The 112,056-nt window shown below is 51.4% G+C and carries 115 protein-coding genes; 63 read left to right on the forward strand and 52 right to left on the reverse strand.

Translation table 11 applies throughout. From position 1 onward, the window contains the following. Positions 1-136 (forward strand): transposase (locus EIZ48_RS13835; protein WP_160648522.1); only part of this gene is annotated, 136 nt, incomplete at its 5' end. A gap of 3 nt (positions 137-139) precedes the next feature. On the opposite strand, the gene EIZ48_RS13840 is transcribed toward EIZ48_RS13835, so the two are convergent. After that, complete coding sequence (locus EIZ48_RS13840; protein ID WP_075763273.1) at positions 140-562, reverse strand: universal stress protein; 423 nt, start codon at positions 560-562, stop codon at positions 140-142. 219 nt (positions 563-781) lie between these two features. Between EIZ48_RS13840 and ftnA the strand changes: the two genes are divergently transcribed. The 4 genes from ftnA (at position 782) to EIZ48_RS13860 (ending at position 3,913) form a co-directional block, all read left to right on the forward strand. After that, entirely contained in the window at positions 782-1,309 is a 528-nt protein-coding gene (ftnA, locus tag EIZ48_RS13845) for a non-heme ferritin (protein WP_160652402.1), read from the forward strand. A gap of 77 nt (positions 1,310-1,386) precedes the next feature. After that, on the forward strand, positions 1,387-1,725 hold the full coding sequence (gene uspB / locus EIZ48_RS13850) for a universal stress protein UspB (RefSeq protein ID WP_239409627.1): 339 nt from the start codon (positions 1,387-1,389) through the stop codon (positions 1,723-1,725). A gap of 212 nt (positions 1,726-1,937) precedes the next feature. Next, positions 1,938-3,125, forward strand: coding sequence for a BaiN/RdsA family NAD(P)/FAD-dependent oxidoreductase (locus EIZ48_RS13855; RefSeq protein ID WP_160652405.1), 1,188 nt, complete (start codon positions 1,938-1,940; stop codon positions 3,123-3,125). A 248-nt stretch (positions 3,126-3,373) separates the two neighbouring features. Beyond that, a complete protein-coding gene (locus EIZ48_RS13860) occupies positions 3,374-3,913 on the forward strand; it encodes a DUF3332 domain-containing protein (RefSeq protein ID WP_160652408.1) in 540 nt (179 codons plus the stop codon). Positions 3,914-4,017: 104 nt separating this feature from the next. On the opposite strand, the gene EIZ48_RS13865 is transcribed toward EIZ48_RS13860, so the two are convergent. From EIZ48_RS13865 to EIZ48_RS13880, 4 genes are all read right to left on the reverse strand, one after another. Beyond that, the gene (locus EIZ48_RS13865; RefSeq protein WP_160652411.1) at positions 4,018-4,593 is read right to left on the reverse strand and encodes a TetR/AcrR family transcriptional regulator; all 576 of its coding nucleotides are present in this window, start codon (positions 4,591-4,593) and stop codon (positions 4,018-4,020) included. A 99-nt stretch (positions 4,594-4,692) separates the two neighbouring features. After that, positions 4,693-6,129, reverse strand: coding sequence for a coniferyl aldehyde dehydrogenase (locus EIZ48_RS13870; RefSeq protein WP_160652414.1), 1,437 nt, complete (start codon positions 6,127-6,129; stop codon positions 4,693-4,695). Between the two features lie 156 nt (positions 6,130-6,285). Further along, positions 6,286-6,867 carry a tRNA-uridine aminocarboxypropyltransferase gene (locus EIZ48_RS13875; RefSeq protein ID WP_160652417.1) on the reverse strand — a complete coding sequence of 194 codons (582 nt, stop codon included), beginning with the start codon at positions 6,865-6,867 and terminating at the stop codon, positions 6,286-6,288. Between the two features lie 122 nt (positions 6,868-6,989). Then, positions 6,990-8,030 (reverse strand): COG3650 family protein, encoded by a 1,041-nt coding sequence (locus tag EIZ48_RS13880; protein WP_160652420.1) that lies wholly within the window; start codon positions 8,028-8,030, stop codon positions 6,990-6,992. Between the two features lie 123 nt (positions 8,031-8,153). Between EIZ48_RS13880 and EIZ48_RS13885 the strand changes: the two genes are divergently transcribed. Further along, positions 8,154-8,612: an EVE domain-containing protein gene (locus EIZ48_RS13885; RefSeq protein WP_160652423.1), complete on the forward strand. Its 459-nt coding sequence runs from the start codon at positions 8,154-8,156 to the stop codon at positions 8,610-8,612. A gap of 68 nt (positions 8,613-8,680) precedes the next feature. On the opposite strand, the gene EIZ48_RS13890 is transcribed toward EIZ48_RS13885, so the two are convergent. Both EIZ48_RS13890 and EIZ48_RS13895 read right to left on the reverse strand, forming a co-directional pair. After that, positions 8,681-9,478: a Cof-type HAD-IIB family hydrolase gene (locus EIZ48_RS13890; RefSeq protein WP_160652426.1), complete on the reverse strand. Its 798-nt coding sequence runs from the start codon at positions 9,476-9,478 to the stop codon at positions 8,681-8,683. Between the two features lie 100 nt (positions 9,479-9,578). Beyond that, on the reverse strand, positions 9,579-10,580 hold the full coding sequence (locus tag EIZ48_RS13895) for an alpha/beta fold hydrolase (RefSeq protein ID WP_160652429.1): 1,002 nt from the start codon (positions 10,578-10,580) through the stop codon (positions 9,579-9,581). 242 nt (positions 10,581-10,822) lie between these two features. On the opposite strand from EIZ48_RS13895, the gene rhtB reads away from it, so the two are divergent. Further along, positions 10,823-11,440, forward strand: a complete 618-nt coding sequence (gene rhtB, locus EIZ48_RS13900; protein ID WP_160652433.1) for a homoserine/homoserine lactone efflux protein — start codon at positions 10,823-10,825, stop codon at positions 11,438-11,440. 86 nt (positions 11,441-11,526) lie between these two features. Then, positions 11,527-12,762, forward strand: coding sequence for an EAL and HDOD domain-containing protein (locus EIZ48_RS13905; protein WP_160652435.1), 1,236 nt, complete (start codon positions 11,527-11,529; stop codon positions 12,760-12,762). A gap of 94 nt (positions 12,763-12,856) precedes the next feature. Here the strand turns inward: EIZ48_RS13905 and EIZ48_RS13910 are convergent, their stop codons facing one another. Continuing rightward, positions 12,857-13,708: a LysR family transcriptional regulator gene (locus EIZ48_RS13910; protein WP_160652438.1), complete on the reverse strand. Its 852-nt coding sequence runs from the start codon at positions 13,706-13,708 to the stop codon at positions 12,857-12,859. 192 nt (positions 13,709-13,900) lie between these two features. On the opposite strand from EIZ48_RS13910, the gene EIZ48_RS13915 reads away from it, so the two are divergent. Next, positions 13,901-14,623, forward strand: a complete 723-nt coding sequence (locus EIZ48_RS13915; protein WP_160652441.1) for an SDR family oxidoreductase — start codon at positions 13,901-13,903, stop codon at positions 14,621-14,623. A gap of 150 nt (positions 14,624-14,773) precedes the next feature. Then, positions 14,774-15,778, forward strand: coding sequence for an acyltransferase family protein (locus EIZ48_RS13920; protein ID WP_160652444.1), 1,005 nt, complete (start codon positions 14,774-14,776; stop codon positions 15,776-15,778). Between the two features lie 26 nt (positions 15,779-15,804). On the opposite strand, the gene EIZ48_RS13925 is transcribed toward EIZ48_RS13920, so the two are convergent. Then, entirely contained in the window at positions 15,805-16,137 is a 333-nt protein-coding gene (locus EIZ48_RS13925; RefSeq protein WP_160652447.1) for a DUF2500 domain-containing protein, read from the reverse strand. A gap of 256 nt (positions 16,138-16,393) precedes the next feature. On the opposite strand from EIZ48_RS13925, the gene EIZ48_RS13930 reads away from it, so the two are divergent. The 5 genes from EIZ48_RS13930 (at position 16,394) to EIZ48_RS13950 (ending at position 19,931) form a co-directional block, all read left to right on the forward strand. Beyond that, positions 16,394-16,759: a DUF4145 domain-containing protein gene (locus EIZ48_RS13930; protein ID WP_075763256.1), complete on the forward strand. Its 366-nt coding sequence runs from the start codon at positions 16,394-16,396 to the stop codon at positions 16,757-16,759. Between the two features lie 1,053 nt (positions 16,760-17,812). Then, positions 17,813-18,436, forward strand: a complete 624-nt coding sequence (locus EIZ48_RS13935; RefSeq protein ID WP_160652450.1) for a lysoplasmalogenase — start codon at positions 17,813-17,815, stop codon at positions 18,434-18,436. Between the two features lie 96 nt (positions 18,437-18,532). Further along, positions 18,533-18,844, forward strand: coding sequence for a putative signal transducing protein (locus EIZ48_RS13940; RefSeq protein ID WP_160652453.1), 312 nt, complete (start codon positions 18,533-18,535; stop codon positions 18,842-18,844). A gap of 98 nt (positions 18,845-18,942) precedes the next feature. Beyond that, positions 18,943-19,182 carry a YecH family metal-binding protein gene (locus tag EIZ48_RS13945; RefSeq protein WP_075763253.1) on the forward strand — a complete coding sequence of 80 codons (240 nt, stop codon included), beginning with the start codon at positions 18,943-18,945 and terminating at the stop codon, positions 19,180-19,182. Between the two features lie 155 nt (positions 19,183-19,337). Next, a complete protein-coding gene (locus EIZ48_RS13950; protein ID WP_075763252.1) occupies positions 19,338-19,931 on the forward strand; it encodes a YhgN family NAAT transporter in 594 nt (197 codons plus the stop codon). Between the two features lie 100 nt (positions 19,932-20,031). Here EIZ48_RS13950 and EIZ48_RS13955 read toward each other — a convergent pair whose 3' ends face one another. Both EIZ48_RS13955 and rsmD read right to left on the reverse strand, forming a co-directional pair. Next, positions 20,032-20,298, reverse strand: a complete 267-nt coding sequence (locus EIZ48_RS13955) for a DUF1145 domain-containing protein (protein WP_075766257.1) — start codon at positions 20,296-20,298, stop codon at positions 20,032-20,034. Continuing rightward, positions 20,295-20,900: a 16S rRNA (guanine(966)-N(2))-methyltransferase RsmD gene (gene rsmD / locus EIZ48_RS13960; RefSeq protein ID WP_160652456.1), complete on the reverse strand. Its 606-nt coding sequence runs from the start codon at positions 20,898-20,900 to the stop codon at positions 20,295-20,297. The genes EIZ48_RS13955 and rsmD overlap by 4 nt, the downstream gene beginning before the upstream one ends. An 84-nt stretch (positions 20,901-20,984) precedes the next feature. Between rsmD and ftsY the strand changes: the two genes are divergently transcribed. The 9 genes from ftsY (at position 20,985) to glpD (ending at position 30,904) form a co-directional block, all read left to right on the forward strand. After that, on the forward strand, positions 20,985-22,379 hold the full coding sequence (ftsY, locus tag EIZ48_RS13965) for a signal recognition particle-docking protein FtsY (protein WP_160652459.1): 1,395 nt from the start codon (positions 20,985-20,987) through the stop codon (positions 22,377-22,379). A 3-nt stretch (positions 22,380-22,382) separates the two neighbouring features. After that, the gene (gene ftsE / locus EIZ48_RS13970; protein ID WP_160652462.1) at positions 22,383-23,054 is read left to right on the forward strand and encodes a cell division ATP-binding protein FtsE; all 672 of its coding nucleotides are present in this window, start codon (positions 22,383-22,385) and stop codon (positions 23,052-23,054) included. Then, positions 23,044-23,970 carry a permease-like cell division protein FtsX gene (gene ftsX, locus EIZ48_RS13975; protein WP_160652465.1) on the forward strand — a complete coding sequence of 309 codons (927 nt, stop codon included), beginning with the start codon at positions 23,044-23,046 and terminating at the stop codon, positions 23,968-23,970. Before ftsE ends, ftsX begins: the two co-directional genes overlap by 11 nt. A gap of 122 nt (positions 23,971-24,092) precedes the next feature. Then, positions 24,093-24,953, forward strand: a complete 861-nt coding sequence (gene rpoH, locus EIZ48_RS13980; RefSeq protein WP_160652468.1) for an RNA polymerase sigma factor RpoH — start codon at positions 24,093-24,095, stop codon at positions 24,951-24,953. A 521-nt stretch (positions 24,954-25,474) separates the two neighbouring features. After that, positions 25,475-25,804 carry a thiosulfate sulfurtransferase GlpE gene (gene glpE / locus EIZ48_RS13985; protein ID WP_075766267.1) on the forward strand — a complete coding sequence of 110 codons (330 nt, stop codon included), beginning with the start codon at positions 25,475-25,477 and terminating at the stop codon, positions 25,802-25,804. A gap of 21 nt (positions 25,805-25,825) precedes the next feature. Next, positions 25,826-26,668, forward strand: coding sequence for a rhomboid family intramembrane serine protease GlpG (gene glpG / locus EIZ48_RS13990; protein ID WP_160652471.1), 843 nt, complete (start codon positions 25,826-25,828; stop codon positions 26,666-26,668). Positions 26,669-26,930: 262 nt separating this feature from the next. Further along, positions 26,931-28,301, forward strand: a complete 1,371-nt coding sequence (gene glpT / locus EIZ48_RS13995) for a glycerol-3-phosphate transporter (protein ID WP_160652474.1) — start codon at positions 26,931-26,933, stop codon at positions 28,299-28,301. Between the two features lie 97 nt (positions 28,302-28,398). After that, positions 28,399-29,160, forward strand: coding sequence for a DeoR/GlpR family transcriptional regulator (locus tag EIZ48_RS14000; protein WP_160652477.1), 762 nt, complete (start codon positions 28,399-28,401; stop codon positions 29,158-29,160). Positions 29,161-29,383: 223 nt separating this feature from the next. Beyond that, positions 29,384-30,904: a glycerol-3-phosphate dehydrogenase gene (gene glpD, locus EIZ48_RS14005; RefSeq protein ID WP_160652479.1), complete on the forward strand. Its 1,521-nt coding sequence runs from the start codon at positions 29,384-29,386 to the stop codon at positions 30,902-30,904. 86 nt (positions 30,905-30,990) lie between these two features. Here the strand turns inward: glpD and EIZ48_RS14010 are convergent, their stop codons facing one another. Further along, positions 30,991-31,416, reverse strand: a complete 426-nt coding sequence (locus EIZ48_RS14010; RefSeq protein ID WP_439126581.1) for a flagellar basal body-associated protein FliL — start codon at positions 31,414-31,416, stop codon at positions 30,991-30,993. A gap of 157 nt (positions 31,417-31,573) precedes the next feature. On the opposite strand from EIZ48_RS14010, the gene EIZ48_RS14015 reads away from it, so the two are divergent. Both EIZ48_RS14015 and ubiA read left to right on the forward strand, forming a co-directional pair. Beyond that, positions 31,574-32,122: a chorismate--pyruvate lyase family protein gene (locus EIZ48_RS14015; protein ID WP_160652482.1), complete on the forward strand. Its 549-nt coding sequence runs from the start codon at positions 31,574-31,576 to the stop codon at positions 32,120-32,122. After that, positions 32,113-32,973, forward strand: coding sequence for a 4-hydroxybenzoate octaprenyltransferase (gene ubiA, locus EIZ48_RS14020; RefSeq protein ID WP_160652484.1), 861 nt, complete (start codon positions 32,113-32,115; stop codon positions 32,971-32,973). The genes EIZ48_RS14015 and ubiA overlap by 10 nt, the downstream gene beginning before the upstream one ends. A 420-nt stretch (positions 32,974-33,393) precedes the next feature. Here ubiA and plsB read toward each other — a convergent pair whose 3' ends face one another. Next, the gene (gene plsB, locus EIZ48_RS14025; RefSeq protein ID WP_160652487.1) at positions 33,394-35,844 is read right to left on the reverse strand and encodes a glycerol-3-phosphate 1-O-acyltransferase PlsB; all 2,451 of its coding nucleotides are present in this window, start codon (positions 35,842-35,844) and stop codon (positions 33,394-33,396) included. A 326-nt stretch (positions 35,845-36,170) separates the two neighbouring features. On the opposite strand from plsB, the gene lexA reads away from it, so the two are divergent. The 6 genes from lexA to EIZ48_RS14055 all read left to right on the forward strand — a co-directional run bounded on the left by lexA (position 36,171) and on the right by EIZ48_RS14055 (position 42,218). Further along, the gene (lexA, locus tag EIZ48_RS14030) at positions 36,171-36,791 is read left to right on the forward strand and encodes a transcriptional repressor LexA (RefSeq protein ID WP_160652490.1); all 621 of its coding nucleotides are present in this window, start codon (positions 36,171-36,173) and stop codon (positions 36,789-36,791) included. A 145-nt stretch (positions 36,792-36,936) separates the two neighbouring features. Beyond that, entirely contained in the window at positions 36,937-37,734 is a 798-nt protein-coding gene (locus tag EIZ48_RS14035; protein WP_160652494.1) for a class I SAM-dependent methyltransferase, read from the forward strand. Positions 37,735-37,999: 265 nt separating this feature from the next. Further along, positions 38,000-39,121, forward strand: coding sequence for a cytochrome c oxidase subunit II (gene coxB / locus EIZ48_RS14040; RefSeq protein WP_240152975.1), 1,122 nt, complete (start codon positions 38,000-38,002; stop codon positions 39,119-39,121). A 14-nt stretch (positions 39,122-39,135) separates the two neighbouring features. After that, positions 39,136-40,734, forward strand: a complete 1,599-nt coding sequence (ctaD, locus tag EIZ48_RS14045) for a cytochrome c oxidase subunit I (RefSeq protein ID WP_160652497.1) — start codon at positions 39,136-39,138, stop codon at positions 40,732-40,734. Positions 40,735-40,742: 8 nt separating this feature from the next. Then, positions 40,743-41,306, forward strand: a complete 564-nt coding sequence (locus tag EIZ48_RS14050; protein WP_160652500.1) for a cytochrome c oxidase assembly protein — start codon at positions 40,743-40,745, stop codon at positions 41,304-41,306. A gap of 9 nt (positions 41,307-41,315) precedes the next feature. Continuing rightward, the gene (locus tag EIZ48_RS14055) at positions 41,316-42,218 is read left to right on the forward strand and encodes a cytochrome c oxidase subunit 3 (RefSeq protein WP_160652502.1); all 903 of its coding nucleotides are present in this window, start codon (positions 41,316-41,318) and stop codon (positions 42,216-42,218) included. Between the two features lie 25 nt (positions 42,219-42,243). On the opposite strand, the gene EIZ48_RS14060 is transcribed toward EIZ48_RS14055, so the two are convergent. Further along, positions 42,244-42,450, reverse strand: a complete 207-nt coding sequence (locus EIZ48_RS14060; RefSeq protein ID WP_160652505.1) for a DUF2909 domain-containing protein — start codon at positions 42,448-42,450, stop codon at positions 42,244-42,246. A 27-nt stretch (positions 42,451-42,477) separates the two neighbouring features. Between EIZ48_RS14060 and EIZ48_RS14065 the strand changes: the two genes are divergently transcribed. The 5 genes from EIZ48_RS14065 to EIZ48_RS14085 all read left to right on the forward strand — a co-directional run bounded on the left by EIZ48_RS14065 (position 42,478) and on the right by EIZ48_RS14085 (position 46,275). Continuing rightward, complete coding sequence (locus EIZ48_RS14065) at positions 42,478-43,155, forward strand: SURF1 family protein (RefSeq protein WP_160652508.1); 678 nt, start codon at positions 42,478-42,480, stop codon at positions 43,153-43,155. Then, complete coding sequence (locus tag EIZ48_RS14070; protein WP_160652511.1) at positions 43,152-43,685, forward strand: redox-active disulfide-containing membrane protein; 534 nt, start codon at positions 43,152-43,154, stop codon at positions 43,683-43,685. The genes EIZ48_RS14065 and EIZ48_RS14070 overlap by 4 nt, the downstream gene beginning before the upstream one ends. Positions 43,686-43,694: 9 nt before the next feature. Beyond that, positions 43,695-44,738, forward strand: coding sequence for a COX15/CtaA family protein (locus EIZ48_RS14075; protein WP_160652514.1), 1,044 nt, complete (start codon positions 43,695-43,697; stop codon positions 44,736-44,738). Between the two features lie 4 nt (positions 44,739-44,742). Then, on the forward strand, positions 44,743-45,663 hold the full coding sequence (gene cyoE, locus EIZ48_RS14080) for a heme o synthase (RefSeq protein WP_160652516.1): 921 nt from the start codon (positions 44,743-44,745) through the stop codon (positions 45,661-45,663). Between the two features lie 219 nt (positions 45,664-45,882). Next, positions 45,883-46,275, forward strand: a complete 393-nt coding sequence (locus EIZ48_RS14085; RefSeq protein WP_160652519.1) for a 3D domain-containing protein — start codon at positions 45,883-45,885, stop codon at positions 46,273-46,275. Between the two features lie 101 nt (positions 46,276-46,376). On the opposite strand, the gene nfuA is transcribed toward EIZ48_RS14085, so the two are convergent. Together nfuA and EIZ48_RS29940 are read right to left on the reverse strand one after the other, a co-directional pair. Continuing rightward, positions 46,377-46,955: a Fe-S biogenesis protein NfuA gene (gene nfuA, locus EIZ48_RS14090; RefSeq protein ID WP_160652728.1), complete on the reverse strand. Its 579-nt coding sequence runs from the start codon at positions 46,953-46,955 to the stop codon at positions 46,377-46,379. Between the two features lie 123 nt (positions 46,956-47,078). Next, complete coding sequence (locus EIZ48_RS29940; protein WP_338046922.1) at positions 47,079-47,165, reverse strand: hypothetical protein; 87 nt, start codon at positions 47,163-47,165, stop codon at positions 47,079-47,081. Here EIZ48_RS29940 and EIZ48_RS29945 point away from each other — a divergent pair. The 4 genes from EIZ48_RS29945 to EIZ48_RS14110 all read left to right on the forward strand — a co-directional run bounded on the left by EIZ48_RS29945 (position 47,148) and on the right by EIZ48_RS14110 (position 49,580). After that, complete coding sequence (locus EIZ48_RS29945) at positions 47,148-47,702, forward strand: hypothetical protein (protein WP_338046923.1); 555 nt, start codon at positions 47,148-47,150, stop codon at positions 47,700-47,702. The two genes, EIZ48_RS29940 and EIZ48_RS29945, sit on opposite strands and share 18 nt — an antisense overlap. Before the next feature lie 132 nt (positions 47,703-47,834). After that, a complete protein-coding gene (bioH, locus tag EIZ48_RS14100; protein WP_160652525.1) occupies positions 47,835-48,599 on the forward strand; it encodes a pimeloyl-ACP methyl ester esterase BioH in 765 nt (254 codons plus the stop codon). Between the two features lie 112 nt (positions 48,600-48,711). Further along, the gene (locus EIZ48_RS14105; protein WP_160652529.1) at positions 48,712-49,080 is read left to right on the forward strand and encodes a hypothetical protein; all 369 of its coding nucleotides are present in this window, start codon (positions 48,712-48,714) and stop codon (positions 49,078-49,080) included. A 38-nt stretch (positions 49,081-49,118) separates the two neighbouring features. Beyond that, entirely contained in the window at positions 49,119-49,580 is a 462-nt protein-coding gene (locus EIZ48_RS14110) for an ATP-dependent Lon protease (protein ID WP_160652532.1), read from the forward strand. 166 nt (positions 49,581-49,746) lie between these two features. Here EIZ48_RS14110 and EIZ48_RS14115 read toward each other — a convergent pair whose 3' ends face one another. The 7 genes from EIZ48_RS14115 to EIZ48_RS14145 all read right to left on the reverse strand — a co-directional run bounded on the left by EIZ48_RS14115 (position 49,747) and on the right by EIZ48_RS14145 (position 59,477). Further along, complete coding sequence (locus EIZ48_RS14115) at positions 49,747-52,086, reverse strand: Tex family protein (RefSeq protein WP_160652534.1); 2,340 nt, start codon at positions 52,084-52,086, stop codon at positions 49,747-49,749. A 211-nt stretch (positions 52,087-52,297) separates the two neighbouring features. After that, positions 52,298-53,038 carry a DUF3726 domain-containing protein gene (locus EIZ48_RS14120; RefSeq protein WP_338046920.1) on the reverse strand — a complete coding sequence of 247 codons (741 nt, stop codon included), beginning with the start codon at positions 53,036-53,038 and terminating at the stop codon, positions 52,298-52,300. Continuing rightward, a complete protein-coding gene (locus EIZ48_RS14125; RefSeq protein WP_160652537.1) occupies positions 53,035-54,774 on the reverse strand; it encodes a hypothetical protein in 1,740 nt (579 codons plus the stop codon). The genes EIZ48_RS14120 and EIZ48_RS14125 overlap by 4 nt, the downstream gene beginning before the upstream one ends. A 115-nt stretch (positions 54,775-54,889) precedes the next feature. Further along, on the reverse strand, positions 54,890-56,467 hold the full coding sequence (locus EIZ48_RS14130) for a BCCT family transporter (RefSeq protein WP_160652540.1): 1,578 nt from the start codon (positions 56,465-56,467) through the stop codon (positions 54,890-54,892). A gap of 90 nt (positions 56,468-56,557) precedes the next feature. Continuing rightward, positions 56,558-57,547 (reverse strand): membrane dipeptidase, encoded by a 990-nt coding sequence (locus tag EIZ48_RS14135; RefSeq protein ID WP_160652543.1) that lies wholly within the window; start codon positions 57,545-57,547, stop codon positions 56,558-56,560. Positions 57,548-57,556: 9 nt separating this feature from the next. Beyond that, positions 57,557-59,005, reverse strand: a complete 1,449-nt coding sequence (locus EIZ48_RS14140) for an aldehyde dehydrogenase family protein (RefSeq protein WP_160652546.1) — start codon at positions 59,003-59,005, stop codon at positions 57,557-57,559. Positions 59,006-59,081: 76 nt separating this feature from the next. After that, positions 59,082-59,477 carry a RidA family protein gene (locus EIZ48_RS14145; protein WP_160652549.1) on the reverse strand — a complete coding sequence of 132 codons (396 nt, stop codon included), beginning with the start codon at positions 59,475-59,477 and terminating at the stop codon, positions 59,082-59,084. A gap of 157 nt (positions 59,478-59,634) precedes the next feature. Here EIZ48_RS14145 and EIZ48_RS14150 point away from each other — a divergent pair, with 157 nt between their 5' ends. Continuing rightward, complete coding sequence (locus EIZ48_RS14150) at positions 59,635-60,525, forward strand: LysR family transcriptional regulator (protein WP_160652551.1); 891 nt, start codon at positions 59,635-59,637, stop codon at positions 60,523-60,525. A gap of 18 nt (positions 60,526-60,543) precedes the next feature. On the opposite strand, the gene greB is transcribed toward EIZ48_RS14150, so the two are convergent. The 3 genes from greB to EIZ48_RS14165 all read right to left on the reverse strand — a co-directional run bounded on the left by greB (position 60,544) and on the right by EIZ48_RS14165 (position 64,378). After that, positions 60,544-61,014, reverse strand: coding sequence for a transcription elongation factor GreB (gene greB / locus EIZ48_RS14155; RefSeq protein ID WP_160652554.1), 471 nt, complete (start codon positions 61,012-61,014; stop codon positions 60,544-60,546). Positions 61,015-61,235: 221 nt separating this feature from the next. Continuing rightward, a complete protein-coding gene (locus EIZ48_RS14160) occupies positions 61,236-63,338 on the reverse strand; it encodes a methyl-accepting chemotaxis protein (protein WP_160652557.1) in 2,103 nt (700 codons plus the stop codon). Continuing rightward, positions 63,335-64,378 (reverse strand): SGNH/GDSL hydrolase family protein, encoded by a 1,044-nt coding sequence (locus tag EIZ48_RS14165; RefSeq protein WP_160652559.1) that lies wholly within the window; start codon positions 64,376-64,378, stop codon positions 63,335-63,337. Before EIZ48_RS14165 ends, EIZ48_RS14160 begins: the two co-directional genes overlap by 4 nt. Before the next feature lie 424 nt (positions 64,379-64,802). On the opposite strand from EIZ48_RS14165, the gene ompR reads away from it, so the two are divergent. Together ompR and envZ are read left to right on the forward strand one after the other, a co-directional pair. Beyond that, positions 64,803-65,522, forward strand: coding sequence for an osmolarity response regulator transcription factor OmpR (ompR, locus tag EIZ48_RS14170; protein WP_160652562.1), 720 nt, complete (start codon positions 64,803-64,805; stop codon positions 65,520-65,522). Positions 65,523-65,536: 14 nt separating this feature from the next. Continuing rightward, positions 65,537-66,871, forward strand: coding sequence for a two-component system sensor histidine kinase EnvZ (envZ, locus tag EIZ48_RS14175; RefSeq protein WP_160652735.1), 1,335 nt, complete (start codon positions 65,537-65,539; stop codon positions 66,869-66,871). 109 nt (positions 66,872-66,980) lie between these two features. On the opposite strand, the gene EIZ48_RS14180 is transcribed toward envZ, so the two are convergent. The 7 genes from EIZ48_RS14180 to EIZ48_RS14210 form a co-directional block, all read right to left on the reverse strand. Further along, complete coding sequence (locus EIZ48_RS14180) at positions 66,981-68,351, reverse strand: uracil-xanthine permease family protein (RefSeq protein ID WP_160652565.1); 1,371 nt, start codon at positions 68,349-68,351, stop codon at positions 66,981-66,983. 375 nt (positions 68,352-68,726) lie between these two features. Beyond that, positions 68,727-70,808, reverse strand: a complete 2,082-nt coding sequence (recG, locus tag EIZ48_RS14185) for an ATP-dependent DNA helicase RecG (protein ID WP_160652568.1) — start codon at positions 70,806-70,808, stop codon at positions 68,727-68,729. A gap of 21 nt (positions 70,809-70,829) precedes the next feature. Next, the gene (trmH, locus tag EIZ48_RS14190) at positions 70,830-71,537 is read right to left on the reverse strand and encodes a tRNA (guanosine(18)-2'-O)-methyltransferase TrmH (protein ID WP_160652571.1); all 708 of its coding nucleotides are present in this window, start codon (positions 71,535-71,537) and stop codon (positions 70,830-70,832) included. A gap of 97 nt (positions 71,538-71,634) precedes the next feature. Continuing rightward, complete coding sequence (gene spoT / locus EIZ48_RS14195; RefSeq protein WP_160652573.1) at positions 71,635-73,737, reverse strand: bifunctional GTP diphosphokinase/guanosine-3',5'-bis pyrophosphate 3'-pyrophosphohydrolase; 2,103 nt, start codon at positions 73,735-73,737, stop codon at positions 71,635-71,637. Positions 73,738-73,755: 18 nt separating this feature from the next. Then, positions 73,756-74,031: a DNA-directed RNA polymerase subunit omega gene (gene rpoZ / locus EIZ48_RS14200; RefSeq protein ID WP_036821454.1), complete on the reverse strand. Its 276-nt coding sequence runs from the start codon at positions 74,029-74,031 to the stop codon at positions 73,756-73,758. A 50-nt stretch (positions 74,032-74,081) separates the two neighbouring features. Next, positions 74,082-74,708 carry a guanylate kinase gene (gmk, locus tag EIZ48_RS14205; protein ID WP_160652576.1) on the reverse strand — a complete coding sequence of 209 codons (627 nt, stop codon included), beginning with the start codon at positions 74,706-74,708 and terminating at the stop codon, positions 74,082-74,084. Positions 74,709-75,028: 320 nt separating this feature from the next. Then, positions 75,029-76,012 carry a hypothetical protein gene (locus EIZ48_RS14210; protein WP_160652579.1) on the reverse strand — a complete coding sequence of 328 codons (984 nt, stop codon included), beginning with the start codon at positions 76,010-76,012 and terminating at the stop codon, positions 75,029-75,031. A gap of 427 nt (positions 76,013-76,439) precedes the next feature. On the opposite strand from EIZ48_RS14210, the gene EIZ48_RS14215 reads away from it, so the two are divergent. After that, complete coding sequence (locus tag EIZ48_RS14215; protein WP_160652582.1) at positions 76,440-77,105, forward strand: inovirus Gp2 family protein; 666 nt, start codon at positions 76,440-76,442, stop codon at positions 77,103-77,105. Between the two features lie 30 nt (positions 77,106-77,135). Here EIZ48_RS14215 and EIZ48_RS14220 read toward each other — a convergent pair whose 3' ends face one another. The 5 genes from EIZ48_RS14220 to radC (EIZ48_RS14240) form a co-directional block, all read right to left on the reverse strand. Continuing rightward, entirely contained in the window at positions 77,136-77,636 is a 501-nt protein-coding gene (locus tag EIZ48_RS14220) for a lecithin retinol acyltransferase family protein (protein ID WP_160652585.1), read from the reverse strand. A gap of 101 nt (positions 77,637-77,737) precedes the next feature. Continuing rightward, positions 77,738-78,298 (reverse strand): tyrosine-type recombinase/integrase, encoded by a 561-nt coding sequence (locus EIZ48_RS14225; protein WP_160652587.1) that lies wholly within the window; start codon positions 78,296-78,298, stop codon positions 77,738-77,740. A 211-nt stretch (positions 78,299-78,509) separates the two neighbouring features. Continuing rightward, on the reverse strand, positions 78,510-78,938 hold the full coding sequence (locus EIZ48_RS14230) for a DUF2787 family protein (RefSeq protein WP_160652590.1): 429 nt from the start codon (positions 78,936-78,938) through the stop codon (positions 78,510-78,512). 26 nt (positions 78,939-78,964) lie between these two features. Further along, positions 78,965-79,390 (reverse strand): DUF2787 family protein, encoded by a 426-nt coding sequence (locus tag EIZ48_RS14235; RefSeq protein ID WP_160652593.1) that lies wholly within the window; start codon positions 79,388-79,390, stop codon positions 78,965-78,967. Next, a complete protein-coding gene (gene radC, locus EIZ48_RS14240; RefSeq protein ID WP_160652596.1) occupies positions 79,387-79,863 on the reverse strand; it encodes a RadC family protein in 477 nt (158 codons plus the stop codon). Before radC (EIZ48_RS14240) ends, EIZ48_RS14235 begins: the two co-directional genes overlap by 4 nt. A gap of 212 nt (positions 79,864-80,075) precedes the next feature. Here radC (EIZ48_RS14240) and EIZ48_RS14245 point away from each other — a divergent pair, with 212 nt between their 5' ends. From EIZ48_RS14245 to EIZ48_RS14275, 7 genes are all read left to right on the forward strand, one after another. After that, a complete protein-coding gene (locus tag EIZ48_RS14245; protein WP_160652598.1) occupies positions 80,076-80,513 on the forward strand; it encodes an RNase H family protein in 438 nt (145 codons plus the stop codon). Between the two features lie 161 nt (positions 80,514-80,674). Next, positions 80,675-80,857, forward strand: a complete 183-nt coding sequence (locus EIZ48_RS14250; protein WP_160652602.1) for an AlpA family phage regulatory protein — start codon at positions 80,675-80,677, stop codon at positions 80,855-80,857. Between the two features lie 163 nt (positions 80,858-81,020). Then, positions 81,021-81,215 (forward strand): ribbon-helix-helix domain-containing protein, encoded by a 195-nt coding sequence (locus tag EIZ48_RS14255; protein ID WP_160652605.1) that lies wholly within the window; start codon positions 81,021-81,023, stop codon positions 81,213-81,215. After that, the gene (locus EIZ48_RS14260; RefSeq protein WP_160652608.1) at positions 81,215-84,058 is read left to right on the forward strand and encodes an SNF2-related protein; all 2,844 of its coding nucleotides are present in this window, start codon (positions 81,215-81,217) and stop codon (positions 84,056-84,058) included. The genes EIZ48_RS14255 and EIZ48_RS14260 overlap by 1 nt, the downstream gene beginning before the upstream one ends. Positions 84,059-84,112: 54 nt before the next feature. Continuing rightward, positions 84,113-85,768, forward strand: a complete 1,656-nt coding sequence (locus EIZ48_RS14265; protein WP_160652610.1) for a site-specific DNA-methyltransferase — start codon at positions 84,113-84,115, stop codon at positions 85,766-85,768. Then, a complete protein-coding gene (locus tag EIZ48_RS14270; protein ID WP_160652613.1) occupies positions 85,761-86,069 on the forward strand; it encodes a hypothetical protein in 309 nt (102 codons plus the stop codon). Before EIZ48_RS14265 ends, EIZ48_RS14270 begins: the two co-directional genes overlap by 8 nt. An 11-nt stretch (positions 86,070-86,080) precedes the next feature. After that, positions 86,081-88,942 (forward strand): DEAD/DEAH box helicase, encoded by a 2,862-nt coding sequence (locus EIZ48_RS14275; RefSeq protein WP_160652616.1) that lies wholly within the window; start codon positions 86,081-86,083, stop codon positions 88,940-88,942. Here EIZ48_RS14275 and EIZ48_RS14280 read toward each other — a convergent pair whose 3' ends face one another. Continuing rightward, entirely contained in the window at positions 88,943-90,160 is a 1,218-nt protein-coding gene (locus EIZ48_RS14280; RefSeq protein ID WP_160652619.1) for a tyrosine-type recombinase/integrase, read from the reverse strand. It abuts the gene before it with no gap. A gap of 201 nt (positions 90,161-90,361) precedes the next feature. Beyond that, the gene (locus EIZ48_RS14285) at positions 90,362-91,225 is read right to left on the reverse strand and encodes a YicC/YloC family endoribonuclease (RefSeq protein ID WP_160652622.1); all 864 of its coding nucleotides are present in this window, start codon (positions 91,223-91,225) and stop codon (positions 90,362-90,364) included. 252 nt (positions 91,226-91,477) lie between these two features. Between EIZ48_RS14285 and rph the strand changes: the two genes are divergently transcribed. Continuing rightward, positions 91,478-92,194, forward strand: coding sequence for a ribonuclease PH (gene rph / locus EIZ48_RS14290; RefSeq protein WP_075763023.1), 717 nt, complete (start codon positions 91,478-91,480; stop codon positions 92,192-92,194). 115 nt (positions 92,195-92,309) lie between these two features. Beyond that, entirely contained in the window at positions 92,310-92,951 is a 642-nt protein-coding gene (pyrE, locus tag EIZ48_RS14295; RefSeq protein WP_160652625.1) for an orotate phosphoribosyltransferase, read from the forward strand. Between the two features lie 166 nt (positions 92,952-93,117). On the opposite strand, the gene slmA is transcribed toward pyrE, so the two are convergent. From slmA to coaBC, 3 genes are all read right to left on the reverse strand, one after another. Then, entirely contained in the window at positions 93,118-93,708 is a 591-nt protein-coding gene (gene slmA, locus EIZ48_RS14300; RefSeq protein ID WP_075763021.1) for a nucleoid occlusion factor SlmA, read from the reverse strand. 247 nt (positions 93,709-93,955) lie between these two features. Continuing rightward, a complete protein-coding gene (gene dut, locus EIZ48_RS14305; protein ID WP_160652628.1) occupies positions 93,956-94,411 on the reverse strand; it encodes a dUTP diphosphatase in 456 nt (151 codons plus the stop codon). A gap of 10 nt (positions 94,412-94,421) precedes the next feature. Next, complete coding sequence (gene coaBC / locus EIZ48_RS14310; RefSeq protein WP_160652631.1) at positions 94,422-95,636, reverse strand: bifunctional phosphopantothenoylcysteine decarboxylase/phosphopantothenate--cysteine ligase CoaBC; 1,215 nt, start codon at positions 95,634-95,636, stop codon at positions 94,422-94,424. 209 nt (positions 95,637-95,845) lie between these two features. Between coaBC and radC (EIZ48_RS14315) the strand changes: the two genes are divergently transcribed. From radC (EIZ48_RS14315) to EIZ48_RS14340, 6 genes are all read left to right on the forward strand, one after another. Then, on the forward strand, positions 95,846-96,520 hold the full coding sequence (gene radC, locus EIZ48_RS14315) for a RadC family protein (RefSeq protein ID WP_160652633.1): 675 nt from the start codon (positions 95,846-95,848) through the stop codon (positions 96,518-96,520). Positions 96,521-96,692: 172 nt separating this feature from the next. After that, positions 96,693-96,929 carry a 50S ribosomal protein L28 gene (gene rpmB, locus EIZ48_RS14320; RefSeq protein ID WP_075763017.1) on the forward strand — a complete coding sequence of 79 codons (237 nt, stop codon included), beginning with the start codon at positions 96,693-96,695 and terminating at the stop codon, positions 96,927-96,929. Positions 96,930-96,942: 13 nt separating this feature from the next. Next, a complete protein-coding gene (gene rpmG / locus EIZ48_RS14325) occupies positions 96,943-97,110 on the forward strand; it encodes a 50S ribosomal protein L33 (protein ID WP_004405486.1) in 168 nt (55 codons plus the stop codon). Positions 97,111-97,264: 154 nt separating this feature from the next. Next, positions 97,265-97,747, forward strand: coding sequence for a hypothetical protein (locus EIZ48_RS14330; RefSeq protein WP_192928576.1), 483 nt, complete (start codon positions 97,265-97,267; stop codon positions 97,745-97,747). A 20-nt stretch (positions 97,748-97,767) separates the two neighbouring features. Beyond that, positions 97,768-98,580, forward strand: coding sequence for a bifunctional DNA-formamidopyrimidine glycosylase/DNA-(apurinic or apyrimidinic site) lyase (mutM, locus tag EIZ48_RS14335; RefSeq protein ID WP_160652635.1), 813 nt, complete (start codon positions 97,768-97,770; stop codon positions 98,578-98,580). A 136-nt stretch (positions 98,581-98,716) separates the two neighbouring features. Next, positions 98,717-99,721, forward strand: a complete 1,005-nt coding sequence (locus EIZ48_RS14340; protein ID WP_160652637.1) for an NAD-dependent epimerase — start codon at positions 98,717-98,719, stop codon at positions 99,719-99,721. A gap of 71 nt (positions 99,722-99,792) precedes the next feature. Here the strand turns inward: EIZ48_RS14340 and coaD are convergent, their stop codons facing one another. Continuing rightward, the gene (gene coaD / locus EIZ48_RS14345; protein WP_160652639.1) at positions 99,793-100,290 is read right to left on the reverse strand and encodes a pantetheine-phosphate adenylyltransferase; all 498 of its coding nucleotides are present in this window, start codon (positions 100,288-100,290) and stop codon (positions 99,793-99,795) included. A gap of 140 nt (positions 100,291-100,430) precedes the next feature. Between coaD and EIZ48_RS14350 the strand changes: the two genes are divergently transcribed. Then, positions 100,431-101,462 carry a glycosyltransferase family 9 protein gene (locus EIZ48_RS14350; protein WP_160652641.1) on the forward strand — a complete coding sequence of 344 codons (1,032 nt, stop codon included), beginning with the start codon at positions 100,431-100,433 and terminating at the stop codon, positions 101,460-101,462. Here the strand turns inward: EIZ48_RS14350 and EIZ48_RS14355 are convergent. Beyond that, positions 101,431-102,216 carry a glycosyltransferase family 2 protein gene (locus EIZ48_RS14355; RefSeq protein ID WP_160652643.1) on the reverse strand — a complete coding sequence of 262 codons (786 nt, stop codon included), beginning with the start codon at positions 102,214-102,216 and terminating at the stop codon, positions 101,431-101,433. The genes EIZ48_RS14350 and EIZ48_RS14355 overlap by 32 nt on opposite strands. Then, the gene (locus tag EIZ48_RS14360; RefSeq protein ID WP_160652645.1) at positions 102,213-103,277 is read right to left on the reverse strand and encodes a glycosyltransferase family 9 protein; all 1,065 of its coding nucleotides are present in this window, start codon (positions 103,275-103,277) and stop codon (positions 102,213-102,215) included. The genes EIZ48_RS14355 and EIZ48_RS14360 overlap by 4 nt, the downstream gene beginning before the upstream one ends. 78 nt (positions 103,278-103,355) lie before the next feature. Here EIZ48_RS14360 and EIZ48_RS14365 point away from each other — a divergent pair, with 78 nt between their 5' ends. Next, complete coding sequence (locus tag EIZ48_RS14365; RefSeq protein ID WP_160652647.1) at positions 103,356-104,060, forward strand: 3-deoxy-D-manno-octulosonic acid kinase; 705 nt, start codon at positions 103,356-103,358, stop codon at positions 104,058-104,060. Positions 104,061-104,115: 55 nt separating this feature from the next. Beyond that, entirely contained in the window at positions 104,116-104,916 is an 801-nt protein-coding gene (locus tag EIZ48_RS14370) for a glycosyltransferase family 32 protein (protein WP_160652650.1), read from the forward strand. Between the two features lie 61 nt (positions 104,917-104,977). Here the strand turns inward: EIZ48_RS14370 and waaA are convergent, their stop codons facing one another. From waaA to EIZ48_RS14400, 6 genes are all read right to left on the reverse strand, one after another. After that, positions 104,978-106,252: a lipid IV(A) 3-deoxy-D-manno-octulosonic acid transferase gene (gene waaA, locus EIZ48_RS14375; RefSeq protein WP_160652653.1), complete on the reverse strand. Its 1,275-nt coding sequence runs from the start codon at positions 106,250-106,252 to the stop codon at positions 104,978-104,980. Between the two features lie 13 nt (positions 106,253-106,265). After that, the gene (gene waaF, locus EIZ48_RS14380) at positions 106,266-107,294 is read right to left on the reverse strand and encodes a lipopolysaccharide heptosyltransferase II (protein ID WP_160652656.1); all 1,029 of its coding nucleotides are present in this window, start codon (positions 107,292-107,294) and stop codon (positions 106,266-106,268) included. 394 nt (positions 107,295-107,688) lie between these two features. Continuing rightward, positions 107,689-108,246, reverse strand: a complete 558-nt coding sequence (locus EIZ48_RS14385; protein WP_160652658.1) for an acyltransferase — start codon at positions 108,244-108,246, stop codon at positions 107,689-107,691. Positions 108,247-108,487: 241 nt separating this feature from the next. Beyond that, positions 108,488-109,507: a glycosyltransferase family 9 protein gene (locus tag EIZ48_RS14390; protein WP_160652741.1), complete on the reverse strand. Its 1,020-nt coding sequence runs from the start codon at positions 109,505-109,507 to the stop codon at positions 108,488-108,490. 75 nt (positions 109,508-109,582) lie between these two features. Beyond that, positions 109,583-110,833, reverse strand: coding sequence for an O-antigen ligase family protein (locus tag EIZ48_RS14395; RefSeq protein ID WP_160652661.1), 1,251 nt, complete (start codon positions 110,831-110,833; stop codon positions 109,583-109,585). Between the two features lie 10 nt (positions 110,834-110,843). After that, positions 110,844-111,971 carry a glycosyltransferase family 4 protein gene (locus tag EIZ48_RS14400; protein WP_240152971.1) on the reverse strand — a complete coding sequence of 376 codons (1,128 nt, stop codon included), beginning with the start codon at positions 111,969-111,971 and terminating at the stop codon, positions 110,844-110,846. Positions 111,972-112,056 lie beyond the last annotated feature (85 nt).

The raw sequence follows: 112,056 nt of genomic DNA on the forward strand, positions 1-112,056 counted from the left end.
ATATCATCTGAATACTTGTACGCTGGAGGGGATCAATAACAAGATAAAACTCATCAAGCGTATGGGATACGGATATCGAGATACGGAATACTTCTTCCTAAAGATAAAAGCAGCTTTCCCCGGAAAGCCGCGATGAACCTTATTTTAGCGGTACCATCAACAGGTCGACCGGGGTGTGGTTGATCAGTTGCTTGGCAGAAGACAGTATCTTGCTCCAGAAATCCTGATGGTGGCCGCACACGACCAGTTCCACGTCGATGTCATTGATGGCGTGGCAAATTTCGTCGCTCAGATCACCGCTGCCGACCAGGGTATGGGATACCGGATAGTTGGCCTTGGCAGCCAGGGAGTGAAGCTGCTTTTGGGCGTCATCGGCCATACGGTGCTGGGCTTCGGACAGGTTGATATCGATGAGCCCGGTATAGAGCTCGGCATAGTTCACATCAATGTGGATAAGGGATAGTTTGGCATCAAGTGACTTGGCTAACTGGGCTGCCTTGCTTATCAGTGTGTAGCTGTCATCAGAGAGGTCGATTGCGACCAGAATATGTTTATACGCCATACAGTGAACTCCTTATCATATGTTTTTTTCCATGCTAGCACTGAGTATAACGGAAAAATATCGGCCAGATCCCATCCTGGCAGGCCTGGACACACGGTGGATACGATAAATGGATTCCTTTGAGTTGCATTCTCAATTATGCATTGTGACAATGGGTTATCGGCGATTTCAAACCGATCGGTGAGATTGGTATACACTAGAATAGATAGGAGTAGTGCGATGTTAGCTCACGCTATGGTTGAAAAACTTAACGAGCAAATCAACTTGGAGTTCTTTTCCTCTAACCTTTACCTGCAGATGAGTGCCTGGTGTGAGGACAAGGGCTTTGAAGGTGCGGCTGAGTTTCTGCGCGCCCATGCTGTTGAAGAAATGGAACATATGCAGCGTCTATTCACTTACGTGAGTGAAACGGGTGCCATGCCAATCCTGGGTGCGATTGAAGCACCGAAGCACGAGTTCGCATCGTTGGGAGACGTATTCCGCGAAACTTATGAGCACGAGCAGCTAATCACTGACAAAATTAACAAACTGGCTCATGTCGCGTTTACGACCCAGGACTACTCAACCTTTAACTTCTTGCAGTGGTATGTTGCAGAACAACACGAAGAAGAGAAATTGTTTAAAGGTATTCTGGATAAGATTGAGCTGGTGGGTGAAGACGGTAAGGCATTGTTCTTCATCGATAAAGATCTTGCCGCGATGGCAAAAGCTGAGTCTACATCGGTAATGGATACTCAGGCTGGCTAACAATGGCCGAGGGCGTGCCTGACACGCCCTTGAATCGCCCGGCCAGCATCTGAGAAAGTTGTTCGGGGGTTATTATGATCATTAGTGGTGATGCACTTTTATTCGCTCTCTTTTTGGTCGCAGTCGTTAATGTGTCTCGCTATATCAGTACGTTACGTACTTTGTTGGCGGTGATGCGCGAGTGTGATCCTCTTCTCTACCAACAGGTAGACGGCCGGGGATTTTTCTCCTCCCAGGGCAACGTCACCAAACAAATTCGCCTGTTTCACTATATTCGCAGCCAGCAATATCAGAATCATCATGATCCGGTATTCATGGAAAAATGCGTCAAAGTCCGCAAGCTTTTTATTCTGGCAAGTACCTATCTGATGGTATTTTTTATTGCCATTTTTGTGGTGGCCTATCTGGGGATCTAGCCGCCGCGTCAACACGCGATACCACTCTGCGGTCCTTGTGACGCGGAGCGTGGTGAACTGTACGACATAGATTCAATTTGGTATTCGGTACCGGGGTAGGTAGAATAGCACCGGTTTTGAGGGATGCAGGCTGCTTGGCTCTGGCATCCCTTTTTCATTGCTTTGCAGAAACCGCAAAGCACAATAACAGGTGAGTGAAGAGCGGTACTGACATGGCAGACAAGTTTGGTGTGGTGGTGATAGGGGCAGGCGCTGCAGGACTGATGTGCGCGGCAGAGGCCGGAAAACGCGGTCGCTCGGTGCTGGTGGTGGATCATGGCAAAAAGCCGGGACGAAAAGTCCTGATCTCCGGCGGCGGTCGCTGCAACTTTACCAATTATGATGTTGCAGCCAACAACTATGTCTGCCGCAATCCTCACTTCGTTAAGTCGGCACTGTCGCAATATACCCAGTGGGACTTTATCGCTATGGTGGCCAAGCATGAGATTGCCTATGAAGAGCGCGATCACGGCCAGCTGTTCTGCGAAGATTCCGCCAAGGATATCGTCAATATGCTGCTGGCTGAGTGCGACCAGCCGACAATTGAACAGCGTTACCGTTGCGATGTCCACGATATTGCCAAAACAGAAGCGGGTTTCAGCCTCAAGCTAAATACGGCATCGGTAGAGTGTGAGTCGCTGGTGATTGCTACCGGCGGCCTGTCGATGCCGAAATTAGGGGCGACGCCGTTTGGCTACCAGGTGGCCGAGCAGTTTGGTCTTAACATGGTGCCGACAACGGCCGGGCTGGTGCCGTTCACTTTGCATAAGGAAGAGAAGGAAGCCTTTGCAGAGCTGTCGGGAATTGCGATCCCGGCGGTGGTCGAGGCCGAAGACGGTACCACTTTCAAAGAAAACCTGCTGTTTACCCACCGCGGCTTGTCTGGCCCGGTGATCCTGCAAATCTCCTCATACTGGACACCAGGTCAAAAGGTGACGGTTGATCTGTTACCGGATCTGGAACTGGCTGACACTCTGGCGACCATGCGCGAGAAGCACCCGAACCAGAGCCTGAAGAATTCACTGTCCCGCCTGTTGCCAAAGCGCCTGATTGAGGTGCTGATTGAGCGCGGGGATATTCAGGATAAGCCGCTCAAGCAGTTCAACCCGAAAGAAATCGCCGCGATGGCAGCCTACTTCCATCAGTGGCAGATTGCCCCGAACGGCACCGAAGGCTACCGTACTGCCGAAGTGACGCTCGGCGGGGTTGATACCGACGAGCTGTCGTCAAAGACCATGGAGGCCAAGCAGGTTTCCGGGCTGTACTTTGTCGGCGAGGTGATGGACGTTAGCGGCTGGCTCGGTGGTTATAACTTCCAGTGGGCCTGGAGCTCGGGTTTTGTAGCCGGGCAGCATGCCTGATTAAGCAATGTTATTCGACTTATCAACGGCGCATTCGCGCCGTTTATTATATCTACCCTGTCAATAAGACAGTCCACTCGGGCTGGGCAAACAAGTAACCGGTTACCCGGGTTTTACCTTTCCCTAACAGCCAAGAAATGTCGGTGAAATTTTAGAAAAATTCAGCGAAAAAGACCTAGTCAGCGCAGAGAAAAAACCTATAATCCGCGAGCTTTTTTACCTGCACTAAATATCGGAGTTGATCGGAAATGAAAAAGACAGCATTTAAGGTTGTGGCGATGGCTGTACTGGCGACGTCGCTGACAGGGTGTATTGGTCAGATGGGCACATCCCAGTTGGTTACCAAGGCTAACCTGAGTGCCGTGGATAACCGTTATGGCCGTGCCGGGCTGTTTGTTCTGATGAGCCCGGTTTATGGCCTGGCGGCAACCGCCGACCTGTTTATCTTCAATACCATCGAGTTCTGGACCGGCAAAAACCCAATTACCGGCAAGTCGCCGGCGGTTGCGGATCAGCCTGTTGATGCAATCTTCAAGGTGAACGGCAATCTGGATAAGTCGATGACCTCGGCGCCGTTGGCGAGTGTTCAGAGCAGCAATATCGAAGCGGCGAGTTTCCGCCAGCTGGATGACAAAACACTGGAAATGAACGTGGCCTACAGTAACGGTGAGCGTGCTGTACTGCGCGGCGAGAAAGCCGGTGACGCGGTGAACTTTTATCTGGATGGCAAATTCGTCACAGCGGTAAGCATTGACGAGCTGAGCCAGTATGCCCGTATTCAGGCATAGGATTCGGGTATACGCCTAGGTAGGCTGGTATTGCCAGCTGGATAGGGTGAATCATAGAACGGGATCTGGGATCCCGTTTTTTGTTTTTGCTGCGTTAAATGGGCTTACGGCGCAATCGGTGCCAGTCCCTGCCATAAAATTTGAAAAGCACCCTCCTGATAGTCGGACTGGCTGGCGAAGTCCGGGCGTTCGGCAAACAGGTTTGCGGTTGCCAGAAAGTGGCTGTGACAGAAATTGAGCACCAGCTCCAGCGGCAGTGGTGCCAGTTGCTGCCTGGCTTGTGCCTGCTGAATATGCCCAATTAAAAAGCCCATTGATACGGCCATGAGCTCCTGATGCAGACTGATCTCAAACGCCGGGTCATGGGCGATTTGCTGCATGAATTGCAGTTTGTCGGGGTTGTCCTGTGCCCATTGCAGGGCTTGTTGCCAGAAATGCCGGACCTGCGCCTGAATATCATCGTGGTGGTGCTGAGGCTGCATAGCCTGGCCGAGTTCGGTCTTGATATTACTGTAGAGGGTAATGATCAGGGCCTGTTTGCTGGCAAAGTGGTGAAACAGGGTACCGGTGGCTACATTGGCCTGCTTGGCAATGCTGGCGGTCGAGGTTGCCTGAATGCCGTTGCGGACAAATAGGCTCAGGGCGGCATCGAGAATGTTCTGCTGTTTGGTTTTGGTCATACTGGGTTTACTTTAGGTTTAGCGATTCGCTAATTATTGTTTGTCACTGTATCAAGGATAGACCCGACCACCCGAGGCAGGTGGCCGGAAGGTAGGGGGTTAGCGCAGGAAGAAGGCCAGCATCAACTTCTGAATCCAGCCGCCATAGGGGGGCGTGGCGAGCTTGGTGGTGGTGAACTTGCCGCGGCTAAGTACCGTCTTGGCCTTGGAGAAGGTCAGGAACCCTTCCTTGCCGTGGTAATGCCCCATGCCTGACGGACCGATACCGCCGAATGGAGCATCATCTGCGCCGACGTGCAGCACCGAGTCATTGATGCACATACCGCCGGAGTGGGTGGTGGTTTTGACCTCGTTTTGCAGCTCAGCATCGAAACTCATCAGGTACAGGGCCAGCGGGCGAGGGCGCTGGCGAATATAGTCCAGTGCCTGGCTGACTTTCTGGTATGGGATCACCGGCAGCAGGGGACCAAAGATCTCTTCCTGCATCAGGGTCATGGTGTCTGTGGTGTTGAGCAGCAAGTGGGTGATCATCCGGTGCTGCTGATCATCTCGGGCTTGGCTGTGACAGGGGATCACCTTGGCTCCCTGCTCCTTGGCCTCGTCCAGCCACTGGCTGAGCCGCTCATACTGGCGTGCGTTGACCACCGAGGTGAAGTCCTGGCTGGCTACGCCCTGCGGGTACATTTTGCCAAACTGCTTCTGGTACTCGGTGACAAAGTCATCGACTTTTTCCTCGGGAACCAGCACATAGTCCGGCGCGACGCAGATCTGCCCGGCATTCAGGCTCTTGCCATAAATCATTCGCTCAACAGCCAGTTCCAAAGGCATATCCGGGGCGATCAGGGCGGGCGTCTTGCCGCCCAGCTCCAGGGTTACCGGGGTCAGGTTATCGGCTGCAGCGTGCATAACATGGCGTCCGACCGTGGTGGAGCCGGTAAAGAGCAGGTGATCAAATGGCAGGGCGGTAAAGGCAGCAGCGGTGTCGGCCTCGCCTTCGAAGACGGCGACTTCATCGTGGTTGAAGGTGTCCGACAGCAGGTCTCGCAAGACCTTGTTGGTATTCGGGGTGAACTCGCTCAGCTTGAGCATGGCCCGGTTGCCGGCAGCCAACGCGGTGATCAGCGGGCCGAGGCTCAACATCACCGGAAAGTTCCACGGTACGACAATCCCAACCACACCCAGAGGCTGATAGATGACCTCGACCTTGGCCGGGGCCAGCATCAGGCCGCTATGGCGGCGGGAGGGCTTCATCCATCTCTTCAGGTGCTTGATTGTGTAGTTGATATTGGTCACGCACGGCAGGATATCGGCCATCAGGCTATCGTGGGTACTGCGTTGGCCGTAGTCCTGGCTGAGCGCTTCGCACAGTGGCGTTTTTGCGCTGAGCAGAGCACGTTTCAAGGCGTTAAGTTTATCGAGGCGATGCTGGAGAGACGGCATGGGATCGGCCAGGAATTTGTCTCGCTGAGACTGTAAGGTCTTTTCCATTACGGCACTATCTATGTGATGTGTCTTGATCTCTTCAATTGCTGTCATTGCCTCTCTCCCTCTTTTGTCCTGCCGGACGATCGATAATTATTTCAACAAAACCGACTAGTCAGTCGGTTTTAGTATAGCCGAAGAATCTGAACCGGGCGTAACCGGGAATGCCAATGGTTCGATTGGCGCTGAGGACGAGCTTGGGAGCCAACTCTAGGTGTGTTTGGCATGGCCGCTTTTATCGGCATGAAAGGTATCGATAAAAGCTTGAAAATACTCGTTTAACTGTGTTGCCTGATCCACTTCGCCAAGAAGTTCTAGCAACGCGATACCGGCTTCACAGGTACAGAGGTTACCGGTCTGTTGGTTACGGCGAAGCTGGTAGGCGGAGGCCGATGACGGGCTCAGGCTAAGGCGTGGCAGCTGGGCCAGCCAGGGACTTTTTCGAACCATTTTTCTTGCTTCCTGCCAGGTGGCATCGAGCAGGATGAACAAGGGTTGCTTGCCCGCCTCGCGTTGGTATTTTGCGGCAGGATGCTCCTCGTCACTGGGAAACAGCAACCACGGTTGGTTGCCGGGTGCCCGGAGCTCATCAAGCAGTGCGGCGGGCGGGTTAACCCTGTCCCAGGTGTAGCGCTGACTGTCAGGCAGGGTACGGAGCATAAGCTCGCCGGTATTGGTATCCTTGCCAAGCTCCTTGGGGTGGGTCAGCAGTATAAAGCGGGCCTTGCTGTTTAATCGGGGCTCGGCATGGCAGATACAGTTGTGCTGAAAGCCGCAGCGGGAACAGGACATAGAGAGTACTCGTGGTTGTTATCGGCTGGCGGGAGTGTGACATATCCCTACCAGCCAAAACAACCATGCCAAACAACTATGCCAAATAACTATGATAGCTAGCTTCGCGCCTGGTGATCCGGCTATTGCCTTTCCAGACTGAGCCCGCCACCGCCGAGGCTAAAAGTCTGGCCGTTGACGGTCTCTTCCTTGACGGTGATCCGGTTGTCATCGAAGGTAAATACCCGTTCGCTGATCAGACGTCGTCCCTGATGCTGGGTCATGACAACCTGTACGGTATTGTCACTGGCCTGTTGCCAGAATCCGGCCTCGTTGAGGCTGGGCTCGCCAGACGGGTAATCATAGCGGGTGGTCGCCGAATGGTCCGGGTTAAGGGTAACGGTGGTGGTCAGCACCGGGGTATTGTCGATATAGGATGTTCCCTGGTAGCGACCGGACCAGCTCTGGGTAATATCTGTCGCTCCCAGCGTTGCGCAGCCTTTGTAGTGGTTGCCTTGCCAGTTTAGCGTGGCCTGCCAGCCAAACAGCGCGTCGCTCATGGTGTCGTTGCACTGGCCCTTGGTCAGGGTCAACGAGAACCCCTGGCCCTGATAATGCTGCCTGCCGGCAACAATCTCTTTGTCGCTAATTGTTTGCTGCTGGCGTTGCTGGCCGGGGCGGATCAGATTGGCTTTGTCACCGTCCAGCTCGACTACCCAGCCCGGCTCGTTGCCGAAGGCTCGTGTCGCATGCGGGGGCCGCTGGCAACCGCCGAGCATTTCGGCCGAGAGCAGGTTAATTTGCTTGACCTGAAAGCGGCCGTCATAGGCGGCCGCGAATCCCTCTTCGGGCGCTGGCTCGAGATAGCCGATAAACTCCCCGTACATCGGCTCGTAGCCAGGACGGGTGATTTGGGCAATCGCCTGATGATAGGCTATCGGGGTATTGAGCCAGTATTGCTGGCTGCTGCCGCAGGGCTGGATGCTGTTGGACTCATGGCCAAGGACGACATTGCCTCTTAGCATAAAGGCCTGCACCTTTCCTTGCTCGGTGGTGGCTGTCGGGGGGCTGCCATCAGGCGTGATCTCGACCGGCCCGGTGGTTGATGAGGGCGATGAGGTGGTGCAGCCAGCGAGTGTTGCCAAGAGTGCTGCCGCAGGTAAAGCCTGTCTCAAGTGTGTCATTCGATTCCCTCGGTATGTTAGGCTGAGCCGTCGTAAAGTCATTATACCGCTCGCTGGGGCATCTGTTTTGTCCATACAGAACTTGGGTGATAGCGCAGCACAATAACTATAACGAGAACGATTATGGCCAATTGGTTATTTAAAACAGAGCCGGATACATTTTCGATAGACACCCTGAAACAGCAAAAAGTTTCCTGCTGGGAGGGTGTTCGTAACTATCAGGCCCGAAATATGATGCGGGACGAGATCAAAACCGGCGATCAGGTGTTTATTTACCACTCATCCTGCAAGGATGTCGGGGTGGTCGGTATTGCGACCGTAGTGAAGGAAGCCTACCCGGATCATTTCCAGTTTGATCCGGAGGGGCCGTATTACGATCCCAAGTCCGATCCCGATAATCCGCGCTGGGTGATGGTTGATATTGAGTATCAGCGCCACCTGCGTCTGGTGTCGCTCAAACGGATGAAAGCCAATCCGCTGCTGGCCGGGATGCCGCTGGTCAAGCGCGGCAATCGCCTGAGTATTATGCCAGTGACCGATGCGCAGTGGCAGGAAATCCTGCAGATGACGGGGCAGTTTTAAAGCGGGTGGTGATAGTAAGGCCGTGATAACAACAGGCTGCCAGGCAGCCTGTCGGATATACGTTTGGGTTACAACAGGTTGTCGGCCAGGTAGTGGGCTACGGCCTCTTCGCTGCAAGGACCGATAATTTCATGGTTCGGAAGAGCCTGCTTGACCCTGTCGTGCGCCGTTTCCATGATCACTCCCTTGCCAGCCATGCTGAGCATTTCGACATCATTCATGCCGTCACCAAAGGCGAGGCAGTCTTTTAGCTCGTAGCCTTTCTCTTTTGCTACCGCTTCAAGCGCATGTCCCTTCGAGACATTGGCATCCATCACTTCCAGGCACCAAGGTGTCGAAAAGACGATATTGGTCTGCTGGCCGAAAGCGGCGTTGAAGCGTTCCTCCCACTCGACCATTTTCTCGTGATCCTGGTCGTCGCGGATAAAGAAGACTTTGGCGATGCCTTCTAATGGCGGATTGTCGACATCAAATAGTTGATACTGGAATGTCTCGTGAAAATCTTTCAGGTATTCGCAGTCGGTATTGAGCAGCCAGTCATCGTTGCGGTAGATATGGATTTTCAGCTCGGGATCCTGCTTCGCCATGGCAACAATATCGCGGACCACACTTGGTTCCAGATCCTGCTTGTAAATGACTTCTCCCTTGGCGTTATGAACCCGGGCACCATTAGAGGTGATCATATATGCCGGGATACCCAGTTGTTCGCGCATATCGGCGACATCGATATGGTGGCGGCCTGTGGCAAAGATGAAGGCTTTATCCTGATGATGAAGCTGGTTAATAACATCTTTGGTAAAAGGGGCAATTTTGTGCTCGGGGGTGAGTAAGGTACCGTCTAGATCTGAAGCAACTATCTTATACATGGAAACTCTCGGAACAATGAATAGGACTCTCACCACCCCTGGGGATAGGGAGTAATAAGATTCATATTAAACCAGATCGCCTGCGAAAAAAGGGGTTAATTTATCCTACAATCTCTTCCGCCTTCCAAAAATGGTTGATAATTGCCGCAAGAACAGGGTGGCGGTATTTGTCGACCTCGAACAGGAGTTCGTGGCGCGCTCCTTCGATAACGGTTAGCTGGCAGGAGCGGTTGGCTTGCTGCATCGCCTGGCAAAATAGGTTGTGCGCCTGGTTATCGACAATGTTGTCGTCACTTCCCTGCAGCAGCAGGATTGGGGTGGTGATGTTGGGAGCCTGCTCGATGCACTGCTTGGCCGCTGCGATCCCCTGCCAAACCCAGCGGGCACTCGGGCCGCCGATTTTGAGCTCGGGCTTTTGTTCATACAGATCGCGGAACCACTGATAGCGGATCTGGCTTTGGCAAAGCGGGTTGTCGGCAAATGGCTTGGGATAATACGGCACCTGGCCGGGCGCGTAGTCCGGCTGCCGCTGGAGCTGTTCGACGACACGGGCCAGTGGCGAGGCAATGGGTTTCATCCAGTTGTTGATATTGATCCCGTGCATCGGGGCGCTGAGTACAGCACGGTCTATCAGGGAAGGGTGCTTGGCCATGAATAGGCTGCCGATGGTGCCGCCCATTGAGTGGGCCAGCATAAAGTGTTGCTGGTAGCCTTTGGGAGCAATAACAGTATCAAAGAAGGTCTTGAGATCGCTGACGTAGTGGTCAAATTCCTCGATATGGCCCAGTTCGGTGTCTTCGGCCAAACGGTCTGAGACGCCCTGACCGCGATGATCCAGGGCAAAAACATCATAGCCTTGTTGCACCAGATCATAAAAAAGCTCCTGGTATTTCCAGTAGCTTTCGATCCGGCCGTTGACCACGATAATAGCCTTGTCATGGTTGTATCCGGTAAGGCTGACCCAGCCGACGTTAAGCTGATCAACGCCCTGAAACATGCCCTCTAGGCGGTGTTGCCAGAGCTCGGCAACGGGACCTGCCATGGTATCGCTAAACTGAGATTCCTGTGAAAAATTAAAGTAGTGCGGTGGTTGAACAGTCATGGCTTTTCTCAGCGTAATGAAATAGAAAATAGGGTGTTGCGTGTGGTCAGTCGCTAGGGCTTATGGCAAATCTAAGTTCAGTATAACGTAAAGTGGTCGCCTTCTTTAAGCGAGTGTGAGTTGCTTTAGTGATTGAACTACTGTTAACTTGTAGCCGTTTTATGCATTAGAGAAGAATAATGCCTGATTAGCTGGGCAATTATTTTGCATAATAGGCGTTTCACAGGGTAGGGAGAGCAAGAGTGAGTATCGAAGTTTGGTTGGCTTATCTGGCGACGGCGATAGTATTTAGTTTGGCCCCGGGCTCAGGTACGGTCAACTCAATCAGCAACGGCATGGTCTACGGCTGGCGCAAGTCTCTGGCTTCAATCCTGGGGTTGCAGGTCGGCCTGGCGTTTCACCTCTTGCTGGTGGGCGTGGGGTTGGGCGCGATTGTGGCCAAGTCTGCGACGGCATTTACTCTGATCAAGTGGGTCGGGGTGGTTTATCTGGTCTGGCTCGGTATTCAGAAGTGGCGGGAGAAGGCATCGCTGAACGTCGAGGCGAATGATGTCCAGGTCTCGGCCAGGCAGTTGTTTCGTCAGGCTGTCATGGTGAATTTGACCAACCCCAAAACGATTGTTTTTCTGGTAGCCCTGTTTCCTCAGTTCCTGAATCCGGCTGAGCCGCAGATGCTGCAACTAACGGTGCTGGGGATCACAACCTTGGTGATTGATACTGTTGTAATGTTGTTTTATGTCACCCTGGCGTCAAAGCTCACAATGTATATTCGCTCAGCCAAAGTGATGGACGGATTAAATCGTCTGTTTGGTTCGATGTTTATTGGCTGCGGCGCCTTGCTCGCCTCGGCCAAAGCTTGACTATTCAGCCCACAGAACAGGGGCTGTTATAATTAGGTTAGATATTTTAATTATATTTCAAACCATTAAGGAACCACGCAGGCATCATGTATTCCTATGTCGCACGTCAGCCAATTTTTAACCGTCAGCAACGGACCGTCGGGTACGAGCTGCTGTTTCGCGACGGGGAGAGCAATGCATTTCCTGTTATCGAGGCGAACAAGGCGACGTGTCGGCTGCTGGTGGAAAATTACATGGCGGTTGGCGATAACCCGGCGACAGCCGGTCAGCGGACATTTATCAACTTTCCCTATGAGAGCCTGATCCGCCTGCTTCCTATGCTTCTGCCGAAGCGGAAAGTGATCATTGAGGTACTCGAGAGCTGTGCGCCGGATGAAGAGCTGTTTGTGGCGATTAAATACCTCTATCGCCAGGGCTATGTGATCGCCCTGGATGACTTCGAGATGTCGCCGCCGTGGCAGCGATTCTTGCCCTATGTGCACATCATCAAGCTGGACTTGATGAAAATCGGCATCGAGCAGGCGTGCGAGTTCGTCAATCAGCACCGTGACCGCAAGCTTAAGTTTCTGGCCGAAAAAGTGGAAACCCGCCAAGATTATGCCGCTGCCTATGAGGCCGGGTTTCAATTTTTCCAGGGTTATTACTTCAGCAAGCCGGAGATGCTCAAAAATCGCCAAGTCGAACCGGAAAAGCTGACTACTGTGCGCCTGCTGCAGGAGATCTGCCGTGAGCCGGTGGACTTTAACCGGGTCGAGAAGATCATCAGCAGCGATGTTTCGCTGTCCTACCTGCTATTGCGCTACGTTAATGCAGCGGCTCATCGCACCATTGAACCTATCAGCTCGTTTAAGCAGGCACTGGTTTATCTCGGTGAGGATAAAATTAAAATGTTCGTCAGTGCCGTGGCAACGGCACATGCGGCGATCGATAAGCCCAGAGAGCTGTACTCGTTGTCACTGCAACGGGCCAGAATGTGCGAGATGCTGGCGGCCAGCAGCCGACAGGCTGTTGAAAAGGACAAGGCATTTTTGACCGGGCTGTTTTCGCTGCTTGATGCCTTGCTGGATAACTCGCTGGAGCAACTGCTGACCCTGCTGCCGCTCGAGCCGGATGTGCGGGATGCCCTGCTAAACCGCCAGGGAGCGCTGGGCCGGATACTGGCCCTGCTTGATGCCTACGAGCAGGCTGACTGGGAGACGGTCGGTATTCATTGCCAGGCGCTGGGGATCAGAGAGGAACTGGTGGCTAAAACCTATCAGCATGCCCTGCAGTGGTCTTCCCAGTATCTAGATACTTCTCCCAACCCGGACTCAACAGCCTGATAATCGCTGATCGATAATTCTTTTTTGAAAAGTCGGTGGCATTGCTGATGTGCCTGATCGTGGTGTCGCTGCGTTAGTTAGTGGGTGCTAACTTCTAAGGCGAGCGTTTTTCGACGGCATATTGGCTTAGTACCTTGACGGCAGCTGTCAGGGCGGGGTTGAGAGTTTTGTTTGAGGGATAACACAGTCCAAGCCGACGGAACATTCGCGGCCCGTCCAGCGGAACGGTGACCAGCTGGTTGGCCGTTTCCAGCACCCCGGTCGGCAGAAAAGAGATCCCCAGCCCGGCCTGTACCAGGTGCATTACCTGGGTTTTGTGCTCGGCCTTGGCGACCAGGTTTACGGCGAGCCCGTCACAGGCCAGCAGGCCGATGGTCTGCTGGTGGGCTTCGCAAGGCGGACATTCGATGAAATCATGCTGGTGGAGCTGCTCCGGCGGTACCTTTTCCATGCTTGCCAGCGGGTGCTCGGGTGGCATGCACAATACATAGTCCTCATCCCACAGCGGCAGGAAGATTTCGTCTTCGGCCTTGAACATATCCAGGGTCAGGCGCGCATCGGCAGGGGCATCGTGATCGACCATTTCTAACAATAAGTTAGGGATCTGCTGCTTGAGCTGGGCCAGTACCCCGGCCAACTGCGATTGGCTTAGATCGGGAAAGTTGGCCAGCTTGAGTGGCAGGCATTCGGTGCGCTGCTGAAACAGCTGCGGCAGGCGGTTGATATCGCCCAGCAGCCGGATCGCCAGCGGGTAGAGGTAATGAGCCTCGTCGGTCAGATCGACCCCTTTCTTATGGCGGACAAACAGCGGGGTGTTGAGCTCGGCTTCCAGTTGCTTGATGGCGTTGGAGATAGAAGGTTGCGAGACAAAGCAGCGTTCGGCTGCAAGAGTGATGTTCTTCTCTTCGTAGACGGCAACAAAAAAGCGCAGCAGGCGTAAGTCCATAAGGGAAAACTCGTTGGGGATCAGATGGTCATGATACCAAACAGAATAGCGCAATCTATCCATAGCTAAAATTTATGATAAGCAGAAAAAAAGGATATTTTTCCTGAACAGCACAGCCCGATATAGTAGCGCCATCAACTGAATGCCGGCCGTTGATGACATCTCTACTATCTACTAGCAAAGGGTTTCATTATGTCTAAGTCTCTAATTGTGATCACAGGTGCAAGTTCAGGTATCGGCGAAGCAACGGCACGTAAGCTGTCTGCAGAAGGCCACCCTCTATTGTTACTGGCTCGTCGTATTGATCGGCTGGAAGCGTTGCAGCTGCCGAATGTATTGTGTCGTCAGGTGGATGTCACCGATGCCGACGCCTTCGCTGCAGCGATCAAAGAAGCCGAAGCGCAGTTCGGGCCGGTAGACTGCCTGATCAATAACGCAGGTGTGATGTTGCTTGGCCTGGCCCATGAGCAGGATCCCGCAGAGTGGAAAACTATGTTCGATGTGAATGTGATGGGGCTGCTTAACGGCATTCACGCTGTACTGGCCGATATGAAGGCGCGCCAGCACGGTACCGTGATCAATATCAGTTCGGTTGCCGGCCGCAAGACTTTTCCGAGCCACGCTGCCTACTGCGGCACCAAGTTTGCAGTTCATGCCATCACAGAGAATATCCGTGAAGAAGTGGCCGACGACAACGTACGTTTTATTACAATTGCGCCGGGGGCGGTAGAAACGGAGCTGCTAAGCCACACAACCAATGATGAGATCAAGGCGGGTTATGAAGAGTGGAAAGACGGCATGGGCGGGGTGATTGCACCGCAGGATATTGCCAATGCCATCAGCTTTGCCTACCAGCAGCCGCAGAACTTGTGTATTCGCGAGATCGTTCTGGCTGCAACCCGTCAGCAGCCATAATGTCAGCATTCTGTGAGTAATTGATGAAAGCCGGAGTCAGTTCAGGTACTTACTCCGGCTGACTGCTATATTAGACAGTATTGGCAAGCCATGAGGCTGACTGTCGATACCGGATGAGAAGCAGGCTTAATACTTACAGGAGACCAACGGGTGAGGCAGAAGGTTGTCTTTTTTGATTTACTTCGCTGTATCGCGGCGATAGCCGTTGTCGTTATCCATGTTCTCGGCCCCTACCGTGATCAGCTGGGTGTGATCTCCGACAGCGCCTGGATCACTGCGACAAGCTTCAATAGCTTTAGCCGCTGGGCTGTCCCGGTCTTTATCATGATCAGCGGTGCGCTAATGCTGAGTGACACCCGAGAGTTTGATGCGAAATATTATGTCAAACGGCGTCTTGGCAAGGTGTTGGTCCCTTTCTTGGTATGGTCTGTTTTTTATGCGTTGCTGGCGGGCCTGACCGCTGCTGGCTATGATGGTGCTACCGCGCTGGAGACACTCAAAGCCCTGCCCGAACATGAAACCTACTATCACCTTGGCTTCTTTTACTATTTTATTCCGCTGTATTTTGTGGTGCCGTTCCTTCAATACTATGTTCGGCAAACCGACCGCACCGGTACCATTGCGCTTACTTCTGTCTGGCTGGTACTGACCACGCTGTTCCTGTTCAGGGTTGATGGCTTCTGGAGCCATCAGCTGATTTTATATAGCGGGTACTTACTTCTTGGTTATTGCCTGTTCCAGCTTCAGTGGCCGGCATTGAAATGGTTGGTTGTTGCGGGGGGAGCGGGACTGCTGCTGACCGATTATATGGTGGTGAGTAACAGCTTTTCGGCCGGGGAATATACCGTTGGCCGCTGGATGTCCTACAAAACACTCAACACCGCCTGTATCGCGGCGATGATTTTTGCCTTGTGTCGTCATTATGGCGAAAGGTTGAGCCAGGCCTGGCTCGGGCGCATCGCTTTCATGAGCCGTTATAGCCTTGGCATCTATCTGCTGCATCCGATATTTCTCTGGCCGGTGCGTGAGTTCGATCTGTATTTTGCCCATCCGTTGATCATGATCCCGTTCTGGACCCTGATTTGTACCGGATTGGCACTGACGGCCAGCTGGATGCTGGCAAAGAGCGCCAAGACAGCCTGGCTGGTGCCCTAGAGCCTCCTGTCAGTTGGGGACCAGGATTAGTCTCGGGCCAGGGCGAAGTGTATAAACGAAAGCCCTTTATAGGTCATGATGCCGCGATCGCCCGGGTTGAGGGCATGGTAGTAATGTATGCCGACCATGAATTCGCGTTTGGGGCCGCCTTTGGTCGGCTGAACATAAATCCAGTACTCTTCGTTGTCGTCACCGGGCTGGGCACCGATGACCGGTACGCTTTGCTTGGCGAGGATCTCGACTTCAATTTTCTTTTCGGGGGCGTTTTCGCCTTGCACGTGGCGGCGATAGAAGCGGATGAAATAAACAAATGAAATCACGAACAGGATGGCAACAGCCAGCACAATCCCTATTGGCATCAATGTACTCCTTGGTTAGCCGGACAATCCGGTCGAGAGTATTATCATTGAATGCCGTGTCCGGCAGTACATCCGAAGTGATAAATCGTGACTGCTACAAGGTTTTCTCTGTAGGGAAAGAAGCGGTTATTCCCTGAGGAAATACAATTAGTTCGTTATCGCTGTGTGGAAACCGGTGTAAATCAGTGTCAGCAGGCTTTGCAAGGACTTTAAGTCACGATAAGGTAAGTAGAAAGAGCAGAAAGGAGATCGGCGTATGGCCAATATTGAGTTAGTTGTTACGCGCTCAAGGCGGATTGAGCACTTACTGCGTGAGCATTATCATGCTGAAGGCAAGGGCCTGCATCAGCTTATTACCAGCTGTGAGGAGCGCCTGCCTCATGAAATTATCCCCAAACTCCGTTTTGTGGCATCGGTGCGGAATAAAACCGTACATGAAGAAGGTTATCAGCTGGATGACAAGCCGGGTTTTCTGGCTGCTTGCCGGGACTGCGAAGATGAACTGACACCCCGCAGCGGCCGCTTTGTCTGGACGGTGGCTGCCCTGGTCGTGTTGGGGTTTACCGCATTGGCTGTCTGGTTCTATTCAGAGCATTGGCACCGTATCAACCTTACTCCCTGACGCGAATAGTGAACACCACCAACGGTTAATTGCTTACCCCTTTCCGCTGTTTGCCCGATGTTGCGGGCTGAATCTTCCTGCCGTTACCTGCTAAGACGAAAAAAGGTGCCTATTGGCACCTTTTTTTGAATTTTGTATTTTGCTTAGTAGATAACAGGCAGCGTCATTAAACCGACAACCACTGCGATCATCATAAGCCCTTGTTTTTGAGATGTTGTGAACATAGGTAAGATCCTCGTGTTGCTGCTGATTATGTCTTGTTAAATACAATAGCATTGTTTTTGGCCTTTAGGCAAGCTCAACTGGCAAATTGTCAGGATAAGTTAAGTTTTAATGGCTTTTGATGGCGTTTATCAGCTAAATAAACTGTGTTTTTTGCGTGGGTTAAATAGTGTGCGCATTGTCTTGTTTTTGTTTTTTGTGTTTTTATATGTTTGTTTTTATTGGTTTTTATTTGAGTGTGGTGGCTATTGTTATGGCTGTTATTTGGGATTTTGGTTTTTGTTGATCATATCTGTCTCTGCTGGGTGGGGAGGTGTTTTTGTGTGTTCTGGCCTGAGCGTGAATCCCGGTTGAGTGCGGGAGGGGAAACGAAGATTAGATAATTATGCTGGTTATTCATCTGGTTAAGTGTTTTATGTCTAGTTTTGAATAAGATGGTAGTCTGGGCGTACAAATGCTAAATATTCTGTATTTTTCTGTCATATTTGAATTTAAAGTCATGATTATAATAGGTATTTTTGTGTTGTAGATGTTGGTAACGGTTGGTTGTTAGGGGTGGTTTGATTTGAGTTATTTGACTGAGAGTATTATTCATTATCTTGATGCAGGGCAACCGTTTGCTATTTCTGTTTTGCTATCCTGAGGCTTGTCTTTTAAGGGGTGAGACGCGACGCAAGAGAGCTTTGTGTGATTTACAAAGCTGAACGGTTTAGCGACTGATGTCTTAGTGTTTTTATAAGCGGGGTCTAGTTCTCGGGGATCCCTGCTAGACAATCCTGTTTGGGTTTCTAAACTGTCCCTGCTTATAACTATAATGATACTGGTGATGTTATGTGGGTTTGGTTAGCCATATCTTTATCTGCTTTATTACATGTTACAGCTGCGTACCATGGCCCTAAGTGGCAGTATTACTTTTTCAAGCCGTTTACCATGGTGCTGTTGCTGCTCCTGGCCTGGCAAACGGGGCTCGAGAGTGTGTACCACCAGGCGATCTTTATCGGGCTCGCTCTTTCGGTTATCGGTGATATTTTCCTGATGCTACCCAAAGACCGATTTATTCCCGGCCTGGTTAGCTTTCTTCTCGCCCATATTACCTATTCATTGGCTTTCTGGAGCCAGTTGGCTGGTAACATGGTGTGGTGGTTGCCGGCGATGTTGGTCGGTGGCGGCGTTATTGTCTTTTTGCTGTTGCTACCGTCATTGGGAAAGATGATCGTGCCGGTTGCCGTTTATATTGCGGTTATTGTTCAGATGACCTGGGCGGCGGGGGAGTTCTGGTTAACCGTGGGCTCAACCGCGGGGTTGCTGGCGTTTATTGGTGCTCTGGTCTTTATTGTCTCCGACACGGTCCTGGCCGTTGATCGTTTCCGGGGGCCTTTCAAGCCATCGACGATGGTTATTATGTCCAGTTACTATCTGGCGCAGTCCCTCTTTGTGGCGACACTGCTGGTCTAGGCGCCGTAACCCGGCATTATGAAAGAAAAACGTTGCTGGAAAGCTCTGTGTCAGTGACGTTGTCGGGGCCCGACAATTAATCATAAGGAGCATGTGATGGGCAGACCATGGATCAAGGTATATGATGCAGCCAATAACCTGGAGGCATATAGTCTCAAGGGCATGCTGGAGAGCGAACATATCGAGGTACAGCTCAGCGGTGAATGCCTGTCATCGGCGACGGGGGAGTTGCCGACAGACGTGCTGCAGGTTGGGCTCTGGGTAAGGGAGGAGCAGGTGCCGTTGGCAAGGCAGCAGCTGGCGCAATATGAGCACACTGCTGCCAGCAGCTGGAACTGCCCACACTGTGCCGAGCATAACGAAGGCCAGTTTGAAATTTGCTGGCAGTGCGGATGTGATAGACCCTAAACATATATTTTAAATGCTCTTAGTTGTCCTGAGTCAACTCCGCGCATTGTGCTTGTGGTTTAATACTGGCATATATCCCAATGGCTGCGAGAGATCCTATGACCCAGACCCATGCACACAATGTCTTAAATATGCTGCTGGACGCAGAGACCCCCTATACGGTTGAGTCACTAAAACAAGCCGTTATTGCCGAATACGGTGAAGAGGTGCGTTTTCATACTTGTAGTCAGCAGGATTTGACCTTTGATGCGCTGTTAACGTTTTTGCTTGATCGTCGCAAGGTGATTCAAGATGGCGATACTATCACGGCCAATCGTGAACGGATGTGTAGCCACTAAGCGCCTACCCAAAAAATAGATTGCGTTAAAGGTGGTAAATTTATCGCCACCTTTTTGTTCGTTTGTTATACTTTCCCGCTTCTAGTCAGCTTTCTGGCTGACACCGTTATTTTTCTTAATCTTCTTACGATTAATCTCTGTCTGAGGTCTGCTTTGTGGAAATAATCTCTGCAGCGGTCATGCTATTTTTGATCATGGATCCGCTCGGCAATTTGCCGGTAATGTTATCGATCCTGCGGCATATTGAGCCGAAAAGGCGACGAATCATTATGGTTCGTGAGCTGCTGATTGCCTTGGTTATTTTATTGGCATTTTTATTCGGTGGTCAGAGCCTGCTGAATTTCCTCCATGTCTCGGCGGAGACGGTCAGCATTTCAGGTGGCATTATCTTGTTCTTGATTGCAATCCGGATGATTTTCCCTCAGCCGGGTGGTGTGACGGGACTGGCTGCCGGTGAGGAACCGTTTATTGTACCTATGGCAATACCGATGATTGCCGGACCGTCGGTGCTGGCATCCTTGCTGCTGTTGTCTAACCAGGAACCGGGCAGAACCGGGGACTGGGTCCTGGCTGTTTTGTTGGCGTGGGGAGCTTCCTTTGTCATTCTGATGTTCTATGAAGTCTTTAACCGTCTTCTGGGTGAGAAGGGGCTTAAAGCTGTCGAGCGCCTGATGGGTTTGTTGCTGATCATGATGTCGACCCAGATGTTTTTGGACGGGATACGCAATTTCTTCCAGATCGGGGGATAACAGGCGCGTCACAGAAACGAACATCTTGAGGTAGGTTGGGTATATAGAAAAAGCGAGAGCAGGGGTGTTCTCGCTTTTTCGTTTCTGGCTCGGTACCGGTTTACATCATGTGCTTGCGGCGGATGTCGAGCAGGGAAAAGATGCCGAAAATCAGTATTGACCACTTCTCCCAGCGGCTCATCTTGATCTTGTCGCCGAAGGCGCCGATGAAAATCAGCATCTGCAGGCCGTGCATCATCAGCAGGAAGCCTGTCATAATGTACAGTGCCATGGCAGCCACACCCGGGAAGGGGTGGAAAATATTGACCAGCAGGACCAGCCAGACAAATCCGATGGCGGCTTTTGCCAACAAAATTAGCGTTTTCATGCTTCCTCTCTCTCATATAGCCGGTAGCTAACCTGTCCGGCGGTTTTTTCTCTGTGCAAATGCCAGTGGGGTGGGGTGTCGGGATCACCCAGCTCTTTTTCGGCTTCAATATAAATGATGGCACGGGGTGCCAGCCAGCCGTTGTTTTCCAGCAGGGCTATCACCTCCTGTAGCAAATTCTTACGAAATGGTGGATCGATAAAGACGATATCGTAGGGGGTTCCCGGCTTGCTGAGATAGGCCAGGCTGTCGGTATTGTGGATATGCGCATTGTCGGCACCCACGGTTTGGCGGTTTTTTTCCAGCTGCTCGGCAGCTTTTTTGTCCAGTTCGAGCATGGTCACACTTTGTGCCCCGCGCGACAGGGCCTCAAAGCTCAGGCTGCCGCTGCCGGTAAAGAGGTCCAGGCAGTTTGCCTCATAGAGATCTTGCGCTAACCAATTGAAAACTGTCTCTTTTACTCGATCTGTCGTGGGTCTGAGGCCTTCAACATCATGGACCGGAAGTTTTCGTCCGCGCCAGCGACCACTGATGATTCTTACGAACCCTTCCCGGCGGTTATTTGGCATATTTCGCCCTGATTGTTGCCTGCGTCTCGTCATAGATTTCTTCGACCGTTTAGAAAATGATAGTATACACCTGTTTTTAGGCTGCAAATTGTACCAATCAAGCTCTAGGATTTGCCAATGGCAGAAAAAAAGAAACGCGGATTATTTTCGTGGCTGGGTTTTGGTTCTGAAGAACAGACCGAGCAAGTTGAACAAAACAAAGACCACCAAGAGGTGGACACACAGGCTGAAGCGACTCAAAGCGAGGTAGCAGCGGCGGAAGAGGCCGAAGCTCAGGCGGCGGCGAAAGCGGCAGAAGAGGCTGAAGCCCAGGCTGCGGCGAAAGCAGCAGAAGAGGCCGAAGCCCAGGCTGCGGCGAAAGCGGCAGAAGAGGCTGAAGCCCAGGCAGCGGCGAAAGCGGCAGAAGAAGCTGAAGCTCAGGCAGCGGCGAAAGCGGCAGAAGAGGCCGAAGCTCAGGCAGCGGCGAAAGCGGCAGAAGCTCAGGCGGCGGCGAAAGCAGCAGAAGAAGCCGAAGTTCTGGCTACCGAGCAAACGGCGCAAGAAGCGGTTGTAGGTGAAACGACTGTTCACGAGCAGGAAAAACCGAAAAGTGAAGGCTTCTTCGCCCGCCTTATGCGCGGCCTCAAGAAGACCAAGACAAACTTCGGCACCGGCTTTGTAAGTTTGTTCCGTGGCAAGAAGATTGATGACGATCTGTTCGAGGAGCTGGAAGAGCAGCTGCTGGTGGCCGATGTCGGTATGGACACCACGCTGAAAATCATTGAAAACCTGACCGAAAAAGCAGATCGCAAAGATCTTAAAGACGGTGAGGCGCTCTATGGATTGCTCAAAGACGAGCTGGGTGAGATGCTGGAGAAAGTCGAGCAGCCACTGGTCGTCGATACCAGCAAGAAGCCGTATGTGATCCTGATGGTCGGGGTCAACGGGGTGGGCAAAACTACCACGATTGGCAAGCTGGCCAAGCAGTTTCAGGCTGAAGGCAAGTCTGTCATGCTGGCGGCCGGTGATACCTTCCGTGCAGCAGCAGTTGAACAGCTGCAGGTCTGGGGTGAGCGAAACAATGTGCCTGTTGTGGCCCAGCACACCGGAGCCGATAGCGCGTCGGTTATTTTTGATGCGATTGAGTCGGCCAGGGCCCGTAATGTTGATGTTGTGATTGCCGATACGGCAGGCCGTCTGCAGAACAAGGGCAACCTGATGGAAGAGCTGCGCAAGATTGTGCGCGTGATGAAGAAGGTTGATCCGCAGGCACCCCATGAAATTATGCTGACCGTCGATGCCGGGACTGGGCAGAATGCGATCAGCCAGGCCAAATTGTTCAGCGAGGTTGCCCCGGTATCGGGGATAACGATCACCAAGCTGGACGGTACGGCAAAAGGCGGGGTGATCTTTGCCGTGGCAGATCAGTTCAATATCCCAATTCGCTATATAGGTATCGGCGAAGGGATTGATGATCTGCGTCCGTTTGCTGCCAATGAGTTTATTGAAGCACTGTTTAGTGACGAGGAATAAGTCGTGATTCGGTTTCAGCAGGTAAGTAAGGCTTATCGTGGCGGGCGCCAGGCCCTGCAAAAAGTGGATTTCCATCTGCAACAGGCAGATATGGCGTTCTTGACCGGCCACTCCGGTGCCGGTAAGAGTACCCTGCTGAAACTGATCTGTGCGATTGAACGGCCGAGTGATGGCAAAATCTTTTTCAACGGTCATGAAATTACCCGGATTGATAATAAGCAGATCCCTTTTCTGCGCCGTAATATCGGGATTATTTTTCAGGACCACAAGCTGCTGATGGACCGCAGTGTCTATGACAACGTTGCGATGCCGTTGCGGATCGAGCTGGCATCGGAAAACGAGATCAAGCGGCGAGTTTCGGCCGCGCTGGACAAAGTGGGCCTGCTCGACAAGGCACGCTGCCTGCCGATGCAGCTGTCCGGCGGCGAGCAGCAACGGGTGGGCATTGCCCGAGCGGTGGTAAATAAGCCGCGGCTGTTGCTGGCCGACGAACCGACGGGCAACCTTGATGCTGCGCTGTCTCATCAGGTGATGCAGCTGTTTGAAGAGTTCAACCGGGTAGGGGTGTGTGTGTTGATGGCAACCCATGATACCTCCTTGCTCACAACCCATAACTATCGCCGCTTTGATCTTCAGCAGGGGCATTTGAGGGAGGTAGCACGACGTGGCGCGTAAGCAAACGGGTTTCTTTGCGGTGCACAAACAGCAGTGCAAGGGCGCATTGGTCGAGTTGATGCGACGTCCGCTTGGCAACATTCTGACCCTGGCAGTATTGGCCTTTGCGCTGACGTTGCCTGCCAGTTTTTATTTGCTAGCCAAAAATGTCACCCTGGTGGCACAGGCATGGCAAAACCCGACTCAGCTGACCCTGTATCTCGAGCAGGGCACCCCGGCGTCGGCTGCTGCCCAGTTCAGTGAGCAGTTGCAGGGCTGGCCGGAGGTTGATTCGGTAAATTATATTTCTCCCCAGCAGGGGCTGGAAGATTTTCGCGAGCATGCCGGTTTTGATCAGGCACTAACCCTGCTGGACGAGAACCCGCTGCCGTCGGTGGTTGTGGTTCGCCCGGTGACGTCATGGCAAAGCAATGACAAGGCGGTGGCGCTGGCAGCCAAGATCCGCAGTGAGCCGCAGGTCGATGAAGTGAGACTGGACAGTGACTGGCTGCAGCGGCTGGCAGCCATTAAAGATCTGGCAATTACCATGGCATTGCTGATGTCGGGACTGATGCTTTTTGCTGTTTTCCTGATTGTCGGCAATACATTGCGGCTGCAGGTGCAAAACCAGAAGGACGAAATTCAGGTGATGAAGCTGGTCGGTGCAACCGACAGTTTTATTCTTCGGCCTTATCTCTATACCGGGGCCTGGTACGGCCTGATAAGTGGGACCGTGGCTTGGGTATTGACGGCGATTGTTACTATACTGCTGGATGGCGCGGTGGCAAAACTGGCGGCGCTGTATGACAGCAGTTTCCGCCTGGTAGGATTACGTTGGGACGAAACCCTGATTTTGCTGATGATTGCCTCGTTCCTCGGCCTGCTTGCAGCACGTTTATCTGCCGGACGCCATTTGAAAGAAATTGAACCTATCTGACGTTTTTGAATCTATAAATGGTGTAAATTACGCGACCGACTTGCAAAGGTGGCTGTTTTCTGGGCATCATTACAGGTTCAGGTAATTTCCCATTGGTTTAAAAAACACACGAGGTTTGTTGAATGGCACAAGAGATGACTTCAATGGCTTTAGTTTCTGCCGATAGTCTGGATGGGTATATCCAGAGTGTTAACAGCTATCCGATGCTGTCGGCCGAGCAGGAACGCGAGTTAGCTGAGCGTCTGCATTATGATGGTGATATTAACTCGGCGAAAAAGCTGGTTATGTCCCACCTGCGCTTCGTTGTGCATGTTGCACGTGGCTATTCAGGCTACGGCCTACCAATGGCAGATCTGGTCCAGGAAGGTAATATCGGCTTGATGAAGGCGGTAAAGCGCTTTAATCCTGAAGTCGGGGTTCGCCTGGTGTCCTTTGCCGTCCACTGGATCAAGGCTGAAATTCATGAGTACGTGCTGCGTAACTGGCGTATCGTGAAAGTCGCGACCACCAAGGCCCAGCGTAAGTTGTTCTTTAACCTGCGTAAGTCCAAAAAGCGCCTCGGCTGGTTCAACAATGATGAAGTGCAGATGGTCGCCGAGCAGCTGGGTGTCGAGGCAAGCGAGGTCCGTGAGATGGAGTCGCGACTGGCGGCGCAGGATCCGACGTTCGAAATGCCGTCTGAAGATGATGATCGCGATAGCGGTTACACGGCACCGGTGTATTACCTCGAGGACAAGTCGTCCGATGTCGCTCTGAGCTATGAAGAGAACAACTGGGAAGCGCATGCAAATAACCGCTTGTCCCTTGCTTTGGGCAGTCTGGATGAGCGTAGCCAGCATATTGTCCGATCTCGCTGGTTAGATGAGCAGAAGACTACCTTGCAGGAGCTTGCTGATCATTATGGGGTTTCTGCAGAAAGGATCCGCCAGCTGGAGAAAAATGCGATGAAGAAACTGAAAGAAGCGGTCGGAGACGCGATCTAAAGATCCTCGCAAACTATCCACAAAGATGAATTTTTGAAAACCGGCCTGGGGCCGGTTTTTTTGTACCTGATTTCTGAGAGATACCTCACATTTGTGGGTAGAATTGTGTACTACAAGGTAAGTTATCCACAGCTTTCGATCGGATCCGATCTACATGTAGTGGATCTAAATGTCGGGAAACACATTATCAACGCTATTCACAGTTTTTTCCACAACTGGTGGTAAATTGATCAGTTGCTGGGGCCAGGGTTGTGGACCGTTGATCTGACGCCTTGTGGTGCCTGGTGTCGCAGTAGGTTGTTAATGGTGGTTAAAGCCCTACTTTCTGTGCAAGGTTGTGAGTAACTTTGTGCGGTACAATAAATGGCAGCAAGAATACGGCTGGTTTTTTTGTCGGGATCCCAAACCGGACGATCGTCACGTTTTCGGGCCTGTCGGGAAGATCCGGCCATTTGGATCAACAGAACAACAAAGCAGGCTATCGTGACAGGTCGCTTGCGCCAGACAGAGTGAGGCAGTCGATGGAACAGTTTGAGCATATTTCGGTAGAGCAGGCATATACATTATTACAACACGCCGATTCAGAGGCTGTACTGGTTGATATCCGCGATCCGCAGTCATTTGCCTTGTCACATCCGGAGCCTGCTTTTCACCTGACCAACGATACCGTGGTCGAGTTCATGAATGAGGTTGATTTCGAGCAACCTGTGATTGTCATGTGTTATCACGGTATTAGCAGCCAGGGGGCGGCACAATACTTGATTAATCAAGGCTACGAAACAGTGTATAGTCTTGATGGTGGTTTCGAGGCCTGGCGACGCCAGGCGTATCCTTGTATTCAGCAGGCGTAGTCTCTCAGAACGGAGTAATAGATGCATCGGTTAGCCGGATTAAACAATGCCCGTCAGGCCCAGGCCTTTATCGACTATATGGCGTCCCGCGGAATCGCCTTGGTATTGGCCCCGGAGCCGGAGGGAATGGTTGCTATCTGGCTGAAGGATTCCGAGCATCTGGTGGAAGCACAGGCTGAGCTCAATATGTTTTTGGCCAATCCGCACGACAGGAAATACCAGGCCGCTTCTTGGACAGTCGCCGAATCGCGGACGGCGAAGTTTTACTACAATAGCCCGGGCCTGTTGGCTCTGGTCAAGTCCGGGGCTGGCCCTTTTGGCCTGATGGTCATGGTTGTTACCATTGTTATCTACGGGCTTTGGCTGTTCGGGCTGCAGCAGCCGGTGTTCGAGCTGCTTCATTTTCCGGTTATGAATGGTGATCAGTGGCAGGTATGGCGCTTCTTCTCCCATGCCCTTATCCATTTTTCGACACTGCATATCATCTTTAACTGTCTGTGGTGGTGGCTTCTGGGCGGGCAGCTCGAACGCCACAGCGGGAGCTCGAAGCTGGCTCAGGTATTTCTGGTTTCGGCTCTGATCTCCGGTTTTGCCCAGTTTTGGCTTCATGGGCCGAATTTTGGCGGTCTGTCAGGAGTCGTCTACGCATTGATGGGCTACATCTGGTGGATGGGGTGGCTGGCGCCACAACGGGGGTTGGTGCTCCCTAATTCATACGTCGTCTTCATGTTGGTTTGGCTGGTACTGGGCTTTGCCCAGCCGTTTGGGATGTCAGTCGCCAATATGGCACATTTGTTTGGCTTGTTCAGTGGTTGTGGGTTGGCGCTTGTCGATGCCAAGCTGCATAAACAGGCGAATAATTAGCCACTTTGAAGATCAAGCTTGTCAGCCTTAGTTAACTTAATCTGTTGATTGGCCTACCGGTATCAATTTTTTTTGAAAAATTTAGAGTAAAAGCACCAAAGCTGGAAATTAAATCTTCGTTTTTGATTCTTTTCACATTTATTTATCTTCATTCGCGCAATAATTTGCATACCTTGAGCGATATTGCTTATTTTCGCTCGCCCTATATTGCGTTTACGCAAACCATCGCTAAAACAACAACAACATTTTTAAGGAACATCTTATGTTTGGCATTTTTAAACCCGCCTTGCATACGGAGCGTCTGGCTGATGGCCAGGTCGATCCCGTCTACAAGCGACTCCGTTGGCAACTATTCGCTGGTATTTTCTTTGGCTATGCCGGTTACTACCTGGTTCGTAAAAACTTTAGTCTGGCAATGCCTTTCCTGATTGAGGAATACGGGTATAGCCGCGGTGATCTGGGTGTGGCACTTGCCGCTGTTTCCATCGCCTACGGTTTATCCAAGTTCTTGATGGGAAGCGTGTCGGATCGCTCCAATCCACGGTATTTCCTTGCTGCCGGTCTGACGATGTCGGCCTTAGTGATGCTGTGCTTCGGCTTTATGCCATGGGCGACCAGCAGTATTGCCGCTATGTTTATCCTGCTGTTCCTTAATGGCTGGTTCCAGGGCATGGGCTGGCCGGCCTGTGGGCGGACAATGGTGCACTGGTGGTCACGCAAAGAGCGTGGTGAGGTAGTATCGGTCTGGAACGTTGCCCACAACGTGGGTGGTGGTCTGATTGGTCCTATGTTCCTGCTTGGTTTGTGGGCATTCAATGATGACTGGCGTACGGCCTTCTACGTACCGGCTTTCTTTGCCTTGCTGGTAGCAGCCTTCACCCTGTTGGTGATGCGTGATACCCCGCAGTCTTGTGGTCTGCCTTCGATTGAAGAGCATAAGGATGATTACCCGGACAACTACGATGAATCTCATGAGAAAGAGATGACCGCGAAGGAAATCTTCTTCAAGTATGTGTTTAACAACAAGCTGTTGTGGTTCATTGCGATTGCCAATGCGTTCGTTTACCTGATCCGCTACGGTGTACTTGACTGGGCACCGGTATACCTGAGCGAAGTCAAAGACTTTACCGTTGATAAGTCTTCCTGGGCTTACTTCCTGTATGAGTGGGCTGGTATTCCGGGTACGCTACTGTGTGGCTGGATGTCGGATAAGTTCTTCAAGGGACGCCGTGCACCTGCCGGGATCCTGTTTATGGCGCTGGTTACCGTGGCTGTTCTGGTCTACTGGTTCAACCCGGCCGGTAACCCGATGATTGATATGATGGCACTGGTTGCAATCGGCTTCCTGATCTACGGTCCGGTAATGCTGATTGGTTTGTACGCGCTGGAGCTGGCTCCGAAGAAAGCGGCGGGAACTGCTGCGGGTCTGACCGGCCTGTTTGGTTACCTTGGCGGTGCGGTCGCGGCAAATGCGATTCTTGGCTACACCGTGGACCACTTCGGTTGGGACGGCGGCTTCCTGGTACTGACCTCGGCTTGTGGTCTGTCTATCTTCTTCCTGACACTGGCCTTGATCGGTGAAAGCAAGCTTCACAAAGAAGCTATCGCAGGACAAGTAGAGCAAAATGCGTGATTGAGATCGCCATCATTGGCATCTTGGTAACGCTCTAGGTAATATGACAAGGCTTCGCATTCGCGGAGCCTTGTTGCAACTAGGAGCAGCGTTAGTCGTGAAGCAAAGCAAACGTCACCAGGAAATCATCGATCTCGTTAAAACCCAGGGCTACGTCAGCACTGACGATCTGGTAGAGCGTTTTAATGTCAGCCCGCAAACTATTCGTCGCGATCTCAATGAATTGGCAGCAGATAACAAAATTCGCCGTCATCATGGAGGCGCCACCATCCCGTCAAGCTCGGTAAACACGTCATACAACACCCGTAAAGTGATGCAGCTGGCCGAGAAAGACTGTATTGCCAAGGCCATGGTGGAGCATATTCCTGATGGTGCCACCCTGTTTATCGATATCGGGACCACCCCCGAAGCCGTTGCCCGCGCTTTGCTTGAGCATAACGACCTGCGTATCGTAACTAACAACCTCAATGTTGCCAGTATCCTGACCGGCAAAGATGACTTCCGCGTTATCTTGGCGGGCGGAGAGGTCCGTAACCGGGACGGCGGTATTGTTGGTGAGGCGACCCTCGACTTTATTTCGCAGTTCAGGCTCGACTTCGGCATCATGGGGATCAGCGGGATTGACCTGGATGGCTCCCTGCTGGACTTCGACTACCATGAAGTGCGGGTCAAGCAGGCAATTATCGAAAACAGTCGCTGTGTTATGCTGGGGGTCGACCATACCAAGTTTGGCCGTAATGCGATGGTCAACCTCGGCGATATCAGTCAGATCGATATGCTGTTTACGGATCAGAATCCGCCAGAAGAGTTGGCTAAGCGCCTGGTTGAGAATGAAATTCACATCGAAATTATCAACTAGTGCGGCGTCAGCCTAGCCGCTGACAGCTAATCAAATCAATATCATAGCTGCGGGCTGCCATTATGGCGGCCCGTTTTTTTGTATCAAAATTGTTATTTATCTCGCCTTGATGTAACAACTCGAAAATAAAAATGATGATCTTCCGCAAATTTTTGTCTATTATGCTCGATAACGAACATTTGTGAGCGTTTGTGAACTTTTTATTTTCGATTGAGGTGGTGGTATGAGGGTAGCAGCAACTGATGTATTGGATCTGATTGTCGTCGGCGGCGGAATTAACGGCGCTGGTATTGCGGCCGATGCGGCTGGACGTGGCTTGCGGGTCGGGCTGTTTGAGGCCAGTGACTTTGCGTCGGCAACGTCATCTGCCAGCTCCAAGCTGATCCACGGCGGCTTGCGCTATCTCGAGCATTATGAGTTTCGTTTGGTGGGTGAGGCACTGGCAGAGCGCGAGGTGTTGCTGCGTAAAATTCCGCATATTGCCCGTCCGATGCGTTTTCGCCTGCCCCATCGCCCCCACCTGCGCCCGGCCTGGATGATCCGTGCCGGTCTGTTTCTTTATGATCACCTGGGCAAGCGTACGACACTGCCGGCGAGCCAGGGATTGAAATTTGGCCCGGAGTCGGTATTGGTGCCGGAAATCACCAAGGGATTCGAATACTCCGATTGCTGGGTTGATGATGCCCGCCTGGTGGTACTCAATGCGATGGAGGTCGCTGCCCGTGGCGGTGAGGTACGTAACCGCTGCAAGGTAGAAAAGGCCGAGCAACAAGGTGACCTTTGGCATGTCACCATTCGGGATATGCTGACTGGCGAGACATTCGAGCGTAAGGCCCATGCGCTGGTCAACGCGGCGGGTCCGTGGGTGAAGGCATTTTACGATCAGAGTCTGGAGGCACCGTCTCCGCGCAATATCCGCTTGATCAAGGGCTCGCATATTGTTGTTCCCCGTGTCCATGATCAGCCTCAGGCCTATATTCTGCAGAACGAAGACAGCCGTATTGTGTTTGTGATCCCTTATTTGGATCGATTCTCGATTATTGGCACTACCGATGTCGAGTATCAGGGCGATCCGCGCGAAGTGGCGATTGACGATAATGAGATCAACTACCTGCTTGAGGTATACAACCATCACTTTGTCAGTAAGCTCAAGCGCGAGGATGTGGTCTGGACCTACAGTGGGGTAAGGCCGCTATGTGATGATGAATCTGATTCGCCGCAGGCCATTACCCGTGACTACACGCTGGAGCTGGAGCAGGAAGGCAACCAGCCGCCGCTGCTGTCGATTTTCGGTGGCAAGCTGACGACATACCGCAAGCTGGCTGAGGCGGCAATGACCAAGTTGGCACCTTTTTTCCCGCGTATGGGCCAGAGCTGGACCGCAGAGTCCTATCTGCCGGGCGGTGAGGCTGATTTTGACGGTGAGCAGTTGGCCACCCGCCTGAAAATGCAGTGTCCGTGGCTGTCGCGTTTTACCGTGGAGCGACTGGCAACCAACTATGGTAGTTATGCAGCTAAGGTCCTTGAGGGGGTAGCCTCAGAAGCCGACATGGGGCAGCATTTTGGCGAAGGCCTGTATGCCCGCGAGCTGGATTATCTGATGGAGCATGAATTTGTCCAGGTTGCTGAGGATGCACTGTGGCGCCGCAGCAAGTTGGGTTTGTATCTGAGTACCGAGCAGCAGTTGGCCGTGGCGGACTATATTCAGGCAAAGCGGCCATCACACGCGGTTGCCGCGGCATAATCAATAGACCCGGATAGTAAAAAGGCGCTCGATGAGCGCCTTTTTTAGTTCTCGGAGATTGGTTCAGGAGCCTGGAATGTCTGCGATCACTGGTACAGGTACTTAGTAAACAGCAGCTCGGTGAGGATGCGTTGTTTTGTTTCCATGATCAGCAACTCATTGACCTTGCTGAAGCAGGCCAGGCGGATTTCCTCTCTGCCGGCGAGGGATTTGATCCTGGCTTCCGGTTGCTGGCCGATAATGTTAATAATGGCATCGCGGATCAGCGGTGCATGATGCTCCAGCTTGGCGATCAAGTCAGGATCGGACACCATCAGGTCAACCTGGAGTCTCAGGTAGCCGATTTTCTTCCCTTGGGTGACATAGTTGGTGGTGATGTCAGGTTCAAGAGTAAAATATGTATATTGAGGGGTTGCCGTTTCGGCATCTTCTGCCGAGGCATAAAATGGGGCCAGCAGGGCTGCAATAAATAGGGTAAAGCCAAAGATTGTCGGTTTCATTATTTTACTCATGGATTTACAGCCTTTTCAGGCAATGAATTACTTTCTTTCGATCGTAACGATATTCGTACCCGTTACAGCTTGCTACAATAGTGTTTCCTTATGGTAATAAATTAACCTGATTCTACCAAGTGTTAGATAACAGTTTGGTGGGGTTTATATTAGAAAGATGTCGAAATTCAAGCAGTTGTATAAGCCCTTGCTGGATCGTGCCCAGTGGCAGGCACCGGAAGAGACAGCCTTGGAAGGGACGGGGTTTGGGCATTGGTTGCTAGAACCGGATTCATTGTCACGACGTTTTCAGCGTCATTGCGACCATTTCACAGTGTCTTTGATTGAACAGACAAGAATTCATCAGTCGCAGCTATCGGATGATGAAAGGGCATTAATCGGTGATGTTGACTGCCTGTTGCGTAAAGTGGTGCTGATGGGAGACGGGATCCCCTGGGTGTTTGCCCGCACGCTGATCCCGGCATCGACGCTGACCGGACAGGAGAGTGATTTGGAACAGCTTGGCGAGATGCCGCTAGGGCTTCGGGTGTTCACCGATCGCAGTGCCCGCCGGGATGCACTGGTTGTCGCCAACGTCGGTACTTGCACTGACCCTCTGTGGGCCCGACGCTCGAGGTTGTGGATTAACGAAAAACCGCTACTGGTCGCGGAACTGTTTCTGGAAGCAGCCCCGGTCTATGCAAAGGAGAGTCAGAGTTGGAACTGAGCAAAGCAAAAGCGTATTGGCAACTGGCACGGTTTGACCGCCCCATCGGCAGCCTGCTGCTGCTTTGGCCGACGCTATGGGCATTGTTTCTGGCCGCCGACGGGTTTCCCAATCCGCAGGTGTTGGTCGTATTTGTTTTCGGCGTGATTTTTATGCGGGCGGCAGGCTGTGTGATCAACGACTTTGCGGATCGGAATTTTGATGGCCACGTCAAGCGTACGGCCCAGCGTCCGATGCCGTCTGGCAAGATCACGGAGCGGGAGGCGCTCGGCCTGTTTGGGCTGCTGGTCCTGATTTCATTCTTGCTGGTGCTGACGATGAACCGGCTGACCATTATGCTGTCGGTGGTCGGTTTGCTGCTGGCTGCGGCCTATCCGTTTATGAAGCGCTATACCCACCTGCCTCAGTTGGTACTGGGAATGGCATTTGGCTGGTCTATTCCGATGGCCTATGCGGCACAGGCCGGCGAGCTGCCTGTTGTGGCCTGGTTGTTGTTTGTTGCCAATATTTTGTGGACCGTTGCCTATGATACCCAGTACGCAATGGTGGATCGTGATGATGATCTGAAGGTCGGCATTAAGTCGACGGCAATCTTGTTTGGCCGTTCCGATAAAATCATTGTCGGGCTGCTGCAGCTCGGGGCCTTGGTGCTGCTCATTGCGATAGGTGCCATGATGGGATTGCATCAGTTGTACTACTGGTTTCTGCTCCTGGCTGCCGGCCTGTTTGTCTACCAGCAGATGCTGATCCGCGAGCGCGAGCGCGATCCGTGCTTCAAGGCGTTTCTCAATAATAACTATGTCGGTATGCTGGTGTGCATCGGTATTGGTGCCGGTGTGAGCCTGGGATAATGCCCTGTTACGGATGATGAAAAGCGCCAAAAGGCGCTTTTTTTATGCCTGGATTCCGGTGGGGGGAGGGGGGCCGCTGTGGCGGAGCATCTCGTGGGAAGGTTTTTGACCTCAGGTGACCCAAAAGCTGTACAAGCTGTCAGGTGTCAGTTTGCTTTTTTTATGTGCTGTATTTGCCACGTTTAAAAACAATTACTTAGCGTTTATCTTGCTGTCTGGACAGCTTTTCGAGCAATTGTGCTACGGTAGGTAAAAAGCTGTACATGCTGCACATTTAGTCCTGCCATACAAGTTGGCGGGCTTTTGGATGGGTAACATGGTTGCACGATGTTGATGGTCTGGCCGTTGCCGGCAAAGCTAAAAAAAGCTGGCCTTGCAGGCCAGCTTCGTGTCTGTGGGATAAGTTGGGGCCGGTGCGACTTAGGCGCTCGGCTCAACCTCTTCCACTTTGTCTTCCCGGTTCATTACGGCCTGAATAGTCAGTTTGACTTCCGGAGAAACCAGGGCGGCGAGCAGCTCGGCCAGGGTTTCAACCGGACGGGATACCGCATGGCACTCATCGTTGAGATACCCTTCGTGACGCAGCGTCTTGACCAGGGTGGCAAATACGCCCTTGTCGAAGAATTCCGGTGCATTGATGCCGTGGAGTCGGCTCAGGCGCTGGGCCATCATCTGGCTTTGCTGCTCCAGATCGCTCTTCATCAGCTGAGGTTCGGAACGCAGCAGGGTCAGGGCGATAGCATAACGCTGAAGAGTTTCCGAGATGGTACGTGCCAGCAACTGCAGCGGACCGATGCGGGCATTGTTCAGCTCAATATACTCACCGTCACTCAGTACCAGACGCTGGCGTACCAGCTCGGCTATCTGACTGTCGATGACTTCACCCAGCGATTCCTTATCGTGACGCAGGAAGAGCTCGGCCTTGAGGAACGGATACAGCAGCTCGACCTGCTGGCGGAGCGCGTCCAGGCTCAGGCGCTGATGCTGAACCACGATATGGGCGATCAGTGACGGCAGGGCGAACAGGTGGATAATATTGTTGCGATAGTAAGTCATCAAAATTGACTGCTGACGGTCAAGGGAGACGATATCCCCAAGGCTGTCACGCTCGACAATAAACTTGTCCATTTCAACGGCATGCGTAACCAGGGTTGCTGCATCTGACTCCGGCATGGTGCACTGCTCGGAATACGGCACATTGCGCAGCAGCTGCAGGTAGCAGTCGATTTGCTGCTCCAGCTCCTCGCGGCTCAGGGCGCGTTGGCGGGCAGCCAGGAGTGCCAGTGCACACAGGGTCAGGGCATTGGCTGCCGCTGCATCATTGATGTGGGTCATCATCTTGTTGGCCAGGTCGTTGACCACCGGGTTGAGCCATTGTGGTCGCTGCGGTTCAATCGGATCGACGTCCTGGTGCCATTCCGGAGCATGCTCGTTGAGGTAATGGTTCAGGGAAATCGGCTCACCGAAGTTAACGTAGCCCTGGCCGAGGTTGCGCAGCTTGCGCAGGGTACGCAGTACCTGCCCGACATTTTCTTTTTCCTTGCGCTTCCCGCGCAGTTCCTTGGCATAGGTCGCCACTTCCATTACATGTTCGTAGCCGATATAGACAGGGACCAGGGTAACCGGGCGGTTCAGGCCGCGCAGCATCGCCTGAATGGTCATCGACAGCATACCGGTTTTGGCCGGCAGCAGGCGTCCGGTACGTGAGCGGCCGCCTTCGCTGAAGTACTCCACCGAATAGCCCTTGGCAAACAGCTCTGCCAGGTATTCACGAAAAACAGTCGAATACAGGCGGTTGCCCTTGAAGCTGCGGCGAATAAAGAACGCGCCGCCACGGCGGAAAATCGGACCGGCCGGGAAGAAGTTCAGGTTGATACCGGCTGCGATGTGCGGCGGTACCAGGCCTTCACGGTACAGCACGTAGGACAGCAGAAGATAGTCCATGTGGCTGCGGTGGCAGGGAACATAGACAATTTCGTGGCCGTCCTGGGCCAGCTTTCTGACGCGCTGGGCATTGTGGATGTTCAGGCCCTGGTAGAGCTTGTTCCACAGCCAGCCGAGGAAGCGATCGCCGCGCTTGATCAGCGAGTAGGAGAAATCTGCCGCAATTTCTTCCATCATATCAATGGCTTCTTTGCGTACTTTTTCTACCGGCACATCGCGGCTCTGGGCTTCTTCGGCCACGACTTTTTCAATGGCCTTGGAAGCGAGCAGGCGTTTGAACAGTACATGGCGGTCCGGCAGCTTCGGACCGGAAGCGGCCAGTTGCTGACGCGAGAAGTGGATTTTGGCCACCCGTGCCAGTTTGTGGGCGATGGAGTCATCAGTACCGTGGTGATCGGCCATATAGCGTAGCGAAACCGGGGTGCTCAGGCGTACCATACAGTCCCGGCCGCGACCCACGATAGTGAAGAACTTTTCCGGACCGTTGAGCGGTCGCAGAATCGGCTTCTGGTTTTCTTCCTTGCCGGGTTTCCGGCCCCAGAGAATCGCTGCCGGAACCACCTGGAGATCGAGCTCGGCATCCTGCTTGTGCTGTTCAAGCAGTGCGGTAAACAAATCGATGGACTCTTGCGGGAGTTCGCCGTCTGAGCCGAAGACACTTGGACCGTCGGAGATATAGACATAGCGCTTATACGGTTTGCCGTCGATTTCCAGCGGTGATAGAGGATCGGGCAGTCCCAGCTCCTCGGTACTGCTGCGCAGCGTCATCAGATCGGTATTGGAGCGAAACGGTAGAATATAGATAATCGGTCGTTCTAAATCGAGTTCCAGATCAGCGACCGGATCAGAAGGTATTGAATGGGTTTTAACCAGCAGAGAAAGCGGCAAATTCAATAATTTTCGATAGATTTTCTGCCAACTTGACATATCTTTTACTAGCCTCGAAGTCTTAATGCGAGGCAAGGATAGCAGAAAATGCGTGTCGTTTTGCAGCGATATACCACATACTTGCAGTTAAATATCTCTTTGAATGACATTTTGTACTAGGTCGCCGGGTTAGTTTTTGCCTATTTGTCGGTTAACCGGTTTTGACGGCAAGCCATGACGAAAACCGGACCTGTTGATCCCAGGTCAGACTTTCTGGACAGGTACCGGAATCGAGGAAAATTGCTCTTTTCGTAAACAATTGTCTTTTCAACTTTGTTAACACTGGATATACTCACAGTGAACTGTATAAAAAGACAGGGTGAGTCATGAAGCCGTTAACGCCGCGCCAACAAGAAGTCTTTGATTTGATCAAAGCAAAAATTGAAGATTCTGGAATGCCGCCTACACGCGCTGAAATAGCCCGTGAACTTGGCTTCCGGTCTGCCAATGCTGCCGAGGAGCACCTTAAAGCACTGGCACGCAAAGAAGTGATAGAGATTATTCCGGGGGCATCCCGCGGGATCCGTCTGCTTGTCAATAATGACGATGCCTCAGAGCAGGGCCTGCCGCTGATCGGTCAGGTGGCTGCGGGTGAGCCTATTCTGGCTCAGGAGCATGTCGAGACACACTACGAGGTGGATCCGGCGCTGTTTAAGCCCCGTGCCGACTTCCTGCTTCGGGTTAACGGCATGAGTATGAAAGATATCGGTATTATGGATGGCGACCTGCTGGCCGTGCATAAGACCCAGGATGTCCATAATGGTCAGGTCGTTGTCGCCCGTGTCGAGGACGATGTCACTGTAAAACGCCTTGAGAAAAAGGGTGCCCAGGTTCTGCTGCATGCGGAAAACGAGGAGTTTGCCCCGATAGTCGTTGACCTGAACCATCAGCAGTTATCGATTGAAGGTATTGCTGTTGGTGTGATCCGCAATGCGGACTGGATGTAGTTTTTTGTCCGGTAGCAGTCATAGCCAGTAGCATATAATTCACGATTATTGCGCTCTGTGAAAAACTACTCAATATTTGTGTAGAATGCTTTGCAATAGCTAATGATAGTCATTATCATCTCCAAATAATCAGACGGAGGTGATAATGACCAACTCTTCCCGGTACCACATACCCACTGCCTTGCTCCAACCTCTCTGGCTGCGTAGCCGCGAGAGCCTGGAGGATGATGGTCTGATCTATGATCCAGTTGCCGCCGCCGCGTGCAGCCAGTGCTACCTCAAGCCGGACTGTCTGACGGGCAATGTCACCGAGCGCCAGTTGCTCCATGCGACCCTGACCCTGCAATGTGACCGCCAGGTACAGCAGTTTTTGCGTCGTCATCCCAACGGCTGGATCATCAATGTTGGGGCCGGTCTCGATACCCGCTTTTATCGCCTTGATAACGGTCGCTGCCGCTGGTTCGAGCTGGATACCGACGAGAACCTATTATGGCGTGAACGCTTGTTCCACCGCAGTGAACGCTACACGATGCGTCCCGGCTCGGTGACCGATCTCTCCTGGCTTAAGTCACTGCCTGCGATGAATAATGCACCGGTCATGCTGCTTTGCGACCAGGCTCTGCTGCAGTGCAGCGGCAGTGAACTGGTGCATTTTGTCCAGCGAATTGGCTGCCACTTTAGTCAGATTGAGGTCTGTCTGGTGGTTGCCGGCGATCGTTGTGGCTCGGCCATCGCGAGCAGGATGGGCGCTGGCGATTATCGTCATGGCTATAAAGATCCGGTCCGTCAGGTCTTGAACTGGCTGCCCTGGGCGGAACTGATCAGCTGCCACAGTCCGCTGGACCACGACTGCACCCGCTGGCGGTCCTGGCAGCGGTGGATCGCAAAAATTCCTAGTTTAAAATATCGCCTGACACCGGTATTGGTACATTTCCGCTTGTAGATTCGAGCTTTGTCCTACGAACACCCTCTCTAAGCCTGTCATTTGGCTGTGATACCTCTTTTGCGCACTGGATTTTTTTCCGGGTAATTTATTGCTCCTTTTTTCGATCCTGTCCTAAGTTAAATGTAAACAAAGTGTTACTTAGTTCGCACTATTTTGCCCATCAGAAGAGGGACAAGTGCATTTATTGACCTGCTCTTGAAGTAAATCAGGACGATGGAAAGGAGGGATCCGGGTGAAGAATCGCCATTTGATCTGGGGATCGCTGGTTGCGGCGCTGTCGCTGCCCGTGGCAGCCGAAACCGAAACAATGCGCTTGAACATGACGCAGGGGGTCACTGAGGTGAGCCAGCGTGTGTTTGATCTCCATATGACCATTCTCTATATCTGCATTGTCATTGGTGTGGTGGTATTTGGTGTGATGTTCTGGGCCATTATTCACCACCGCAAATCAAAAGGGGCTGTGGCCGCCTCCTTCCATGAAAGTACCAAGGTCGAAATCCTCTGGACCATCATTCCCTTCGCGATCCTGATTGTGATGGCGATACCGGCTACCAATACGCTGCTGGCGATGGAGGATACCTCGGAATCCGATCTCACCATTCAGGTCACCGGTTCGCAGTGGAAATGGCACTATCGCTATTTCGGCGAAGATGTTGAGTTTTATTCGCTGTTAGCAACAACCACAGCACAGATCGAGAATGTTCGTGAAAAGCGGGACAATTACCTGCTCGAGGTCGACAGGCCGTTGGTGGTGCCGATCGGCAAGAAAGTGCGCTTTTTGATCACCTCGCAGGACGTGATCCACTCCTGGTGGGTACCTGACTTTGCGGTGAAGAAAGATGCCAACCCGGGCTTTATCAACGAGGCCTGGACCCGGATAGACAAACCGGGCATTTACCGCGGCCAATGTGCCGAGCTATGCGGCAAGGACCATGGTTTCATGCCGATTGTGGTGATTGCCAAGCCGCAGGCCGAGTATGACCAGTGGCTGCAGGCAACCAAGGTTGCCCAGCAGGAGGCGTATGAAGAAGAGCAGCGGCTGCTGGCAATGGAAATGTCGATGGACGAGCTGATGGAGTTGGGTGAGCAGATCTACGGCACCCGCTGCGCAATGTGCCATCAGCTCGATGGTAACGGGATCCCCGGTGCCTTTCCTGCCCTTGCCGGTCAGGGCGTGTCTATTGACCCGGCGAAAAAGCTCGAGCATATCAGTGTTGTTGTTCATGGCAAGAGCGGTACGGCCATGCAGGCATTCGGGCCGCAGCTGAGCCTGAAGCAGCTGGCGGCGGTCATTACCTATGAGCGTAATGCCTGGGGCAACAATACGGGCGAGACGGTTCAGGCGGCAGAGGTTCAGGCTGTCCTCAATGGTGAAGAGCTTTAAGGGAGATTGAGAGAATGACGGATATGCTGCGTGAACAGACCGAGGTCGAAGAGACTCAGACCCGCCACGAACATCATCAGAGCGGGCTGAAACGCTGGCTGTTTACCACCAACCACAAAGACATTGGCTCGCTGTATCTGATTTTTAGCTTCGCGATGTTTCTGGTCGGCGGTGCCATGGCGATGGTGATCAGGGCCGAGTTGTTCCAACCGGGCCTGCAGCTGGTCGAACCGAACTTTTTCAACCAGATGACGACAGTTCACGGCCTGATCATGGTATTTGGTGCCGTAATGCCGGCCTTTACCGGGCTGGCTAACTGGATGATCCCGATGATGATCGGGGCGCCGGATATGGCACTGCCGCGGATGAACAACTGGAGCTTCTGGATTTTGCCCTTTGCCTTTTCGTTGCTGCTGGCTTCGTTGTTCATGGAAGGGGGCGGCCCCAACTTTGGCTGGACCTTCTATGCGCCGCTGTCGACGACGTTCAGTCCGGAAAGTACCGGCTTGTTTGTGTTTGCTATCCATATCATGGGGATCAGCTCCATCATGGGTGCCATCAATGTGATTGTCACCATAGTCAATCTCCGGGCGCCGGGGATGACTTACATGAAGATGCCGCTGTTTGTCTGGACCTGGCTGATCACCGCCTTCTTGCTGATTGCCGTGATGCCGGTGCTGGCCGGTGCGGTGACCATGGTGCTGACTGACAAGTATTTCGGCACCAGCTTCTTCGATGCCGCCGGTGGCGGCGATCCGGTCATGTTCCAGCATATCTTCTGGTTCTTTGGTCACCCGGAAGTCTACATCATGATTTTGCCGAGTTTCGGTATTATTTCCGCTATTATACCTGCATTTTCACGTAAGAAGCTTTTTGGTTACAGCTCGATGGTGTATGCCACGGCCTCGATAGCCGGTCTGAGCTTTTTGGTATGGGCTCACCACATGTTCACCACCGGGATGCCGGTGGCGGCCGAGTTGTTCTTTATGTACTGCACCATGCTGATCTCGGTGCCGACCGGGGTCAAGGTCTTTAACTGGGTGGCCACCATGTGGCGAGGGTCGCTGACCTTCGAGATACCGATGATGTTTGCCATCGCCTTTATCGTGCTGTTTACCATCGGTGGCTTTTCCGGCCTGATGCTGGCCATTACCCCGGCCGATTTCCAATATCATGATACCTACTTTGTGGTCGCACATTTCCACTATGTCCTGGTGTCGGGGGCGATTTTCTCTATCATGGCGGCCGCCTATTACTGGCTGCCCAAGTGGACCGGCTACATGTTTGATGAAAGGCTGGCGAAATGGCACTTCTGGTGCTCGATTGTCTCGGTCAATATTCTGTTCTTCCCGATGCACTTCCTTGGGCTGGCCGGGATGCCGCGCCGGATCCCGGATTATGCGCTGCAGTTTGCCGACATCAACGCGGTTGTCAGTATCGGCGGATTCTTGTTTGGCCTGTCACAGCTGATTTTCCTGGCCGTGATCATCAAATGTGTCCGTGGTGGCGAGAAGGCGTCGGCCAAGCCGTGGGACGGGGCTGAGGGCCTGGAGTGGACCGTGGCCTCTCCGGCACCGCACCATACCTTCTCCACACCGCCGAAGATTGACTAGGGGGCATTATGAGCAAGCCGTCCGAACCGTCACGGGAGACCAACAACACCCGGCGATCTGCCTGGTCGCTGGTGGGCATGGCCGTTGCCATGTTCGGCTTCGCCTTTGCGCTGGTGCCACTGTATGACGTGTTCTGCGATATTACCGGCATCAATGGCAAGACGGCGGATACCCCGGCCGTATCCAGCATGAAGGTCGATACCCAGCGGCAGGTGACCGTGGAGTTCGTGGCCTATATCAACCCGGGAATGGAATGGACCTTCGAACCTGAGGTGCGCCGGATGGTGGTCCATCCCGGCGAGACCCAGACTATCAACTATGCCGCCCGCAACCTGACCCGGCAGGCGAGCATCGGCCAGGCTGTGCCCTCGGTCACGCCAGGCCTCGGCGCCCAGTACTTTAACAAGATTGAATGCTTTTGCTTTAACCGTCAGCCGCTTGAGGCGGGGGAGTCGGCACAGCTGCCTCTCATATTCTATGTTGACCCGGCACTGCCCGAGGACATCAACACCCTGACGTTGGCATATACCTTATATAACGCCCAGCCGACAGCCACGGCACAAACGCAATGAGGTAGAAAGATGGCGAATCCATACACTGAACATGATCAATCAATGAAAACGCCCCATGAGCACTACTATGTGCCCGAGGCCAGTATCTGGCCCATTGTCGGTGCCGCCGCCCTGTTTCTGATTGCCCTTGGTGCCGGCGCGACGGTTGGCGATCTGTTTAACGGCCAGGGGCCGTGGATCCTGTTGTCCGGTGTCGGCCTGTTGTTGCTGATGCTGGTTGGCTGGTTTCGGGATGTTATCCGCGAGTCCATGGGCGGGCTGTACAGCAGCCAGATGGATCGTTCGTTCAAGCAGGGGATGAGCTGGTTCATCTTCTCGGAGGTGATGTTTTTTGCCGCCTTCTTCGGGGCACTGTTCTACGCCCGGATGATTGCCGTCCCCTGGCTTGGCGGCGCGGGCAATAATGCGATGACCCATGAGGTTTTGTGGCCGGAATTTATTGCCCAGTGGCCCTTGGTGCTGACGCCGGGGGGAACTGAAACCCAGGGGATGGGGCCGCTGGGACTACCGCTGTACAACACCATGATCCTGCTGACATCGTCGGTGACGGTCCATATTGCCCATACCGCCCTTGAGCAGGGTGACCGACAGCGGCTGACGCTGTTCCTGCTGTTGACGGTGTTGCTGGGCTCGCTGTTTGTCTACCTTCAGGGGGTTGAGTATATCCACGCCTATCAGGATATGGGGCTGATGCTGGATTCCGGGATTTACGGCAATACCTTCTTCCTGCTTACCGGGTTTCACGGCCTTCATGTGACGCTGGGGACCCTGATCCTGTTTATTGTCTGGCTGCGGGTGCTAAGGGGCCATTTCTCGCCCGAGAAGCATTTTGCTTTTCAGGCCGGTGCCTGGTACTGGCACTTTGTCGATGTCGTATGGCTCGGGCTGTTTGTCTTCGTCTATATCCTCTAGGGCATCATATTAGGGGGCGAGAGGCTCAATACGGTCTTGGGTTCGGTGAGATATACCCGCTGGCGATCGCGATCAGCAGCAGGGCAAAAACGATGACGGAGATCAGAACGCGCCGGCCGAGATAGTGGCTCATCGGCTGTTTGCCCTGGCTTTTGAGCATCGCGGGCAGGGCGCGGAACAGGTTCAGAACAATAAACACCAGCAGGCAGACGATAATAGCTTTCAGCAGCATAGGTACTCCAACAGATCACAGGTGAACATGCGAAGGATAGGTTTCATACTTTTTACTGTGGCGGTACTGGTGACATTGGTCAAGCTTGGTTTTTGGCAACTGTCGCGGGCGCAGGAGAAAGAGGCATTGAGCTCGGCGCTGAAATACCGCAGTGACCAGATGTATTACAGCCTGGCCAGTCTGCCCGGTGATCCGCGTTGGTACAGCCTGACCCTGCATGGCGAGTTTGACCACAGCAAGGCGGTGCTGCTGGATAACCAGCTTTACCGCGGCAGGCCCGGCTATCATGTGTTGTATCCCTTCGAGGCAGACAACGGCTGGGTGCTGGTGAATCTTGGCTGGATTGCGGCCCCAGATTATCGGGAGCAAACCCCGGTGCTGCCCGAGCATCATGGTGAGCTGAGAATTTCCGGGGTGATCGCGCCCCCGTCGTCACTGCTGGAGTTGCGTTCGGCCCCGCTTGAATCTGACTGGCCGATACGGGTGCAAAATCTGCATATCGACCAGCTGAGCGAGAAGATGGCATTGCCGCTTAAGCCATGGGTACTACAGATCGACCCTGACAATTCGATAGCCCTGCAACAGACATGGACACCGGTTGTTGTTGGCCCCCAGAAGCATTACGCCTATGCGGTGCAGTGGTTTTTAATGGCTGTTGCTATAACCGGGCTGGCTGCCTGGTGGTTGAAACGGAGCAAGGTATGAAGAAACACGGAACGTTGTTGTTGCTACTCAGTGCGTTTTTGCTGCCGGTGGCACTGGCCAAGCTGGTGCTCGATTTGAACTGGTACCAGGGCGGGGTGACCAACCGCGGTGAGTTGCTGTCGACGCCGGTCGCCGCCGACTGGCTCGGCCAGAAAGGCAAGTGGCAGCTGGTTTACCTGATGCCTGACGAGTGCGATGAGCTTTGTGCCGGTGCACTGTTTAACCTGAGGCAAATACCGCTTGCTGTCGGGGCAGGCCAGGACCGGGTGGGAAGCGTGCTGCTGGTGACTGAGACGAACCAGGCGGAAGACGACCAACTGCAGGGTGTGGAGCAGGTACTGGCGCCAGATCATGTGATAGAGCAGCTCCGGACGCTGGAATACGGTGCTCGGGCTATCTACATCGCCGATCCCCTCGGCAATGTCATGATGGCCTATCCCCTGGTCAGGGGACGTGCTGCGATTCTTGCTCAGGGCAAGGATTTGCTGCGTGATCTGAAGCGGTTGCTGAAGGTATCAAAGATTGGCTAAGGAGTGGCTATGGGGTTGTTTCGTTTTAAATATCTTGTTTATGTAACCTTTGTGCTCTCTCTCTGCGTGATTGCACTGGGTGCCTATACGCGGCTGACTGAAGCCGGGCTCGGCTGTCCGGACTGGCCGGGCTGTTATGGTTTTGCCACCGTTCCCCAGACCAGTGAGCAACAGCTTCAGGCGCTGGCAGCGTTTCCTGACAGTCCGGTTGATGTCGAGAAGGCCTGGAACGAAATGCTCCACCGCTACCTGGCCGGAACGCTGGGGGTGTTTATCCTGATCATTAACCTGGTAGCCTGGCGGCGAAAGAATACCCCGCGGGGTCTGCCGGCGCTGCTGCTGGGTACGGTGATCTTCCAGGCCGTGCTCGGAATGTGGACGGTGACGATGTCATTGATGCCGGTGGTGGTGATGGGGCATTTGCTGGGAGGGTTTACCACCGCGGCCTTGCTGCTGTTGCTGGCGCTGCGGGTACGCCGCCGCGAAGCCCGGATTGTCAGTCAGTTTCACCGGCATTCCTCATCCCATTCACTAACGGGCGCATCACTGCTGGCGGCCGTGGCCTTGGCGGTGACTATCGGTCAGGTGGCGCTAGGGGGCTGGACGGCGGCCAATTATGCGGCTGTTGTCTGTACCCAGCTGCCGATATGCGAAGTGGACTGGCAGCGGCATTTTGATCTCTCGGCTTTTAATCCGATCCAGCCAGAGCACGACAGCTACCAGTATGGCGTCCTTAATTTTCCCCAGCGCGTCTCTATACATGTCGCCCACCGGCTGGGGGCGGCGTTAACCACCGTGGTCTTGCTGGTACTGGTTTGGCGGTTGTGGCAGTTCGCTATCCTGCGCGGGCTGGCACTGGCAGTCAGCGGCGTTTTGCTGCTACAGCTGTCATTGGGGATCACCAATATTGTTGCCAGCCTGCCGCTGCTGGTGGCCGTTGGGCATAACGTCGTCGGGGCAATGCTGCTGCTGACGCTGGTGGCAGCAAACTACCAAATTTACAGCTATCGGACACCGCTTCGAAGTCATTGGAATAATGCTAGGGAGGGCTGAAATCATGGCTAAAATACAGTTGGCTGGCAGCGCCAGCCTTAAAATAGCCCGTCATCGCCAGCGGGTTTGGCAGGATTACCTGACCATGACCAAACCCAAGGTGGTGGCGATGTTGCTGCTGACCGCACTGGTCGGAATGTGTTTGGCAGTCTCGGGTATCCCGCCGCTGAAGGCGGTGGTCTTTGGTCTGGTGGGTATCGGCTTGCAGTCGGCGGCGGCTGCCGCCTTTAACCATGTGCTGGACCGGCGTTTTGACGCCCAGATGGCCCGGACCCACCACCGTCCGCTGGCCAAGGGGCGGATCGAAACCCCCAAGGCGGTTGCCTTTGCTTCTGTCCTGATGGTGGCTGGTTTTGCCTTGCTGTGGCAGTTGAATGCCCTGACGGCCTGGCTGACCTTTGCCAGCCTGATTGGTTATGCGGTTATCTATACGGTGTGGCTGAAGCATGCGACGCCGCAGAATATCGTGATCGGTGGGCTGGCCGGGGCGGCACCGCCGCTGCTGGGCTGGACGGCGGTAACCGGGCAGCTCGATCCGCATGCCCTGTTGCTGGTGATGCTGGTGTTTACCTGGACCCCGCCACACTTCTGGGCGCTGGCTATTCACCGCCGGGATGATTATGCCAAGGCCGGGATCCCGATGCTGCCGGTTACCCATGGGATTGCATTCACCAAGACCATGGTGTTGCTCTATACCGTTTTGCTGGCGCTGGTTGGTTTGTTGCCGTGGCTGACCGGAATGAGCGGCGCCCTGTACCTGATCGGTAGTACGGTGCTGAACCTCGGTTTCGTGGCCTATGCTGCCAAGTTGAAGTTTGCCGACTCTCCCGGCCACGCATGGGCAACGTTCAAGTATTCCATCTGGCACCTGTTGGCGCTGTTTGTGGTCTTGCTGGCCGATCACTGGTTACAGGCCTGGTGGTAAACCTTATTTGTAGGCAGTTATGTAAGGGTTTGCTGACACTGGGTGATATCTGTCTACAAGCGATAAAAAAACTTATCCATGGCGCATCAGGATGCGGTTAGTGCAAACAAAGAGTTATGTTTTTTCAACTCTAATTGGTCAATTTTGCGGCAAAAAAGGGCTACACATGGGGCAGGCTATTTGTTTAAAATGCGCTCAATTATTGAACAGGTAGTGTAAATGAAACAAGCAATCGTTGGCTTCATATTGGCCGTTATGGCGCTGGGCTGGGGAACTTCCGCACTGGCGAGTATGCAGGGCAAGACGCTAAAAGTCACCGCGACGGCCTATAATTCGGTACGGGCGCAAACCAATAGCAATCCGACTATTGCAGCCTGGGGAGATCGCCTGAAGCCGGGGATGAAGGTGATTGCCGTATCCCGTGATCTGCTGAAGATGGGGATCACTCACGGAACCAAGGTGAAAATTTCTGGCCTGCCGGGGGAATACGTGGTGCTGGATAAAATGAATAAGCGCTGGAGCCGCAAGATTGATATCTATATGGGCAAAGATATCCAGGCTGCCAGAAACTGGGGACGCCGCTCGGTGACGATTACCGTCGTTGAGTCGTAATAGCCAGGTGCCAAGCCACTAGGCGAAGAACGAAGCAAAGTGCGGCAGATATAAAAAGCGAGAACCTCGGTTCTCGCTTTTTTTATACTGCGGTTGGGCAGTTAGTAGTAAGAGTGCTCACCACGGGCGTGCTCAGTAACATCACGCACACCGGTCAGCTCACCGCTGAACTGGGCCAGCAGCTCTTTCTCGATCCCTTCCTTCAGGGTGACATCGACCATTGAACAGCCGTTACAGCCGCCACCGAACTGAAGGATAGCGACACCCTCTTCGGTGATTTCTGCCAGAGAGACATGACCACCGTGGCCTGCCAGCTGCGGGTTAACCTGAGTCTGGATAACGTAGTCGACACGCTCCATCAGCGAGGCATCGTCAGACACCTTGCGAACTTTGGCGTTTGGCGCTTTCAGCGTCAGCTGCGAGCCCATTTTGTCGGTGACAAAGTCAATTTCCGCCTCTTCAAGAAACGGCAGGCTTAGCTCGTCGATAAAGGCAGAGAACAGCTCAAGCTTAATCTCAGTATCGCTGGCTTCGACGGCTTCCGGTGGGCAGTAGGACACGCCGCACTCTGCGTTTTGAGTACCAGGATTAACCACGAATACTCGGATGTTAGTGCCTTCCGGCTGCTGGGCAAGAAGTTTGCCAAAATGCTGTTGAGCACTTTCAGAAATAGTAATCATAGACACGACGTAATACCTGACTTATTTAGTAAGACTAATTCTATTCTACTCTTAGACGCCCTTTGTATCACCCCCTAATCGTTGTGACTATGCTTTAATCACATTTCTGGCGACTTTCTGCGATTATTTCCGTGGCGGGGTATAGCAGAGACAGTAGATATCGACCTGCCGGACTCCGCCGCGCAGGAGTAGGTGCGTCAGTTCTGCCACCGTACTGCCTGTGGTGACGACATCGTCGACGATGGCGACATGCTCAGGCAGCTGCTTTGCTTTAAGTATAAAGGCTTGGTTGAGGTTTTTCTGGCGCTCGCTTTTGCTCAGCTCGCGCTGGGCCGGGGTATGGCGGGTCCGGCTTATCGCATTGTGCAGGCACAGGCTGTCTGTTTCACGGGCCACCACCCGGGCCAGCAAGGTACTTTGGTTGAAGCTGCGGGAAAGTCGGCGCAGCGGGTGAAGCGGAACCGGGATGACGGCGGGGGCCGGGTGGGTAATGTGTCGGCCAAGCAGGTGTCCGAGCGGCTCTGCCAGCCAGAACTTACCGCCGAACTTGAGCTGGTGTACCAGCTGGCGCAGGGGAAAGTCATACTCGCCGAGCCGGTAGAACTGCTGCCAGGGCGGCGGCTTCGACAGACAACGGCCGCACTGGCTGGATGGCTGCAGCGTGGTGGCGCCGCACCGGGCGCAATAGGGAGGCCGGGGAAAGCGGTCGAGACAGTGCCGGCACCAGAGTTGCTCATGCCGGCATAGCGGCAAGTGGCACAGTTGGCAGTGCTGGTTGGGCCATTGAAAGATTGATCTTAGCGAGAAAGGGGATAACATCCTAACTATCCTGTCGGGCTGATTATTGCCTGTTCGTGCGATTCATAGAGGGAAGTGTAAATGACTGCCAAGCTACACTGGCAAACTGAAGGCCAAGGTTCGGATCTGGTTCTCATTCATGGCTGGGGCATGAACGGGGCCGTTTGGCAGCAGCTATTGCCATTGCTGACGCCGCATTTTCGGGTGCACTTGGTCGACTTACCCGGCTATGGTCACAGTCGTGAACATCATGCTGGCAATATTGAAGAAATGGCATACCAATTGCTTGAAAATTCACCAGAGTCTGCAATTTGGTTGGGCTGGTCCCTTGGCGGGCTGGTGGCTACCCAGGCTGCCATTCAGGCACCTGAGCGGGTGAATGCACTGGTAACGGTTGCCAGTTCCCCGCGTTTTGCAGCCGAAAACACATGGCGAGGTATTAAGCCCCAGGTACTGAACGATTTTCAGCGCCAGCTGAGTGATGACTTCCAGCTGACCGTTGAGCGCTTTATGGCGCTGCAGGCAATGGGAAGCCCGACGGCAAGGCAGGATATCAAACTGCTGAAGCAGGCGGTGCTATCGCGTCCCCAGCCCAATCCAAAGGCGCTGGCGTCCGGATTGCAGCTGTTGGCCGATGTTGATTTGCGCGAGCAGCTGGATCAGATCTCTCAGCCCTGGCTGCGCTTGTACGGGCGGCTTGACGGCCTGGTGCCGGTGAAGGTTGCTGCCGAACTGGATGCGCTGGCACCCCGGTCCGAGCGGCAAGTGTTTGCCGCGGCATCGCATGCCCCGTTCATCTCGCACCCCGAGGAGTTTGTGAAGGCACTACGGACCTTCATCGGGTAGGCTTAACGGAATACTGGTCATGTGTGGCGCATCGGTAACATTTTATTAAACTTTTCGAAAATGATGCCGATACATTAAAAATGGAGTTGCTCTGTAAAGGAGAGAGGCCATAATGACAGTAGGAAGTGTTGCGAATACAACTGTTTATTCGCCTGCGACGCTAAAAGCGTCGGCTGCAGCTTCAGCCAAGACCAATGAAGGGAGTCAGACGGCTGAGCAAACCCGTTCCGTGAAAACCGGCGAAAGCTCCGTATCGATCTCCGAGGAGGCGAAACGGATGCAGGCGGCAGACACGGGCAAACAGAAAACTGAAGCTGATGATGGTACGCAAACGACGCAGCTCGCTGAGTCGTTCGCCTATGGTGCATTGGGTATGGATCACCCCGATGAAGTGAAGCAAAATACCGATGATTTCTATACTGCAGGGCAAGTGCTGTCAGCCCTGGGTACGGTAGCGACGGTGTTGCTTGCAATCGCCTGATTGACCCCGTCAGCTGATGCCCGGAGAAGAGCGTCAGCATGATTGTTTCCCCAGTACAGGTAGGAGCGCCAACCGTAGCTCCTTCAGTGAACCCGCCTACCGAACAGGTCGCGCGGGATAATCGCGTTCGTGAAAAAATCGTCCCACCGACCCAAACCGCCGAATCTGCGCGGGAGAAACCACTCAGCAGCGATGAAAAACAGTTAAAGAAGCCTTCCTGGGATCCCAGCGAGCACCCCGACTATCATGAGCTTGCCGTTACCGAGCAACAGTATGGCTATCAGGAGGATTTCGAGCAGCTGGTCAAGGCGCTGTCAGCCGATAGCTATATGGCCGATGTAAGCGAGCTGGGCTATTCCATGCACATTCAGCTGCCGAGAGACTTGCTTGAGGAGCTGGAGAAAATCAGCCAGGTCGAGCGCACCAAGGGGGTTGTCGCCCACCGCTACGCACAGGCCGCCGTGCCTAACCCGCCGACGGAATATCTGGTGGTGTTATAGGAATTGATTCAGACCCTAGAAAGAGCAGGTTCGAGGAAAAGCAAGAGCAGAGTACTTCTTGCAACTTTTGGATCTTGGTCTGCAGAAGCCATATAAAAAGAGCCAGCATGAAAATGCTGGCTCTTTTGCTTTCACTCGAGGCTCGTTGTTAGCCCTTCGTTACTGCTTATTTCTTTTTCGCGTTGGCAAAGGCTGCGGCAAAGGCACCGCCCATGGCGCTGTTATTGCCTTGGCCTTGTTGGCCGCCGCGGTTGCTATTGCCTCGCGGCTGGCGCTGCTCGCGAGGCTGCTGGCGCTGGCCTTGCGGTTTGCGGGCCGGTTTCTCTTGTCCCGGCTCATCGTTGAGGCGCATCGACATGCCGATCCGCTTGCGTTGCAGGTCGACCTCCATCACTTTCACCTTGACGATATCACCGGCTTTGACCACCTCGCGCGGATCCGACACAAACTTGTCAGACAGCGCCGAGATGTGGACCAGTCCGTCCTGGTGGACACCGACATCGACGAAGGCCCCGAAGTTGGTGACATTGGTGATCACGCCCTCGAGTACCATGCCCGGGATCAGATCTTTGACCTCGTTGACGCCTTCGGCAAACGTGGCGGTCTTGAACTCCGGACGCGGATCGCGGCCCGGCTTGTCCAGTTCGCTGATGATATCGGTGACTGTCGGCAGGCCGAACTTCTCATCGGTGTAGTCGGCAGGCTTAAGGCTACGGAGGAAGTCGCTGTTGCCGATAATGGCATCGACCGGCTTGTCATTGCTGGCGGCAATAGCTTTGACCACCGCGTAGGATTCAGGGTGTACCGCCGAGCTGTCGAGCGGGTTCTTGCCGTTCATGATGCGGAGGAAGCCGGCACACTGCTCGAAGGCTTTCGGCCCGAGGCGCGCCACTTTCTTCAGGGTGGTACGGGCATCAAAACGGCCGTTCTCGTCGCGGTAGCTGACAATATTCAGGGCAATGGTGGTGTTCAGGCCTGCAACCCGGGTCAGCAGCGCCGGTGAGGCGGTGTTGACGTCGACACCGACGGCGTTTACACAGTCTTCCACGACCGCATCCAGACGCTTGGCCAGCATGCTTTGGCTGACATCGTGCTGGTATTGGCCGACACCGATGGATTTCGGATCAATCTTCACCAGTTCGGCGAGTGGATCCTGCAGGCGGCGGCCGATAGATACGGCACCACGCAGGGAGACATCCAGGTTAGGGAACTCGTTGGCTGCCAGCTCCGAGGCCGAGTAGACCGAGGCACCGGCTTCGCTCACCATGACACTCTGGACTTTCAGGTTGTTGTCTTTGATCAAGTTGGCGACAAAGCTGTCTGTTTCACGTGAAGCAGTGCCGTTACCAATCGCGATCAGGTTGACGTTATGTTTGGTGATCAGCGCTAACACCGTTGCTTCTGACTGGGCAACCTGACGCTGCGGCTGATGCGGGTAAATAGTGGCAGTATCGAGCAGCTTGCCGGTCTGATCGACAACGGCTACCTTACAGCCGGTACGCAGGCCCGGATCCAGCGCCAGGGTGATACGCGGCCCGGCCGGCGCTGCCATCAACAGGTCTTTGAGGTTGTCGGCGAATACCTGCATGGCACCGTCTTCGGCTTTCTCGCGCAGTGCGCTCATCAGCTCGGTTTCCATGTGCATCAGAATTTTGATCCGCCACGCCCAGCTGATCACCTGTTTGCGCCAGGTATCGGCAGGCTGGCTGCCGAGGTTCACGCCGTAGTGATCGGCAATCATGATCTCGCAGTAAGAGCCGCGGACGCCTTCCTCCTGCTGGGGATCGGCGTTCAATGATAGCTGCAGAAAACCTTCGTTCCGGCCGCGGAACAGGGCCAGGGCACGGTGCGACGGAACGTTTTTCAGCGGCTCGTTGTATTCGAAGTAGTCCTTGAACTTGGCGCCTTCCTGCTCTTTGCCATCAACCAGACGGGAGGTCAGCTCGGCATTGCTTTGCAGGTGGCGGCGGACTTTGTCCAGCAGCGCGGCGTCTTCGGCAAAGCGTTCCATCAAAATGGCACGGGCACCATCAAGGGCAGCCTTGGTGTCGGCAACGCCCTTGTCGGCATCCACATAGCCTGCTGCTGTGGTTTCCGGCTCTTGGCTCGGTTGCTGCCACAGCGTGTCGGCAAGTGGAGCCAGGCCTGCTTCAATGGCAATCTGTCCTTTGGTACGACGCTTTGGTTTATAAGGCAGGTACAGATCTTCAAGGCGGGTCTTGCTGTCGGCCCCGGTGATTTCTGCTGCTAGCTCTGGGGTCAGTTTGCCCTGCTCGGTAATGGATTTGAGGATAACCTGGCGGCGATCGTCCAGCTCGCGCAGGTAACCGAGGCGGGATTCCAGGTTACGAAGTTGGGTATCGTCCAGTCCTCCGGTGACTTCCTTACGGTAGCGGGCAATAAAGGGCACCGTGTTACCGTCATCTAACAGAGTGACTGCTGCTGTGATTTGCTCGTTGCGAACATTCAGCTCGCTGGCAATCATCTGATTAATAGCGTTGCTCATCCGTTGTATCTCTTGGTTGTCGTTAACCCGCCCATTCTACGGAGGAATGGAGGAGTAGCAAGGCGTGATCTGTTAAGAGTATGTCAGTGCCCGTTAAGCGTAGGCGGTTGGGAGCAAGAATGCGATATGGCTTCAGAGTGAGGGGAATCGCGCTTTACTCACGAGTCAGCAGTAAATGCAGGCACTAACTCGTGAAAGGCGGGGGAAAGGGTTACAGAGACGGTTCCGATTCACCGGCACCGCGGCGGGAGGTATCGCTGGATTCGACCAGAATTGCGCCGGCAGCCTGTTTGATCCGTTGCCAGTGGGTTTCATCGACGGTGATGCCTTCCTGCCAGGCTTGCACCTGGGTTTCAGCCAGGGTCTGCGACGAGATATGGTGATCGAACTCGGCGGCGGAAGGCAACGGGATAGGCTGGGTGCTGATCTCAATCCTCAGGCTGTGCAGGCACGACGGTTGCTTGGCTGGCCGGGCAGAGACAAATAGTTCGGGGTTGACGCAGCCTTTGTTAAGCACATACACGACATGCCTGGGAGCGTGGCCGTTATACCAGGTCGCTTTGACCGACAGCCCCTTGGCAGCCAGCTTGACCAGTTCACCAAAGGCCAGCCAGCGGTTATGGCATTGCTGGATATCGAGGGTAATGTTGTTTCGGCCAATAAGTTTTTCAAGGGTGAAATCAAGCACTGTCGGCAGGTGGCAGAGAATGCTGCAGCCGTGCAGGTTGGCTGTGAGCTGGGCTTCAGAGGTGGCATCGACATCCACCGGACAGTCGCGTTCCTGCTGCAGGAAGTCCAGCGCCTTGACGAAGTGTTCGACGCCGTTGAGGCCCACCATTTCCAAATCAGCAACCATATTGGCTATCATGTCGGCTTCACCACAGCTGCGTCGCAGGCCGGTAAAGGCTTTGCCTGTCAGTACGACCAGTTCGTTGTGTGAGACTTGCATCATGCGTTGTCCTCCGGCTGAGAGCTTGTGTTGGCAGTGGTGTCGGTAGCTGTGTCGGTAGTGGTGTCGTTGACTGGCAGTAGCGGGAATAACCATTCGCCGTCATGTATTTCATCGCAAAGGGGCGCGCCCTGGAAAAAGGTCACCCGTACCCAGCGATCCGAGCGCGGGTCAAACTTGGTGGCACCAAACATGGCCAGCTTGCAGCGCAAGAGATGCATTGGCAGTGCTGTCTGGCTGAGCACGTTCATCTGAATGTCGCCCATCGGGCAATGGCCCAGGGTCCAGGCTCTACGGGCGATGGAGCGGAACTGTGGCTGCTTGAGCAGAAACTCCGCCAGCGAGCATTGGCCGGATTCTGCTGATAGTGCCTGGTTTAAGCGGTAAACCTGACGGGCAATATCGAGCCCGAGCTCTCGGTCTTCACCCGGTTCCTGACCTCGAATACCCATTCGCGGTTCTTCTTTGTCCTCCGAACGGTACCAGAACCAGTAGGTGTTTTCCGGCTGATTGAAATCGATGTCCAGCGCCCAGCGGTACCGGGTAGCGAGCAGTTGCTGCAGATCACTGACGGTAATACCCGGACTCAGGACTAGGTTCTCATCGGCATTCATGGTGTTTTCGAAGTTGTCGACATCCTCAGGGTAGAGCTCCAGCAGGCAGGCCAGGGCAATTTCCTGTGCCTCGTAGCTATAGCGTTGGTTCTGCTCCAGCCAGTGCTGCCAGGCTTGGTGCTGTTTTGCTGCGAATGGCAACGAGCTGATCACAGCTTCGATGTCACTGACAGCCTGATGGTTCAATGCCCGCTGGTGATCGTCAATCGTGACGACCTGCTGCAGGTGCAGGCAGGCACGCTGGAGCAGCGGAATTATTGTCTCGCAACCCGCCGGAGTCACTGTCTTATTGCTGATAACAGCAACGGCTTTTTCTCGCTCGGACAACCACTGGTCGACGATGCGGGGGTGGTTGATGAGGTAAGGTGCCATGCCCAGTCCGGTTGCATTGCCGACACCCAGGTACCGCTGGAGGGGACGTGCCAGCTCGACAGCCTCGTCGCCACCTTGCTGCCTGGCAAGGAAGTGGATCCAGTCGAGGCTGAACTGGCGCAACATATATACGGCGCACATCTGGGCGCTGAAGGAGAGGTTGAAGTCGCAGTTGTTTTTTAAAATCTCGAAGTCGGCAATACCGAACTTGCCGTTACCGTAGACGGCAGTGGTACGCAGAATATAGCCGACACTGGCAAGTACCTGGCTGTCAGGCTGGCGGCCCCGGGACAGGGCTTCGACCAGGTGGTCAAACACCCGGACGCTTTTGTTGGCTCGAGCAAGTACGAGCACTTTGCTGGAGTTCCTGCCGGCTTCCTGGAGCGGCACATTGCTTTGCAGCTGGGTCAATAGCGCATCGTCTACATCGCCTTGTACCAGGGCGAAAGTGATATCCCACTTTTCCGCGATAACCCGGTCGTTACGCTCTTCATCGGCGATGGCATCGGAAAAGACTACCAGATGGTAGTGGTTATCGGGTGTTTGCAGGCGATAGATCGCCGTACCGAATCCGAGCTCGGACAAAGCCCAGCGATATTGGCTAACTTGCCAGTGCTGATTGGCCATCCGGCGGATCAGGCTCCTGACGAAGCTGATCCGGGTCTGATGCATGGCGCCTAGTCGCTCCGGGGCCATGACGGTATCCGGGTGACGAAGTTGTGGTTGGGTTCCAGTACAACGATGTGCATCCATTTTGCTCACCATATCCAAGTTGTCTGAGCCGGTGACGGCTCACTATTATTATGGAAGGCAGCTCGACAGGCTGCCTGATCTTAGCTGTAAAGCGTGGTGTAGGGCAGTGCGTGGCTTATAAGCCTTGTTCCTTTGCCATCTTGAGTGCCAGCTTTGGCGCGTCCCAGAGTGACGGCAGCAAGATGAGTGAAACAGGTACTGCGGTAATGACTATGAAGGACTGCAGGGCAGAGACACCGCCCGAACCGAGCGAGATCAGGATGATTGCTGTCAGTCCCATCATGATCCCCCAGAAAGTACGAATAAACGCATTGGGCTCTGTCTCGCCGCTGATCACGACACTGATGGTATAGGTCATCGAGTCGCCGGTGGTGACGATAAAGATAGTCGTCAGGATCAGAAACAGGATAGAAACAATTAACGGGAACGGCAGTTGCTGGGTGATGGCCAGCAGGGCACCCGGCAGGTTGAAGCCTTCGAAGGCTTTGCTCACCGAGCCCGGATCGGCAATTTCAAAGGCAACCCCAGAGCCACCGACGATAGTGAACCAGAAGCAGGTGATCAGCGGAGCAATGATGCTCAGGGTCATAACCAGCTGGCGAATGGTACGGCCGCGTGAAATGCGGGAGATAAAGATGGCCATCATCGGGCCGTAACCCAGGAACCAGCCCCAGAAGAATACCGTCCACCAGCTCAGCCAGCCCTCGTCACCGCGGTAGGTCGCCATCGGCACAAAGTTGTCGAGCATGGCGCCGACGCCTTGCAGGTAGCCGTTAATAATAAAACCCGTCGGGCCAACCAGCAGCAGGTAGGCCATTAGCGCAACAGCCAGAATGATGTTCCAGCGGCTCAGGATCTGGATCCCGCGGTTCAGCCCGCTCAGCGCCGACAGTGTATAGATTGCGATGGCAAAAAGGATGATGATGAACTGGGTGGTGAAGCCATCGGGAATATCGAACAGCGAATTCAGGGCAAAGCTGATTTGCAGGCCAAGGAAACCAATAGGGCCGATGGTGCCGGCTGCAACGGCAATGATACAGCAGGCATCGATGGTGTTGCCCATTGCCCCTTTCAGCGCACGCTCACCCAATAGCGGGTACAGCAGGGTGCGAGGCTGCAGCGGTAGACCTTTGTCATAGTGCAGGTGCATCAGGACAATGGAAGTCAGGCTGCCGGTAATGGCCCAGGCCAGGAATCCCCAGTGCATGAACGACTGTGACAAGGCATTGATGGCGGTCTGCCATGGGCTGTCAGGCACGCCATACAGCGGCGGCGGGCTGACATAGTGGGCAATCGGCTCTGCCGCCGCCCAGAATACGCCGCCGCCGGCGAGCAGGGTGCAGAGCAGGATGGCTATCCAGCGGAAGCTGTCGATTTCCGGTGTATCCAGGCTGCCCAGTCTGACATGGCCGGTTTTACCGGCCGCAAGGGCCAGGCCGATCAAAAAGGTCAGCAGTAACAGGATTTGCCAGTACGGGCCGAAAAAGGTAACCGACCAGGAGAAGCCGGTATTGACGAAGGTGGAGAGCAGGGCATTGTCATACAGGGCGAGGGCAACGAACAGGGCGATAAACCCACCGCTTAGCCATTGCACCGGGCTTTTCAGTCCCAGTTTGTCTGATGCGGTTTGCTGCTTTGCCGATGGATGACGGGTCATAGGCTGTGCTTTAGCTGTGTTCATGATGTCGGACATACAATGTCTCCAGACGTTATCGGATTTGCATGGGCAAAAAACGTAATGGTGACGGCCTGCATAAGAGTATAGTTATGGGCAGGCGGTCAGTTATTTGGCGGGCGCGAGGCCGTCTTTCAGGAAGCTGAACCAGTTTCCTCCCATGATCTGGCTTGTTTCCGTGTCGCTGAATCCTTGTTTCAACAAGCCGTTATAGATGTTCTCCATCCCTTCGGTACCGCTGAACCAGGGCAGAGCATCCGGCCAGCCGGCATTGCTGGACGAGCCTTCGCCATAGTCCATGGCCTTCGACCAGCGGCCGTTGCGCATCCACTCCAGCACTGCCTGCGGTTGGTTCAGGCAAAGATCGCTGCCGATACCCAGGTGTTCCACCCCGATCAGCTCTGCGGTGTCGGCAATCATCTGACAGAAGCGTTCCAGCGAGCACTGGCTGCCGTCCGGCAGGTGAAACGGGTAGAGGCTGAAGCCGAGTAATCCGCCGCGGCTGGCCAGCGACTTGATGACCTCGTCGGATTTGTTGCGCAGCGCGTCGTGGGCCGAGGCCGGGTTGGCATGGCTGATACAGATTGGCCGGGTTGACAGGTCAATCGCCTCGAGGGTCGAGCGCTCGGCACTGTGTGACATATCGATGATCATCCCGACCCGGTTCATCTCCGCGATGGCCTGCTTGCCAAAGCGGGTGATTCCGCTGTCTTCCTGCTCATAGCAACCCGTCGCCAGCAGGCTCTGGTTGTTGTAGGTGAGCTGCATGATCAGCAGCCCCTGCTTGCGCATGATTTCGATCAGGCCGATTTCATCATCAATCGGCGAGCAATTCTGGGCCCCGAAAAAGATACCGACCTTTCCTGTTTTCTTGGCCGTTTCGATATCGGCCATGCTCATTACAGGCATGATAAGGTCGCTGTGCTGCTCGAAGTGGCGGTTCCACTCGGCAAAACGGGTGAGGGTTTCGCGGGCGGTTTCGTGATACACCAGCGTGGCATGTACCGCGGTGATCCCGCTGGCCTTAAGTGTTTCAAAGTAGGCCCGATCCCAGTTGCAGTACTGCAGCCCGTCGATGATGATGCGATCCTGATACATAAAAGCTCCTTAGTAAGGGCGCTGGTAGGCAGTTTTCACTACGGTGTAGAACTCTTTGGCGTACTGGCCCTGCTCGCGGGGACCAAAGCTTGACTGCTTGCGGCCACCGAACGGGACATGATAGTCCGTACCTGCCGTTGGCAGGTTCACCATGACGCAGCCTGTTTGTGCCTGCTGCTTGAACAAGGCACTGGTTCGCAGGCTCTGGGTGATAATGCCGCCAGTCAGGCCGAAGCGGGTATCGTTGACCGTGGCAATGGCTTCATCCAGATCGGCGACACGAATAACACTGGCCATCGGGGCAAAGACTTCTTCCTGGTTGACGTCCCAGTGGTTCTGGGTGCCAAGGAATAGGGTGGGTGCCATGTAGTAGCCGTCATGTTCCAGGCTGAGCTTTTCGCCGCCGAAAGCCAGTTCGGCACCGTGCTGGCGGGCCTTTTCAATCCAGTCCAGGTTTGACTGCAGCTGGTTGCCATCGACTACCGGCCCCATGAACACCCCGTCTTCGAGGGCATGGCCGATTTTGAGCGTACTCATGCGCTTGATGAGTGCCTCGACATAGGCATCATGGATGCTGTCAACCACTACCAGCCGTGATGAGGCAGTGCATTTCTGGCCGGCGCCGGAGAAGGAACCCATGATGGTTGCCTCGACAGCTGTGTGGATATCGGCATCGTCGGCAACGACCAGGGCGTTCTTGCTGCCCATTTCAAGCTGGCAGCGAACAAAGTTGGGTGCTGTGGCGGCAGCGACCTTACGGCCGGTATCAACCGAGCCGGTGAAGCTGACGGCATTGATTTGATCGGAGTTGATCAGGGTATTGCCAACCTCGGAACCACTGCCAAGCACCAAATTGAAGGTCCCTGCCGGCAGACCCTGGCGGTGAATGATTTCAGTCAGGGCAACGGCACTGGCTGGCGTCAGGTTGGCCGGTTTCCAGATCACGCTGTTGCCGAAGGCCAGTGCCGGGGCAATTTTCCAGGCTGCAGTGGCTGTCGGGAAGTTCCAGGGCGAAATGATAGCCACGACGCCGACGGCTTCCCGGTTGACTTCGACCGAGACACCCGGACGAACAGACTCGGCAATATCACCCATCTGACGCAGCACTTCGGCCGCGTAGTACTGGAAGAACTGACCGGCACGGTAGATTTCTCCGCGCCCCTCGGCAAAGGGCTTGCCTTCTTCGCTCGACAGCAAGGTGCCCAGTTCGTCACAGCGGGCGATCAGCTCGTCGCCAATGGCCTGCAGTACTTTTTGTTTTTGCTCCAGCGGCGTTTTTTCCCACTCGGGCTGTGCCGCTCTGGCGGCATCGATAGCGTGCTGAACCTGCTGCTGGCTGGCCTGGGCAAATTCTCCGAGGTTCTGGCTGATATCAGATGGGTTGATGTTGCTGATAGTCGTTGTGCCTGACTGCCACTCACCGGCAATGTAGAGGGCTTTTTCTGCGTCAAATGTCATGGGACTGTCCTTGAAATAATGCGTGATCTGATCCGGTTTTCCGATCAGCCTTTATATGTAGTGCTAGATCTGTCTGTCATTGGTCACCGACGGCAGCGTAGACGACCAGCTCGACAAGCATCTCTTCCCGTGCCAGTCCGGCAACAACAACGGCGGCACGGTTAGGGTAAGGGGCGTTGAAATAATCGGCGTAAATCTTGTTGACCGTGGCCAGGTCGCTACGGTCGGTCACATAAATCAGTACCTGGAGGACGGCATCGGTCGAGACACCGGCGCACTCCAGGGTGTGGACCAGGTTATCCAGTGTCTGGCGGGTCTGGGCTTCAATTCCGCCCTCGATGACGCAGCCGGACTGATCGATAGGTATCTGTGCGGTGTACAGGGTGCCGTTGTTGACGACGGCCCACTCCAGAGGTGCCTTCGAGGCGAACAGTGATGTAGGAACGGCTTTTTTGGCTGCTGTGACTGACATATCTCACCTGTGATGTAACAAGAATGTTTCAATGTGGTTAAATAATGCACATAATAGGGTGATAAATCGAATGGTTTATTTCTGACACTTGATAAGTTTTTTTTATCAAAAAAGGCGGTGAATTGATCGTGTTGCAGGTATCAATAAGGACAATGATATGGACATGAAGCTACAGCAGCTGAAGCATTTCTCGCTGGTTGTGCAGGAGGGGGGCTTTCGGGCCGCTTCCGCCAAGGCGAACCGGTCTCAGGCGGCGCTGTCGACGTCGGTCAAAGAGCTGGAAAAAATCCTTGGTCAGCCTTTGTTTGAGTCTGGCCATAAAGCCAAACTGACCCCTTATGGCGAGGTCTGTCTTCCGAAAGTTGATCAGTTTCTTCGGTTATATCAGGCGCTGGATAGCGACTTGCGGGCGGCGGCTATCGGCCAGCAGGGGCAGGTTAGGATTGCCTGCGTGCCGTCGGTGGCGGCAAAGCTGATCCCCAAGGTGCTGGCACAGTTCAGTACCAGCTATCCGCAGGTGGAGGTCTCGCTGGTTGATGATAATGCCGCCGGGGTCGAGGCCAGGCTGCTGGCCGGGGAGGTGGATCTGGCACTGGGTAATTGCCTGCATGTCAACGACGAGCGGATTGATTTTACGCCGTTGCTGTCTGATCGGCTGGGGGTGGTGTGCTTGCATGATCACCCCATCGCAGCCATGGCCGACGGGGTGAAGTGGCGCCAGGTCACGGCGTATCCGTTTATCAAGAATGGCACCTGTAAACTGCTGGATCCGACCCCGGCCCGGGTCCTGAGTGAAAGTGCGCTGTATACCGTGGAAAACATAACTTCGTTGTTTTCGGTATTGTCGCTAGGGATTGGGGTCACGACACTGCCCAAACTGGCATTTCCCGAGACAGAAACGCCGCTGGTGTGGCGGCCTCTGATTGACCCTAAAGTCGAGCGCCAGATCGGGATTTTCCGTCTGTTTGACCGCCATATCTCGCCGGCGGCCAATGCCTTCTTTGCCCTGTGCTGCGAGCAACTGCAAGACCGGGAATATGCGCAGTAACGAGTTTGTAGTGAGCTGTCAGGTATAGCGGATACTGTTGACGAACCATTCCTTCTTGCCAGCCGGGGTGTTGACTTCGAATTCGTCGTCGACCTCTTTTTTCAGCAGCGCCCTCGCCATCGGCGAGTCGATGGAGATATAGTCATTGCGGCCATAGATTTCATCCGGACCGACAATGCGGAAGGTTTTGGTTTCGCCGTCATCGTTTTCGATCTCGACCCAGGCACCGAAGAAGACTTTGCCGTCCTGCTGAGGGGAATAGTCAACGACCTGGACGATTTCCAGCCGCTTGCGCAGAAAGCGTACCCGGCGATCAATTTCTCGCAGGCGCTTCTTGTTGTACTGGTAGTCAGCGTTTTCGCTGCGATCGCCCAGGCTGGCAGCCCAGGTGACTTTCTTGGTCACTTCCGGCCGTTCTTCCTTCCACAGGAAGTCTAACTCCTCTCTGAGCCTGGTATACCCCTCGCGCGTGATCAGGTTGGTTTTCATGGTGTGGATCCAAATCTGGTTGTAGGCTGGATAAATCTTCTAACGCTTTGACGGTGAGGTCAATCTTCGCGCTTGAATTGCTGCTGTTTCATCATGTTTCGGCTGCTGGCGGGAAAAGGCGAATAAGCTGGAAAAGAAAGAAGAAAAGAGAAAAGAAAAGGCGAGAGATATTGAAATCCTCTCGCCTTTGGTTGGTAGGGTAACAATCGACCAGATAAACGTTAGTATTTAAATTTGTTTAGCTTATCTTCCACGTCGCTGGTTTGCGTCAGCATTCCCTTTGCCTCATGGCTGGAAGTTTCTGCACTCTGGGCAGCCTTGCCGGTGATATCTGTGATCGTACTGATATTGCGGTTGATATCTTCCGTAACCTGATGCTGCTCCTCGGCCGCGGTTGCAATCTGACAGACCATCTCCTGCATGGTTGAGGTGGTTGCCATCAGCGCCTCAAGCTCCATGACGGCAGTTTTACTGCTTTCGATGCTGTTGCGACTGTAGGTCTGGCCGTTGGAAATAGCTTCAACTGTCAGTTGTATCTGGCTTTGGAAGCGGTCGATCATCTGCTGGATTTCTTCCGTCGAGTTCTGGGTCTTGGAAGCCAACTGGCGTACTTCATCGGCAACAACGGCAAACCCACGACCGTGCTCGCCGGCACGTGCGGCTTCTATTGCGGCATTTAACGCCAGCAAGTTGGTCTGATCGGAAATGCTGCGAATGACCTCGAGAATGCTGCTGATCTGGTGGCTCTGGGTCTCCAGCTCAACAATGGTCTCCGTGGAGCGCTCCATCTCCTCTCCGAGCTGGCTGATCATGTTGGCACTGTCATTGACCACGTCGCTACAGCGTGTAATCGCCTGGTTGGCTTCTTCTACTGAGCTGGCGGTATTGGCCACATTGTTAGCGACCTCGCTGGCAGTACAGGCCATCTCATTGATGGCGGTAGCGACTTGTTCCAGCTCCTGGCGTTGTTGCTGCACGCCCTGGTGCGAGGTTTCGGCGATACCGGCCGAGCGATTGGCAGACAACTTCAGATTTTCTACCGAGCCGGCAATATCGCGGATCATCCCCTGCAATGAGGCCATGAGGGTGTTAAGCCCGTGCATCAGCAAACCGGTTTCGTCTTTTCTGGTGACATCCAGGCGATAGGTCAGATCGCCGCCGGCCTGACCGAGCTGGCGGACGATATCCACCACTTGCTGAATTGGTGTGGAAATCCGCTTGGCCATCAGATAGAGCACAGCAAGGGCAAAGAGGGAGATCACCACGCCTGCAATCAGCTGGCTGTTGAGGAAGTCGCCGAACGAGCTGTTCAGCTCGCGTTGCAGGGCATTGATATCCGCTAGCAGCTCGGCCTTGGGGACCGAGATCCACAGCATCCACGGTGTATCGGTATTGCCGACCCGGATTGGTGTCACCAGGCTGGAGAATTCCTCTGTCGAGTTCCAGACTTGCTTACCGGCCTGGAACTGGGCTTTGCGCTGGCTCCAGTCAGACAGCACCTCACCGAGCGGGGAGACCGGGTTGGTGTCTCCGGCGACCACCCCGCGGTAGGTGATAATGCTGACATGGGAGTTCGGACCGAATTTATCGCGCTGGAGCTTGAGTGCCAGCTCGTTGATAAAGTTGACCGACAAATCGATGCCGAGCATACCGATAGTACGGCCGTTGGCCTTGATTGGGGTGACCAGATTGGCCATCAGCACCTGCTTGCCCTGTACATCATAGGCCCAGGGGTCGATCAGACAGCTGCGCCCGGTTTCCAGCGGGCAGAGATACCATTCGCTGACGCGGGTACCTGTTTTGGTCTGGTCCTGGATATAAAAGCGATCGGAATCTACTGCCGAGGGCTTGAGCTGGTTATCGTTGCCGCGAGTCCAGTAGACGTTGAACTGGCCCTTGCCGTCGATGGACTCATAGGTCGAATCTTTGCCATCCCATGCGTCGGGCTCGAAGGCGATATAGGCCCCCAGGAACTTCTGGTTACCGGCCAGCAGATCACGGACCATCAGCGAGAGGTCTTCGCGGCTCAGTCTGCTTGGCTTGTCAGTCGAGCCAGCCATCCCCGAGACGACACTGGCCATGGCTTCTGCCGAGTTCATCGCTACCGAGAGCTGGTTTTGGATCTGCTCGGAGTGAAACTTGCTGGTTTCTTCCAGCAGCTCGGTCAGCGTACTGTCAGCAAAGTTATAGGTTTTGCTGTGTACCATGTCCTCTAGCTGGCCGGAGTATTTCAGTCCGACCAGAAGCACCGCGACGAGTGAGAAAAACAGGCAGCTGGCAGCGCCGATTATGATTTGATGTCGTATAGACTTGAGTGAAATCATAATGCTATTCCGGCTTTGACGAGGTTGGCGGCATCCTTGGCGATAACTTTATGCATTGCTGTGGTCGGGTGCAGGCCGTCCCAGTACAGGTTGTTGTTCGGTTTGGCAATGACTTTGCCGGTAGCATAGCTGAAGGCTTCACCGGTGACATCGGTGATGGTGACAGCCAGATCGGCATCATGGTACTGGCCGTTTTGCTTTACTTCGTTGATCACCTTGTCAAACGCTGCAAAGGCGTCGAAGTGGAAAATCTCGATGTCCGGATGGCTTGATGCCAGTTGTTCCAGACCGGCTTTGAGTGCCTGGTTGTGCTGGCCGATAAACTGGGTGACTTTGTCTTGCTGGCCGGCAAACCATGGCGCATCGACAAAGTTTGGAATGTTTGCCGCGAGGATTTGTGTGGCCCCTGCGTCAATCAGGGATTCGATATCTTTCAGGGCAAGGGCGGCGGCCTTGTCACCGCTCTGGCCGAGATCGCCAAACAGGGTGAACCATAAATTGTTGGTACCACTCATATAGCTTACCAGCTCGCTGCCGCTGAACTGCCCCTTGTTGTGAATACGTTGCTGAATTTGCAGGCCGCTGTTTGACAGCACATCGAGGCCGGAGTTGGCGGTGAAGCCGTTGGCGGCATCAATATCGAGGAAGCGGCCCGGTCCGGACATGGCTCCACCGGTTGCCCAGTTGGTTCCGGCCAGCGGCTGATCCTGATAGTGGTAGCTGACTTGCTCACCGTCCGGGCCGGTTAATGCCAGGGTGCTTTCAATACGGCCGTGGGCGCGTGTCGGGGCTGGCATATCGAGAAAGGTCGCCAGGTATTCGGTCCAGACCGGTCCGTTGCTGAATCGGCCGTTGACGTTGGGTTCCAATGCCCGGATACCAATATTGCCGGAGGTCGCCTGGTTCATATCGACAGTGATAAGGTGCTTGTTACCCATATCGGACAGGCTGTCGCCGAAGTTTGAGATCGCATTAAAGTCCGCGGCGTGCAGGCTAAGAGGAAAAAGGGCAAGAAGAGCAGGGAATGTAAATTTGTTCATATCGTACTTATCTGTTTGTTTGACGTCGTGGAGGAAGTATTGTCGCTATGTCGCACGGGCATATTTTTCACCCGGATGCAGATAAAAACAGTTGTACTGCATGTTTTATCTGTTCGTATTTGCTCAGTGCAAATAGTTGATTTGCTCGGATTATATGGAAAGCGTTCCTGTTATCAAATTTATCAATGGACAGGGAGGGATATTCCTGACTTATGAGTTAACTTTGACTCGTTATGGGCTAAGAGACGTAATTGACGGTGGAAATTAGATCGAATTCGCACCTTTCCGACGGGATGGTGAACACACGACATACTCTGTAACAATTTGAGGTATGATTTAGCAGCACTGTTCAGCGTCTATCAGCTGTTGTCGAGTAAGATATGAATAGATTTCGATACTATTGTCGATGCAGGTAAGGTGAGATATGCAGGAAAATTACAAGATTCTGGTTGTTGATGATGACATGCGCCTACGCGCACTGTTGGAGCGTTATCTGTCGGAGCAGGGTTTCCAGGTTCGTAGCGTGGCCAACGGTGAACAGATGGATCGCTTGTTATCCCGTGAAACTTTCCACCTGATGGTGCTTGATTTGATGCTGCCGGGTGAAGACGGCCTGTCTATTTGTCGCCGGTTGCGTAATGCCAACAATATGTTGCCTGTCCTGATGCTGACCGCCAAAGGCGATGAAGTTGACCGTATTGTCGGGCTTGAGGTGGGGGCTGATGACTATCTGCCGAAACCGTTTAACCCGCGTGAATTGCTGGCCCGGATCCGTGCTGTGCTGCGTCGTCAGACCATAGAAGCACCCGGTGCGCCGAGTGTCGACAGTAAAATCATTGAGTTCGGTGATTTTCGCCTAAACCTGGGCACCCGTGAGATGTTCCGTGGCGAAGAGTCGATGCCACTGACATCCGGTGAGTTTGCCGTGCTCAAGGCGCTGGTTACCAATGCCCGGGAGCCGATGTCCCGCGACAAGCTGATGAACATGGCCCGCGGCCGTGAGTACTCGGCGATGGAGCGCTCGATTGATGTACAGATTTCCCGTTTGCGCCGGATGGTAGAGGAAGATCCGAGCCGTCCACGCTATATCCAGACAGTGTGGGGGCTAGGGTACGTATTCGTTCCTGACGGTAGCGAGGCCTAAGTGAGGCAACCATGATGCGGATGTCACCGCGCAGTACATTTACCCGTACACTTATTCTTCTGGCTGGCTTGCTGATTGCCAGCCAGATTTTTTCCTATCTGGCAGTCCTGAATTATGCGCTGTTGCCCAGCTTGCAGCAGTTCAACCGTATTCTGGCCTATGAAGTGCGGCTGATGCTGCGCGAGGATGTCGAGTTGGCCGACGGCAAGACCTTCCATCTCGATCCCCCTGTCCGTCGTCAGTTGCTCGAGCAGCTCGGGGTAACACTGCACCTCGAGGACAGCCCTGATCTCAGCGAGTATGAGCAGGCAACCCGAATCGAGTACCTCAGCGAAGAGATGACCCGTGAGCTCGGTGCGCCTACCGAGGTACGGCTGGTGCTGGGCGCCGACAGCTATGTGTTGTGGATGCGGTGCGATGCGATGCCAGGCTACTTTATGCGGATCCCATTGTCGGAGTTGCAGGAAGACGATTTCTCGCCCCTGTTTCACTACAGCCTGATCATTGCGTTTATGGTGATTGCCGGTGGCTGGCTCTTTATCCGGATCCAGAACCGGCCATTGGTTGCGCTGGAGCAGGCGGCGCTTCAGGTGGCCCGTGGTGAAACGCCGCCACACCTGCCGGAAAGAGGGGCATCGGAAATCCGTGCGGTGACCAAGTCGTTTAACCGGATGTCCGAGGGGATCAAGCAACTGGAAGATGACCGGGCACTGTTGCTGGCCGGGGTCAGCCATGACTTGCGCACCCCGCTGACCCGGATCCGTCTGGCGACAGAAATGATGTCGCCGGAAGACGGCTATCTGGCCGAGAGTATGATTAAGGATACCGAGGAGTGTAACGAGATCATCAGCCAGTTTATGGATTACCTGAAGTCGACCAAGCAGCTGGAAGAGGAAGATCTTGATTTGAATCTCCTGCTGCAGGAAGTGGCCGAGGCCGAAGGGGGTTATGAGCGCGAGATTGAACTCGAGCAGGGTGATATTCCCGGTATCGTGCGTGCCAATGGCGTGGCGATCAAACGCTCGATGGCCAACCTGGTTGTCAATGCGATCCGCTACGGCAACGGATGGGTCAAGCTTTCCAGTGGGGTGACCGCTGATCGCAAAATGGCCTGGTTCTGTGTCGAGGATGACGGTCCCGGGATTGAACCGGATCAGGTTGCCAAGATGTTTCAGCCCCTGACCCGGGGGGATTCTGCCCGAGGCAGTGAAGCCGAGGGGACCGGATTGGGTCTGGCTATCGTGCAGCGGATCATCGACCAGCATGAAGGGACAATCATGGTGACCAACCGCAGTGCCGGTGGCCTGAAAGTACAGGTTAGCCTGCCGCTGGTGGTGAGCAAAAAATAGCTAAACCGGCTTTATCCTGAAAGAGCAAACGTCAAAACCAAAGCGAGAGCCAAGAGGCTCTCGCTTTTTATGTGCGTATAGCTTATGTCGTTAGCGACACTTTCTTTGATTATTTTTTCTCTTCCGGTAGTACCAGATTCAGAACGATGGCCGTGATACCGCCTGCCGCCATCCCCGAAGACAAGATGCTTTTCACCCATTCCGGCATGAACTGGAGAATTTCCGGTTTCTGGGCAATGCCCAGGCCCATCGAGAAAGACAGGGCCATGATCAGAATGGCGCGGCGGTCGAGCTCGCAGCGGGAAATAATGCGGACCCCTGAGGCGGCAATGGTACCGAACATCACGATGGTTGCGCCGCCCAGCACGGGTTCAGGGATCAGCTGAACCAGATTGGCGACGCCCGGGAACAGCCCGAGCAGTACCAGCATACCGGCAACGAAGTAACCGATATAGCGGCTGGCGACACCGGTCAGCTGGATGATGCCGTTGTTCTGGCTGAAGGTCGAATTCGGGAAACTGTTTAATACCGAGGCCAGTGCCGAGTTGATACCGTCGGCAAGTACCCCGCCTTTAATGCGTTTCATGTAGACCGGTCCGGCTACAGGTTGCTCGGAGGTTTCCGAGGTGGCGGTAATATCGCCGATGGCTTCTAGTGACGTGATGGCAAAGACGATTACAAGCGGGATCAGCAGCGACCAGTCAAACCCCAAGCCGTATTGCATCGGCAGCGGGATGGCTATCAGGTCGGTATCGGCGGCGCGCGAGGTATCGATCATGCCGGTCAGCCATGCCAGCACGGTGCCGGCAGCCATCGCGATAACAATCGATGAAACACGCAGATATGGGTTCTTGACCCGGTTGAGCAGTACGATCAATCCCAGAACAGTGCCGGCCAGCATCAGGTTGTCGAGGCTACCGAAGCTGCCGTTTTCAATTGCGGCGTAGCCACCGCCCATTGACGTCAGGCCAATCTGGATCAGGGTCAGGCCAATCAGAGTCACCACGATACCGGAGACCAGCGGGGTGATCACGCGCTGGGCATGCTGAAGAACCCGGGAGATAAAGACCTCAGTCAGCGAGGCAACCAGGATAGTACCGAAAATGGCGGCCATCATGGTTGGGATATCGGCTCCGCCGGCTTTGAGCGCCAGGCCGGCACCAATAATCGGGCCAAGGAAGTTGAAACTGGTACCCTGAATCGACAGCAGACCGGAGCCGACAGGACCAAAGGTACGGATCTGGATGAACGAAGCCAGCCCTGAGGCAAACAGGGACATGCTGACGATGGTATTGGTATCGCTGGCCGGTACGCCCAGAGCCTGACAGATGATCAGCGACGGGGTGATCACGGCAACAAACATGGCTAGCAAGTGCTGGGTGGCGGCAAACAGGGTTTGTGGCAGTGGCGGCCTGTCTTCCAGACGGTAGATCAGATCAGAATTACGTGGTGTTTCGATGTCGCTATGCTGGCGGGTCATGGCCGTTTTTCCTTGGACTTACTTCGGTATCCCTTTGCGATGCGCTGAATGGGCACGGCGTTGTGAAAGCTGGTTATATCTGTGATTGCTGTTACTCAGATCCAAGCTGACACCGGGCGAAGTGAAAGTGGGTGAAATTTGTGCGCTATTTTAATTATCTTTCTGTAAATAGCAAACGTTTGCGTGCTTTGTTTAAGATTATTTTTGCTTGCATCGGAAATACACAGCGGAAGGATGAAAACGTAAGAAATGTGCCAGAGGTGTTATTTATCCTGGGCTGCCAAGATCACACTACGGAATTATAGTATCAGCCAAGCGATTGCTATCAGCCAGAAAGGTGTTTTTTTACCTTCTCTGGCTGAATTGCCGTATTGGTTAGGCGTTTGAGTAGTTCTCGCGTTGTCCCAGCCAGCGATCAATGATGGCCTTGGCGTTGTCCGGGTAGCGGTCGTGGACATAGCGGGCCAGCTTCTGCACCTGGGGGATCAGATGTTGGTCACGAACCAGATCGGCAATTTTGAATTCGGCGATACCGGTCTGCTTGGTACCTAGCAGCTCTCCGGGCCCGCGAATTTCCAGATCGCGCTGGGCAATCACGAAACCGTCGCTGCTTTCTCGCAGAACGCCGAGGCGTTTCTGGGCGGTCTTTGACAGCGGGGCGTGATAGAGCAGGACACAATGGCTGGCAACACTGCCCCGGCCGACCCGTCCTCGCAGCTGGTGGAGCTGCGCCAGACCGAGCCGCTCAGGGTTTTCGATGATCATCAGGCTGGCGTTGGGCACGTCTACCCCGACCTCTATGACGGTGGTGGCAACCAGCAGGTGCAGCTCGCCGTCCTTGAAGCGCTTCATGATTTCTTGTTTTTCAGCCGGTTTCATCCGGCCATGTACGAGCCCGATATTGAGTTCGGGAAGCTGCGCGGTGAGCTCGTCGGCGGTGTCGGAAGCGGCCTGTGCCTCTAGCACCTCGGACTCATCAATCAGGGTACAGACCCAGTAGGCCTGCCGGCCTTCGTTGAGGCAGGCCGAGCGGATGCGTTCGATAATTTCTGCCCGGCGCGAATCGGGCAGGGCGACGGTCTGGATCGGGGTCCGGCCCGGCGGCAGCTCGTCAATCACCGAGGTTTCGAGATCGGCATAGGCGGTCATGGCCAGGGTACGGGGAATCGGGGTCGCGGTCATGATCAACTGGTGCGGGTAGCGACCCTCATTGGCCCCTTTCTCGCGCAGCTCCAGGCGCTGGTGGACACCGAATCTGTGCTGTTCATCGATAATTACCAGCGCGAGGTTGTTAAATACCACCTGCTCCTGAAACAGGGCGTGGGTGCCGACTACCATTTTGGCTTCACCGCTTTCGATGCGGGCCAGTTCGGTATCCCTTGCCTTGCCCTTGAGCTTGCCGGCCAGCCAGCCGACCTCGATATCCATCGGGTTGAGCCAGTTGGCAAAGTTGATTGCGTGCTGCTCGGCCAGCAGTTCGGTCGGGGCCATAAGGGCAACCTGATAGCCGTGTTCAATGGCGCGCAGCGCTGCCAATGCCGCCACCAGCGTCTTGCCCGATCCGACATCGCCCTGTACCAGCCTCATCATCGGGTGCGGTTTGGCCAGATCCGTCTCGATATCGGCAACAACCCTTTGTTGGGCCCCGGTCGGGCTGAATGGCAGGCTATCAAGAAGCCGGGTTTTCAAGCTATCGGAGGCGGTTAGCGGCCAGGCTTCGTGCTGCTGGCTTTTGCTGCGCACCGCCAGCATCGACAGGTTTTGTGCCAGCAGCTCTTCGAGGATCAACCGGTGCTGGGCCGGATGCCTGCCTTCCTCTAGCTGATCGAGGGAGACGTCCGGGGTCGGACGGTGCATGACGTGCAGTGCCTGGGCCAGCGTCATCTGGCGATCGTACAAGCCATCAGGTAATAGCTCGCTGACGGCGGCCTTGTCGAGCAGGCGGAGGGCCTGATCGGTCAGGTTACGCAGGGTTAGCTGGCGCAGGCCGTCGGTAGTCGGGTAGACCGGGGTGAGGGTTTCCTCGACGCTGAGCTCGGTCGGTTCGGAGAAGACCTTGTAATCCGGGTGGATGATTTCCAACCCGAATTTACCGCGCTTTAACTCGCCGTAGGCTTTGACCTGCTTGCCTTCACTGAGGCTGTTTTTCATCGCCGCATTGAAGTTGAAAAAGCGCAGGGTCGCCGAGCCGCTGCTGTCGCTGATTTTTACCGTCAGCATCCGCCGTTTGCCAAAGCTGATATTGCTGTTTAGCACTTCGCCCTGAATAGTCAGGTACTGGCCTGGCATGGCACTGGCTATCGGCCAAATCCGGGTTCGGTCTTCATAACGGAGCGGCAGGTGAAAAAGCAGATCCTGGACGGTGTTCAGGCCTATTTTTTCCAGCTTTTCTGCCATTTTGGCACCAACACCGGACAGTTCGGTCAGGGCTATGGTATCAAGTAGTTTTCCGCTCATCACTTATCCCGATTGTGGCTGTTATTTGGCTTTTTTCTTTGGTTCGGTGGCCTGCATGATGCTCCACCACTGGTCATCAGCGGCAATTTGTCCCTGCTCGTCGAGTGGCGGGTACGCTAGCCCTTTGCGGCGGGCGACTTTAGCCAGTACCGGATGGCCACGCTCGAACAGGATCCGGTGAACGACTTCATCAGGCAGTTGGGTTTTCTCCAGATCGTACATACCGGCATTCTGGCGCTGGCGCTGGGCCTCATACAGGATCAGGGCGCTGGCCACCGAGACATTCAGTGACTGTACCATACCGACCATCGGAATGATGATGTCCTGATCAGCAAGGGCGAGGGCTTCAGCCGTGATCCCATTTTTCTCGCCGCCGAGGATGATGGCGGTAGGTTTGGTGTAATCCACCTCACGAAAGTCAATCGCGGTATCCGACAGGTTGGTTGCCAGCACCTGCATGCCTTGCTCTTTCAGTGTACTGACGGCATTGACCATGTTGTCATGGGTTTCGAGTTCGACCCAGTTGCGGGCACCTGCCGAGGTGTGGCTCAGTACGCGCATACCTTCCTTTGGCCACACGGCATGGACTTTATGTACGCCCACGGCATCGGCGGTACGGATAATGGCGGAGACGTTGTTGGGTTTATGCACTTCTTCCATGCATACCGTCAGATCCGGCTGGCGGGTTGCCAGGACAGACTGAATACGTTGAAAACGATCGGGAGTCATAGTGTTCTTTGTCGTTCTTTAATAAAGAAAACGCCCGAAAACGGGCGTTTATGTTCAGTATAGGAAAAGCTGGGCTAACCAGCTGTTCTTTGGGCCATCAGTTCTTCTGGCGTGATACGCGAACCACATTCGGCATGACCCGGATACGGCGCATGATATTGGCCAGATGAATTCGCCCCTTGGTCGTCAGGCGTACCGTGATGGTATAGAGTCGGCCATCTTTTTCTTCGGTTGCCAGGCCCTGGATATTGGAGCCGGTTGCCGCGATGGTATTGGTCAGATCGGCCAGCGCCCCCTGATGGTTCTGCATATCAACCTTCAGGTTGGTGACGAACTCCTGCTCGAAGTCCTCGCTCCACTCGACCGGCATGTATTTGTCCGGCTCTTTCTGGTAGCCACGGATATTGGCGCACTCTTCCCGGTGGATCACCAGGCCTTTGCCCGGGCTGACATGGGCCATGATCGGATCGCCATGGATTGGATGACAGCAGTTGGCAAAGGTCAGCAGGATACCGTCCGCCCCCTGGATCGGCAGGCGATGGGTGGTTTCCTTGACGGTCAGCTCATCGACATTGCCAAGCAGACGACGGGCAATCACCACGCTCATCAGCTCTCCAAGACCAATTGCGGCCAGCAGGTCGTCAATGGTCTCGAGGCGCAAATCAGTCAGTACCTGATGCAGGTTATCCGGATCTATCTGGTCGATGCTCAGCTCGCCCAGTGCATGGTTGAGCAGACGGCGTCCCAGGGTGATGGATTCCTCGCGGCGCATGGTCTTGAGGACCTGGCGGATTTTTGTCCGCGCGCGCGAGGTCACGACATAATTGAGCCAGGCTGCATTCGGACGTGCGCCCGGTGCACTGATAATGTCAATGGTCTGGCCGTTTTTCAGCGGCTTGCTCAGCGGGTAAGGTTGTCGCTCCACACGAGCACCGACACAGGCATTGCCGACATCGGTATGGACAGCATAGGCAAAATCGACCGCCGTCGCCCCGACAGGCAGCTCGACAATCCGGCCTTTTGGCGTGAAGACGTACAGTTCATCCGGGAACAGGTCTGATTTGACGTTCTCGATGAACTCGAACGAGCTACCGGCACTTTGCTGCAGTTCCAGCAGGCTCTGCATCCAGCGCTGGGCCTTGACCTGCGCTGTCGTGCCGCTACTTTCACCATCTTTGTAGGTCCAGTGGGCAGCCACCCCTTTGTCAGCCATCTGATCCATATCATCGGTACGGATCTGGACTTCGACCGGCACCCCGTGCGGGCCGACCAGCGAGGTATGTAGCGACTGGTAGCCATTGGCTTTCGGAATGGCGATATAGTCTTTCATCCGGCTCGGACGGGGCTTGTACAGGTTATGGACCTGGCCAAGCACGCGGTAACAGGTATCCAGATCTGTGACCAGTACGCGGAAGGCGTAGATGTCCATGATCGAGTGGAAGCGCTGCTCCTTGTTCTTCATCTTGTTATAGATGGAGTACAGGTTCTTTTCGCGGCCCAGTACCTTGCCTTCGATCCCCGCATCGTCGAGACGTCCCTCGATTTCAGCGTGGATTTTGTTAATCATTTCTTTGCGATTGCCGCGGGCAGCTGCCACCACTTCCTTCAGTACCCGGTAGCGGTTCGGATACAGCGCTTCAAAGCCCAGCTCTTCGAGCTCGGTCTTGATGTTGTGGATACCCAGGCGGTGGGCCAGCGGAGAGAAGATCTCCAGTGTTTCGCGGGCAATACGACGGCGTTTGTCCGGACGCAAGGCGCCGAGGGTTCGCATATTGTGCGTGCGGTCTGCGAGCTTGATCAGAATAACGCGGATGTCATGGGCCATGGCCATGATCATTTTACGGAAGTTCTCGGCTTGCGCTTCTTTGCGATCGCGGAACTTCAGTTTATCCAGCTTCGATACCCCGTCGACCAGCTCGGCTACCGTTGAGCCGAAACGGCTGTCGAGATCGTCTTTGGTGACCTCGGTATCTTCGATAACGTCGTGGAGGAGGGCTGCCATCAGCGTCTCGTAGTCGAGGCGCATTTCCGCCAGGATGCGGGCGACGGCAATCGGGTGGATGATATATGGTTCGCCGCTTGAGCGGGTCTGCCCTTCGTGGGCATCTCGCGCAACGAGATACGCCTGCCTGAGCGCCTCAATTTGAGACTCAGGCAGGTATTCGATTGCGACTTCTTTCAGGCTATCAAAAAGATACAATTCGCCCGGTTCCCTGAATTAACGGTGGTCGCCTGCAATAGCGCTAACGGCTGCTAGCTCTGCTGCTTCTTGCTCTTGAAGTTCCTGACGCTCGCGAGCATCCAGGATATCTTTAGTGATCAGGCCTTCTTCGATTTCACGAAGCGCGATCACTGTATACTTATCGTTTTCTTCCGGAACCAGTGGATCCTTACCGCCAGTTTGCATCTGACGAGCGCGGCGTGAAGCAATTTGGATCAGATCGAAACGGTTGCCAATTTTATCAACAGCGTCTTGAACGGTTACGCGTGCCATGGAGGACTCCAGTGGTTATATATAAAAGATGGGAAATTGTACAAAAATTGTTACTGTTCTGCCAGTAGGGCATTGAGCATGCTGTTATATTTAGCAGCTTGTTTGTCTTGCTTCAATCGTTCTGCACGAATAATGGCCTTAAAGTCCATCAGTGCAACGTCGAAATCATCATTGACGATAACATAATCGTACTCGTCATAGTGGGAGATTTCTGAACGTGCTTCCTGCATACGACGGGCAATAATGGCATCGCTGTCCTGACCGCGGGCGTTCAGGCGACGCTCCAGCTCCTCTTTTGATGGAGGCAGAATAAACAGGCTCTTGGCTTGTGGCATTTGCTTGCGAATCTGACGCGCACCCTGCCAATCGATATCCAGAAAGACATCGATACCTTTATTAAGCTGCTCTTCAATCCAGGGACGGGAGGTACCGTAGTAGTTGCCAAAGACTTCGGCATGTTCAAGGAATGCACCTTGCTCTGCCAGCTCAGTAAACTCTTCGACACTAATGAAATTGTAATGAACGCCGTGTTCCTCACCCGGGCGCATACCGCGTGTGGTGTGGGATACGGATACTTTCATGTCATAGGTCGGGTTTGTTTCAAGAAGGGCGTTAATCAAGCTTGATTTACCAGCGCCACTTGGTGCCGACACGATGTATAGAGTACCTTTGCTCATTGCCTGTTTCACTCAGTGATAGAAGGGCGCGCAGATTATCATGATCTGGGCACAATTGAAATTATCTGGTTGCCTGAAAAATCATCTTTTTCAAACGTTATGGCCGTAATCTTAAGCCTAGATGGGTTTTGCGCTGATGTCTGCCTGTATAAAGCGATCAAAAAAGGCAGCGGTTGCGCTGCCTCTTTTGTTTGCAAACGTGTTGATTACTCGATGTTCTGGATCTGAATGTTGTTTGTTTTTAATTTTTCACTAATAATCAATCACATAGCGGTGAATTTTCTTGTTGTTTTGTTTTTCAACCACCGAATTACCCACCGCTAAAGGTTTTTCAATTGATCATAACGCTTGTCAATTAGTTCTTTGATAACCTGGCTGATGTTACTGTCTTCTTGTTGTACGAGCCAGGAAAGCCTTTCTTTGGTTCTGTCAGTCATAGAAACGCTGTAAGGTCTTTTACCGTTAGTCTTTTCTCTGAATTTCTTCTGATTCCATGCAGCTTTCATCTTTCGAATGGTTAATTCGGTTTCCGCTGGATGCATTAGTAGTTGATAATCAAAGTATGCTATCAGCGCATGATAGCTTTCATCTAAGTCAATAGGTTTCCAAGGTAAGCAAAACCGGCGTAGGTTGTTGTTTAGGTAATCAATGCATGACTCAATTTGATCTTTGTTCTTTCGGTCAAACCAGTTCACAAGTTTTTTATGATTGCTTGAGGAGTAGCATTTGTGCCACAAATCATTGATTAAATCGATTAGGTATTCCTGCCCCTTAAGGTCAATATTACTCTCAAAGAAAGCTTTTCTAATTAAGCGATAGCGTGATTTTTGTCCTGTTAATGACTTCGTTTTTTTACGAGGCATTATCACTTTGATATTGAAGGGAGTTCTGAGAAAAGAATCAGAAGATGGCAAGTTGCGAGTGTTGTGATCAAGAGGGGTGAAGTTGTATTTCTCTCTATTTTCTCTGTTTGAGTTGCCAAATAGCTCTCTATTGTTTGCATGGCACATTAATAATGCGATGCAGAACCCACAGGCCCTGTAACTATTTTTGAGGTATGAAAGTTCCTCATCTGCTAATTGATGCGTATTGTTGAAATTCGTTATGAGCTCATTGATCAATTCTTGTTTCTTTGAACCACTTTCTATACGTCCTATTTCATTGTTTAGGGCGTGGTTTGCATCATCAATTGTTTCGCTTTCTTCAATTAAGCCCCTTTCGATATCGAGGAGTTCTTCGAGCTCTTCTGCATAGTAAATTGCTTCTCGCCAAGAGTGAGCATGTAACACTTTTGAACCACCCATTAACAACCTTCCTCGTAGATAAATTCCAGAATGCCAAACATTTACCTACTATTTTTAACGTAACTTGTTAAAAGTTTCCAGTGTTAAACTGTTGTTTTGATGGTGATTACACAGTAATTAATCAGTGATGAAATTAATCTAATAGATATGGTGTTGCTTGGGTTTTAGGTGGATAGGGCCTATTTTTACTCATTCAAAAGGATGAAATCGATAATTTCGGAGTGCAATGAATGCCATGTTATCTCGAAGATATCTTGATTCAACGGGGAGGTGACAAGGTTACGGGGTCGTAAATGTGACGGTATGATTAATATACGTAATAGCTCTTCTAGAAGTATCTATACCTACCCTAGTAGGTTAGAGAGATAAATCTGTAAAAAATAATATGAGTAGAGATACCTGTGAACAAACAACACAGGAATCACTCATGAAAGATGATACTTACCATGGATTACTTATCCAGGGATCAATCGAAGACCACAACCCTCGCTATCTCGATCGGCTTATGTCGACGATGGAATCTTCACTATCAGAACATCCTCGAACTTATGCAATTAGAGTCGATCTTAGATTGCCGAACGTTGATGGTTTCTTCGACTGTCTAAGTCGAGATGAAATTGTTAGCTACAACAGAAATCGAACAAATTTGATGAAACGATTTACGGAATCGTTGAACGCAAAGATTAAAGCTCAAGAGCGAAGAAAGCGTAGAGATGGGAAAAGGGTATATCCTTGTATCATGAGGCATATATGGGCAAAAGAACGCGATACATCAATAAATGAACACTACCATCTTGTCTTATTTTTCAATAAGGACAGGTTCTATCAAGCTGGTAACTATAAGCATGAAGGGAGCTTAGCATCACTGATTATCGAATCGTGGGCCAGTGCTCTTGGTTGTGAAGTTGAAGATAGTTTTCGTTTAGTGCATTTTCCTCCAAATCATGGATATTACCTAAATGAAAACAGTGAGCAGTTTTCACAGCAGTACCATGATTTATTTTATCGGATAAGCTATCTGGCTAAGAAGAGAACTAAGCATTATGGAGAGGGACACCGTTGCTTTGGCTGTAGCACTCGGCAAGCTCGCTAAGGGATAAAAAATAAAGGGGAGCGAATCCCCTTATCCTTTGTGACGATGTCTTAAGTCCCATACGCGCCACTGACTCGCTTGAATGTGCGCACGAGCGTCACGTTTAAGCTGAGCCAATGTGAAGGTGCTTGAGAAGATGTCACCGCTTAGACAGTAACTACAAAACTGATGGCAGTTTTCATTTAGCAGGGAATAGTCTGTTTGCACACCAAGCATGGCTTCTGCAATTTGAGCGGTAAACTCACTACCAATGGAATGGCCGTGAGCATTACAACTCACGTAAATGGAAATCGCTGTGGTATCAGCTAGGAACTGATGAATCGATACGGCTTCGATAAGACCAGTGCCATTACGATGGATGATACGACCATTTCCCACGTAGACACCTGAATGTTCAGCCGTTCCAAACGCGAGATCGCAATACACAATACTACCTCTTACTGGGCTGTTAGTTTTCCAGAATAAATTTTGAATTAAACTTTTCGATAAGTTGCTTACTAGAAAGCTTCCTATTGCGTTATATGGGTTCATGTTATTTGCTCTAAAGTGTGATATTTACGAAACTAAAAAAGGCTCTGAGCCTAATGTTTATAAGGGTTTGATGGTCCCGCCCCCTTAGTAATTGAACTGGCTTAAAGCTCAAGAGAAACAAAGTCTTTATCAACTTCGTCTTGCGTAATACCGATATAGCGAAGGGTGACGCCTTCAGACGTGTGACGAAGCATTTTCATAACACGGCCTATATCTTTGGTGGACTGGTAGAGAAAGTAGCCTCGCGTCTTTCGCATCGAGTGAGTACCTAAAGCGATATTCAGCTCTTGGCCTACTTGCTGAAAAGCCATCGACACGGCGCGTCGCGTGATTGGCTGTGGTGGTTTGTTTTTCAGTTGTTGACATCGGTGTGATTGAAATAAGTAGATGTGGTCGGGATGCTTTTCTCTCAATCTGGCAATATGCTGCTGGGCTATCGTATTTAGCTGAATGTTTGCTAGCTTGCCCGTTTTGCTTTCACGGATAATGAGCCGGTCATCATGAATGTCTTCAAAGCGAATCGATAACAAATCAGAAATCCGCAGTGCTAGGTTTAATCCGATATGCCACACATCGGCCATCTGTGGATTACAACGAATACTCAATAGATGACCAACCATGCGTATGGTGTCATCGTCTTTGATTGCTTGGACCTCAGCCATAATCTGCTTCCTTTTTTGTCTGTAGAAAGATGTTTTAGGAAGCACAGAGCAGACGATATTAAGGAACCCTTATACAGTAAGGGATGGAAGCTTCCCGTTTTAACAATATGGGAAGCAGCCTCGTTTTAGCTCTGTGCTGGTGGTTGTGTTGAATGTTTGTGACATGAATTTGAGCGGGGTGGTCAGTGGATATGATTGCTACCTGTGATGCTTAACTGTACTCAACCTCAATTTGGTCGTAGGCATTCATTTCTAAATAAGCCAGAAAGTTACACTCCCACATTTCATACAGCTCGGTTGTTTCTTGGAGGTACATACCAAGCCACCCGCTGAAACGAGCGAAAGCGACGCTGTTAGCAAAATCAAAAGCCAAGTCTGGAACGAGCTCCGGTGTACCGTCTCCCACATAAACAAGGTCAGTGATCTCACTAATAGCAGTATGGCTGTCTTTGACATCCACCGTAATAAAGACAGGGTGAAAGCCGCCGTCTTCAGAGTAATAACTGGTGTCTCGATAATTGATTGTTACCTTGCCTCGATAATTAACATCATCGATAGAGCGTTTGATTAACTCGGTGAGTTGATGTGAAGGCTTAGCGCGCTTGCACGCGAACATAGCCAGGTTAGCAGCTTGATTCATAGGGACCTCTTTGAAGTAAGTTAGGATTAACGAACGGATGTGATGTTGATTGAGATTGCAGGTTGCGTGATGAGAGTGTGTGTGATGGCTTTAAGCCAGCTAGCAAGTAAGGTTTGTACTTCTGGCCGTTGTAAGCTGCACTGTTTAATCTCTGGGTGATAGAACCAACAACCTGCGAAGTTGAAATACAGCGATAACTCTTTTTGTGGCGTACCAGTAACCATCACATCAAAGGTGGCAATAAAGCGAAGTTGCCAAGGTGTTTTGCTTGATGCTCGCTCTAATTGAATTTCGATTGGTTGAAAGCGACTATTCATATCTTTAGACCGTATGTTTAACGCTACCCGCTCGACTGTATTCGGGATTACGTTTTCAGACATTAGTGCTTCAAGAAAACAATGCATGGGACTAACGAGTTCATCATTTAGCCCAGAAATAGAAAACTTATTCATACCCACCCCTTTTCTGCAAATGAAACACAATCCTCACCCACAACGATGTGGTCTAATACTCGGATATCGACCAGCTTTAGTGCATCCACTAGCCGCTGTGTAATTCGCCTATCAGCTTGAGAGGGCTCTGCAATACCTGAAGGGTGGTTGTGAGCAAAAACTACCGCAGCGGCGTTGTGGTTTAGCGCTGCCTTGACCACCTCGCGTGGATAGATAGAGGCGGCATCGATGGTGCCAAAGAACAACTCTTCAAATCCGATTAATTGATGTTGGTTATCAAGAAACATCACAGCAAACACTTCACGGTCGTGAGCTCCTAACTTGAGCTTTAAGTAGTCTTTAACATTGGTGGGGTTAGTGAAGGTGCCTTCTCGTTTGTATTTCGTAGCCAGTGCTTCGGCTGCACGTTCTAACAGTTCATTTAACTCTGAAGTTTTGAATGGGTAATCGTGTTTGTTGTTAGAGTCACGCATAAGAGCTCCTTGGATCATCTGTTTGGTTATGCGTACTGATGAAATATATCTGAGAGAGTTTTGAATCGGGGCATGAAGGGAGAGAATTTCCAGAGACAGGTAAAAAATAACTCTCTTGCCGTTGTTATGTAGAAATCGCTGTAAAGCAAGTTATTAACAATCAATCCGAATCAAAGAATGCATGGGCTTTTTAGGCTCTGGAGAGTATCAAAATGAACAAAGAAATTTATGTGGAAGCAGCCATCGTAGAGAAGCGAAGAGGGCGTCTAGTTGGTGGAGTAGGGCTGGTTATATTCGATGAAAGTGGGAGTATGGCTGATGAAGACTGGCGATACTTTGACAGTATCATAGATCATCATTACCTAGAGTTATCAGCGCTTGCTTTTGGGCTAAAGCATGCCAGAGATGGCGACATTATTTATTCCAGTAGTGATTATTGCGTTTCAGGCTTTAATGAGTGGCTTAGTGGTTGGAAACGTCGAAATTGGCGTAAAGCAAATAAAAAGCCGATAGCTAATCAAGACCTTTGGGAGTTAGTGGATGAGCGAAGTGTAGATAAGCAGGTTGAGGTGAGAAAAGTCGCGGCCTGTTCCGCAGGCAAAGACGCCGCTTATAGATACGCTCTCGCGGTGGCGAACCGTCAGTTGTAATGACAATGAATCACTTGCTGGCAGTACCAGCAAGTGATTCATATTTGTGTGCTGATCGGTATAGTAATTGTTAGCTCTACCCTCAGAGTAAGCGATTAGGGAAAGTAAAAAATAACGCCTCGGCCTTTGTTATGAGTCGAACTACATAACAAGGTTTCAAAATGAAATTTCTTAAACTACAACAAGTAATGGACAAAACAACACTTTGCCGTAGCAGCATTTACAACCTGATTAAAACGGGTGATTTCCCGAAGAACGTGACAGTGATGGGCAAGCGCAAAGCATGGCTGGAATCTGATATTGAAGATTGGATGATGAGCAAAATGGAGAGTGCGGAACTGTAAATCAGTTAGAGAAATACATAATCTGTTTATGGTTAGAACTAAAAGAGGTTTCTCCAGGATCGATTATGAATGCCATGCAGCTAATTAACAGTATAGGGTAGTGATGCTATGTGATGTATACTGATGCACATAGCACCATTTTGATGAGCAGAGAACGAAACAAATGAAATCAGTCAGAACAACAGTTTCATTGCCACAAGAGCAACACCAAGCACTACAGCAGATTGCTGAAAAAAACGGACTTTCAATTTCTTGGGTTATTCGACAAGCCGTCGGTGAATTTTTGGCAAATAATCATGACTTTCAACCACTCTCCAAATCAAACTCAACAGGTCGAACCGATGGAGAAGTGAGTTAATGAATTACTCCCCACATCAACAAGCGTGGTTGGCTCACTCATTAACACTCGCTGGTAAAGCTGAAGATTCCATGACTCAGACGATAGCTAGCGCTAAGGTTGATATGAACCCGCACCAGGTTGAAGCTGCGCTGTTTGCACTCGCATCACCTTTATCAAGTGGTGTTATTCTGGCGGATGAAGTTGGTCTTGGTAAAACTATCGAAGCAAGCCTTGTGCTAGCTCAAAAATGGGCTGAACGTCGCCGCAAGCTTCTACTTGTTGTTCCTGCAACACTTCGTAAACAATGGAGCCAGGAACTGGAGGAAAAATTTTCATTACCCTCTGTTATTATCGAAGCGAAGAGCTTTAACCAAACCCTAAGGCAAGGCTATGCCAATCCATTCGATTTAGAAGTTTGTTCAGGTAAACCTGCTATCTGCATCTGCTCCTATGAATTCGCAGCTCGTAAAGAGTCTGAACTTGCGCGAGTGCCATGGGATTTAGCTGTACTCGATGAAGCACATAAGCTACGCAATATTTATAAAAAAGATGGTGCTAAAACTGCTCGTAAACTCGATACAGCACTTGCAGGTAGAAAGAAAGTTTTACTATCAGCTACACCTCTACAAAACAGCATATTAGAACTGTATGGGCTTGTCTCTGTTATTGACCCGCATTACTTCGGTGACTTAGGTTCTTTCAAAGCCCGCTATGCCAAGCAAAACTTAGAAGAAGTTGAACTTGCCCTGTTGCGCAATAGGTTGAGTAGGGTTTGTAACCGAACCCTCCGTCGACAAGTTCAGGAAGAAGGTGGGATTAGCTTTACCCGTCGCTACTCGATGACTGAAGATTTCCGCCCTACAGCAAACGAAGAAAAGCTGTATCAGGAAGTTTCAGAATACCTTCAAAGAGATGATTTACTCTCAATCAAGCCAGGAGCACGACACCTAGTTACTTTGGTGATTCGCAAGATTCTTGCCTCGTCAACTTATGCTGTTCAAGGCACTCTCGAAACTATGATACAGCGATTGGAGCGTCAGCAACCGCTGGTGGAAGCTCTGCAAGACTACGATAACTTAGAGGACTACCAAGACGAAGACGCTATTGACGACGAAGACCTTATCGATCCTAAAGCATTACAGGCCGAAATAGAACTACTAAAAGAATTCAAGAGTCTAGCTGGCAGTGTTACTGGTAATGCAAAAGCTGAAGCATTAATGAGGGTGCTACATCGTGCTTTTAGTAAAACCCTTGAACTAGGTGGTGCGAGAAAAGCGGTAATCTTTACAGAGTCTGTCAGAACCCAGACGTGGCTGGCTGAGCTGCTAGCTGCCAATGGGTATGCTGATGAAATTGTCTTACTAAATGGTAGCAATAGTGATGCTGCGTCCAAAGCTATCTACAAAGACTGGTTAGCTGAACATCAAGGCTCTAGTCGGGTGTCTGGCTCTAAAACAGCAGACATGAAAGCCGCTTTGGTCGATAAATTTAGAAACGATGCGACGTTAATGATCTGTACTGAAGCAGGTGCAGAAGGTATTAACCTACAGTTCTGTTCATTACTGGTTAATTACGACCTACCGTGGAACCCACAACGAGTTGAGCAGCGCATAGGACGCGTACATCGTTACGGTCAAAAACATGATGTAGTTGTGGTTAATTTCATTAATAAAGGTAACAGAGCTGATGAGCGTGTTTTTGAATTGCTTAGCCAAAAATTTCAGCTTTTTGAAGGGGTATTTGGTGCGTCAGATGAAGTGCTAGGCTCCATTGAGTCAGGTGTAGATATTGAGCGCCGTATCCATGATATTTACCAATACTGCCGTAGTGATGAGCAAATTGAAGCTGAATTTAACCAACTGCAAGAGCAGCTTAAAGACCAGCTTGAAGTAAAGGTAAATGACACTCGTAAGTCTTTGCTAGAACATTTTGATGCTGATGTTGTTAGCCGATTGAATACACGAAGAGGGAAGGTTGTAAGCCAGCTGTCCAACTTCCAGCAGCAGCTATTACTGCTAGCTCGTATGGCACTCTCGACTAACACACTCGAATATTCTGAGCATGAGAATGGCTTCAGCTGGCAAGGTCAAAGGTACAATCTTAATTGGCAAGAGGCTGATAGCCAAGATCAGCAATTTTTCAGACTAAGTGATGGGCTCGGCGCTAATCTCATTAACAAGCTAAAAAGTGTCACTTTGCCAACTGTAAGTCTGCCATTTGTGTATTCGCCTCATCAAGGGCAATGGGTTGATGTAAAAAATCTGATTGGCCAACAAGGTAATCTGCGAGTGGTAAAGGTGAGTGTCGGTTCTAGTGAAGAACTGAGAGAAAAGCTTCTGCTAACTACGATTACTGACTGTGGCGAGAGCATACATCCAGAAACCGCTGAGCGTCTACTACAGATGCCTATCGTCACGAGTGATACTTCACCAACCATAGTGAACTCTGACATTTTTGAAGCAGATGAAGCCAGCCAACTACAGGCTTTTATGGATATCGTTGAACGCGACAATGAACTCTACTATAGCGAAGAAGTCGAGAAGCTGGAGCGCTGGGCAGAAGACAAGCGAGTTGCGCTTGATATCCGTGTTAAGCAATTAGACCAAGAAATTAAACAAGCTCGAAAGTCAGCTCGACAGTTGGCAACGCTGCAAGAGAAAATGGCAGCCAAAAGAGATCTAAAGCGATTAGAACGTGAGCGAGACACTGTCATGCTCAACTATCACGAAGAAAAGAAGAAAATCGAACAGGAAGAAGACCGTTTACTTGAAGAGATTGAAACACGTCTAGCGATGGATACTAAGCTAGAAACCATCTTCGAGGCGAGTTGGACCTTACATGAATCAGAATCCTTTGCTTGATTGCAGCTTTTGTAATGCAAAATAAGCCAATAAAACAGAATTAAAGAGATAATTATGAACAACAAAAAGCAAAAGTTAGAGCTTAATTGGATTGGTAAAGAAAAGCGCCCGCGTCTAGAACCTAGGATCTTTCTGGAAGATGAAGCCCTGTCTTATCACTCAACTAAAGCTGAACAGGCATTAGATAGTGCTCAAAATGCATCTTCAACATCAAACCAGACTTACCACAATAACCTGCTGATTCATGGTGACAACCTGCTAGCTCTAAAAGCACTAGAGCAAGATTATGCAGGTAAGGTCAAGTGTGTTTATATCGACCCACCATACAATACAGGCTCAGCATTTGAACAATATGATGATGGGCTTGAGCATTCTATGTGGCTTAGCTTGATTCGTTCAAGAATTGAGCTTCTTTGGTCGATGCTTGACCCTGAAGAAGGAAGCTTATGGGTTTCAATTGATGACAACGAAATGCCTTATTTGAGAGTATTGTTGGATGAAATTTGTGGGAGATCATGCTTTATCGCAGCAAATGTATGGCAAAAAAGGTATTCACGAGAAAATAGGGCTGCCATCGGTGACGTTCATGAGTATATTCTTGTTTATGCAAAACAACCGTTAAAGTTTAAAGCTAATAGAAACAAGCTCCCACTGACTGAAAAACAAGCGAAAGTCTACAAGAACCCAACAAATGACCCTAAGGGGCCTTGGAGGACAATCCCAATAACAGCTCAAGCTGGTCATGCTACTGCTGCTCAGTTTTATGAAATTATAGGGCCTACAGGTAAGGTTTTTAATCCACCACCGGGCAACTGTTGGCGTTATTCTAAACCAGTATTTGAGCAGCTACTTAATGATGGTCGGATCTATTTTGGTAAAAAGGGCGATAGCCAACCAACTACAATTCGCTATTTATCAGAAGTAGAAGGTGCAGTTCCATGGACTTGGTGGCCACACGAAGAAGTCGGCAACACGGACGAGTCAAAGAAAGAATCCATCGCTCTATTTGGTAAATCACTTTTCGACACCCCAAAACCAGAGAGGTTATTGGAACGAATTATTCATATTGCTACTAATCCTGGAGATATTGTCCTGGATTCTTTTGCGGGATCTGGCACGACAGGTGCGGTAGCTCAAAAAATGGGCCGTCGTTGGATCATGGTAGAACTTGGTGAGCATTGTGAAACACATATTGCCCCTCGTTTGAAAAAAGTTATTGATGGCGAAGATCAAGGCGGTATCTCAAAATCCTTCAACTGGCAAGGTGGCGGTGGTTTCCGTTATCTGCGCTTAGCGCCTTCTTTACTCAAAAAAGATGAGTGGGGTAACTGGATTATTAACAAAGAGTACAATGCTGAAATGTTAACTGCGGCCATGTGTAAACATATGGGCTTTACCTACGCTCCGAGTGAAAATCAGTTCTGGAATCAAGGCTTTAGTACTGAGACAGACTTCATTTACATAACTACTGGTTCTTTGGCCTATGACCAGCTCAAGCGTATTAGCGAAGAAGTTGGTAGTGAGCGTACTCTATTGATCTGCTGTAAGGCCTTTATGAGTGAAGGAGCAGATTTCCCGAATCTCACTATCAAAAAGATCCCACAGGCTATCCTCAACAAATGCGAATGGGATAACGATGATTACAGCTTTACGCTAAATGTATTGCCCGATCCTGAAGAGGAAATAATAGAGGAAGAAATGGATGACTAACTCTTTTTTTCAAAACGGTAGTCAGTGGGTACGCGCGGATTTTCATCTGCATACGCGTAAGGACAAGCAGTTTAAATACCAAGGCGAGGGTGATCGCTTTGTAGCTGATTACGTGGATGCTCTACAGGCTGCTGAAATTAAAGTTGGGGCAATAACTAACCACAACAAGTTTGACCTAGGTGAATTCAAAGGCCTTCGCCAGCGAGGGATACGCAGAGTTCTTAGTGCTTGGCCTGATATCGAGTTCATCGACGATAGAGCTGGCAATAAATTCACCGCAGTTATCAAACGCACTCAATAGGTAGAACTTACATGGCATCAGAAAATCAAAAAATCGCCAATCAAATTAAAGCGCGTTTGTCTTTGCGTGAACCACAAAAAGATTCATTGCAAATTCTTTGTGATGTATTGGAACAATTAGAATTAACTAAAGATCCCGACCTTAAGACCTGGCTAGAGGTCATTCGCTCTAGTTATCCGTCAGTTAAAAAGTTTGAACGAGACTTCCCATCATTGTGCTTTGCCTTAGCAACGGGTGTCGGTAAAACTCGGTTGATGGGAGCGATGGTTGCATGGTTGTATTTAACGGGCCGTAGCCGCCACTTCTTCATCTTGGCACCGAATCTTACAATTTACGAAAAGCTCAAACAGGATTTCTTAATGGGTAGCCCCAAGTATGTATTTCAGGGTATACCAGAGCTTGTTCAAACTCCTCCAGTAATCATCACTGGTGATGACTATGAAGATGGGCGAGGCGTTCGCCTCGATTATGCCGTTGCTGAAACGATGACTGGTGACCTTTTTGCTGGTGAAGAAGCTGCACATATCAACATCTTTAATATCTCTAAGATCAACGCTAAAGAGAACAAGAAAGGAGCCAAGAAGTCTAAAGACCCTAAAATGCGTCGATTACAGGAGTACATTGGTGACTCTTATTTCAGCTATCTAGCCGAGTTACCTGACTTGGTTGTGATCATGGATGAAGCTCACCGTTACTACGCAAGTGCGGGCGCGAAAGCACTAAATGACCTGAACCCTGTATTAGGTCTCGAGCTAACAGCGACACCAAAAACGGTGGGGGCTCGTCCAAGAGAATTCAACAATATTATTTTCCATTACCCATTGGCTAGCGCTCTGAATGATGGTTACGTAAAAATGCCAGCAGTAGCAACACGCAAAGATTTTGTGGCAAGCGAATACACCCCCGATCGTTTGGAGCAAATTAAATTAGAAGATGGAATTCATCACCACGAATATGTGAAAACAGAACTAGCTAGTTTCGCCAACAATACGGACTCGAAACCTGTTAAGCCTTTCATGTTAGTAGTGGCACAAGATACAACCCACGCTGAACAGCTTAAGCAACAAATCGAAAATGAGTCTTTTTTCGATGGCAGCTACAAAGGGAAAGTTATTACAGTTCACTCTAACCAAACAGGTGAAGAGTCAGAAGAAACGACACAGCGCCTCTTAGAAGTAGAACACGACAAGCATACTGAAATCGTTATTCACGTTAATAAGCTTAAAGAAGGATGGGATGTAACCAATCTCTACACTATAGTGCCTCTTCGGGCTTCTGCTTCAGAAATTTTAACTGAACAAACTATTGGTCGAGGCTTGCGTCTGCCTTATGGTAAACGCACAGGTGTGGAAGCAGTAGACCGATTAACTATTATTGCCCACGACAGATTTCAAGAGATCATTGATCAGGCTAATGACCAAGAGTCGATTATTAAAAAGACTCTGTATATTGGTTCTGATGATGAAAACGGAATCCCTGAAAAGGCACTACAGCAGATTTATAGCCCATCAATTGCTGATATAGTTTTGGGTAACAAACCTACCTTGACTCAAGGTAATGAGGTGCGAGAAGCTCCTGGAGCTTGGTCATCAAGTAACACGTCGATTTCAAACACTCCTAGCTCATCATCACAGAGCGATGAAGTTTCAGCGACCAAGAAAAGAGTCGCGGACCTTACTTTGGCTATTGTGAGTGAAGAAGCAAAACGTTTGAATAGTAGCCTGCAGTTGAAAGACGAAAGTGTCAAAGCAGCATTACTTAAAAAAGTTCACGAAGTTGGAAAAGAGCTGTTTGTTACGAAAAGCATCCCTAGCTCTAACCCTGCTGGTGAGTCTGATGCATCTAGCCAGCCTCAGCAACCGTTATTGGAAGATAGTGATATTGAGCAAATTGTTGGTGGCATCGCTGATACACTAGCTGAGCTCACTATAGATATACCTCAAATCGTAATCTTGCCTGAGCGAGATGTGAACTATGGCTTCAAAAATTTCGATTTAACAGGACTAGACCGTATAGCCCTCAAACCAGGTAGTAAATCACTCCTGCTGCGAAACCTAGAAAGTGATGAGTCAGCTACTATTTCTTGGGAAACAGGTAGTGCATCAGAAGAGCGTCTAGAAAACTACCTTGTTCGTAACCTAATGGATCATGACGAGATTGACTATGACGAACATGCTGGTTTGCTTTATAAGCTATCAGGGCAGATGGTTAAACATCTTCAAACGTATCTAAATGAAGAAGATATAGAAGGCTTACTGAAAACGGCGAGTAAGACGCTTTCTGATTTTATTTGGTCGCAAATGAAACAAAATATGCGAACAACTCCAACAGGGTATTACGGCAAGCTAACTAAGGGGTTCGATATCTTACGCCCTGCAACATTTACTTTCGCAAGCAATGAACAGCCAAGAGATATCAAGTCAGGTGTTTTACCAGGCGAAAAAAGTAAAGTTCGCCAAATGATCTTTACAGGCTTCAAGCGCTGTTGTTACCCGTTCCAGAAGTTTGACTCTGTTGATGGTGAATTGCGTTTAGCACAAGCTTTAGAGCAAGATGCTGAGGTACTCAAATGGATGAAGCCTAGTACAGGCCAGTTTAGAATCGAGTATCAGAATGGTCATAATTACGAACCAGATTTCGTTGTTGAAACTCAAACAGAATTTCTGTTGCTTGAGCCTAAAAAAGCTTCCGAGATTGAAGATACTGACGTTGTAGCCAAAGCAAAAGCGGCTGTAAGATGGTGTTACTATGCAAACCAACATGCAGACGAATCTGGCAGCAAACGCTGGCGTTATGCTTTAATCCCTCACGATGCAATCACAGCTTCAATGACAGCTGAAGGCCTAGCTAATAAATATGAGTTTAATGCGTAACTAAATGAGCTGGTGTACTTTAACCGCTAGTGCTGTTAAAGCCCCCCTCCGCTCTTCCAAATAATCATACTGATCATAGATCCCCTCGACACCCTTTAACTTGTGATTCAAGCATCTCTCGGCCACATGGCCGGGAGTGCCTTGTTTTGCCAATAGCGTACGACAAGTGCGGCGTAGGTCATGCACGGTAAAGTGTGGCATGTCACCCATCAAATTCGGCGGCTGTTTCTTTTTACCTGCTTCATGTCCAAATAGCTTAGTAATCGCTCTATTGAGCGTATCAGGCCCCATGTGAGGGCTTTTACTGGCTCTTCGGCTAGGTAACACATACTCAGAACCAAAACCTCTTACCTTCAACTCCTCAAGCCACTTCAACACTTCTGGTGCTAATGGAATAGTAAAGCCTACATTGGTTTTACTGCGCTCCTTCGGTAAGTGCCACAACCCTTTCTCTAAATCAAATTCGTCCCATCTCGCTTCACACAATTCTGATTTGCGAACACCTAAACAAACCAGTAAGGCGCAGGCCAGATAGTTGTCGCGGCTAAAGCTGGTGCTGTTTTCTCTTGCAATACGGAAAAACTCAGTCAGCTCTTCTTCGCTTAACGCGCGATCTTTACTTTGCTCTATGCCACCAGCATCTCTCACGGTGAACGCAGAGGCCGGATTACCTTGTAGAAGGTCAAGCTTCATCCCGTGATTAAAAAGCTGCTTACAATGGCCTAGAGCGTCATTGGCTATGGTTGGACGACCTGAATCATTAATCGCTGTGATCGCAGTGCGAATATCACGGGCAGTTATTCTATCGAGAGGGATATCACCGATGTGTGGGGCAATGTCTTTGGTATAAACACGTTTTGGGATATTTGGGTGCTTGAGGCGTTTAACTAGAGTTGGGTACCAATCTTCAAATAAGTCATTAACGGTTTTAATGCTTTCTTGTTCGGCGCGTTTACGTTGTAAGAGGGGGTCAAAGCCCTCACGCACCTGCTTCATTTTAGTGGCAGCTTCAACACGGGCATCTGCTAAAGAGAGATCTTTAACCTTACCAAGGGTCATTTCTCGGCGTTTTTTATTAGAGGTAAAGCGGAGCATCCAGCTTGCAGTACCGGATGCTGGAACCACCAAGTACAAGCCCTCACCATCAGCATGGCGCTGTGTTTTGTTACCGCCAGTCTTAATGAGCGCTTCTACTTTCTTAACTGATAACTTAGCCATAACCCACCTCTAATTGTGCATGATCTTGGTGGATATTGTTTTACCCACCACTTACCTTTGTGGTAAGTCTATCATACCCACCATATTAACCACCAGTTGGTGGTGGTTAATGGCGTATTAAAGAATACAGTGATGGAAAGTAATTTATCATAAGTTGTTGTATTTTAATTGTTTGAATGCAATAAAATACATTTATAACTATTATTCAATATTCTGGATCTGTTCGCGCATCTGCTCGATCAGCACTTTCAGCTCGACCGCAGACGCGGTGATATCGGTGCTGATAGACTTGGAGGCCAGGGTGTTCGACTCGCGGTTGAACTCCTGCATCATGAAATCGAGACGACGACCGCAGGCACCGCCTTTTTTCATGATTTTCTGGGTTTCTTTGACATGGGAGTCAAGGCGGTCCAGCTCTTCGGCGACATCACTTTTTTGTGCCATCAGGATCAGTTCCTGCTCGATACGGCCCGGGTCCAGCTCGACCTTGGCTTCTTCAAAGCGGGTCATCAGGCGCTCACGCTGCCAGTTGATGATCTCTGGCATCTGCTCACGGACCTTGGCGGCTTCAACGGCGATGGCTTCCAGACGCTGGTCGATCAGGTCCTTCATGTTTTTGCCTTCGCTGGCGCGTGCCGCGATAAAGTCATTGATGGCTTCGTCAAATCCTGCCAGCAAATCTTTGTTGATGGCATCCAGATCTTGCTCCGGTGCTTCCATCACGCCTGGCCAGTTCAGTACCTGGAACGGGCCGATACTGCCTTCGCCTGAGGTATCCTTGACCCACTTTGCCGCCTTGATCACCTGCTTGGCCAGCTCCTCGTTGATGCTCAGATCGTTGCTGGCGGCGGTGTTGGCTTCAAAGCGCAGGTTGCACTCTACCTTGCCGCGGGCCAGGCGCTTGCGGAAGCGCTCGCGCAGTACAGGCTCCAGGCTGCGAAACTGTTCAGGCATACGAAGGTAGGTTTCCAGATAACGCTGGTTAACAGAACGAATTTCCCAAACGGCAGTACCCCAGTCGCCTTTTACTTCGCGACGGGCATAGGCGGTCATGCTATGGATCATTGGCTGATGGCCCTTTTAAGATGATGGATGTAACTACTTATTTGGCTTACGACGCTGTGGCCGGAAGCGAAATAGAAACAGTCGGTGCGTAGTTACCAGATAGGAATGATTATACTCACCATCCGGGACAAAAGAAATGAAGGGGGCGGCATGGTTCTTTGGCAACAGGCCAGAATTGGGATTAACGTGCACTGCGCCTGAGAACTGGCTATAATCGCCGGTTAATGTAGCCCAGCTAAAGGTAAGGTCCCGATGCGTCCAAGCGGAAGAAGCACCAGTCAAGTACGTCCAATTACGATCACCCGTAACTTCACAGCACATGCGGAAGGCTCGGTATTAGTCGAGTTCGGCGATACCAAAGTGATTTGTACAGCAAGTGTCGAAGAGAATGTACCACGCTGGCTCAAAGGCAAGGGACAGGGCTGGGTGACCGCTGAATACGGCATGCTGCCACGAGCGACGCATTCGCGTAACCGCCGTGAAGCGGCCAGCGGCAAGCAAGGCGGCCGTACCATGGAAATTCAGCGCCTGATTGCCCGTAGCCTGCGTGCGGCGGTAGATCTGGAAGCCCTTGGCGAGCAGATGATCACCGTTGACTGTGATGTTATCCAGGCTGACGGCGGTACCCGTACGGCTTCTATTACCGGTGCGATGGTTGCCCTGGTTGATGCCATCAACTATATGATCGAGAAAGGCCTGCTTAAGGAAAGCCCGCTGAAGGGAATGGTGGCGGCTGTGTCGGTCGGTATCTATAACGGCGAGCCGATTTGCGATCTGGAATATGTTGAAGATTCCGCTGCCGAAACCGACATGAATGTAGTCATGACCGAAGAAGGCAAGATGATCGAGATCCAGGGCACGGCAGAGGGCGAGGCCTTCAGCCATGAAGAATTACTGGCAATGCTGGCACTGGCCAAGTCCGGCATTGACGACATTATCAGTGTTCAGAAGCGAGCGTTGGAAAATTAATTATTGAGCGACTCTATTGAGTCGCTTTTTTTTGTCTAAATTTTGGTGAGAGAGTGAATCTGCCGGGTTTGGACTTTGTGTAGCAATACTAATACCGATAAAGATAGGAGAAACCATGAAAGCATATCAGCGTCAGTTCATCGAATTCGCCCTGGAAAAAGGTGTTCTTAAATTTGGTGAGTTTACTCTGAAATCTGGCCGTAAGAGTCCGTACTTTTTTAATGCGGGGCTGTTCAACACAGGTCGTGATCTTGCACGTCTGGGCCGTTTTTACGCTGAAGCTTTGGTGGATGCAGGCATTGAGTATGATGTGCTGTTTGGCCCTGCGTACAAGGGGATCCCGATTGCTACCACCACGGCGGTTGCACTAGCTGATCACCATGATGTCGACACGCCTTATTGCTTCAACCGCAAAGAGGCGAAAGCGCACGGTGAGGGCGGCAACCTGGTCGGCAGCGCGCTGGAAGGCCGCATTATGCTGGTTGACGATGTGATCACGGCAGGAACAGCTATCCGTGAGTCGATGGAAATCATCAAGGCCAACGGTGCCGATTTGGCCGGTGTACTGGTGGCGATTGACCGTCAGGAAAAAGGCAAGGGTGAGCTGTCGGCGATTCAGGAAGTTGAGCGTGACTTCGGCTGCGCGGTGATTTCCATTGTGTCGCTGGGTGATGTGGTGAGCTACCTGGAAGAGCAGGACGGCATGGAAGCGCATCTTGAGGCGGTGAAGGCATACCGTGCTGAGTACGGGGTGTAAGAGAGGTTCTAGGAAGGGGTAAAGCTTAACCCCCTCCCGGCCTCCCCCTTGAAAAGTGGGAGGAGCAACAATTGCGTACTATTGAGTCTGCAGTGGTCGTATAAACTAAAAAAGCGAGTGGCTTACACCTCTCGCTTTTTTCTTGCAACTAGGTACGGCTCTGGACTTAACCTAATTCCGCACTCAGCAGTCGCCAGTAGTCGTCAAAGCTCTCGGTCGGCTTGTACTTGAAATTTGAACGTACAAAGCGGTTGAGGCTGCCTTCTACCTGGCCCAGTAGCTGTGCTGCCAGGATGCTTTCATCGACAGGGAAGCCTTTGCCTTCGCGCAGCTTGCGCTCGCGCAGGATTTGGCGCAGCTGGGTCTCGATGCGTTCGAACAGCTGGTTGATCCGTGCCTGCAGGCGGTCTTGTTCGAACATCAGGGCGTGGCCGGTCATAATGCGGGTCAGGCCTGGATTGCGTTCGGCAAAACCGAGGATCAACTGTAATACCATGCGCAGACGGTTAAGGGTGTCCTTCTCGTCATCGAGGATGCGATTGATGCGGGTGGTGATTGAGTCTTCGATAAATTCAATCAGTCCTTCGAACATCCGTGCCTTGCTCGGGAAATGGCGGTACAGGGCGGCTTCTGAAACACCAACCTGTGCTGCCAGCTTGGCGGTGGTAATGCGTTGACTGCCCTGGGCAGACTCCAGCATTTGCGCCAGCGCTTGCAAAATTTCTTCGCGGCGATTGTTTTTTTTATTGCCAGCCATGAATAACCGTTCCTTTTCGAAATGAGTCTGTTGCCGACAGCGCTAACCTGCCGATCAAGCCCGCTTATCTTAGCGATGCAGCCGCGCCGTGAAAAGCGCTGGCGTTAGATACTGATCTCTTTATCGGCAAAAAAAGCTCAACCTGAAGCGGCGAGCTTTATATTTGATCTGATTCGACTAATTCGTCATCAGCCTTGAAACCCGTTCTGAAACCAGCCCTGAGTGGAAGGCGAACCTCCGAGGTATATTACTGTCGGCCGGAGTGACCGAATCCGCCTTCGCCGCGGTCGCTGGCATCGAAGTCCGACACGATGTTGAAGTCAGCTTGCACCACAGGGACAAAGACCAGCTGGGCAATACGATCGCCCGGCTCGATGCTGAAGGTGCTGTGGCCGCGGTTCCACACCGATACCATCAGCTGGCCCTGATAATCCGAGTCGATAAGCCCGACCAGATTACCCAGCACGATACCGTGCTTATGGCCGAGCCCCGAGCGAGGCAAAATGGTGGCCGCCAAACCCTGATCGGCAATGTGGATGGCAATGCCTGTCGGGATCAGGTGGGTTTGGCCCGGCTCGACGGTCAGTGCTTCGTCCAGGCAGGCTCGGAGGTCGAGGCCCGCCGATCCTTCCGTTGCGTAGGCCGGAAGCGGAAATTCGTTACCGACGCGCGGGTCGAGGATTTTCAGGTCAATGTTCTTCATGCGTGTTCTCTTAGTGTTGTTTCGCTTTAAACTGGTCAATGATTTCGCTGATCAGCTGCTGGCCGAGCTCATGCTTTGATGCCAGTGGCAGTGCCTTGTCGCCTTCTGGCCAGTACAGATGCAGGGCATTGCTGTCGCTGTTAAAGCCCAGGCCTTGCTGGGAGACATCATTGGCACAAATTAAATCTAGGTTTTTGCGACTCAGTTTACCGCGGGCGTATTGCTCTACGTCCTGGGTTTCTGCGGCAAAGCCGACCGTGAAGGGGCGCTGTTCGGTCAGCCCGGCGACGCTGGCAACAATATCCGGATTTTTGACCAGTCGAAGTACCATTTCGTCTTCACCGGACTTTTTCTTCATTTTCTGAGTGGCGATTTCTGCCGGGCGAAAATCGGCTACGGCGGCGCAGGAGATGAAAATATCGTGGTTGGTTGCTGCGTCCATCGCTGCCTGATGCATCTGCTCGGCACTGTCGGTGTCGACTCGCTCGACGTTCGCAGGGGTCGCCAGATTGACCGGGCCGCTGATCAGGGTGACGTGTGCGCCGCGCTTGGCGGCAGCCTCGGCAATGGCATAGCCCATCTTGCCGGAGCTGTGGTTGGTCAGGTAGCGGACCGGATCGATCGATTCCCGTGTCGGCCCGGCGGTGATAGCAATCTTGATATTGCTTAAATCGGCAGGCTGAAAGAAGTCCTCGGCACGGTGAACCAGATCCATCGGCTCGAGCATGCGTCCCGGGCCGACATCGCCACAGGCCTGCTCGCCGCTGGCCGGCCCCCAGATATGGAAGCTGCGTCGTGCCAGGGTGGCCAGGTTTTCCTGAGTCGCGATATTGCTGTACATCTGCTGGTTCATCGCCGGGGCAACGGCAATCGGCGAGTCCGTGGCAAGGCACAGGGTGCTGAGCAGATCATTGCCCATACCGGCAGCGATGCGGGCAATCAGATCGGCCGTTGCCGGTGCCAGCAGAACCAAATCGGCCCATTTGGCCAGTTCGATATGGCCCATAGAGGCCTCGGCGGCAGGGTCGAAAAGGCTATCAGAGACAGGGTTTCCCGAGACTGCCTGCATGGTAAGCGGAGTAATAAACTCCTGGGCGGACTGGGTCATCACGATACGTACCTCGGCGCCGCGCTCTATCAAGCGACGCGTCAGCTCTGCGCATTTATAAGCTGCAATACCGCCGCTGATCCCCAGAAGTATTTTTTTTCCTGCCAGTGTTTGCATTGTTCTGCCTGTCTCTGTGAGCCAATTCAATCTGGCCAACAAGATAGCACCAAAGGCCGTGAGATTCACCGTCCGAGATCAAGCGACAACCGGGAGCGGGCTGCAATGCAACTCAGGTGTTTTTTTGCGAAAGGTTTCTCACAAGCCGTGTCAGGTTCTTGTCTTGATATCTGCAAAGTCCTTTTCTGTAGCAATAGATTGGAGGATTTATGTCTTTGAAGCAGTTACCACCGGCTTCCCGCCCGCGGGAAAAGCTATTGTCGCACGGTCCGGAAGCCTTAACCGATGCCGAGTTGCTGGCGATATTCCTGCGGACCGGTATTGCCGGGATGAATGCTATCGAGCTGGCGACATCGCTGTTGGATCAGTTTGGTTCGCTACGGGCCTTGTTGGCAGCAAGTAAGGAGGAGTTTTGCCGGCATAAAGGATTGGGACCGGCGAAGTATGCCTTGCTTCAGGCTGTATTGGCGATGAGTCACCGGCATTTTGAAGAAACACTAAAGAAAGAAGATGCCCTGACCAGCCCGGCGCATACACGTCGTTACCTGAGCCAGAAGCTGCGGGACAGACATCGTGAAGCATTTTATGTGCTGTTTTTGGATAACCAGCATCGGGTGCTGACCGGCGAGGTTCTTTTTGAGGGGACGATCGACACTGCAAGCGTTTATCCACGGGAAGTTGTAAAAAGATCACTGGAACTTAATGCAGCCGCGCTCATTTTAGCGCATAATCACCCGTCAGGCGTAGCAGAGCCGAGTCAGGCAGACCGTCGAATTACACGAAGAATCAGCGATGCGCTGGCCTTGGTCGATATTCGCATCCTAGATCATTTTGTTGTTGGCGATGGGGAGATAGTTTCTTTCGCTGAACGAAATTGGCTATAAAATAGCCAAAATTCGATCAAAAAGTTGAGAAAGGACTGCTCGGGACTTGAGCAACTGGTTTTGACTTAGTATAATGCGCGACCTTTGATAGCTGTGGTTGTATGTGAAAAGTTTTTTCGCATTGAATTAACCACGGTAGATATCGAGCTGAAACGATTTGGAGAAGACAGTAATGTCCCGAGTATGCCAAGTAACTGGTAAGCGTCCTGTAACGGGTAACAACCGTTCACACGCACGTAATGCCACCAAGCGTCGTTTTCTGCCGAACCTGCAAACTCATCGTTTCTGGGTAGAAAGCGAAAAACGCTTCGTTAAACTACGCCTTTCTGCGAAAGGTATGCGTATCATTGATAAGAAAGGCATCGATGCCGTTCTTGCAGATATGCGTACTCGCGGCGAGAACGTTTAAGAGGATTTGAACAATGGCTAAAGGCATTCGTGAGAAGATCCGTCTAGTATCATCTGCTGGTACAGGCCACTTCTACACTACCGACAAAAACAAGCGTAACATGCCAGGCAAATTCGAGATCAAAAAATTTGATCCTGTAGTTCGCAAGCACGTTATGTACAAAGAAGCTAAAATCAAGTAATTGATTTTTTCTGTTCTTTGATAAAAGCCCGGCATTTTGCTGGGTTTTTTTATGCCTGTCGTTTGCTGTTGCAGGTGTTTTCTCAACACCGTGCGTGTTGCGCTTTGGTGTTATTATTCATAGAGAAGTCCGACTGGGATACAAGGGAAGAACTATGGGGATCAAGTTGTCGCGGCGGGGATGGAACAACGTTATTATTATTTCCGTCGTTTTGTTTATTGCTGCTATCCAGTTTCCCGAGCTGATCCGGGCACGGCTTGAGCCGGAGGCCACACAGGCATCGCCGGAAGTGCAGGCCTTGTTGCCCGAACAGGCTGTTATCTCGCAATTGGTTCTGCCACAGCATGTTTTTACTACCCAGGATGGCCGTTGGATTGTCGATCCTCATATCGTTCAACAGCCCGAGACGGTTATCGAGCACTGGCAGTCGATCACCGGTACGCTTGTCGACGACGATACCATGGCCCAGCTCAAACCGCAGCTGAATGCCCCGGAGACTGTTGAAGTCTGGCTGCACTCTGCTGACGAGCCGGTACGGGTAACTGTCTATCAGCTGCCGCAGTTTTGGCTGCTAAAGAACTGGCAGGGTAACTGGTTGGCGATCTCTGTTGACGAATCTTATTTATTTCCTCATTGATTGTTTTTATGGATTGAGCCATGCCTGAATTACCTGAAGTTGAAGTCAGCAGAATGGGGATCACTCCTCATGTTACGGGCCATCGTGTGGCCGAAATCATTGTCCGTAATCCCAGGCTACGCTGGCCGGTGCCTGAAGAGATCCGCCAGATTGAAGGTCAGGTGATCCGCAGGGTCAGCCGGAGGGCGAAATACCTGTTGCTTGAAACGGATATCGGTTACGCCATTGTCCATTTAGGGATGTCGGGAAGCTTGCGCGTGCTGCCGGCCTCGGTGCCGCCAGAAAAGCATGACCATGTGGATCTGGTGCTGACGAGCGGCGAGGTTCTGAGATATAACGATCCGCGGCGGTTTGGCGCCTGGTTGTGGCAACAGCCTCTCAACGAAGAGCATACGGTGCTGAGCAAGCTCGGTCCCGAGCCTCTAAGTGATGCATTTACCGCTGATTACCTGTTTGACAGGGCGCAGGGAAAGCGAATGGCTATCAAGCAGTTTCTGATGGACAACCAGGTGGTGGTGGGCGTCGGGAACATTTATGCCAACGAGTCCCTGTTCAGTGCGGGGATCCATCCGAAAAGAGCGGCAGGCAAGATTTCCTTGCAACGGATGACAGTCCTGGTGGCCGAGGTGAAAGCTGTCCTGGCGTTTGCTATCGAGCAGGGCGGAACGACCCTGAAAGACTTCAAAAATGCCGACGGCAAGCCGGGCTATTTTGCCCAGGAGCTATTGGTGTACGGTAAGGGCGGCGAACCATGCCCTCGCTGTGACAAGACACTGAGCGAGATGAAAATTGGCCAGCGGGCAACGGTCTATTGCTCTGACTGCCAGACATAACTGATGTGTTTGTCACCGGTTGGCTTTATTCATACCTTGGTACCATAGCGAAACAGTCAGTCTATCACTATGATTCAATGGTGATTGTATAGATTGAAGATGTGTCGTGTCGGCATATCTGCCGGGAAGGGAATATATGAAATATCTTGTCACGGGTGCTGCTGGGTTTATCGGCAGTGCGGTTTCTGAGCGTCTGTGCGCGCAGGGGCACGAGGTTATCGGAATCGATAATATCAATGATTATTATGATATAGACCTCAAGCTGGCGCGGCTGGATCGTATTCGTCATCCGGCCTTTCGTTTTATCAAAATGGATCTTGCTGATCGTGACGGGGTGGCTGGGTTGTTTGCCGATCATCATTTTGATCGGGTGATCCACCTTGCTGCGCAGGCCGGGGTACGCTATTCCATTGATAATCCGATGGCGTATGCCGACAGTAATCTAGTCGGGCACCTGACGATTCTCGAAGGCTGTCGCCGGCATAAAGTCCAGCATCTGGTGTATGCTTCCTCTAGTTCGGTATATGGCCTGAATCAGAAGATGCCGTTTGCGACGACGGACAGTGTTGATCATCCTATCTCGCTATATGCGGCAACCAAGAAATCCAACGAGCTGATGGCTCATACCTATTCCCACCTGTACGGTATCCCGACTACCGGTTTGCGCTTTTTTACCGTTTACGGCCCATGGGGCAGGCCAGATATGGCGCTGTTTAAGTTCACCAAGAAGATTGTTGATGGCGAGCCGATTGATATCTACAACCATGGTGATATGCGCCGTGACTTTACTTATATTGATGATATCGTCGAAGGGATTATCCGTATTCAGGATGTGATCCCGGCAAAGAATACTGACTGGACGGTTGAGGCGGGTACACCGGCAACTAGCTCGGCACCATACCGTGTCTACAATATTGGCCATGGCAGCCCAGTGAAGCTGATGAATTTCATTGAGGCGCTGGAAGAAGCATTGGGTATCGAAGCCAGGAAAAATTTAATGCCGATGCAGCCGGGCGATGTGTATGCGACCTATGCGGATACGGAAGACTTGTTCAAGACCATTGATTATAAGCCGGCTGTGTCAGTGAGAGACGGGGTGAAGGCTTTTGTGGACTGGTATAGGAAGTTTTATCTTGATTAGCCTGTGTCGCATTCGGTGATAGGGACAAAGACAACAAAGGAGGCGAGCGCCTCCTTTTTGGTATATGGGCTTTATTTGCTGTGGAGCTTTTCCAGCAGGGCGTCGGTAATTTCCGGGTCGACAAACTGGCTGACATCACCGTGATGCAGCGCGACCTCCTTGACGATGGTCGAGGAGATAAATGAATTCTCTTCCGCCGGCGTTAAAAATACCGTCTCGAGCTCTGGCATCAGGCGGCGGTTCATGTTGGCGAGCTGGAATTCGTATTCAAAGTCGGATACGGCCCGCAGCCCCCGAACCAGGATATTGGCCTGGTACTCTTTGGCAAAATCAACCAGCAGTCCGGAGAAGCCGACAATCTCGACATTGGACAGGTGCTGGGTAATGCGCTTGGCCAGCCGAACCCGCTCTTCGAGATCGAACAGGGGCTTTTTGCTCGGGCTAAATGCAATGCCGACGACGACATGGTCAAACATCGCAGCAGCGCGTTCGATGAGATCAAGGTGCCCGTTGGTGATGGGATCAAAGGTGCCGGGATAGATGACACGGGTATTCTTATTGTGCTTCACAAGGAGATCCTCAATACAAAGATGACATTATGCTATCAAAAAAGCAGCTGGCTGCTCCATCTTTCACGCCAATTGCTATGGTTAATTTTTCCCTATCTTGTATTATCCGGACGGATTGGTTTTAGTTGGAACAAGGTGCTATGAAGAAAGTTCTCGTTGTGCGAAATGATAAAATTGGCGATTTCATGCTGGCCTGGCCCAGTTTTGCGATGCTCAAGCAATCACTGCCAGAGTGTCGGGTTACCGCTCTTGTTCCCAACTATACCGCGCCGGTTGCCAGACTTTGTCCGTGGATTGACGAGGTGATGATCGATCCAACGGCAAAGTCGAGTAAGGCAGAGCAGGCTGAGCTGGTTTCGGATATCAAGCAACGAGGGTTTGATGCGGCAATTTGCCTGTTCTCGAATGGCTATAATGCCAAGTTACTCTGGAAGGCAGGGATCCCTTACCGCCTGGCACCGGCAACCAAGCTCGCACAGTTACTGTTCAACCGTCGCCTGAAGCAGCGCCGCTCCCGCTCGGAAAAGCCGGAGTTTGAGTACAATTTGGATTTGATCCGTTTCTTTCTGGCAGATAACCAGATCGACTGCCACGAGCCGCAGGGCCCTTATCTGGCCTTTGACAAAGAGGTATTGGCGGCACAGAAAGAGAAGCTTATAGCACAGTTGGCTCTGGATAGCGGCAAACCATGGTGCTTTATCCACGTCGGCAGTGGCGGTTCGGCCAACAATCTGTCGCTGGCACAGTATGCCGAGTTGATTAAAGGCGTGGCAAAACAGCAGCATTGTGAATTTGTACTGACTGCCGGGCCGGGCGAGGAAGCGATGGCGGCGTCGCTGTATGCATTAATCAAGACAGAAGTGTCTGCCTATGTCTACGACAAGAACGACGGCCTGCAAGATTTCACCCGTTCTCTGGCATGTGCCGATCTGTTTATGGCCGGATCGACTGGCCCGCTGCATATCGCGGCTGCCCTTGATGTGCCGACGATGGGTTTCTTCCCGAGTAAGCGCTCAGCAACCCCGTTGCGGTGGAAGACACTGAACACGGCCGGACGTCATTTGGCATTCTGTCCGCCTGCCGGCAAGGAGCAGGAGACGGACATGAGACTGATTGAGATTGAGGCGGTGCTGGAAGACGCTAAGCCTTGGGTGGCTCAGTACTGCTCCTGATCCACAGATCGGCATATTTCACGAATGTGGAGTGTGCCGATAGAATCGATAGCAGGAAGCCCTGCTTGCCATCAAGAAAGCCCGCTCTAAGCACATACATTTTCAGGAAGCAGCCAATAGCGTGCAGCAGGCCCTGGCCGATGCTGCTGCGTTTGCCGCGCTTTTCCCGTTGCTCAGCCCAGGCTTTGGCATAGCCGGCCGATTTTACCAGATAGTGGTGTAAGTCGTTGTAGGTGAAGTGCAGCAGATCGCCTTGCAGCGGCTGTACTTTCATCTCCGGGGATAGCTCAACTTTCTCGTGTACCAGATCCTGGTTGTACTGTGTCAGCTTGGTCGGATAGAGGCGGTTGACGCGATCCGGGTACCAGCCACAGTGGCGGATATAGCGGCCAAATACCCAGCTCAGACGAGGAATACTGTATACCGTATTGTCCTGAGGCGATGAGAGCACGTCCATGATGTTCTGCTGGAGCTCCGGAGTGACTCGCTCATCGGCATCTAGCCACAGGATGTAGTCAGACTCGACATGGCTCTGGGCCAGTCGGCGCTGGGGGCCGAATCCCGGCCATTCGGCATTGACGAAGAACTTGTCGGTATACTGACGGGCAATAGTCTCGGTATTGTCAGTACTTCCGGCATCGAGTACAACAATCTCGTCTACCCAGCCTGAAACTGACTTCAGGCAGGCCTGTAAGTTATCGGCTTCATTTTTGACGATCAGCGCAACAGCAAGGGTCGGCTTAGTGGCACTCATTGTGTCTCCTTAAGGATATGAAAATCAGATAGGGCTTTGTCGAGCATGGTAATAACGGCTTCGGCACGAATGCGCTGCATAGCATCAGGATCTTTGACCCGGCTTCGCCAGGACAGTTCGCTTAACTGTTTACCCGTTTCTGCCTCAATGGCTTCCTGGTAGGCGCTGACAACGTAATCCAGGTAACGGTAGGGACCAGTTCGCTTCGGGTTGTGATGGGCGTAAAGGCCAATAACCGGTGTGTTGGTGGCAACGGCCATATGGGCCGGGCCGGTATCGGGCGCAATCACCAGCTTTGCCTCTGCCAACAAGGCAAGCATTTGTTTCAGACTGCTCTTTCCGACCAGGTTGGTCAGCGGCACGCTGCTCTGTTGGCAGACCTGCTCGGCCAGCTGTATTTCGACCTCTGCCGGACTGCCGGCCAAAATGACTTTCATTCCCCTGGCGGCCGCATGCTCGGCAACCTTTGCGTAGCCAGCGGCAGTCCAGTTTTTGAATGCTTTGCTGGCGGCAGGCACGATAACCAGTACTGGCGTTGAATCTGAGTATTGCTTGGCCCAGTCTTGGTCAGCCTGAGAGAGTTCAAGTTCCCAACGGGGATGGATATTTTCAATGCCTATGGTCTGGGCAAAGGCCATAAACCCATCGAGCACATGGGGAGAGTCTGGTGATGTTACCGGGGTATTAATGAACCAGTTTTGCAGATCACTGCTTCGGGTTTTATCAAAACCGAGACGGTATTTTGCCCGGATCCCCAGGCTGGCAATGCTGGCTCTTAGTGCGGTTTGCAAGTGCAGCAGTGCATCGAATCGTTCGCCGCGAAGCTGTTGCCATAACTGCCTATAGCCTTTCCATCCCTGCTTTTTGTCAAAGGGAATGACACGCACGCCGGGTAAATCACCCAGCAGCTGCGCTTCCGCCTTGCCCATGATCCACGTAATTTTTGTTGAGGGCCATTGGCGCTGTATCGCCTGAACCATGGCACAGGTATTGCAGGCATCGCCGATAGCGGAAAGACGGAGGACACATAATGAAGACGGAGGGGACGAAAATAGGGCCATATACAATTGCTCTGGAACTCATTAACCTGCATTATGCAGCTGGGATTTAAAATTGTAAAACGACTCATCTTAACGATTATGCAAGTATTGTCACTTAATGGAAGCCGGATCTGGTTTGATGATTCGCTACTTAAAACAGAGCCGGCACGCTGCTTTGATCCAAATTACTGGCAGCAACAGGGCGCGATTACCGGGCAAGCCAGCGGTCGTGGCACGACATACTTTATTTCTACTCCCCAGTTACCGATGGCTTTGCGTCATTATTGGCGTGGGGGATTATTGGGAAAGTTGGTGAAAGATCAGTATTTCTTTACCGGCTGGGAAAAGACACGTTGTGCTGAAGAGATCAAGTTGTTGCAACTCTTGGCTGAGGGTGGTGTCAGAGTGCCGAGGCCGGTGGCTGCCAGGGCAGTAAGGCGTGGCCTGATATACCGGGCCGATATTCTCACCGAGCAGGTTGCCAATGCCAGGGATCTGGTCGCTGTGCTGCAACAGAGAAAGCTATCTGAAAGCGAGTGGCGGGACATCGGGTTGTTAATTGGGAAAATGCATACCTTGCAGGTATGTCACACCGATTTGAATATACATAATATATTATTGGACGATAAGGGACAGTTCTGGCTTATCGACTTTGACAAGTGCTATCAGAGCAAGGGTGACAAGTGGAAACAAAGTAACCTTGAGCGTTTGCAACGCTCATTGAGGAAAGAGGTACAGCGGTTTTCTATAATGTGGGATGAGAGCGAATGGAATTGGCTATATAACAGCTATAAAGAAAGTTAAATACTCTTGAAAAGTGAATATTTTTTGACGTGATTAGAAGATAGAAAGTGAAACTATGAATGCAGTTATTTTATTGGTTAACCGGTTAAGCAAAGTGATTGGCAACATCTGTAAGTTGCTCTCGTATCCATTCCATTTGTTATTCCCTAAAAAGAGGTTTGAAATACCGTCATATTCGCGAGCTAAGGTATTATCAAGCAAAACCTCTGACATCCCGAAAGTGATCTGGCAAACCAATTTTTCGAACAAATCTACGCTGCCTGTATATCTTAATTACTTGTTTAATCGCCTGATGTCACTGGATCATGACTACTATTATGTCGGCAATGAGGGGATTGAAGAGTTTATCAGAGAGAACGCTTCGGAAGAGGTCTATGAGTGTTATAAAAGGATTAATGATGGTGCGGCAAAGGCGGATTTGTGGCGATTAGTTGTCCTCAATATTAAAGGTGGTGTATATCTTGATATTGATGCCAACCTGGTTTGGCCTTTGTCAAAAATCACTCAAGGCCAAAGCCAAATATTTATTAAAAATAAACAAGATAGCCAAATCACCAATTTTTTTCTGGCAACGGCGCCCAATAACCCTATCTATCAGAAAACAATCGACCTTATTGTCGACAATATAAAAAACAGAGACGAAACCAAGGGAGTCTACTCAACCACAGGCCCGCAAGTGCTGAGTGATGCTCTGGAAGGCGAAGAAGGTGTTGAGTTCAGAAGTTACCGCTACACCTGTATTCAGGGGAGCTTTACCAATGAGCACTTCCAGTACCTTGATAAGCCAAGAGGCAAGTGGATACATACTGCACCAGAAGATTTGATCAAGGACGAGAACACAGAATCGAAAGATTAATGACTTGTTGACGTATAGAAAGAATGCTCAGTCCTTTGCGGAAAGGACTGAGCATTGTTCGTTAATGGCTGAGCACAGCTTTTAGATTGCTTATCGTTTTTTCAATCGCGCCCTGGTTCAACTCCACCACCTGTAGAGCTTGCTGCCCAGTTTCTTCTCGCGATACTTCATCTTTGAACCAGGCTATGAGCTGGGCGGCTATTTCCTTGCTGTCCTGGCAAACCACACATCCATTGTTCTTGAGGAGCTGCTGGGTGATATCCGTGAAGTTGAAATAGCTGGGACCGGTGATAATGGGTTTGCTCAGCGCAGCCGGTTCAAGCAGGTTATGCCCGCCTACTTTATCTCCCAGTAAACTACCGCCGATGAAGGCAATATCAGCAGCCGCTAACATGACTAACATCTCGCCCATGGTATCACCCAGATAGATATCGCATTGATCGGGTACCTGATCTGTTGCCTCGGTACGGCGAACAACCGTCAGGCCGCTTGAGCGACAGAGATCGGCGACTTCAGCGAAGCGCTCGGGATGGCGGGGCACCAGGATCAATAGTGAATCAGGTATTTCCGCTCTGACTTGGCTAAAGGCGTCGAGCAGTTGTTCGTCCTCTCCGCGATGGGTACTGGCTGCAATCCAGATGGGGCGCTGCTGTCCGAGAAGCTGGCGGAGTTGGCTGCCATTATCGTGGATCTCCTGATTGACCGAGATATCAAACTTTATCGAGCCGGTAACGGCAACCTGGTTTTCACTCAATCCGAGTTGCACAAAACGCTCGGCATCATCTTTGTGTTGGCACAGAAGGTGGTCAAGGTTGTTTTTAACGATATCAAAGAGAGGCTGCACTTTTTGGTATCGTTGACAGGAACGCTCCGAAAGCCGGGCATTGAGTACATAGACGGGGAGTCCGGCTCGTTTGGCCTGGGCAAGCGTATTTGGCCATAGCTCTGTTTCCATAATGAGCAGAGCCTTAGGTTTTGCCACTCGAAGGAAGCGTTTTATGGCCCAGCTAAAGTCAAGGGGCATATAGCGATGCTCAATACGCCCCGAGAGTTTCTCTGCCTGCGCGGCACCCGTGCTGGTGGTTGTGGTGATCAAAATGGCTTGATCTGGGTAATCGCGTTGAATTGCTTTGATAAGCTGCGTTGCCGCGATGACTTCACCAACAGAAACCGCATGTATCCAAACCGGGTTGTTGTGCTGCAAAGGCGGACATTGGCCAAAGTGCTCACGCCAGCGTGAGCCGTAGGCCGGTTTGTCATCCTGCGATTTGTATAACTTCTTCAGAAAGAATGGTGTCGCAAGATACAGTAAGATTGAATACAGGCTGCGAATCATGGATGTAGACCTATTATGAAGAAAGCTTGCCGATGGCCTCTATGACACGTGACGGTGGCAGTTCATTGAGACATTTCAAGTGGCCGAATGGACACTCTCGCTTGAAACACGGACGACAGCTGATATCGGTATGCACGATTTCTACCTGTTGTGAAAGCGGCGGTGTGTAATCCGGTGAGGTAGAGCCATACACGGCGATAATCTTGGTACCGACAGCCGCGGCGATATGCATTAAGCCTGAATCATTGCTGATCACGATATCACAACTTGCCAGTAGATCGACGGCTTCAACCAGTTGTGTTTTTCCTGCCAGATTGGCACAGTGCTGACGCAGCTCAGGAGCAATTTGTTGCTGGATATCCGACGTGACAGCCTGGTCTTTATTCGAACCAAATAGCCATACCTGATAGCCTTGTTGGATCATTTCGCTGGCAACTTGTGCAAAATACTTGTCAGGCCAGCGCTTGGCCGGGCCAAACTCGGCACCTGGGCACATTCCGATTATCGGACGGGTTAAATCAAGGCCAAGTGTTTCAACACAGTGCTGTTGTGATGCACTGTCGACGAGTAGTTTCGGTTGGGGGATAGCGGATAGGCTGCTGCTGTCACGCATATCTTGCTTTTGGTAGGCCAGGGCACAGTAGCGCTCGACCATCAGGCCAAAGTCTTTTTTATTTGTTCGGATATCATTGAGCAGCCCATAGCGCGACTCGCCCTTCCATCCGGTACGAGACGGAATGCCCGCGAATAAAGGGATTAAGGCTGACTTAGCTGAATTGGGAAGCACATAGGCATGGGTGTACTGCGCTTTACGCAGTTTCTTGCCGAGCTGGTAACGCCCTTTGAGATTGAACTCACCGTGGCCGATCGGCATCTCGATGGCATTGTCGATCTCGGGCATACGTTCCAAAATAGGTCGACACCAAGCCGGTGCCATGACGTCAATTAATGCATTAGGGTGTTGTTGTTTCAGGCTGATATATAATGCTTGGGACATTACCATATCGCCCACCCAAGATGGGCCTATAATCAGAATTTTCATTTTTACCACCGAAGCCTGAAAGGCTATACATCAAATTGACAATTTAGGAAGTTTATATGGAATATCATATTTAATGAATGAATTTTTGCTCTTTCATCGAAGAGAAGCCTTTAGCTGGGGCTCATGGATGATTATTACAACCAGAAAATCGACTACTGGCATTATGATTATCTGCTTCGACGGTATTATTAATCATGACGGCCATTAAGAGTGGTGTATTTGGTACAAACCATACATCGTTACCTGCAGGGCAACGACAAAGCTAATCTTACGGTTGCATATTTGACTGTTTCATGAGTAATGATAGTTAATTCAGCTCCTCCTCAAACTTGGTCTACACGGTCAACTTTATTATAAGGTGAAAAGCTATGATAGCTTAGCGAGACAAGGCCAATTAACTAAAAGTAAGCTCTTCATCCCAATGGATATTGTCTTTTATTTCAACTGCAGGTACTCCAGCTGCTATTTTATTCTCTCCAATGTCTTTGGTCACAAGAGAGTTAATCCCTACAACAGAACCGTTGCCGATATTGCACCCTTTAAGAACAGTGACACTATCTGCTAGCCATACATGTTCGCCAATTATAATGTTCTTGGCTAGATTGATTCTTTTGTCACCGCAGAAGATATCATGACCATCACTGGTCATTAATTTAATGTTTCTGGAAAACATCGAGTTTTTGCCAATGGAAATTAGTGTATCTTTCTCTCGTGATGAAAAATAACAGTTTTCACCAATAACACTGTTTTCCTCAAAGATAATAGAACAGTTGTTTCCATTTATTTCTATCTTTGAGCCTTTTATATTCACGCCGTTTTTTATTATTAGTCTATTGTTGTTTCCTTTTATAGAAATGTCACATTTTCTAACTCTTGCTCCATTTGATATTGATACGGAGTTTGTTCCAGATAGTCTTACTCTATTTCTTATTTTAAAAAGGATATTTTTCATTGCTAAACAACCATATGTAAAATACGTTATATACTTATTATATGCTATACAGGTTTTTGGTAACAAGTTATTCTCATGGTTTTGAGAGGTGTAACAACTCATTATTATTGCTATGGATTAATTTGGTTGCCTTTGTTAAAGCCAAATTCAACTAGTTATTACATTTTAGCTCTATATTTAGGCGCTTGTAGTAATAAATGTCCTGCGGTATTTTTTGATATACCGCAGGTTCAATTAAGTGTTAATCTATATCATTTGTTGCTTTGCATATGTTATCTAAAATAGACTCAGGGCTAGGTATGACTGCATTGGGTGTCATAGAAATATAATGTTTTTCATAAGTTGGTGTGTATCTGAATGGTACCGTGGCATAAAATATTCCAACTGTTGGAGTATGAGTGCTAATTGCAACATTACGTATGCCTGTATCTGTACTTACAACAACTGATGCTTTAGCAATGAAACTAATGACGTCTTCAATATCCATAGAAGGCTGAATGTTTATATTTTCAGACGTTAGCTTTCCTAGCTTAGAAGCTTTTTCACTTTCACTGATCCCTTCTAGATAGATATGCTGATAACTAGGTAATTTTTCAGCGGCAAGGTTCATCAAAGACGTCAATTTATCAAAAGGGTACATTTTCCTCTCTTGTGATGCACCACCAAAATAGACAATATAAGGTTTTTCACTATCTCTTAGATTGCGGTTGTCAGGGTAACCAAAATCAAGTGGATAAGTAGGGTTATGTCCAAGAACTTTAAGCATGTGCAACATGCTTTCTACTTCTGGTGTGAAGTCAGAGCGGAAGATAGCAATATCGTATAATAACTTTGCAACTGATGAACGATATGGAAAGCCAATTTTTAGCTTTGCTTTTGTTAAAGCTAATAACCAATATGAACGGTTTGTAGCTGCAAGATCAAAAATAATATCTTGTTCACCAAGCTCTTTGGCTTTACGTATTTTTTCTAATTGGGTTACTTTGCGATCACTTTGTCTGCCAGGCATGATATGTACATCATCAACAAGATCGGATGGCATTGCATATTGGTAGTTCGAAGTTGCACAAAGAGTAATTTTCGCATTGGGAAAAAATTTTCTAGCCTCAATGAGAAATGGACGTGTGATAACTTGATCGCCTAGAGCTGCATGACGAATTACTGCAATATTCTTAACTTTGCCAGGGTCAAACTCATTAGCTTGATATGAGCGAGCCTTCTTGGAGGCATAAGCACCTTTTTCAAACCATAAGTGTTTCATATTGTACATTTCTTAATCCTTACCTGTGCATCATATTTTTGCATATTTATTAAAGGCTTGAGTTGCAGTATATAGTCATATTTTAAGCCCAGTTTTCAACTCACTTGTTTGGTCGATATTCTTACCTTCTTTTAACATAGGTAAGCACAGTGCAAGCATAAAGAAGACCGTATAAGTTTGAATTACCATTTGGTTACTGTAGAAAATCCCAATAATTAGGAATGAGGATATAACGCAAATGCCAGCTTGCTTGTATTGATGCTTACATCTAATTAACATAAAAGTAATGTAAATCAACAAAGAAAGAAAGGTTAGCTCATAAAGTAAGCCATGTTTGACAAGGCTTTCTAGATAGGCGTTATGAGGCTCAGTAAAAGAAAAATATGCCGTTTCGTTTGTAACATTTGGGCTCGTTTTGCTTATGTAAATCTTGAACTCTTTGGTGTAGTTATTCTCACCCAGTCCAAAAATAACTTTAGTCGGAGATTCTGACCAATTATAAGATGTGAAAGCGATTGCTTTTTTCCACATAATTAATCTGGCTGTATTAGATTGATCAACTTTAGTGTCAAGAATACTTTCAACTCGATTAGTTACCCCTTCAAATTTAGTAGGGAAGACTGTGGTTAGAATGGGTAATGATATTAAACAGACCAAGAAAATTTTAAGGAAAAATTGCTTGTAACAAGATAAAAGTAATAGGTTAACTACGATAAAAGTTGCTAGCCATGGACCTCTTGACCCTGTTAATACTAGGCACACAATGCTTAGTATGATTACGGTCATTAGCGCATATTTGAACTTATCATTTGTTAAGTTAAACCAAAATGGAATAGAAAAAGCCAAGAAATAGCTTAAATTCTCTGACCAGCGTCCGACATCGAGAAAGCTTTCTAAGCGCAACGGGTTCAAGCCCGTTGTTTTCATTTGGAGAAGGGTGTACAAGCCATAAAAAATAGATAGCAACAGGCCGAGAAGTAAACCAATAATTGCAGACTGTTTATGCTTTTTGTTATTAAATAAAATAATCAAGTAAGGGAATACCACTAAGAATAGTGATTTTCTTGCAATGTGTACAATGTCATCTAAGTTTCCTGGTGAAATAAGACAAGAAACTACAGCAATTAAATATGCTATTAATGATATTTTTGTTACTGGGGATGAAAGTGCTTTTTCTCTAAATGCTGAGTTTGATATCAGGCTATATAGAAACAGCATAAGTAGAATAGTTACTGATATGTTGATCCCTGCTTTTGATGTAAAAATAGAAAAGCCCAATAATCCAAGTAAAAATATTTCTAATTTTTTGATTGTTGTATCTGACATTTGTTTCTTCTCATTGCACTGCTGTTTTATTATAAACAACAGCTAAATTTTCAATATGCTTACTAATATCAAAGTGTGTTTTTGCTCGCAGGCCCAGTTTTTGACCTACTATAGAAATATTTTCTGATTCGCTGATTATTTTCACTAATTTAAGTTGTATCAGGTTTGAGTCTAAAGGGTTCACTGTAAATGGGTAACTTTCACCTAGAATTTCAGGAATTGCACCTGTATTAGCTCCCAATATTAGTTTATTGGCAGCCATTGCTTCAATGACGGTTAAGCCAAAAGCCTCGTTGTGCGACAAGATGGCAACGATGTCCATGACGGCAAGCATATTCTCGGTATCTTTTCGAAAGCCGGGAAGATGGATCTGTTCTGATAAGCCGCTTTGCTTGATGGTTGCCTGAATCTCTTCTACCAGTTCGACATCTGAGCCTTGATCGGCTTGTAACCCGCCGACCATCAGAAGGTGAAGATTTTGCTCGGGATTTTGTCTTACCAAGGCGATAAATGCGTCAAGTAACTCTTTTTGCCCTTTCGCGTGGTTAAACCGGCCTACAGTACCGATGACTGTAGCATCGTCAGGAATACCCAGTTCTTTTTTGGTTTTCAGGACAAGTTCGGTATCGTCAATGGCGGGGCGTATTTCTGTCCCCAGCCACAGGCGTTGGATTTTTTCTGCCGGTACCGGCAGTGCTTTCAGGTTACGCTTCTTGGTTGCTTCACTGATCGACAGTACTTGATCGACGTGGCTATATACCCAGCGGTGATACATATCTTTTTTCGGCCGGGTGACCCCCATGTGCTCGGTGAAGATAACTCGGTATGACGACAGGGTGTCCAGTAGGGCAGCAACAACCAGGTCACCGGATTTGTGGCAATGGATCAGGTTGACACCGTTTTGCTTAAGCCATTGATGAATGCGATTAAGCTGCCTGATTGATGCAAACTTTGAGTCGACTTCATAAGTTTCGATGCCTTGTTCTCGCATTCCTTGGGCAACACGGGAGCCTTTTAGACACAGTCCGAGTACTTTCCAGCCTTTTTCTCTGAACTGACCGCCGGTACGAATTGGGTACATCTCCAATCCACCCCAACCCTTGGATAGACAAATATGCAATACTGCTTGGTTAGACATTATTTAAAAACCTTTGGGTGCCGGCAGGCAACTCGCTTCGTCGGTTGAAGATCCGTTGTTATATATTGAGATAACAAGGCAAGCT

The organism is Photobacterium alginatilyticum (genome assembly GCF_009910675.1).
Lineage (GTDB): Bacteria > Pseudomonadota > Gammaproteobacteria > Enterobacterales > Vibrionaceae > Photobacterium > Photobacterium alginatilyticum.

Coding starts and splice junctions, on each gene's coding strand:
- EIZ48_RS13840 (WP_075763273.1), bottom strand. CDS start 562: ATGGCGTATAAACATATTCTGGTCGCAATCGACCTCTCTGATGACAGC.
- ftnA (WP_160652402.1), top strand. CDS start 782: ATGTTAGCTCACGCTATGGTTGAAAAACTTAACGAGCAAATCAACTTG.
- EIZ48_RS13855 (WP_160652405.1), top strand. CDS start 1,938: ATGGCAGACAAGTTTGGTGTGGTGGTGATAGGGGCAGGCGCTGCAGGA.
- EIZ48_RS13860 (WP_160652408.1), top strand. CDS start 3,374: ATGAAAAAGACAGCATTTAAGGTTGTGGCGATGGCTGTACTGGCGACG.
- EIZ48_RS13865 (WP_160652411.1), bottom strand. CDS start 4,593: ATGACCAAAACCAAACAGCAGAACATTCTCGATGCCGCCCTGAGCCTA.
- EIZ48_RS13870 (WP_160652414.1), bottom strand. CDS start 6,129: ATGACAGCAATTGAAGAGATCAAGACACATCACATAGATAGTGCCGTA.
- EIZ48_RS13875 (WP_160652417.1), bottom strand. CDS start 6,867: ATGTCCTGTTCCCGCTGCGGCTTTCAGCACAACTGTATCTGCCATGCC.
- EIZ48_RS13880 (WP_160652420.1), bottom strand. CDS start 8,030: ATGACACACTTGAGACAGGCTTTACCTGCGGCAGCACTCTTGGCAACA.
- EIZ48_RS13885 (WP_160652423.1), top strand. CDS start 8,154: ATGGCCAATTGGTTATTTAAAACAGAGCCGGATACATTTTCGATAGAC.
- EIZ48_RS13890 (WP_160652426.1), bottom strand. CDS start 9,478: ATGTATAAGATAGTTGCTTCAGATCTAGACGGTACCTTACTCACCCCC.
- EIZ48_RS13895 (WP_160652429.1), bottom strand. CDS start 10,580: ATGACTGTTCAACCACCGCACTACTTTAATTTTTCACAGGAATCTCAG.
- EIZ48_RS13905 (WP_160652435.1), top strand. CDS start 11,527: ATGTATTCCTATGTCGCACGTCAGCCAATTTTTAACCGTCAGCAACGG.
- EIZ48_RS13910 (WP_160652438.1), bottom strand. CDS start 13,708: ATGGACTTACGCCTGCTGCGCTTTTTTGTTGCCGTCTACGAAGAGAAG.
- EIZ48_RS13915 (WP_160652441.1), top strand. CDS start 13,901: ATGTCTAAGTCTCTAATTGTGATCACAGGTGCAAGTTCAGGTATCGGC.
- EIZ48_RS13925 (WP_160652447.1), bottom strand. CDS start 16,137: ATGCCAATAGGGATTGTGCTGGCTGTTGCCATCCTGTTCGTGATTTCA.
- EIZ48_RS13930 (WP_075763256.1), top strand. CDS start 16,394: ATGGCCAATATTGAGTTAGTTGTTACGCGCTCAAGGCGGATTGAGCAC.
- EIZ48_RS13935 (WP_160652450.1), top strand. CDS start 17,813: ATGTGGGTTTGGTTAGCCATATCTTTATCTGCTTTATTACATGTTACA.
- EIZ48_RS13940 (WP_160652453.1), top strand. CDS start 18,533: ATGGGCAGACCATGGATCAAGGTATATGATGCAGCCAATAACCTGGAG.
- EIZ48_RS13945 (WP_075763253.1), top strand. CDS start 18,943: ATGACCCAGACCCATGCACACAATGTCTTAAATATGCTGCTGGACGCA.
- EIZ48_RS13955 (WP_075766257.1), bottom strand. CDS start 20,298: ATGAAAACGCTAATTTTGTTGGCAAAAGCCGCCATCGGATTTGTCTGG.
- rsmD (WP_160652456.1), bottom strand. CDS start 20,900: ATGACGAGACGCAGGCAACAATCAGGGCGAAATATGCCAAATAACCGC.
- ftsY (WP_160652459.1), top strand. CDS start 20,985: ATGGCAGAAAAAAAGAAACGCGGATTATTTTCGTGGCTGGGTTTTGGT.
- rpoH (WP_160652468.1), top strand. CDS start 24,093: ATGGCACAAGAGATGACTTCAATGGCTTTAGTTTCTGCCGATAGTCTG.
- glpE (WP_075766267.1), top strand. CDS start 25,475: ATGGAACAGTTTGAGCATATTTCGGTAGAGCAGGCATATACATTATTA.
- glpG (WP_160652471.1), top strand. CDS start 25,826: ATGCATCGGTTAGCCGGATTAAACAATGCCCGTCAGGCCCAGGCCTTT.
- glpT (WP_160652474.1), top strand. CDS start 26,931: ATGTTTGGCATTTTTAAACCCGCCTTGCATACGGAGCGTCTGGCTGAT.
- glpD (WP_160652479.1), top strand. CDS start 29,384: ATGAGGGTAGCAGCAACTGATGTATTGGATCTGATTGTCGTCGGCGGC.
- EIZ48_RS14010 (WP_439126581.1), bottom strand. CDS start 31,416: ATGAGTAAAATAATGAAACCGACAATCTTTGGCTTTACCCTATTTATT.
- EIZ48_RS14015 (WP_160652482.1), top strand. CDS start 31,574: ATGTCGAAATTCAAGCAGTTGTATAAGCCCTTGCTGGATCGTGCCCAG.
- plsB (WP_160652487.1), bottom strand. CDS start 35,844: ATGTCAAGTTGGCAGAAAATCTATCGAAAATTATTGAATTTGCCGCTT.
- lexA (WP_160652490.1), top strand. CDS start 36,171: ATGAAGCCGTTAACGCCGCGCCAACAAGAAGTCTTTGATTTGATCAAA.
- EIZ48_RS14035 (WP_160652494.1), top strand. CDS start 36,937: ATGACCAACTCTTCCCGGTACCACATACCCACTGCCTTGCTCCAACCT.
- ctaD (WP_160652497.1), top strand. CDS start 39,136: ATGACGGATATGCTGCGTGAACAGACCGAGGTCGAAGAGACTCAGACC.
- EIZ48_RS14050 (WP_160652500.1), top strand. CDS start 40,743: ATGAGCAAGCCGTCCGAACCGTCACGGGAGACCAACAACACCCGGCGA.
- EIZ48_RS14055 (WP_160652502.1), top strand. CDS start 41,316: ATGGCGAATCCATACACTGAACATGATCAATCAATGAAAACGCCCCAT.
- EIZ48_RS14060 (WP_160652505.1), bottom strand. CDS start 42,450: ATGCTGCTGAAAGCTATTATCGTCTGCCTGCTGGTGTTTATTGTTCTG.
- EIZ48_RS14065 (WP_160652508.1), top strand. CDS start 42,478: ATGCGAAGGATAGGTTTCATACTTTTTACTGTGGCGGTACTGGTGACA.
- EIZ48_RS14070 (WP_160652511.1), top strand. CDS start 43,152: ATGAAGAAACACGGAACGTTGTTGTTGCTACTCAGTGCGTTTTTGCTG.
- EIZ48_RS14075 (WP_160652514.1), top strand. CDS start 43,695: ATGGGGTTGTTTCGTTTTAAATATCTTGTTTATGTAACCTTTGTGCTC.
- cyoE (WP_160652516.1), top strand. CDS start 44,743: ATGGCTAAAATACAGTTGGCTGGCAGCGCCAGCCTTAAAATAGCCCGT.
- EIZ48_RS14085 (WP_160652519.1), top strand. CDS start 45,883: ATGAAACAAGCAATCGTTGGCTTCATATTGGCCGTTATGGCGCTGGGC.
- nfuA (WP_160652728.1), bottom strand. CDS start 46,955: ATGATTACTATTTCTGAAAGTGCTCAACAGCATTTTGGCAAACTTCTT.
- bioH (WP_160652525.1), top strand. CDS start 47,835: ATGACTGCCAAGCTACACTGGCAAACTGAAGGCCAAGGTTCGGATCTG.
- EIZ48_RS14105 (WP_160652529.1), top strand. CDS start 48,712: ATGACAGTAGGAAGTGTTGCGAATACAACTGTTTATTCGCCTGCGACG.
- EIZ48_RS14110 (WP_160652532.1), top strand. CDS start 49,119: ATGATTGTTTCCCCAGTACAGGTAGGAGCGCCAACCGTAGCTCCTTCA.
- EIZ48_RS14115 (WP_160652534.1), bottom strand. CDS start 52,086: ATGAGCAACGCTATTAATCAGATGATTGCCAGCGAGCTGAATGTTCGC.
- EIZ48_RS14120 (WP_338046920.1), bottom strand. CDS start 53,038: ATGATGCAAGTCTCACACAACGAACTGGTCGTACTGACAGGCAAAGCC.
- EIZ48_RS14125 (WP_160652537.1), bottom strand. CDS start 54,774: ATGGATGCACATCGTTGTACTGGAACCCAACCACAACTTCGTCACCCG.
- EIZ48_RS14130 (WP_160652540.1), bottom strand. CDS start 56,467: ATGTCCGACATCATGAACACAGCTAAAGCACAGCCTATGACCCGTCAT.
- EIZ48_RS14135 (WP_160652543.1), bottom strand. CDS start 57,547: ATGTATCAGGATCGCATCATCATCGACGGGCTGCAGTACTGCAACTGG.
- EIZ48_RS14140 (WP_160652546.1), bottom strand. CDS start 59,005: ATGACATTTGACGCAGAAAAAGCCCTCTACATTGCCGGTGAGTGGCAG.
- EIZ48_RS14145 (WP_160652549.1), bottom strand. CDS start 59,477: ATGTCAGTCACAGCAGCCAAAAAAGCCGTTCCTACATCACTGTTCGCC.
- EIZ48_RS14150 (WP_160652551.1), top strand. CDS start 59,635: ATGGACATGAAGCTACAGCAGCTGAAGCATTTCTCGCTGGTTGTGCAG.
- greB (WP_160652554.1), bottom strand. CDS start 61,014: ATGAAAACCAACCTGATCACGCGCGAGGGGTATACCAGGCTCAGAGAG.
- EIZ48_RS14160 (WP_160652557.1), bottom strand. CDS start 63,338: ATGATTTCACTCAAGTCTATACGACATCAAATCATAATCGGCGCTGCC.
- EIZ48_RS14165 (WP_160652559.1), bottom strand. CDS start 64,378: ATGAACAAATTTACATTCCCTGCTCTTCTTGCCCTTTTTCCTCTTAGC.
- ompR (WP_160652562.1), top strand. CDS start 64,803: ATGCAGGAAAATTACAAGATTCTGGTTGTTGATGATGACATGCGCCTA.
- envZ (WP_160652735.1), top strand. CDS start 65,537: ATGCGGATGTCACCGCGCAGTACATTTACCCGTACACTTATTCTTCTG.
- EIZ48_RS14180 (WP_160652565.1), bottom strand. CDS start 68,351: ATGACCCGCCAGCATAGCGACATCGAAACACCACGTAATTCTGATCTG.
- recG (WP_160652568.1), bottom strand. CDS start 70,808: ATGAGCGGAAAACTACTTGATACCATAGCCCTGACCGAACTGTCCGGT.
- trmH (WP_160652571.1), bottom strand. CDS start 71,537: ATGACTCCCGATCGTTTTCAACGTATTCAGTCTGTCCTGGCAACCCGC.
- rpoZ (WP_036821454.1), bottom strand. CDS start 74,031: ATGGCACGCGTAACCGTTCAAGACGCTGTTGATAAAATTGGCAACCGT.
- gmk (WP_160652576.1), bottom strand. CDS start 74,708: ATGAGCAAAGGTACTCTATACATCGTGTCGGCACCAAGTGGCGCTGGT.
- EIZ48_RS14210 (WP_160652579.1), bottom strand. CDS start 76,012: ATGGGTGGTTCAAAAGTGTTACATGCTCACTCTTGGCGAGAAGCAATT.
- EIZ48_RS14215 (WP_160652582.1), top strand. CDS start 76,440: ATGAAAGATGATACTTACCATGGATTACTTATCCAGGGATCAATCGAA.
- EIZ48_RS14220 (WP_160652585.1), bottom strand. CDS start 77,636: ATGAACCCATATAACGCAATAGGAAGCTTTCTAGTAAGCAACTTATCG.
- EIZ48_RS14225 (WP_160652587.1), bottom strand. CDS start 78,298: ATGGCTGAGGTCCAAGCAATCAAAGACGATGACACCATACGCATGGTT.
- EIZ48_RS14230 (WP_160652590.1), bottom strand. CDS start 78,938: ATGAATCAAGCTGCTAACCTGGCTATGTTCGCGTGCAAGCGCGCTAAG.
- EIZ48_RS14235 (WP_160652593.1), bottom strand. CDS start 79,390: ATGAATAAGTTTTCTATTTCTGGGCTAAATGATGAACTCGTTAGTCCC.
- radC (WP_160652596.1), bottom strand. CDS start 79,863: ATGCGTGACTCTAACAACAAACACGATTACCCATTCAAAACTTCAGAG.
- EIZ48_RS14245 (WP_160652598.1), top strand. CDS start 80,076: ATGAACAAAGAAATTTATGTGGAAGCAGCCATCGTAGAGAAGCGAAGA.
- EIZ48_RS14250 (WP_160652602.1), top strand. CDS start 80,675: ATGAAATTTCTTAAACTACAACAAGTAATGGACAAAACAACACTTTGC.
- EIZ48_RS14255 (WP_160652605.1), top strand. CDS start 81,021: ATGAAATCAGTCAGAACAACAGTTTCATTGCCACAAGAGCAACACCAA.
- EIZ48_RS14260 (WP_160652608.1), top strand. CDS start 81,215: ATGAATTACTCCCCACATCAACAAGCGTGGTTGGCTCACTCATTAACA.
- EIZ48_RS14265 (WP_160652610.1), top strand. CDS start 84,113: ATGAACAACAAAAAGCAAAAGTTAGAGCTTAATTGGATTGGTAAAGAA.
- EIZ48_RS14270 (WP_160652613.1), top strand. CDS start 85,761: ATGACTAACTCTTTTTTTCAAAACGGTAGTCAGTGGGTACGCGCGGAT.
- EIZ48_RS14275 (WP_160652616.1), top strand. CDS start 86,081: ATGGCATCAGAAAATCAAAAAATCGCCAATCAAATTAAAGCGCGTTTG.
- EIZ48_RS14280 (WP_160652619.1), bottom strand. CDS start 90,160: ATGGCTAAGTTATCAGTTAAGAAAGTAGAAGCGCTCATTAAGACTGGC.
- EIZ48_RS14285 (WP_160652622.1), bottom strand. CDS start 91,225: ATGATCCATAGCATGACCGCCTATGCCCGTCGCGAAGTAAAAGGCGAC.
- rph (WP_075763023.1), top strand. CDS start 91,478: ATGCGTCCAAGCGGAAGAAGCACCAGTCAAGTACGTCCAATTACGATC.
- pyrE (WP_160652625.1), top strand. CDS start 92,310: ATGAAAGCATATCAGCGTCAGTTCATCGAATTCGCCCTGGAAAAAGGT.
- slmA (WP_075763021.1), bottom strand. CDS start 93,708: ATGGCTGGCAATAAAAAAAACAATCGCCGCGAAGAAATTTTGCAAGCG.
- dut (WP_160652628.1), bottom strand. CDS start 94,411: ATGAAGAACATTGACCTGAAAATCCTCGACCCGCGCGTCGGTAACGAA.
- coaBC (WP_160652631.1), bottom strand. CDS start 95,636: ATGCAAACACTGGCAGGAAAAAAAATACTTCTGGGGATCAGCGGCGGT.
- radC (WP_160652633.1), top strand. CDS start 95,846: ATGTCTTTGAAGCAGTTACCACCGGCTTCCCGCCCGCGGGAAAAGCTA.
- rpmB (WP_075763017.1), top strand. CDS start 96,693: ATGTCCCGAGTATGCCAAGTAACTGGTAAGCGTCCTGTAACGGGTAAC.
- rpmG (WP_004405486.1), top strand. CDS start 96,943: ATGGCTAAAGGCATTCGTGAGAAGATCCGTCTAGTATCATCTGCTGGT.
- EIZ48_RS14330 (WP_192928576.1), top strand. CDS start 97,265: ATGGGGATCAAGTTGTCGCGGCGGGGATGGAACAACGTTATTATTATT.
- mutM (WP_160652635.1), top strand. CDS start 97,768: ATGCCTGAATTACCTGAAGTTGAAGTCAGCAGAATGGGGATCACTCCT.
- EIZ48_RS14340 (WP_160652637.1), top strand. CDS start 98,717: ATGAAATATCTTGTCACGGGTGCTGCTGGGTTTATCGGCAGTGCGGTT.
- EIZ48_RS14350 (WP_160652641.1), top strand. CDS start 100,431: ATGAAGAAAGTTCTCGTTGTGCGAAATGATAAAATTGGCGATTTCATG.
- EIZ48_RS14355 (WP_160652643.1), bottom strand. CDS start 102,216: ATGAGTGCCACTAAGCCGACCCTTGCTGTTGCGCTGATCGTCAAAAAT.
- EIZ48_RS14360 (WP_160652645.1), bottom strand. CDS start 103,277: ATGGCCCTATTTTCGTCCCCTCCGTCTTCATTATGTGTCCTCCGTCTT.
- EIZ48_RS14365 (WP_160652647.1), top strand. CDS start 103,356: ATGCAAGTATTGTCACTTAATGGAAGCCGGATCTGGTTTGATGATTCG.
- EIZ48_RS14370 (WP_160652650.1), top strand. CDS start 104,116: ATGAATGCAGTTATTTTATTGGTTAACCGGTTAAGCAAAGTGATTGGC.
- waaA (WP_160652653.1), bottom strand. CDS start 106,252: ATGATTCGCAGCCTGTATTCAATCTTACTGTATCTTGCGACACCATTC.
- waaF (WP_160652656.1), bottom strand. CDS start 107,294: ATGAAAATTCTGATTATAGGCCCATCTTGGGTGGGCGATATGGTAATG.
- EIZ48_RS14385 (WP_160652658.1), bottom strand. CDS start 108,246: ATGAAAAATATCCTTTTTAAAATAAGAAATAGAGTAAGACTATCTGGA.
- EIZ48_RS14390 (WP_160652741.1), bottom strand. CDS start 109,507: ATGAAACACTTATGGTTTGAAAAAGGTGCTTATGCCTCCAAGAAGGCT.
- EIZ48_RS14395 (WP_160652661.1), bottom strand. CDS start 110,833: ATGTCAGATACAACAATCAAAAAATTAGAAATATTTTTACTTGGATTA.
- EIZ48_RS14400 (WP_240152971.1), bottom strand. CDS start 111,971: ATGTCTAACCAAGCAGTATTGCATATTTGTCTATCCAAGGGTTGGGGT.